Raw genomic sequence first — 113275 nt, forward strand, 5'->3', positions numbered from 1 at the left:
GCACGTCGTGCGCATCGAAGCCCGCGCGGTCGAACGCGTAGGCCGTTTCCAGATGCGAGTTCACGCCCTGCTCGCGCAGGATCGCGACGCGCGGCCGTGCGCCGGTCGCGATGAACGGCGCGGCGATGTCGTCGGCCGGATCGAAGCTCAGCACCGGCGAGAGGCCCGGATCGGCCACGTCAAGCAGCGCGTCGTATTCGGCATCCGCGCACGCGGGGTTGTCGCGCAGGCGCGCGATGCGCCAGCTCACTTCGCTCCAGGCGCGATGGAGTTCGCTGCGCGGTGCGTCGAAGACCTTCTTCGCGTCGCGGTACACCTCGATCACGTCGCGGTCGTTGACCGAGCCGATCACATGCGAGCACGCCGACAGGCCGAACTCGCGCAGCGCGCCGAGCACCGCATCACGGTCGGACGCACGCACCTGCACGACGGCGCCGAGTTCCTCGGAGAACAGCGCGCGCAGCGTGCGGTCTTCGCGACGGCCGCTCGTCTGCTTCGCCCAGTCCTTCGCGTCGCCGTAGTCGGATTCGTGATTCGGGTCGAGCGTCAGCATGTCGACGTTCAGCGACACGCCCGCGTGGCCCGCGAACGCCATTTCGCACACCGTCGCCCACAGGCCGCCGTCCGAGCGGTCGTGGTACGCGAGCAGCTTGTCCTGCGCATTGAGCGACTGGATCGCGTTGAAGAAACGCTTCAGGTCTTCCGCGTCGTCGACGTCCGGCGTCGTGTTGCCGACCTGCTGCGTGACCTGCGCGAAGATGCTGCCGCCCATCCGGTTCTTGCCGCGGCCGAGATCGATCGCGATCAGCACGCTGTCGCCCGCGTCGGCGATGCGGCGCAGCTGCGGCGTCAGGTGACGGCGCACGTCCTCGACCGGCGCGAACGCGGAGATGATCAGCGACACCGGCGACACCACTTCCTTCGCGACGCCCTGCTCGTCCCACTTCGTCTTCATCGACAGCGAATCCTTGCCGACCGGGATGCCGATCCCGAGTGCCGGGCACAGCTCCATGCCGATCGCCTTGACCGTGTCGAACAGCGCGGCGTCCTCGCCGGCCGTGCCGCACGCAGCCATCCAGTTCGCCGACAGCTTCAGCTTGTCGAGCGACGCGATCGGCGCGCTCGCGATGTTCGTGATCGCCTCGCCGACCGCCATGCGGCCCGAGGCCGGCGCGTTGATCACCGCGAGCGGCGTGCGCTCGGCCATCGTCATCGCCTCGCCCTTGAAGCCCGCGTAGTCGAGTGCCGTGACCGCGCAGTCGGCCACCGGCACCTGCCACGGGCCGACCATCTGGTCGCGCACCGACGTGCCGCCGACCGAACGGTCGCCGATCGTGATCAGGAACGACTTGCTGCCGACCGTCGGGTGCTTCAACACGTCGACCGCGACCTCCGACAGCGCGATGCCCGTCACGTCGACGGGGGCGCGCTCGGTTGCCACGCGCGTAACGTCGCGATGCATGCGCGGCGGCTTGCCGAGCAGCACTTCCATCGGCATGTCGACCGGGTATTCGTCGGCGCCCGTTGCTTCGTCGTCGACGAGCTTCAGCTGGCGTTCGTCGGTCGCGACACCGACCACCGCGAACGGGCAACGCTCACGTGCGCAGATCGCCTCGAAGCGCGGCAGGTCGGCCGGTGCAATCGCCAGCACGTAGCGCTCCTGCGCTTCGTTCGACCAGATTTCGCGCGGCGACAGGCCCGATTCCTCGAGCGCGACCTTGCGCAGCTCGAAGCGCGCGCCCTTGCCCGCACCGTCGACGATCTCGGGGAACGCGTTCGACAGGCCGCCCGCACCGACGTCGTGGATGCTCAGGATCGGGTTTTCCGCGCCGAGCTGCCAGCAGCCGTTGATCACTTCCTGTGCGCGACGTTCGATTTCGGGGTTGCCGCGCTGCACGGAGTCGAAGTCGAGTTCGGCCGTGTTCGCACCGGTCGCCATCGAGCTCGCAGCGCCGCCGCCCATCCCGATCCGCATGCCGGGGCCGCCGATCTGGATCAGCAGCGAGCCTGCCGGCACGTCGTGCTTGTGCGTATGTTGATCCGCGATGTTGCCGAGGCCGCCCGCGATCATGATCGGCTTGTGATAGCCATGTACCTTGCCGCCGACGTTCTGCTCGTACACGCGGAAGTAGCCGCCGAGGTTCGGGCGGCCGAATTCGTTGTTGAACGCGGCGCCGCCGAGCGGGCCGTCGATCATGATCTGCAGCGGCGACGCGATGCGGTCCGGACGGCCGTACGGGCCGTGCGCGTCGTTCGGGTTGCGCTCGCCGACCGGCTGCGCCGCGTCACGTGCGTTTTCCCACGACTGTCGGGCATCCGGCAGGTCGAGGTTCGACACGGTGAAGCCCGTGAGGCCGGCCTTCGGACGCGCACCGCGGCCCGTCGCGCCTTCGTCGCGGATCTCGCCGCCCGCGCCGGTCGCCGCACCCGGGAACGGCGAGATCGCCGTCGGGTGGTTGTGCGTCTCGACCTTCATCAGCGTGTGCGTGAGCTCGGTGTGGCGGCCGTAGCGCTCGCCCGGCTCGCCGGCCGCGCCTGCGTTGCGCGGGAACCAGCGTTCGGCTTCGGCACCGACCATGATCGACGAGTTGTCCGAATACGCGACGATCGTGCCCTGCGGGTTCAGCTTCTCGGTGTTGCGGATCATCGCGAACAGCGACATGTCCTGCGCTTCGCCGTCGATCGTCCACTGCGCGTTGAAGATCTTGTGGCGGCAGTGTTCGCTGTTCGCCTGCGCGAACATCATCAGTTCCACGTCGGTCGGATTGCGTTCCAGCTTGCGGAACGCGTCGACCAGGTAGTCGATCTCGTCATCGGCGAGCGCGAGGCCCAGCTCGGCGTTCGCGCGTTCGAGCGCGCCGCGGCCGACGCCCAGCACGTCGACGCTCGCGAGCGCCTTGGCCGGCAGTTCGTCGAACAGGTGCTTCGCGTCGTCGCGTGCCGCGACCACGCTTTCGGTCATCCGGTCATGCAGCGCGGCCGCGACGGCTGCGCGCGCGTCGTCCGACAGCGCCTTCTTGCCGCCGAGCAGGCCCGACTTCAGCGTGACCGTGAATTCGATGCCGCGCTCGATGCGGCGCACCTGCGTGAGGCCGCAGTGCTGCGCGATGTCGGTCGCCTTGCTCGCCCACGGCGAGACCGTGCCGAAGCGCGGCAGCACGACGAAGGTCTCGGCCGTACCCTTCTCGGCTGCCGGCTCGAACGGCGCGCCGTAGTGCATCAGCGCATCGATGCGCGCGCTGTCGTCGGCCGACAGCGGCTCGGCCGCATTGACGAAGTGCAGGAACTGCCCGCGCACCGCGACGATGTTGGCGTCGATTTGCTTGAGCGTGTCGAGCAGACGGGTTTGACGGAAATCGGAGAGGGCCGAAGCGCCGGGAAAACACGAGAAGTGAGCCATGGGCTGGACTGACGTCGATGAGTCGCGCAAGGTGGCGACGTGGGGCGAAAGGTAGGGTAGCCCCCCTTCCTTACGGAAGAAGGGCCCCCTAAGAACCGTACGTGCGAGTTTCCTCGCATACGGCTCAAGCCTACAAGAGCAAAATCTGGCCTACGGCCAGACCGGCTTAGTTACTGCAATTTTACCGGCGTGCACCTGCCGATGACAGTCCGGATGTAGCAAAACCCGGTTGGAGAGAGAGTCCGATCCGCCATGCATCCGATATTCCAGATGATGATCGTGCCAACCCGTCTCGTCCGTCAGGGCACTGCCGCAATGCGCACAACAGCCGCTTTGTGACATGTACAGCGAGGCCCATTGCTTCCGATAGCGCATCGAATTCCACATACGCTCCTGCCGCAACTCTTCGCCGTACTGCTCCATCGTGGGATCGAAGGGATTGAAGTCCCCTCTCACCTTCTTGTGCCTTCTGATTTCCGTACCGCTGAGTTGGTACATCTCCAGAAGGCCCTTACTGCCGTCTTCGCGCACCGTGGGCGCCGCGAACACCCAATTACGGTTTCCGACCGTGTGAAAGTACTTCCTCTTCACCCAGTCTTTACCCTTGTTTGGATGCCGCCGTTTCGACCACCGCCAGAGCCTCCTGACCACGAGATGCTCCATGCGGGTGTACGCCTGCTTGGCAACTACGGGGCTGTGATACTGCGCCCATCCCCGTAGCATCGGGTTCAGCAGAAGGATCAAGCTCTCCTGCTTCGCCGCCTTGTTACCGCTGATTGTTTCCTCGACCTTGCGATAGAACGTCTTTACGTTCTTCTTGCTCGGTTTGATGAGCAGCGTTCCCGAGTACTTCCGGAAATTCCACCCAAGGAAATCGAAACCGTCGTTGATGTGGACGATCCGCGTTTTTTCCTCGGAAAGTTGCAGTCCTCGTTGTGCGAGGAAGGCTTCCACCCAAGGTCTGACATCGTCTTCTAGCACCTCTTGCGAAGTGCCGGTGATCACGAAGTCGTCGGCGTACCGCACCACTCTCACCTTCAGCTTCTTGGCCCGAACAATCCCGAACGTGGCATTCAGATGCCCCGCAAGTTCTCGTTCAAGCCCATTCAGCGTCACATTGGCCAACGTCGGGGAAATGATGCCTCCCTGTGGCGTACCGGCCTCAGTCGCCTGTAGCTGCCCTTCGTAAATCAGGCCAGCCTTCAACCACTTCCGGAGAATCCCCTTGTCCATTGGGACGTGGTTCGCCAGCCAGTCATGGTTGATGTAGTCGAAGCAACCTTTGATGTCTGCCTCCAGAACCCATTGGGCCGAAGCTTTCTGAGCCAAAGAGACAAACAACTGCGACATGGCGTCGGCCGTTGAGCGGTTGATCCGAAACCCATATGAGTTCGGGTCGCTCGTCGATTCCGACACCGGCTCCAGGGCCAGCAAGTACAAGGCTTGCATCGCCCTGTCCCGCATGGTCGGTATGCCCAGAGGGCGTAACTTCCCATTGGCCTTGGGGATAAAGACCCTCCGTAATGGCAGAGGCCTGTATCCGCGCCGCTTCAACCTGCCGACAGCTTCCCATCGGCTCTCAGGCGTGTCCCACAGTTCGCGATCGACTCCAGCCGTTCGCGCACCTTGGTTTTGCGTAACACGTCGTACCGCGTACAACTTCGCGGACAACGTGCGGGTCAGCATCCGTTGCAGGGCTTTCACCCTGCGCCAGTCACCTTCCCGCGTCGCCTTCGCAATTCGAATCTGCATCCCTCTCACGTTCCGTTCCACGCGACGCCAATCGACGTCGTGCCAGTGGTTCGGCGCATGGGAAAGCGCAGACCCACCCTTACGGGTAGATACTTTCATGCTGCTCTCCTGCTCAAAGAAGTGAATCCCTTCGCGGAAAGCAACACGCCCCTTGCGGGAGCGTTTTGCTCCCACAAGGGAAAAGAACAACACTGATGGCTAAGAAACCACCAGCAATCACTATTTCAGCTTGAGGGTTAGTCAGCCGTCTTGCGACGGTAGACCAGACGGAAGTCTGCCCGCTTTCGCGTGGGGTGATGTCTCAACCCCTATCCGAGCCATTACAACCCGGCATTCGCTTTTTCCGTCCTCCCATACCCGCACGGCCAACAACATCCCTTGCGGTCTGCCTGCCGAGCCAATGGCCCGGCAGCCATACGGGCTTACCACGTTCCCGGCGTGTCACACGACTGGTTTAGGTCCTGCCTCTTCCCCGGCGGTCCGATGACGACGTAACCCGAACCTTCAGCGGGTTATCCGACCGCGCACCTTTTGGTCGATGCCTAACAGCAGCTTTGGCACCACAATTATTACGAGGTTTATCAGCAGTTCACTTACGTTGACCCTGCCAGTCAGCCTAGCTCCTCGATCCGATTGCTGCTCCGAATCTCCACGTGGAGATCTCACGATCTCCACGCGCCCGATACATCCGGGGGCTTCATTGTCGGGAGAGCTTCACACCCCACCGTTACCAGTGACGCATGTCTCCCTAGGCTACTGCTGGTCGTACAACAGGTTCACTATCTCCCGACCACTGAGAGATTGAACAATGACACACCGAGCTTTCGCTCGTCTCAAGCTTCGAAACCCCAAGCCACGCATGTCTTGAGGAATTGCATACAACACCCCACCGAGTCGGCGGAGGTGAAGCCGCTGACTGGGCGGGTCCTGACGGTAATCAGGCCAATGCAATGCGATGTCCAGTTGAATGCAGCACACCGAACATCGCCTATGGCGACACCCGGAGTACCCAACCGGGTTCGCTTCGTTACCAATAAAAAGTACAGCGCTTGTGGGCAGTTGCACTCGGAAGCTCGCGCTTCTTCGTGATGCACCGCGGTGTACTTCTCGCAGCCGGTCAAGGTTTCCCCTCCAGACACTGCTAGTCGATGTCCCTTACGTTGGGACTACCCGGACACGAGCGTGCGTGTCGCACGAAGGCCGTAATTATACCCGGAAGTCGGTCGCCCAAGACCGGCCGTTCGGCAGCCCGCATGCACCGCAACGGTGCCGCGGTGCGCGCCGTGCACGGATCGCTCACCGGATCGCCCGCCGGGCCGCCCTGCGCGGGCGCGGCAACCGGCGGCCGTGGCGCGGCTGCACGATCCCTGCTCGCCCGGCGCCGGTTCGCGCGATTTTGGCGCTATCATTCCGGGTTCACCGGGCCGGGGCCCTCAGCGAATTCTCACCGGACGGCGCCTGCGCGTCGCCCGTCATCGAAGCAATCCATGGATGTCATCGTCATCGGCGGCGGAATCAGCGGCGTCGCCACCGCCTACCAGTTGCGCGCGGCTGGCCACCGCGTGTGCGTGGTCGAACGCCACGCGACCGTCGCGCAGGGTGCGACCTACGGCGACGGCGGCGCGCTGCAGCCGAGCCCGCTCGACGTCTGGTTCGGCCCGACCTTCATGCGCCAGCGCCAGCCGCGCGACAGCGGCATCGTCTACAAGCCGGGCTTCAACGGCGGCGTGCGCCGCTTCGTCAAGCAGCTCGGCACGCTGCGCGAGCCCGACGCGTTCGCCGCCCAGTACGCGCGGCTGCGCCCGCTGATCGACGCGTCGCGCGACACGCTCGCCGACATCGAGACGCACCTCGAACTCGAATTCGACCAGAAGCCCGGCATCCTGCACGTCGTGCGCGATCCGCGCGACTGGGACGCGATGCAGCCCGCGCTCGACCTGCTGCGCACGCTCGACCAGCCGTACCGCCTGCTCTCCGCCGACGAATGCGCGGCCATCGAGCCGTCGGTGCCGGCCGAGCCCGGCTTCGCCGGCGGCGTGCTGCTCGAGACCGAACGCACCGGGAATTGCCCGCTGTTCACGAAGCTGGTCAAGCAGGCGCTCGACGAGCATGGCGTGCAGTTCCGCTTCGGCGCGGAAGTCGCCGCGATCCGCGTCGACACGGGCCGCGCCGCGGTCGAGCTCGTCCCGACCGGCGACCGGCGCGCGTCGAATGCGCGCGAGGTCGACGTGATTTCCGCCGACGCGATCGTGGTCGCCGCCGGCGCCGGCAGCCTGCCGCTGCTCGCCCGGCTCGGCTGGCGCCTGCCGCTGCATCCGGTGCGCGTCCATACGCTCACCGCGCCGATCGCCTACGAAGAACACGTGCCGCACCTGAACGTCATCGATTCGATCAAGCGGATCTCGATCACGCGCACTCACCAGCGGCTGCGCGTCGGCGGCGGCGCCGTGCTGCAGAGCGTGCCCGACACCGCGAAACCGCTCGCCGAGCCACTGTCCGAGGCGGCGCTCGCGCTGCTCGGCCAGGCCGTCCACGACTGGGTGCCTGGTGCCGCCAGGATCTCGGCCGCGTTGTCGTGGCAAGGCATGCAGCTGCTGTCGCCGGACGGCCTGCCGGTCGTCGGTCCGACCCCGCATCCGCGCGTATTCGTCAATTTCGGGCACGGCCCGGCCGGTTGGGGGCTCGCATGCGGGTCTGCTAAAGTGGTGACCGACTATCTGGGCGGCGACCTGCAACACTGGCCCGCCGACACGCTCGCCGCGCTGCGCGCCGGGCGCTTCACGACCTGACCGCCGCGGGCTCGTCCCCGGCGGCCGCCTTGCCAGCCGCCACGACCCCGCGATGACCGTTACCCGCCCGCTCCCCGATTCCGATCCCGTTGCGCTGCTGCGCGTCGCCGACCTGCGCACGGCCGAAGCCCGCGCCGCCGCGGCGCTGCCGCCGCATACGCTGATGGCGCGCGCCGGCGCCGCCGCCGCGCGCTGGCTGTCCGAGCGCGCGGCCGGCGACGACCGCCCCGTCTGGTTCGCGGTCGGCCCGGGCAACAACGGCGGCGACGCGCTGGTTGCCGCCGCGCACCTCCAGCAGCTTGGCGTCGCGACGCAGGCATGGATGCCGGTGCCGGTGAAGCCGGACGACGCGCAATGGGCGCTCGGCCTCGCGCGCGCAGCCGGCGTGCCGCTGGCGGCCACGCCACCGGCTTCGCTGGACGGCTATGCGTGGATCGTCGACGGGCTGTTCGGCATCGGTCTCGGCCGCGCGCTCGACGGTGCATTCGCCGAGCAGGCGGCGCGCATCGCCGCGCACGCGCGCAGCGGCGGCCACGTCCTCGCGCTCGATGTGCCGAGCGGGCTCGACAGCGATACGGGCCGGATCGTCGGCGCGGGCGTCGCCGTCGCCGCCACCCATACGCTCACCTTCATCGGCGCGAAGCCCGGCCTCTATACCGGCGAAGGCCGGGATCTCGCCGGCGAGATCGACGTCGCCTCGCTCGACGTCGCACCGCCCGCCGCGCCGGCCATCGTGCTGAACGCGCCCGCGCAGTTCGCCGCCGCCCTGCCCGCGCGCGCCTTCGCGTCCCACAAGGGCACGTTCGGCAGCCTCGCAGTGCTCGGCGGCGACACGGGCATGTGCGGCGCGCCGATCCTGGCCGCCCGCGCCGCGCTGTTCACGGGTGCCGGCAAGGTGCACGTCGGTTTCCTCGGCGCCGGCGCGCCGCCGTATGACCCGCCGTTCCCCGAACTGATGCTGCACCCGGCCGACGGCCTCGATCTCGACGCGATGACCGCGATCGCGGCCGGCTGCGGACTGGGCACGCGCGAAGCCGCGGCGACGCTCGTGCGCGACGTGCTCGCGCACGACGCCGCGACGCTGCTCGATGCCGACGCGCTGAACCTCGTCGCGACGCATGCGGATCTCGCGGCCGCGGTCGCCACGCGCGGTGCGCGCGGCAATCCGTGCGTGCTGACGCCTCACCCGCTCGAGGCCGCGCGACTGCTCGGCAGCGACACCGCAACGGTCCAGCGCGACCGCGTCGCGGCCGCGCAGGCGCTCGCCGCGCGCCATGCCGCCATCGTCGTGCTGAAAGGCTCGGGCACGGTGATTGCGGCGCCCGACGGCCGCGTGACGATCAATCCGACCGGCAACGCGGCGCTCGCCACCGGCGGCACCGGCGACGTGCTCGGCGGCCTGATCGGCGCGTTGCTCGCGCAGCGCGTCGCGCCATACGAAGCGGCGCTCGCAGGCGTCTACCTGCACGGCCTCGCGGCCGACACGCTGACCGCAAACTGCACGGGCCCGGCCGGACTCACGGCCGGCGAACTCGCGCCGATGGTGCGCACGCTGATCAATCGCCTTTTTTATGCGTCGCCGCGCGCCGACACATAACGCCGCTATACTGACTGCCCCGCCGCACGGCGGGCCCTCTCGTCCGCCGGCCTTCCGATCACGATGAGCCGGCGCGGCATTCCTCCCGATTCACGCTTCACTCGAACCGCCATGACGCTGAAATCGCTCCCCGCCTGGACTGCCCTTCAATCCCACTTCGAGCAGATCCGCCACGCCCGGCTGCGCGACTGGTTCGCACCGGAAAACGATCGCACGCCGACCCGTGCCGAACGCTTCACGCTCGCGGGCGGCGGCCTCGCAGCCGATTTCTCGAAGAACCGCATCAACGACGACACGCTGCGCCTGCTCGTGCAGCTCGCGCGCGACGCGGGCGTCGAAGCGCGACGCGATGCGATGTTCGCGGGCGACATCGTCAACCCGACCGAAGGCCGTGCCGCACTGCACACCGCGCTGCGCGCGACCGATCCGCAAGCGCCGTTCCATGCACAGATCAGCGCCGAGCGCGCAAAGATGGCGACCTTCGCGCGCGCCGTGCGCAGCGGCACGTGGACGGGCTACACCGGCAAGCGCATCCGCCACGTGATCAACATCGGCATCGGCGGCTCCGATCTCGGGCCGAAGATGGTCGTGCATGCGCTGCACCACGTCGCCACGCCTGACATCTCCACGCATTTCGTGTCGAACGTCGACGGCGCCGATCTCGCACGCGTGCTCGAACAGGTCGACCCCGAGGAAACGCTCGCGATCATCGTGTCGAAGACCTTCACGACGCTCGAGACGATGACGAACGCACGCTCGCTGCGCGACTGGTTCGTCGCGCGCGGCTGCCCCGAAGACGCGCTCGCGAAGCACTTCGTCGGCGTGTCGGCGAACCCGGCCGAAGTCGTGAAGTTCGGCATCGCCGCGGACAACGTGTTCGAAATGTGGGACTGGGTCGGCGGCCGCTATTCGCTGTGGTCGGCAGTCGGTCTGTCGATCATGATCGCGATCGGCCCCGAGCAGTTCGACGAGCTGCTGGCCGGCGCGAACGACATGGACCGCCATTTCCGCGAAGCGCCGCTCGAACGCAACCTGCCCGTGCTGCTCGGCCTGATCGGCATCTGGTACCGGAATTTCTTCGGGTCGCAGAGCTATCTCGTCGCGCCGTATTCGGAAGCGCTGCACTATCTGCCGTCGTACCTGCAGCAACTCGAAATGGAGAGCAACGGCAAATCCGCGCGCCTGGACGGCACCTTCGTCGATTACCCGACGTCGGCCGTCACGTGGGGCGAGCCGGGCACCAACGGCCAGCATGCGTTCTTCCAGATGCTGCACCAGGGGCCGACGATCGTGCCGATCGACTTCATCGCGGTGCTGACCCCCGAGCATCCGCTCGCGAGCCATCATCCGAAGCTGCTGGCGAACTGCTTTGCGCAGAGCGAGGCACTGATGCTCGGCCGCACGCTCGACGAAGCGCGCCAGGTCGCGGGGCCGGGCAAGGAAGCGCTCGCGCCGCACCTGACGTTCCCGGGCAACCGCCCGACGACGACGCTGCTCGTCGACGCGCTGACGCCGCGCACGCTCGGCGCGCTGATCGCATTGTACGAACACAAGGTGCTCGTGCAGGCAACGGTGTGGGACATCAATCCGTTCGACCAGTGGGGCGTCGAGCTCGGCAAGATTCTCGGCAAGGTGGTGGAAGCCGACCTGTCGGCCGAGTCGGTCGATCCGGCGAAGCACGACTCGTCGACCACGGCGCTGATCGAGCGCGCCCGCGCGGCGCTGAAACGCTGACGCACTGACGCAACGGCGTCATGCCGATGCCGGCCGCGCAGCCCTGCCTGCGCGGTCGGCCGAAAAATTCAGGCGCCGCGCGACGCGGCTTGCGGTGCGACGATGCGCCCGGCGTCGAGCGTCACCGTCGTCGCGCAGCGGCGCGCGAGTTCGGCATCGTGCGTGACGAGCACGAGCGTCGCACCGTGCGTGCGGTTGAGTTCGAACATCAGGTCGATGACCGCATGGCCGGTGGCCGCATCGAGGCTGCCGGTCGGCTCGTCGGCGAACAGGATCGCCGGGCGCGTGACGAATGCGCGCGCAAGCGCGACGCGCTGCTGCTCGCCCCCGGACAACAGCTTCGGATAATGCGCGGTGCGCTCGCCGAGACCGACCTGCACGAGCAGCGCCCGGGCACGATCGGCTGCGTCGCGCGCGCTGATGCCACCCTGCAGTTCGAGCGGCAGCATCACGTTCTCGAGCGCCGTCAGGTGCGGCATCAACTGGAACGACTGGAACACGAACCCGACTGAGCCATTGCGCAGCGCGGCGCGCGCATCCTCGTCGAGCTGGTCGAGCGCACGACCGAGCAGGCGAACCGTGCCGCTCGTCGCGCTGTCCAACCCCGCAAGCAGGCCGAGCAGCGTCGATTTGCCCGACCCCGACGCGCCGACGATCGCCAGGCTGCTGCCCGGCGTCACGGCGAGCGTGATGCCGTCGAGGATCGTCAACTCGCCCGTTGCATCGGCAACCCGCTTGCACACGTCATGGACTTCGATGATCGGATCGGTAATCTTGAACATGGACACGACATTTCGCTGGAAAAGACGCGCGGCGGTCGCCGCGCTGCTGGGCACCCTGCTCGCCGCCACCGTGCCGGCACGCGCCGCGACGACGCCCGCGACATCGGGCCCGCCCGTGATCGTCGTGCTCGGCGACAGCCTGTCGGCCGAATACGGGCTGCCGCGCGACACCGGCTGGGTGGCTTTGCTGCGGCAACGGCTCACGACCGAGCGAATCGATTATAGCGTCGCGAACGCCAGCGTCAGCGGCGACACCACGAGCGGCGGCCGTGCGCGCCTGCCCGCGGTGCTGCAGCGACTCAGGCCGTCGATCGTCGTCGTCGAGCTCGGTTCGAACGATGCGCTGCGCGGCGTGCCCCTTGCGACGACCGAGCAGAACCTGCGCGACATCATCGCCGGCGCGCGACAGGCGCGAGCGAAGGTCGTGCTGGTCGGCATGTACGTGCCGCCCAACTACGGCCCCGACTACACGCAGAAGTTCCACGCCGTCTATACGCGGCTGTCGAAGGATCTCGGCGTGCCGCTCGTGCCGTTCCTGCTGGCCGGCATCGAGAACAAGCCCGAGATGTTCCAGGCCGACCAGATGCACCCTGCACAGCAAGCGCAGGGCATTCTGCTCGACAACGTGTGGCCGGCCTTGAAACCACTGCTCGGCAAGCCGCGCGGCTGACGAGCAGCCGTCGCTGGAAAACAAAAAGCCCCGCATGAAGCGGGGCTTTTTGTTGCGTGCGAAACGACTATCAGTTGTCGCCGTTCTGCGACTGGCTGGCCGTCGAGCCGTACAGCTTCACCTTCGAGCGATCGCGCAGCGCGGTGAGATACGCTTCGCCTTCGCTCTGTGCGTCGACCTGCGCCATCTGCTGCTGCGCGGCCGCCAGTTGCTGCGGATCGACCGCCGAACCCGGGATCACCGCGTTCACGCGGTAGATCGCATAGCCGTCCGCGCCGAGATCGACACCGACGTAGGCCGGCAGCGTCTTCGCGTCGATCTTGTAGACGGCGCTCAGCGCAGCCGGCGTCAGGCCCTGCGACTGCGTGCGCGACACCTTCTGCGCGGCCGCGAACCCGTCGGTCGACTTCGACTTCTGCAGTTCGGCGAGCTTCGCCGCACCGTCCTTCTTCGCGAGTTCCGCGGCCTGCTCGGCGACGACCTTCTGACGCACGACGTCCTTGATCGCGTCGAGCGCGGGCACGGCAGCCGGCTTGTAGTCGGTCACGCGCGCCGAGATCAGCGTGTTGTTGCCGACGTCGATCGCCTGCGTGTTGTTCTGGCTCTTCACCGAGTCGGTGGCGAACACGGCGGCCAGGAACTTCGGATTGTTCAGCGGGCTCGTCGGCGGCAGTTGCGGATTCGGCGTCGGCGTGACGGTAGCCGTCTGGATCGTCAGCTTGTACTTGTCCGCTGCCGGCTGCAGCGTCTTCGCCTTTTCGTAGACGGTGGACGTGAACCCTTCCGCGTTGTCCGTGAACGCCTTCGATGCGTACTGCTGCTTCAGGTCGGCTGCGATCTGATCCTTCACGTCCGCGAACGGCTTGACGGCCGCCGGCTTCACTTCCGTGGCCTTCAGGATGTGAAAGCCCAGATCCGACTGCACGACACCGCTCACGTCGCCCTGCTTGAGCGCGAACGCGGCATCGTCGAACGCCTTGCCGCCCGCCGTGGAGCCGGGCGTGATGAAGCCGAGGTCGCCGCCCTTCGCGGCCGACGGTGCGTCCTGCGAGCTCTTCTGCGCGATCTGCGCGAACTGGTCCGGATGCGCCTTCACGTCGGCCAGCAGTTGCTCGGCCTTCGTCTTCGCTGCCGCCTTGTCGGCCGCGCTGGCGCTGCCCGCTGCGGCGATGAAGATGTGGCTCACGCGAACCTGCGCTTCGGTGCGGAAGTGCGTCGGGTTGTCGTCGTAGAACTTCTTGATGTCCGCGTCGGTCGGCTGCGCGCTCGCAGCCGCTGCGGCCGGCGAATAGACGAGGTACTGGATCGTCGCAGTCTCCGGCGTCGCGAAGCTCTGCTTGTGCGCGTCATAGTACGCGGTGAGCTGTGCATCGGTCGGCTGGACCTTCGCGGCGAAGTCGCTCGTCTTCAGCACGAGCGGCTGCACTTCGCGCTGCTGCGCGGCGAGTTCGGACAGGCGTTGCGCGAGGCTCTTCGGCGTGAACGCGCTCGATACGATGCTGGCCGGAATCTGCTGCAGCGAGAGGCTGTAGCGCACGCGCTCCTGATACTGCTCGGGCGTCATCCCCTGGAACGACAGCAGTTGCGCGTAGCGCTCGACGTCGATCGAACCGTCGGGCTTCTTCAGCGACGCGATCATCGGGTCGCTCATCAGCGCTTCGCGCACGGCGTTGTCGGATGCGGTCAGGTGCAGACGTTGGGTCTCGTCGGCCAGCACGCGCTGCTGGATCAGGCCGTCGAGCACCTGCTTGCGGTGCTCGGGCGTATCGAACATCTTGATGTCGAACTGCCCGCCGAGTGCCTGGCGCGCCTGGTCGATCTGCTGGCGGAACGCGCCGTCGAATTCGGCCCGCGTGATCTTGTGCCCGTTGACTGCCGCGACGTTCGCGCTATCGTCGAAGAAGCCGCGGAAGCCTTGGATCCCGACGAAACCCAGCCCCGGCAACACGATCAGGAGCAGGAGCGCCATCATCAGGCGCTGGTGATTACGGAAGAAATCGAGCATGCGTGACGGGAAAATTGGACAAAACGACCGATATTACAACATACGGGGTGGGACGGGAGAAAAGCAGACGTGCTGTGGGCGAGTACGACGCGACAACCAGGCGCACAAAACAAAAATGCCCGCGTAACGCGGGCATTTTCGCTTGAGCGGCGAAGCGGACCGAAGTCGCCCTCCTGCGGGGCACCTCTTCCACTCCGCAGCCACGCGCCCGACAACGGGCGCAACAACTGAACGCACAAACAAAAATGCCCGCACAAGGCGGGCACTTTCGTTTGTTTGGCGGAGCGGACGGGACTCGAACCCGCGACCCCCGGCGTGACAGGCCGGTATTCTAACCGACTGAACTACCGCTCCTTGGTCTGGCTGAATCAGGAAACTGGTGGGTGCTGAGGGGTTCGAACCCCCGACCTACGCCTTGTAAGGGCGCCGCTCTACCAGCTGAGCTAAGCACCCGTTTCCGATTCGTTCTGGCTGCGATCTGCGTTTCGGCATCAACAACCAGCGAGCCCGCAAGTTTAATTCATACCCGATCATTTTGCAAAGCCCTGACGTGAATTTTTTTAAACGCTCTCGCACACGATTCCGACACGCATAAAAAAACCCGCGGCCACGCCGCGGGTTTCGTGAACAACCGTCAGGAAGGACGGTGCCCCAATGCTTAGTGCTTGACGAATTCCGTCGAGCCGGCATCCTTCGCCGCATCGGCGACCGGTGCCGCCGCCTTCGCCTCTTCTTCCGGCGGCAGCGGGGTCGGCGAACGCTCGAGCGCGAGTTCCAGCACCTTGTCGATCCAGCGGACCGGCACGATCTCGATCGCGTTCTTCACGTTGTCCGGAATCTCGGCGAGATCCTTCACGTTCTCTTCCGGGATCAGCACGAGCTTGATGCCACCGCGATGCGCGGCGAGCAGCTTCTCCTTCAGGCCACCGATCGGCAGGACTTCTCCACGCAGCGTGATTTCGCCCGTCATCGCGACATCGGCACGCACGGGGATACCCGTCAGCACCGACACCAGCGCGGTCGTCATCGCACCGCCGGCGGACGGACCGTCCTTCGGCGTCGCGCCTTCCGGCACGTGGATGTGGATGTCCTGCTTCTCGAACGCTTCGTCCTTGATGCCGAGACGACGCGAACGCGAGCGCACGACCGAACGTGCCGCCTCGACCGACTCCTTCATCACGTCGCCGAGCGAACCGGTACGGATCACGTTGCCCTTGCCCGGCATCACCGCGGCTTCGATCGTCAGCAGATCGCCACCGACTTCCGTCCACGCGAGGCCCGTCACCTGACCGACCTGGTTTTCCTTCGCCGCGAGGCCGAAGTCGTACTTGCGCACGCCGAGGAACGTATCGAGGTTTTCGCCGTCGACCTTGATCGCGCCCGATGCCTTCTTCAGCAGCAGCATCTTCACGACCTTGCGGCAAATCTTCGACACTTCACGCTCGAGCGAACGCACACCGGCTTCGCGCGTGTAGTAGCGGATGATGTCGCGGATCGCCTGTTCGGTGACCTCGATCTCGCCTTCCTTCAGCCCGTTGTTCTTCTTCTGCTTCGGCAGCAGGTAACGCTGGGCGATGCTGACCTTCTCGTCTTCCGTGTAACCCGACAGACGGATCACTTCCATCCGGTCGAGCAGCGGCGGCGGGATGTTCAGCGAGTTCGACGTCGCGACGAACATCACGTCCGACAGGTCGAAGTCGACCTCGATGTAGTGGTCGGCGAACGTGTGGTTCTGTTCCGGATCGAGCACTTCGAGCAGCGCCGACGACGGATCGCCGCGGAAATCCATGCCCATCTTGTCGACTTCGTCGAGCAGGAAGAGCGGATTGCGCACGCCGACCTTCGTGAGGCTCTGCAGGATCTTGCCCGGCATCGAACCGATGTACGTACGACGGTGGCCACGGATCTCGGCTTCGTCACGCACGCCGCCGAGCGCCATCCGGACGAACTTGCGGTTCGTCGCACGGGCGATCGACTGGCCGAGCGAGGTCTTGCCGACGCCCGGGGGCCCGACGAGGCACAGGATCGGTGCCTTGACCTTGTCGACGCGCTGTTGCACCGCGAGATACTCGAGGATGCGTTCCTTGACCTTCTCGAGGCCGAAGTGATCCTCGTCGAGCACCTGCTCGGCGTTCGACAGGTCGTTGTTGACCTTGCTCTTCTTGCGCCACGGCAGGCCGATCAGCGTGTCGATGTAGTTGCGCACGACGGTCGCTTCCGCGGACATCGGCGACATCAGCTTCAGCTTCTTCAGCTCGGCGTCGGCCTTCTTCTTGGCTTCCTTCGGCATGCGCGCGGCGTTGATGCGCTTCTCGAGTTCCTCGAGATCGGCACCCTCTTCGCCTTCGCCCAGTTCCTTCTGGATCGCCTTGACCTGTTCGTTCAGGTAGTACTCGCGCTGGCTCTTTTCCATCTGGCGCTTCACGCGCCCGCGGATGCGCTTTTCGACCTGCAGGATGTCGATTTCGGCTTCGAGCTGCGCGAGCAGGTGCTCGAGGCGCTCGATGACCGGGAACATCTCGAGGATGTGCTGCTTCTGGTCGAGTTTCAGCGGCAGGCGCTCGGCGATCATGTCGGCGAGACGGCCTGCTTCGTCGATGCCCGACAGCGACGTGAGGATCTCCGGCGGGATCTTCTTGTTCAGCTTCACGTACTGGTCGAACTGCGACACGATCGCACGGCGCAGCGCTTCCGTTTCAGCGCTGTCGGCATGATCGGGCTCGAGCGGCATCACTTCGCAGGAGAATTGCGTTTCCTGCTCTTCGATCGACAACGCCTTCGCGCGCTGCAGGCCCTCGACGAGCACCTTCACGGTGCCGTCCGGCAGCTTCAGCATCTGCAGGATGTTGGCGATACAACCGACCTCGTACATGTCCTTTTCGGTCGGTTCGTCCTTGGCCGCGGTTTTCTGGGCGACGAGCATGATGTGCTTGCCGCCTTCCATCGCTGCTTCGAGGGCCTTGATCGATTTCGGCCGGCCCACGAAGAGCGGAATCACCATGTGCGGGAAAACGACGACATCCCGCAGCGGCAGCAGCGGGAGCGTGATGCGTTCCGGCGGGAGAAGTTGGGTGCCTGACATTTCATTTCCCCATGAGTGGAATCAATTGTTCGGTAATTGAGGCCGCCACAACGAATTGCAAGCCTTCAAGTGCGGGAAATATTCGGTAAGAAAGTAACCACCGCGTGTCGAGTCAGAGTTACCCACAAGATAAACGAAAAAAAGCCGCCCACGGTCTCATGAACGGCCTTTTTCGCAGAACATCGTCGGCAAGCCGGTCAGTTCGAACCCGCCACCTTCGGCGCGTCCTCGTAGATCAGCAAAGGCTTGCCGTCGCCTTCGATGACGTTCTCGTCGATGATGACTTTGCTGACCCCTTTCATCGTCGGCAGTTCGTACATCACGTCGAGCAACGCTTGTTCGATGATCGAACGCAAACCGCGCGCGCCGGTCTTGCGGCGGATCGCCTTGCGGGCGACTGCCTGCAGTGCGCCCGGCCGGATCTCCAGCTCGACGCGTTCCATCGCGAACAGCTTGTGATACTGCTTGACGAGCGCGTTCTTCGGCTCGACCAGGATCTTCATCAGCGCAGCTTCATCGAGCTTGCCGAGCGTCGCGACCACCGGCAGGCGGCCGATCAATTCGGGGATCAGACCGAATTTGATCAGGTCTTCCGGTTCCGTTTCGCGCAGCACTTCGCCCGCGTCGCGTTCCTGCTTGCTCTTGACCGTCGCGCCAAAGCCGATGCCGGTTTTCTCGGTACGATCGGTGATCACCTTTTCGAGACCGTCGAATGCACCGCCGCAGATGAACAGGATGTTGGTCGTATCGACCTGGATGAAATCCTGGTTCGGATGCTTGCGGCCACCCTGCGGCGGCACCGACGCCATCGTGCCCTCGACGAGCTTCAGCAGTGCCTGCTGGACGCCCTCGCCCGACACGTCGCGCGTGATCGACGGGTTGTCCGACTTGCGGCTGATCTTGTCGATTTCGTCGATGTAGACGATCCCGCGCTGAGCCTTGTCGACCTCGTAGTTGCAGTTCTGCAACAGCTTCTGGATGATGTTCTCGACGTCCTCGCCGACATAGCCGGCTTCGGTCAGCGTCGTCGCATCGGCGATCACGAACGGCACGTTCAGCAACCGCGCGAGCGTCTGCGCGAGCAGCGTCTTGCCGGAACCCGTCGGGCCGATCAGCAGGATGTTGCTCTTCGACAGCTCGACGTCGTCCTTCTTGTCGAGATGCTTCAGGCGCTTGTAGTGGTTGTACACAGCCACCGCGAGGATCTTCTTCGCGCGCTCCTGGCCGATCACGTACTGATCGAGGATGTCGCGAATTTCCTGCGGGCTCGGCAGATCCGACCGGGACAGGCTGGCCTCGACGCCGGCGGCAGCCGCCTCGTCGCGAATGATCTCGTTGCAAAGGTCGATACATTCATCGCAGATGAACACCGACGGGCCAGCGATGAGTTTTTTCACCTCATGCTGGCTCTTTCCGCAAAACGAGCAATACAACAGCTTCTCGCTGTTCGAACCTTTTTTGTCCGCCATGAATGTAGAGCCTCCGGACAGGTAGATGACATGATACGCCGAATGCTCCGAGCGCCGCGCCTAGGGCGCGACCGGAGCCGGCTGGATGCGCTTGCCGCAGATGCTCAGGGCGTTCGGGACGTCGCAGGGGCGCCGCACGAATCGGGGCGGCACCCCACTTAAGCTCACGGGCGCTTCAGCAGCACCTGATCGATCAGCCCGTACGCCTTCGCATCCTCGCTCGACATGAAGTTATCACGGTCGGTGTCGCGCGCGATGCGCTCGACGTCCTGGCCCGTGTGCTGCGCGAGCAACTGGTTCAGCCGCTCCTTCAGGTAGAGGATTTCGCGTGCCTGGATCTCGATGTCGGATGCCTGGCCGCGTGCGCCGCCGAGCGGCTGGTGAATCATCACGCGCGAGTTCGGCAGCGCGAAACGCTTGCCCTTCGCACCCGACGCGAGCAGGAACGCGCCCATGCTGGCCGCGAGGCCCATGCACAGCGTCGACACGTCCGGCTTGATGAACTGCATCGTGTCGTAGATCGCCATGCCGGCCGACACCGACCCGCCCGGGCTGTTGATGTACAGGCTGATGTCCTTGTCGGGATTCTCGCTCTCGAGGAACAACAGCTGCGCAACCACGAGGTTGGCGGTCTGGTCGTTCACTTCGCCGACCATGAACACCAGGCGCTCCTTCAGGAGACGCGAGTAGATATCGTACGAACGCTCGCCGCGGCCGCTCGTTTCGACGACGATCGGCACCAGCCCCAGCGCTTGCGCCTCGAAACCCTGCGGCGCGTTCGAAGCAAGCATGTCCAGCAATTCAGCGCGAGTGATCATTCAATGAACCTTGTTCGAATGGAAAATTGAACGGAAGGAAGCCGCCCGCTCAATCGCCATATTAATGGCAACCGTGCGCTTGACGTAAAAACGGCGTGCGGGCCGTCGCTCCGACAGCCGGCACGCCGCTAGAGCAACACTTACGCTTGCGCCGATGCGCTCGCGAGTGCTTCGAAGCTCACTTCCTTGTCCGTCACCTTCGCCTTGCCCAGCACGAAATCGACGACGTTGCTTTCAACGACGAACGCTTCCATCTCGGCGAGGCGCTGCTGGTTCGAATAATACCAGCGGACCACTTCCTTCGGGTCTTCGTAGCTCTTCGCGAACTCGTCGACTTCCGCGCGGATCTGCTCCGGCTTCGCTTCCAGGCTGTTCGACTTCACGAGTTCGGCCAGCACGAGGCCCAGCTTCACGCGGCGCTCTGCCTGCTCGGCGAACATCTCGGCCGGGATCGGTGCGTCCTTCGCGTTCGGCACGCCGCGCTGCGCCAGATCCTGGCGAGCCATTTCGACGAGGCGTTGCTGGTCCTGCTCGATCAGCGCCTTCGGCACGTCGAGTTCGGAAATCTTCAGCAGCGCGTCCATCACCTGGTTCTTGACGATCGACTGCGTGCGGCGCTTCGCTTCACGCTCGAGGTTTTCCTTGATCTCGCCGCGCATCTTCGTGAGATCGCCGTCTTCGATGCCGAGCGACTTCGCGAATTCACCGTCGATTTCCGGCAGGTGCGGCCACTCGATCTTCTTCATCGTGACCGTGAATTGCGCCGTCTTACCCGCGACGTCCTTGCCGTGGTAATCCTCCGGGAATGCCAGGTCGAACGTGCGCGATTCGCCGTCCTTCAGGCCCAGCGCTGCCTTTTCGAATTCCGGCAGCATGCGGCCTTCGCCGAGCACGAACGGGAAATCTTCGGCCGTGCCGCCCTGGAAGGCGACGTCGTCGATCTTGCCGACGAAGTCGACCGTCACGCGGTCGCCGTCCTTGGCTGCGGTGTCTGCGCCGCCGTCACCGTGCTCGCCGGCTTCGCCGCGTGCGTGGTAGTGCACGCGCTGCTTGCGCAGGATGTCCAGCGTGCGGTCGATTTCGGCGTCGCCGATCGACGTCGTCGAGCGCTCGACTTCAGCCGTCGCCAGATCGCCGATCTTCACTTCCGGGTAGACCTCGAACGTCGCGTCGAACGCGTATGCACCTTCAGCCTGCTCCTGCTTCGGCTCGAAGCTCGGCTGGCCAGCGACGCGCAGGTTTTCCGCGCGGCTGATCGTGAAGAATTCCTGGCCGATCTTGTCGCTCAGCACTTCTGCTTCGACCTGACCCGCGTACTGTTGCGCGACCATCTTCACCGGCACCTTGCCCGGGCGGAAACCCGGCATGCGCACGGTCTTCGCGAGTTTCTGGATACGGGCGTCGATTTCCTTCTGCACGGTGTCTTTCGGCAGGGAAATCGTCACGCGGCGTTCAAGCTTGCCGAGGTTCTCAACAACGTTAGCCATGGCTTCAATCGTCCTAAAATTATTCGAGCGAATCGGGTTTTCCTTGCCGTGCCTGCCTGCGGCGGGATGTGCGTCACATCCACTCGCCGCGCCGGAGCGCCACGCCATCCCTGCACGCGCCGGATGGCTAGCGCAAGCGGCTCGGAGCACGGCTTTGGCCGGAAGAATCGACTATTCTAGCAAACAATTTTCCTCACGCCGCCAGATCAGCGCGACGCACATGCGTCTGCCCCGCATCGGCAGCCCTTTGCACGGCAATGCGCGCGGATCGCCGCTATGCCGAACGCCGTATCCACCACGGGCCCGCCATCCTGTAAGCTCCGATTGAAGGTATGCCGCCGTCGCGGCCGCATTCATTCCTCACACCAATCACGCCTTCCGGAGACACCATGCCGCAACACCCGTCCGCGCCTGTCGTCGTCATCGCGCCCGATTCGTTCAAAGGCTCGCTTTCCGCCGAGCAGGTCGCGGAGGCGATCGCCACCGGCATCCGCCGCGCCCGCCCCGATGCGGTCGTGCGCTGCTGCCCGATGGCTGACGGCGGCGAAGGCACGCTCGACGCGATGCTGGCAGGCGGCGGTACGCGGCGCGCGCTGCGGGTGGCCGGCGCGTCGCTCGCGGCACACGACGCGGCGGTCGGCGTGATCGACGCGCGCACCGCGATCGTCGAGACGGCCGAGATCGTCGGCATCACGGATCCGGTCGGCATGAGCGTGCCGGTCGACGCGCGCAGCACGCGCGGGATGGGCGAGGCGATCCGCACGCTGCTCGACGAAGGCGTGCGCCGCTTCTTCGTCGCACTCGGCGGCAGCAGCACCAACGACGCGGGCGCCGGGCTGCTCGCCGGCCTCGGCCTGCAGTGCTTCGACGCGGGCGGCCAGCCGGTCGAGCCGGTGCCGTCGCGGCTCGCCGACATCACCCGCATCGACGCGTCGGGGCTCGACCCGCGCCTGAAGGAAACGGAATTCATCGGCATGTCCGACGTCGACAACCCGCTGACGGGCGCGCACGGCGCGACCGCCGTGTTCGGCCCGCAAAAGGGCGTGACGCCCGAGCAGGTTGCGACCCTCGACGCCGCCCTCGCCCGCTTCGCCGACCTGCTCGAAGCCGTGCTCGACCGCCGTGGCCGCGACCTGCCGGGCGCCGGTGCCGCGGGTGGCCTCGGTTTCGCGCTGCATATGCTCGGCGCGCAGTTCGAAGCGGGCGCCGAAGTGGTCGCGCGGCAGGTCGGCCTCGACGCGGCGCTCGCCGGCGCCGACTGGCTGATCACCGGCGAAGGCCGCTCCGACGTGCAGACGCTGCACGGCAAGGCGCCGTTCATCGCGTGCCGCCACGCGCAGGCCGCGGGCGTGCCCGCGTCGCTGCTGTCCGGCGCGGTCGACCCGGCCGCGCTGCCGCGCCTGTCCGAACATTTTTCCGGCTGCTTCTCGCCGGCTCCCGGGCCGATCACGCTCGACGTCGCGATCCGCGACGCGGCCAATCTGCTCGCGAACGAAGCGGAGCAATTGACGCGCCTGAAATACGGCGCACACTGACCGTTGACCCGAGCGCGCGATACAGGAACAATCGGGCCCGCCCTTTTTCTTCAGGATTCGACATGAAAGGCCGTCAAGCCGGGCTCGATCAGTTTCTGACCTATCGCCTCCACGCGCTCACGAAGCGCTCCGACCGCGGGATCGGCGAGGTGTACCGGCACAAGCTCGACATCTCGCTGCCCGAGGCGCGCGTGATCGCCGCCGTCGGCGCCTTCGGCCCGTTCTCGATCATGGATCTCGCGCGCCACACCAATCTCGACAAAAGCCAGGCGAGCCGGGCGGCCGAGGCGCTGCTGCGCCAGGGGTTGCTCGCGCGCAGTGCGAGCGAGGAGGACGGCCGGATCGTGCTGATCGCGCTGACCGCCGACGGCCGCGCGCTGCATCGCAAGATCATGCCGATCGTGCGCAAGTGGAACGACGGCTTGCTCGCGTGCCTGTCCGACAGCGAACGCCAGACGTTCGAGCGGCTGCTCGACAAGGTCGTCGCACACGCAACCGAGCGGGACGACTGAGCGACAACGCGGGCACGGCGCCCGCTGCATTGATCCGATGAATTCGACGGGCCGCCCCGGTCGCCTCACCCGCGACGCGGGCGGCCCGCTTTGCGTCACGCGTTGCGTACGGCTAGCGGCCCGCAGCGCCTCGCCTCACCAGCGTTGCGCATGCAGGCGCCCGGCACGCGTTACAGCCCGCTGTTCGTCGCGCGCTGCCGGAGCAGCCCGAGTACCGCGTCGCAATACGGCGTCGGCACGCCGAGCTTGCGCCCGAGCTCCGGAAACACGCCGAGGATCGGCCCGATCTCGAGCGCGCGCCCCGCTTCGAAATCCTGCAGCATCGACGTCTTGAACGCACCGAGCTTGCGCGTGACCGCGATCCGCTCGGGCCCGCTCATCCCGGTCGACAGGCCGAGCCTCGCGCCGATCGCGGCGGCCTCCTCCATCATCCGCAGCGCGAGATCCTGCGTGAACGGATCGTCGAGCAACTGCTCGGACGTCGACCCCGTCAGCGCGCTGAGCGGATTCATGTTCATGTTGCCCCACAGCTTCGTCCAGATCTCGGCCCGGATCGCGGGCGTCGACTCGACGTCGAAACCGCCCGCCGCGAGCGCTGCGGCGAAGCGCGCAGTAGCGACGTCGAGCCGCGCATCGGGCGCCCCGACGATCAGCCGGTTGCCGCGCCCGCGGCGCACGATGCCCGGCGCGTCGGTACTCGACGACAGGTGCACGACACACCCGATCGCCTGTGCAGGCGGCAACGCCGCCGATACCGCACCGGCCGGATCGACCGCATCGAGCGGCACGCCGTCCAGCGCGCCTTCGAGCCCGTGCGTGAACCACCACGGCAGCCCGTTCATCGCCGCGACGATCACCGTATCCGGCCCGACCAGCGGTGCAATGCGCGCGGCCAGCGCCGGCAGCGCATGCGCCTTCAACGCGATCACCACGTAGTCCTGCACGCCGAGCGCGGCCGCATCGTCGCTTGCTCGCACCGGAACCGACGACGTCGCGCCCGCCTCGTCGATCACGCGCACGCCGTGCGTGTTCAGCGCGTCGAGCGTCGCGCCGCGTGCGTACGCGCTCACGGTCATGCCGGCCCGCGACAACGCCGCCGCAAGCAACCCGCCGATCGCGCCGACCCCGACCACCGCCGCGCGCACCGACCCTGAATTCGTGTCGTTCATGATGGAATTCCGTCTCCTGGGAGCTGACGAGCATAACGCTCAATGGTTGCGGGCACAACCATTCGCGCGAGCGCGTGGAACACGCAGCATTCGAGCGATTCAGCGCGGCTCGCCGCCGGCTTCCACCGGCTCGTCGTCGGCCGCGCCGCCCGTCGCGCCGAGCACGCCGGCGATCTGGCTCTTGTCGTGCATGCCGAGCTTGCGATACGCGCAGCGCAAATAGTGGCGCACGGTCGTCGGCGAAATCGCCATCTGTTGCGCGACTTCCTTGTGCGAGCGCCCGGCGCCGTAGTAACGAATCGCCGCGAGCTCGCGCGGGCTCAGGCGGTCGAGCAGCGAGCGCGGCCGCGCCTCGATCTGGAACAGCCCCGCAACCGGCACGCACTGGATCCGCAACGCATCGCCGACGAACGGCTGGCCCGACTGGCGCCGCAGGTGCGCGACGAGCGGCTCCGGCACGCGCGCACCGGCCCATGCCGGCCATTCGGTACGCAACACGTCGTCGAACCCGTGATCGGCGTGGTGGAGCACGCCGAAGTTGTCGCACAGGGCGCGCGCCGCCGGCGCGACCGTATCGCCGCGCTCGCGCGTGAGCTGTGCGGCGCGATTGATCGTCAACGCGGCCGCGAGATGCGGAATCACTTCCTCGAACCGGCGTGCGTCGTCGTCGCTGAACGGCCGATTCAGGCCCTGGCGGTAGATCGACATGAACGTCGTCAGACCGAAACGGCGATCGAGCGTACACACGCACATCAGTTGCGCGAGCCCGTATTTCACGCACCAGTCGCGAAACCGGGCATCGAGCCCCGGTTCGACGACCGACAACCGGACCGCATGGCCGTGCGCGCCGCGCAGCGTGCGGTGTGCGAGCGGGTCGCAATCGCGCACGCGCTTCCAGTCGCGGAAGAACGCGTGCGGCAGACGGTACAGGAAGCTGTTGTGCATCACGGGGCCGGTCGGCACATGGGTCGCGACGCCCGTCCATGCGGCGTCGAACGGAATGAGCGCCTGCAGCAGCGAAAAGAACCGGTATTCGAATTCGCCGATGGCGGACCGGGCGGCAACTGCATACAGGTCCAGCAGCATCAGCCCGAGTTCACGCTGCGATGCGTCGCCGCGCGTGACGCCGTCGAAATCGGCGCGCCGGGACGGCAGCGGCGGCCAGGCGAAGTCGTCGAGCACGATGGCGGCCGGTACGTCGCGCAGCGCATCGAGATCCTGCCCGATATCCGTCGTGATCCTCACCTTCCGCTCCCCTGCCCGATCGGGCTGCTGATGTGCGCAACGACACCGGCCGATTATAGCGATCGGCTTTTTTGACGGGCCACGGTGCCGGAACGGGCGCCAGCCCCATCCATTTGAACGGTGCCCCGCACGTTGCTGCTCCGCAGCACACCGCGCCACACCAGCGCGCCGCGTGCATGCCGCGCACCGCGGGTTTTCCGCACCGTTCATCTGGACGACTGTTCGAAGGCTTTCCCGCTGCGGACACTGCGTCGCGACAACACCAACGACAAACCGATGCAGGACGGTATGGAGAACCCCACGTGACGAAACCCCGCTTCATCCGCACGGCCGCAGCCGTCGCGACGCTTGCCGCGTGCAGCGTCGCCGCGCACGCGCAGTCGTCCCTCACGCTGTACGGTGCGCTCGACGCCGGCGTGCAATACCTGACGCATGCCGACGGGCACCACTCGGCCGTGCAGTTGCAGAACTACGGCATCCTGCCTTCTCAGATCGGGCTGAAGGGCCACGAGGATCTCGGCGGCGGCTGGCGTGCGCTGTTCAAGCTCGAGCAGGGCCTCAACCTCAACGACGGCACCGCGACCGTGCCCGGCTATGCGTTCTTCCGCGGCGCGTACGTCGGCATCGCGGGGCCCATCGGCACCGTCACGCTCGGCCGGCAATTCAGCGTGCTGTTCGACAAGACGCTGTTCTACGACCCGCTCTGGTACGCGTCGTACAGCGGCCAGGGCGTCATCGTGCCGATGAACGCGAACTTCATCGACCACTCGGTCAAGTACCAGTCGCCGACGTTCGCCGGCTTCGATGTCGAGGCGCTCGCCGCGACGTCCGGCGTCGCCGGCAATACACGCGCCGGACGCGTGCTCGAACTCGGCGGCCAGTACACGAGCAACGGCCTGTCGGTCAGCGCGGTGCTGCATCAGGCGCACGGCGATGTATCAGCGGCCGACGACACGTCCGCACGACGCAGAGAACTCGGCACGCTCGCCGCGCGCTATGCGTTTGCAGCGCTGCCGCTCACCGTCTATGCAGGTGTCGAACGCCTGACCGGCGACCTCGACGCGGCGCGCACGATCGTCTGGGGCGGTGCGCGCTACCAGATGTCGAGCGAGATCGGCCTGAATGCAGGTGTCTATCACACCGACTCGCACACGCCTGCGATCGGCCACCCGACGCTGTTCATCGCGAGCAGCACGTACGCGCTGTCGAAACGCACCGTCGCGTACGTGAATCTCGGCTACGCGCGCAACAGCGGCCAGAGTTCGCAGACCGTCTACGAATACGACCCGACGCCGCTCGCTGGCGCATCGCAGTTCGGCGCGATGGTCGGCATGTACCACCTGTTCTGAATCCCCACACGAGAGCCCGCCATGAAAACCCTTTCTCCGGATGCCGCACTCCCGCCCGACGGCCGCGCCTCGACCTTCGCGCGCTCGACGCTCGTCGCGCTCGTCGTGTTCGCGGCCATCACGCCGCTGCTACTGCTCGTGGCGCCCGCCGTCGCCGGCCAGCTCGCGACGCAGCTCGGGCTATCCGCATCACAGATCGGCACCTACTTCTTCGTCGAGCTCGGCGCGTTCAGCCTCGCGACCGTGCCGTCATACCTGTGGCTCGGCCGGATCGACGCACGTCGCGTCGCCGCGTTCGCCATCGTGCTGTTCGGCGTGGGCAACCTGCTGACCGCGCTGTGGATGCCGGGCTTCGTCGCGCTGCTCGCGCTGCGCGCCGTCACCGCGCTCGGCGGCGGCTCGCTGATGGTGCTCTGCATGACGAGCGCCGCGACGAGCGAGAACAGCGATCGCGTGTACGGCCTGTGGGTCGTCGGCCAGTTGATCGCGGGCGCGATCGGCCTGTTCGTGCTGCCGCATGTGTTCGCGGCGTTCGGGCTGCGCGCGCTGTATGTCGCGCTCGCCGTGCTCGCGCTGCTCGCGGCGCCGCTGTCGCGCGGCTTTCCGTCATCGCTGGGCGCGCGCACCACGCCTGCGCAAAACGCGCGCGGTACTGCGGCGCAAACGCCGCAAAGCTTCGTCATGCTCGCGATCGGCGCGGTGCTGACGTTCTATCTCGCGATCGGCAGCGTGTGGACGTTCGCAAGCCGTGCCGCGAGCGATGCCGGACTCGATCCGCAGTCGACCGGCAACGTGCTCGCGATCGCGAGCGTGATGGGCATCGCCGGCGCGGCGCTCGCGTCGTGCGCGGGCGGCCGGCTTCCGCGGCGCGCGATGCTGGCGGCCGGTTACGCGCTGCTGGCGGCCTCGCTCGTCGCGCTCGCCGTGATGCGGCACGCCGGCGGCTACAGCGCGGCGATCTTCGCATTCAAGTTCGCGTGGACGTTCGTGCTGCCGTTCATCCTCGCGACCGTCGCGCAGATCGACACGTCGGGCCGCCTCGTCGCCACGCTCAATTTCGTGATCGGTGCCGGCCTCGCGGCCGGCCCGCTGCTCGCCGGACTGATGCTCGATGCCGGCGGCACGATGCACGCGCTGTTCGCGGCCGCGACGGCCGTCGCGGTCGTGTCTTTCGCCGCGCTGCGCCACATCGACCACCGCACGCGCCCTTCCATTTCCTCCCAACCGTGACAGGTCACGTACATCCATGAATCGCACTGCCTTCTTCACCGACGAACGCACCTTCTGGCATACGGGCGGCACGCACGCGCTGTTCTTCCCGGTCGGCGGCTGGGTCCAACCGCCGTCGAGCGCGGGCTACGCGGAATCGCCCGATTCGAAGCGCCGTTTCCTGTCGCTCGTGCAGGCGTCGGGTCTGGCCGCGCAGCTCGACCTGCGCGGCGCCGCGTCAGCATCGACCACCGATCTGCTGCGCATTCATCCCGCGCACTATCTCGACGCGTTCCGCGCACTCAGCGATGCGAATGGCGGCGACCTCGGCGATCTCGCGCCGTTCGGCAAAGGCAGCTACGAGATCGCCGCGCTGTCGGCCGGCCTCGCGATCGCGGCCGTCGATACGGTGCTCGGCGAGCGTGCGGCAAACGCGTTCTCGCTGTCGCGGCCGCCCGGCCACCACTGCCTGCGCGATCGCCCGATGGGCTTCTGCCTGCTGGCGAACATCCCGATCGCGATCGAGGCCGCCCGTGCGAAACACGGCATCGAGCGCGTCGCGGTGATCGACTGGGACGTGCATCACGGCAACGGCACGCAGTCGATCTACTACGACGATCCGGACACGCTGACGATCTCGTTACACCAGGACCGCTGCTTCCCGCCGGGCTACAGCGGCGCGGACGATCGTGGCGAAGGCGCTGGCGTGGGCGCGAACCTGAACGTGCCGCTGCTCGCGGGCAGCGGTGACGATGCGTATCGCTACGCGTTCGAACGGATCGTGCTGCCGGCGCTGGAGCGTTTCCGGCCCGAGCTGATCGTCGTCGCGAGCGGCCTCGACGCGAGCGCGGTCGATCCGCTCGCGCGCATGCAGCTGCATACCGACAGCTACCGGTTCATGACGCGCGCAGTGATGGAGGCCGCGCAGCGTCATTGCGGCGGGCGGCTCGTCGTCGTTCACGAAGGTGGGTATTCGGAAGCGTACGTGCCGTTTTGCGGGCTCGCGATCGTCGAGGAGCTGGCGGGCGTTCGCACCGAGGTCACCGATCCGATGCTCGACCTCGCGCTCGCGCAGCAGCCGGGCGAGCGGTTCGTCACATTCCAGCGCGAACTGCTCGACGAACTGGCGGTGTCGTTCGGGTTGTAGTGCGCGCGGGAAGACGCGACGGAGGGCCGGCCTGCGCCGGCCCTCTTGCGCGATCGGAGCGGATGGGGTTTCCTGTGCTTTTATCCCCGTTTCGGCGCGAAGCCGCACTCTTCCGATGAAATCGTCCCCGCACGATAACCATGACGATGCCAAGACGCGCCGCCAGCCTTCGAAGCTCGTCCTGAACATCGCCGCCGTGACGGTCGGCCTCATCACGTTCGCGATCGGCGCGGCGTGGGTGATCTATAGCTGGGTCGTCGATCGCGAAGCGCAGTATTTCGCGATTCCGCTGGTGTTCTCGGTGCCGGTGATCGTGGCAGTCGCGATCCGGAGTTTCTGGGAATAGGCGCGCCTGACATGACGAAGCGCGGCGGTCGGGTGACGTGCGGCGCTGGGTGTGGGGCTTGTTTCAGATGAGGCGGGAATCCCCGCGGTTAGCTCGCGGGCCGGGGCGCGTGCACGGATTGAGGACTGCGCCCCGATATCCAGGTGAACACGAAAGTGTACGCGGCACGAATTTTCGTTCAGCGTCGTACAGACCCGCGTGCCGTGAAAAGCACCGGCATCAGCAAAAAAGCGCTGCGGTCAATCGACCGACAGCGCTTTTTAGTGAACGGCCCCTGACGGGGGCGCATTCGACTTCTGGTGCGTGAGGCCGGACTCGAACCGGCACACCCTTGCGGGCGTCAGGACCTAAACCTGGTGCGTCTACCAATTTCGCCACTCACGCGCATTTCTGCCGCCTGATCGCACGGCACGCAAGATGCGTTTCCATGCGCCCGGGACATCGCGCCGGCCTGGAACCGGCACGCCCGATCAGGCGAGCGCGAGATTCTACCCGATCCGCGCGGCATTGTCTCGCCCCTGCCGGCACCCGTCGTGCAGCGGTGCTAGAATGCCGCGCTCGACGTTTCGGCACCGCGCCGCCGCGCGTCCCCCGAACCCGCCCCCACACGATTCCGCCCGTGAACTTCGACGACTACTGTCAGCAAAAGGCCGCCCCTGCGGGCTCCAGCGTCTATTACGCGCTGCGCCAGGCGCCGCTCGCCACGCAACCGCGCCTGACCGCCCTGTTCGCGCTGCGCCGCGAACTCGAGGAAACCGTCAAGGAAACCAGCGACCCGACCATCGGACACACGAAGCTCGCGTGGTGGCACAAGGAACTTGCGGCGCTGGCCGACGGGCAGCCGTCGCACCCGGTCACGAAAGCGCTCGCGCAGCATCATCCGGCGATCGCCGCCGAGGCCGACGCATTGCGCACGCTCGTCAACGGTTACGGGATGGATCTCGAACAGGCGCGCTACCTCGATTTCGCGAACCTGCAGCGCTATATCGCGCAGGTCGGCGGCGTCTTCGCGTCGCTGGTCGCGCGCGCCAGCGCCGCGAACCCGGCCGACCCGCAACCGTGGGCCGCGGACGCCGGCCGCGCGCTGATGCTCGCGCAATTCGTGCAGGAACTCGGCAACGACGCGCGCCACGGCCGCATCTACCTGCCGATCGACGAACTGCAGCGCTACAACGTGACCGCGGCCGATCTGCTGAACCGCCGCTACAGCCCGGCCTTCACCGAATTGCTGCAATTCCAGACGGCCCGCGCGCGCGAAGCGCTCGCGGCCGCCGAAGCGGCAATCCCCGCATCCGAACGCCGCGCGCAACGCACGCTGCGCGCGCAGATCGCACTGACCGGCTCGCTGCTCGACGAAATCGAGCGCGACGGCTACCAGGTACTGCACCAGCGCATCGCATTGACGCCGATCCGCAAGCTGTGGATCGCGTGGCGTGCCGCGCGCCGGCGCTGACTCCCTACGCCTTCAGCAACGGCAGCGTATTGAAGCGCTGCTGCAGCACGCGCGTCGCGTCGAGCCCCCACCACGGCCCGAGCACGGTCGCGTAGAGCTGGCGGAAATCGACCGCGACCGGCAGGTTGCCGTTGCCGTCGAGCCGCCCGAGCGCGGGTGCCGCACCGTATAGCCCGCCAGCCACGCGGCCGCCCATCACGAAATGCGGCGCGGCCGTGCCGTGATCGGTGCCGTTGCTCTGGTTCTCGCGCACGCGCCGTCCGAATTCCGCATACGTCATCACAAGCGTCTGGTTCCAGCGCCCGAGCTCGATCAACGCACCGCGCATCGCGCTCATCCCTTCCGCGAACTGCTTGAGCAGCGCAGCCTGCTGCCCCGGCTGGTTCTGGTGCGTATCGAAGCCGTTGAGCGTCAGGCGCAGCACCGCGACACCGTCCTGCGCGCCGGGCCCGGACGCTTCGCACGCCGCCAGCACCTGCATCGCGGTCTTGACCGACGTGCCGAACGCGCCTGCCGGAAAGGCCGTCCTGAACTCACGCATCCCGCCGCGCGGGCGCAGCCGGTCGGCCGCCTTCACGATGTCGTTCTCGACGTCGATGATGTGGGCGAGCGCGGGGTTCTGTTCGCGCAGCGACGACGGCTCGGCGAGCCGGGCCGCACGGATGAACTGCGCGGGATTGACGAGCGCGATCGCACGCGCGCCGTTCGAGAGCGGCCCCATCTCGGCGCTGCCGAGCACGACGCCGTCCGCCGCGAAACCGGGCGGCACGGGCGCCTGCGCGAACGTGCGCGTGAGCCAGCCTTCGTGCAGGTATTGATCCGAGCGCGACGCGGTATCCCAGATCTCGATCGAGCGGAAATGCGACAGGTTCGGCTGCGGATAGCCAACGCCTTGCACGACCGCGACCTGCCCGTCGCGCCACAGCGGCATCAGCGGCGCGAGTGACGGATGCAACCCCGTGTGCGCATCGAGTTGCAGCACCTGCTCACGCTTGATGCCGATGCTGCGCCGGAACTGGTAGTACAGCGGATCCGTGTACGGCACCACTGTGTTGAGGCCGTCGTTGCCGCCCTTCAGCTCGACGAGGATCAACACGTTCGCATACCCGGCCACTGGCGGCCGCCCGGTCGCGGCCATCGCGGGCGCCTGCCACAGCGACACGCCGGCCGCGGCCGCAGCGCCCGTCAGCGTCAGAAAATCACGTCGGTTCATCGCGCATCCTTTGGTTCGCCGCCCGGCACCTTTGCCGCACCGGCGCCCCGCTTCATCGTCGTTCGAATCATTTCAGTTGATAGGCCGGATCCATCAGCAGCGCCTCGAGATATGCGCTGCCGGTCGAATCCGTGTCGATCGCCGCGACCGGCGACAGTTGCAGCACCGCATGCTGCAACTGAAGCTCGGTCGACAAGCCCGTGATTGCCTGCGGCCGCGCGCGATATTGCGCCAGCCAGCGCTCGAGGTCGAAACGCAGGCCGGCGCGCGCGGGCTTGGCAGGCGCACCGCGCATACCGGCGGCGGACGCCGTATCGACCACCGGCATCGTGTGCGCGCGGGCATTCGTGGGCGGCGCCATCGCATGCGCCGGCGGGTGCATGCCGGCCGTTTCCGTCGCGCGAAACAGTTGCTCGACGAACTGCTTGCGTGCGAGCAGCGTGGTGCTGTTGATCCACAGCGCGCCGCCCGGCCAGCCCTTCACGTTCGGCGGGTAGAACAGGTTCTGCCCGAGCGTGCGCACGGTGTTCGCAAGCATCTGCGGATCGCCGTATGAAACGTCGAACAGCCGTACCGACCCGACGACGAATTCCGCCGGCGATTTGACGAGCACGCCGCGGTTGCGCGGATCCCAGAACGCGTCGGTCGACCACAGCGCGGCGAGCGCCGCGCGAATGTCGTAGCCGCTCGTGCGAAACCGCTCGGCCACCGCATCGAGCGCCGCCGGGTCGGGCGTATCGGACACGAACTCGCGCCACAGCTTGCCGGCGATGAAGCGCGCGGTGCCGGGCCGCTTCAGCAGGATGTCGAGAAAGCCGTCGCCGTCGAACGGCCCCGTTTCGCCGAGGATCGTCTTGTCGCCCGCATCGTGCAAATCCGGCCGCACCTCGAAGCGATAGGTATCGGGATCGACCGTCCAGCCCGTCATCGCGCGCGCGGCTTCGGTCACGTCGTACTGCGTGTAATGCCCTTCGCCGAGCGTGAACAGCTCCATCACCTCGCGCGCGAAGTTCTCGTTCGGGCGCCCCTTGCGATTGCTCGCGCCGTCGAGATACTGCAGCATCGCCGGATCCTTCGCGACCGCGTGCAGCAGCGTGCCGAAGTTGCCGAGCGCCTCGCGGCGAAACAGCGCGTTCTGCGCGGCCATCGTCTGCGGGTAAGGCACCTTGTCCTGCCCCGACGTGAAGTGTCCGTGCCAGAACAGCGTCATGCGCTCGGTCAATGGCGACGGCGTGACGATCATCTCGTTGACCCACGCCGCGCGCAGCGCATCGTACCGAACGTTGCGCTCGCGCTGCTCGTCGCGCCGCATGTCGGGGGTCAGTGCCTGGCGCTGCGCGCGCGTCGGCGGCAGCTCGGCGATCCAGTCGGGCCACGTCGTGACGGGGTCGCGGCGCACGTTGCCGAGCGTGTCGGCCACGACCTGCGCGCGCGTCATGCCGACGATGCGCGCGACATCGGCGGGTGCGGGAGAAAAGCCGGTACGGCTCAGGAAAAACAACGCATCGTCGGCGTCGAGCGGCGACTGCATAGCGGGCGACGGCGCCGGTGCGGCAGCGTTCGCTTTCATCGTCATGGACTCCCGGAACGCACCGGCGGTGCGGATGCCGGTACAACGGCATTCGGCAGGCGAAAGTTGACGGAAAAATTGCTACGAATCTTTTCCGCGCGAGGTATTTCGCGCAGCGCGAAAAACGGCGCGTCAGCGCTTGTACAGCTCGCGAACGGCGTCCTCGATGTGCTGGCGCAAAAGGTGGCGCTCCTCGGGCGTCATGTGCCCGTCGCGGCGGCGCTGTTCGAGATCGGGAGGCACGGCGGAACGGACCGTCATCTCGGCGGCACGATCGGACTGCGGCGCTTTGCCGCGCGGCAGCTTGCGCGACGATGCGCCCTGCTCAGGGCGCTGCGCATACGCGAAGTTCGACGCATACGGACCGGCAAGTGCGATCGTCAGCATCACTGCAATCCGGGCAGATCGCATGACCGTCCTCGCTTCTTTGGTCGATTTGTTCCCTTCGTCACGCGGCAACCGGCTACCTCTGGTACTTGAAAAACCCTGCGGAATTCGGGTGTGCAAAGATGAAAGATGGAGTGCAGGGGAGTATCTACCGAATTTCGGCTTCGAGTAAAGGAATCTCTATAGCCTGCCTTTACTCCGCGCGACACTACGGGTAAATTTTGTAACCGACTGTAACGCACGAAAATACGCGGCCGTGCGTCAATTCCCATTCGCGATAAGATGCCGATCATGGAAACGAAAAACCCCTCCAAGATTCTCGTCGTCGACGACGACCCGCGCCTGCGCGATCTGCTGCGCCGCTATCTCGGCGAGCAGGGTTTCAATGTCTACGTCGCGGAAAACGCGACCGCAATGAACAAGCTCTGGGTACGCGAGCGTTTCGACCTGCTCGTGCTCGACCTGATGCTCCCGGGCGAAGACGGCCTGTCGATCTGCCGCCGCCTGCGCGGCAGCAACGACCGCACGCCGATCATCATGCTCACCGCGAAGGGCGAGGATGTGGATCGCATCGTCGGCCTCGAGATGGGCGCCGACGATTACCTGCCGAAGCCGTTCAACCCGCGCGAGCTCGTTGCGCGCATTCATGCGGTGCTGCGCCGCCAGGCGCCGGCCGAACTGCCGGGCGCGCCGTCGGAAACCACCGAGGTGTTCGAGTTCGGCGAGTTCTCGCTGAACCTCGCGACGCGCACGCTGACGAAATCCGGCCAGGAAATTCCGCTCACCACCGGCGAATTCTCGGTGCTGAAGGTGTTCGCGCGCCATCCGCGCCAGCCGCTGTCGCGCGAGAAGCTGATGGAACTCGCACGCGGCCGTGAATACGAAGTGTTCGACCGCAGCCTCGACGTGCAGATCTCGCGCCTGCGCAAGCTGATCGAACCGGATCCGGGCAGCCCGCGTTTCATCCAGACCGTCTGGGGCCTCGGCTACGTGTTCATCCCGGACGGCGCGGCCTGATCTTTTTCCTTTCCGGTTTCGCCCGCCCACGGCCCGTCCCATGCGTATCGACCGGCGCCTCCTGCAGCTCGCGTTCGGCGGGCTGTTCTGGCGCACCTTCCTGCTGATCGCGCTGCTGATCTCGGTCAGTCTCGCCGCGTGGTTCCAGAGCTTTCGCGTCATCGAGCGCGAGCCGCGTGCGCAGCGCGTCGCGCTGCAGCTCGTCGCGATCGTGAAGCTCACGCGCACCGCCCTGCTCTATTCCGATCCCGATCTGCGGCGCGCGCTGCTGCAGGATCTCGAGAGCAACGAGGGCGTGCGCGTGTACCCGCGCGAAAAGACCGACAAGTTCAAGCTGCAGCCCGACGAATCGCTGAACCGCCTGATCGAACACGACATCCGCAGCCGTCTCGGCGACGATACCGTGATCGCGCAGTCGGTCAACGACATTCCCGGCGTGTGGATCAGCTTCAAGATCGACGACGACGATTACTGGGTCGCGCTCGATCGCGACCAGCTCGACAACGTCACCGGCCTGCAGTGGGCCGGCTGGGGGCTATTCGCGCTCGCGTTGTCGCTATTCGGCTCCGCGTTCATCACAAGCCTGGTGAACCGGCCGTTCTCGCGGCTCGCGCTCGCCGCGCGGCAGATCGGCTCGGGTCAGACACCCGAGCTGCTGCCCGAGCGCGGAATGGGCGTCGCGGCCGATACCAATCGCAGCTTCAACCAGATGGTGCGCGACCTCGAACAGCTCGAGGCCGACCGCGCGCTGATGCTCGCGGGCATCTCGCACGACCTGCGCACGCCGCTCGCGCGGCTGCGGCTCGAAACCGAGATGAGCCCGTCCGACCAGGCGACCAAGGACGCGATGGTCGACGACATCGAACAGATGGATCGCATCATCGCGGCCTTCATCGACTACGCGCGCCCGTCGCAACGCAAACCGGAGCCCGTCGACCTGTCGTCGATCGCGCAGGAAGTTGCCGCACGCGTGTCGGGCGAGGACGGCGTCGAGATCCGCACGCGGCTGGCGCCGAGTGCGGTGATCGAAGCCGACGAGACCGACATGCGCCGCGTGATCGGCAACCTCGTCGAGAACGCGCGCAAGTATGGCCAGAGCAAGCAGGACGGCGTGTCGCGCATCACGCTCGAGACGCGCGTGTCGCACGCGCGCGTCGAGCTGTCGGTGAGCGACGAAGGCCCCGGCATCCCCGAGGATCAACTGCCGCTCGTGATGCGGCCGTTCTACCGCGTCGACACCGCGCGCACCAAGGCGGACGGCACGGGCCTCGGGATGGCGATCGTGCTGCGTCTCGTGGGCCGCTATCGCGGCGCGCTGCGCCTGCGCAACCGCAACCCCGAAGCGGGCCTCGAAGTCACGCTCGAATTCCCCGGCGCCGGCAAGGCGCGTGCGACTGCGTGACGCGCTCGCGCACGCTTCTTGCACTGCACACTATCGATCCGGTTGAAAAAAGCTATGAGGGTCGTTAGTCAAAATCTATTGAAGTGACTAACTAATAGTGTTACAGTCTTACCCATGCTGTCACATCATCGTTGCAGCACCGAGGTAGCTTGACTCAGTCTTCTTCCCAACTCATACAGGAGTATCCGCATGAAAACCGTGGGCGATAAACTCGAAGCTTTCACCGTCGTAGCCGCGAAGCCGGGCTTCAACAATCACGAGGAAAACGGCCAGTCGGCATTCGAGACCGTCACCGAAGCGTCGTTCCCGGGCAAGTGGAAGATCATCTACTTCTATCCGAAGGATTTCACGTTCGTGTGCCCGACGGAAATCGTCGAGTTCGCGAAGCTCACGAAGCAGTTCGAAGAGCGCGATGCCATCCTGCTGGGCGGCAGCTCGGACAACGAATTCGTCAAGCTCGCATGGCGCCGTGAGCACAAGGACCTGAACAAGCTGAACCACTACTCGTTCGGCGACGTCAAGGGCGAGCTGATCGACCAGCTCGGCGTGCGCGACAAGGAAGCCGGCGTGGCCCTGCGTGCAACGTTCATCGTCGATCCGGACAACACGATCCAGCACGTTTCGGTGAACAACCTGAACGTCGGCCGCAGCCCGGAAGAAGTCCTGCGTATTCTGGACGGCCTGCAAACGGACGAACTGTGCCCGTGCAACCGTGCAGTCGGCGGCGCAACGCTGTAAGCGCATCGATGCACGAAGCCCGCGGCGCACGTCCTGCCTGCGGGCTTTTTTAACGGCCAACCCATAGGAGATGTCAATGGAATTCATCGACTCGATTAAGGCACGTATTCCCGACTACGCGAAGGACATTCGCCTGAACCTCGACGGCACGATCTCGCGCTCGTCGCTCGAAGGCACCGACGCGGTCGGCGTCGCGCTGGCGGCGGCGATCGCAGCGAAGAGCACGGTGCTCATCAAGACGATCCGCGAAGCCGGCGTGCTGTCGCCCGAAGAGACGAACGCCGTGCTGACGGCGGCCGCGCTGATGGGGATGAACAACACCTGGTATCCGTATGTCGAGATGGCCGACGACGCCGACCTGAAGACGCAGCGCGCCGAGCTGCGGATGGGCGCGTATGCGACCCACGGCGGCGTCGACAAGCGCAAGTTCGAGATGTACGCGCTCGCCGCGTCGATCGTCGGCAAGTGCCACTTCTGCGTGAAGTCGCACTATGCGCTGCTGAAGAACGAGCAAGGGATGACTGTCACGCAGCTGCGCGACGTCGGCCGTATCGCGTCGGTGATCAACGCCGCCGCGCAAGTCATCGCCGCTGAAGGCGAATAAGCGGTTGCACCACCCGGCCGGCAGCCACGCCGGCCCGGTCGCCGCACCAAACGAAAATGCCACGCATCCGCGTGGCATTTTTCATTTCCGCGACGCGGCGCGGCGCGGCGGTCGAACCGCACGCCGCGGCCGGGCGTCAGCCGCCCTGCTTCACCAGCAGCGCGGCGGCCTGCGCCTCGATCCCCTCGCCGCGGCCGAGATAGCCGAGCTTCTCGTTGGTCTTCGCCTTCACGTTCACGCGATCGAGCGGCAGCCCGAGATCGGCCGCGATGTTCGCGCGCATCCCGTCGATATGCGGTGCCAGCTTCGGCGCCTGGGCGATCACTGTGCTGTCGACGTTCTGGATCGTGAAGCCGGCCGCCTTGATCCGTGCCACGCACTCGCGCAGCAGCACGCGGCTGTCGGCGCCCTTGAAAGCCGCGTCCGTGTCGGAGAAATGGCGACCGATGTCGCCGAGCGCTGCCGCGCCGAACAGCGCGTCGGTGATCGCGTGCAGCAGCACGTCCGCGTCCGAGTGGCCGAGCAGGCCGCGTTCGTAAGGAATCGTCACGCCGCCGATGATGAGGGGGCGCCCCTCGACGAGCTGGTGCACGTCGTAGCCTTGTCCGATTCTGAAATCCATGCGTGTTCCGATTGAGAGGGGGTAAATGTCAGGAGGCGTTCGCAGGGCGCGCGGCGAGGATCGCCTCCGCGAGCGCGAAATCTTCCGGGTACGTGACCTTGAAATTGCGCAGGCTGCCCTGCACGACGCGCGGCGTATGGCCGGCCCATTCGATCGCGCTCGCCTCGTCGGTCAGGTCGTGCCCTTCCCGCTGCGCGCGCAGGATCGCCTCGCGCAGCATGCCGATGCGGAACATCTGCGGCGTCTGCGCCTGCCACAGCGCGTCGCGCGACTCGGTGCGCGCGATCGCGTCGCCGCCGGCCGGCACGCGCTTGAGCGTATCGGCCACCGGCAGCGCGACGATGCCGCCGACCGGATCGTCCTTGAGCGTCGCGACCAGCGTGCGGATCAGCTCCGGCGTGATGCCCGGGCGCGCGGCGTCGTGCACCAGCACCCAGTCGTGGTCGGTCGCGCCGAACTCGGCCAGCTCCAGCAGCCCGTTCAGCACCGACGCCTGGCGCGAGCCGCCGCCGCAGCGGCGCACCGCGAAGCGCAGCCCCGCGAAGCGGCGCGCGTCAAAATGGGAATCGTCGGGCGAGAGGACGACGAGCGTCTGCGCGAATTCGCTGCACGCGTCGAACGCGGCGAGCGTGTAGTGCAGCAGCGCGCGGCCGGCCAGCGTGCGGTATTGCTTCGGCACGGCCGAACCGGAGCGGCTGCCCGTGCCGGCACAGGGAATCAGGGCGAAAAGTCGGGGAGTCACGAAGGGAAACGCCGGAAAGATGAAATCGAGAAGCGGATTTTATAATAGGTCTTTCGTCTCGACCGGCGCACCGCGATGCGCCCGTGCACGCCACCCCTGTCGTCCCTATGCCAGATAACGCTTCCACCCCGTCCGCCTCGCCCATTGCCCGCGTCAAGTCCGGCCAGCGTTTCGCCTTCGACGGCGCGCATGGTTCCGCCGACGCGCTCGCCATCGCCCGTTATCTCGCCGACAGCCGCCAGGAGGTGCCGCTCCTCGCGGTGATCTGTGCGAACGCGGTCGACGCGCAACGGCTCTCGCAGGAAATCCGCTACTTCTCGCCCGACGCGCGCGTGCGCCTGCTGCCGGACTGGGAAACGCTGCCGTACGACACCTTCTCGCCGCACCAGGACCTGGTATCCGAGCGTCTCGCGACGCTGCACGATCTCGGCGAGGGCCGCTGCGACATCCTGCTCGTGCCCGCGACCACCGCGCTGTACCGGATGCCGCCCGCGTCGTTCATGGCCGCGTACACGTTTGCATTCGCACAGGGCGAGCGGCTCGACGAAGCGAAGCTGAAGGCGCAGCTCACGCTGGCCGGCTACGAGCACGTGAGCCAGGTCGTGCGGCCCGGCGAATACTGCGTGCGCGGCTCGCTGATCGACCTGTACCCGATGGGCTCGCCGCTGCCGTACCGGATCGACCTGTTCGACGACCAGGTCGACTCGATCCGCGCGTTCGACCCGGACACGCAGCGCAGCCTCTACCCGGTGCGCGACGTGCGGCTCCTGCCCGGCCGCGAGTTTCCGTTCGACGAAGCCGCGCGCACGGCCTTCCGCAGCCGCTGGCGCGAGACCTTCGAAGGCGACCCGAGCCGCGCGCCGATCTACAAGGACATCGGCAACGGCGTGCCGTCGGCCGGCATCGAGTATTACCTGCCGCTGTTCTTCGACGAAACCGCCACGCTGTTCCACTACCTGCCGCAGGATGCGCACCTGGTGTTCACCGGCGATCTCGAAGCGTCGATCCGCCGCTTCACGGCCGATACGAAGCAGCGCCATGCGTTCCTCGCGCACGATCGCGAGCGGCCGATCCTCGAACCGCAGCGGCTGTTCCTGTCCGACGAGGATTTCTTCGCATTCGCGAAGCCGTTCGCCCGCGTCGTGCTGCCCGCGCAGCCGGCCGGCGGCTGGGCGACGGCGCTACCCGAGCTCACCGTCGATCGCCATGCCGACGATCCGCTCGCGTCGCTGCGCACGTTCGTCGAATCGTCGGGCAAGCGCGTCCTGCTGACCGTCGAATCGGCCGGCCGCCGCGAGACGATCCTGCAGCTGCTCGCCGAACACCACCTGCGCCCCGCGTCGAACGACCACTTCGCGGGCTGGCTCGAAAGCGACGAACGCTTCGCGCTCGGCGTCGCGCCACTTGCGAACGGATTCGCGGTGCCGGGCGAAGGCTATGCGGTCGTCACCGAGACCGAACTGTACGGCGCGCTCGGCCGCCGCGCGGGCCGCCGCCGGCAGGAACAGGCCAGCAACGTCGACGCGATGGTGCGCGACCTGTCGGAGCTGAAGGTCGGCGACCCGGTCGTCCACGCGCAGCACGGCATCGGCCGCTACATGGGCCTCGTGTCGATGGATCTCGGCGAAGGCGAGACGGAATTCCTGCATCTCGAATACTCGGGCGACAGCAAGCTCTACGTGCCCGTCGCGCAACTGCACGTGATCTCGCGCTACAGCGGCGCCGATCCCGACAGCGCGCCGCTGCACGCGCTCGGTTCCGGCCAGTGGGAGCGCGCGAAGCGCAAGGCCGCGCAGCAGATCCGCGATACGGCCGCCGAGCTGCTGAACCTGTACGCGCGCCGCGCGGCCCGCGAAGGCCACGCGTTCTCGCTCGATCCGCGCGACTACGTGAAGTTCGCCGAAAGCTTCGGCTTCGAGGAAACACCCGACCAGGCAGCCGCCATCGCGGCCGTGATCGGCGACATGACGAGCGGCAAGCCGATGGACCGCCTCGTGTGCGGCGACGTCGGCTTCGGCAAGACCGAGGTCGCGCTGCGCGCCGCGTTCATCGCGGTGCTGGGCGGCAAGCAGGTCGCGCTGCTGTCGCCGACCACGCTGCTCGCCGAGCAGCACACGCAGACCTTCGCCGACCGCTTCGCGGACTGGCCGGTGCGGATCGTCGAGCTGTCGCGCTTCAAGACCGCGAAGGAAGTCAACGCGGCGATCGCGCAGATCAACGAAGGCAGCGTCGACATCGTGATCGGCACGCACAAACTGCTGTCGTCGGACGTGCAGTTCAAGCGCCTCGGCCTCGTGATCATCGACGAGGAACACCGCTTCGGCGTGCGCCAGAAGGAAGCGCTGAAGGCGCTGCGCGCGGAAGTCGACGTGCTGACGCTCACCGCGACGCCGATCCCGCGTACGCTCGGGATGGCGCTCGAAGGGCTGCGCGATTTCTCGGTCATTGCAACCGCGCCGCAGAAGCGCCTCGCGATCAAGACCTTCGTGCGCCGCGAGGAAGAAAGCGTGATCCGCGAGGCGATGCTGCGCGAGCTGAAGCGCGGCGGTCAGGTGTATTTCCTGCACAACGAGGTCGAGACGATCGAGAACCGCAAGACGATGCTCGAGGCGCTCGTGCCCGAAGCACGCATCGCGATCGCGCACGGCCAGATGCACGAACGCGAACTCGAACGCGTGATGCGCGATTTCGTCGCGCAGCGCGCGAACGTGCTGCTGTGCACGACCATCATCGAGACCGGCATCGACGTGCCGAGCGCGAACACGATCATCATGCACCGCTCGGACAAGTTCGGCCTCGCGCAGCTCCACCAGTTGCGCGGCCGCGTCGGCCGCTCGCATCACCAGGCCTATGCGTACCTGCTGGTCCACGATCCGCAGGCGCTGACCAAGCAGGCCCAGCGCCGGCTCGAAGCGATCCAGCAGATGGAGGAACTCGGTTCGGGCTTCTATCTCGCGATGCACGACCTCGAGATCCGCGGCACCGGCGAAGTGCTCGGCGACAAGCAGTCGGGCGAGATCCACGAGATCGGCTTCCAGCTCTATACGGACATGCTGAACGACGCGGTGAAGGCGCTGAAGAACGGCAAGGAGCCCGACCTCACCGCCCCGCTCGCCGCGACGACGGAAATCAACCTGCATGCCCCGGCGATCCTGCCGGCCGACTACTGCGCGGACGTGCAGGAGCGGCTGTCGCTGTACAAGCGGCTCGCGAACTGCGAGCACGGCGACGCGATCGACGGTATCCAGGAGGAGCTGATCGACCGCTTCGGCAAGCTGCCGCCGCAAGCGCACGCGCTCGTCGAGACGCACCGGTTGCGGATCGCCGCGAAGCCGCTCGGCATCGTGAAGATCGATGCGAGCGAGGTCGCGATCGGGCTGCAGTTCGAGCCGAATCCGCCGATCGATCCGATGCGGATCATCGAGATGGTGCAGAAGCACCGGCACATCAAGCTCGCGGGCCAGGACAAGCTGCGCATCGAGACGCGCTCGCCGGATCTCGCGATCCGCGTGTCGACGATCAAGGAAACGCTGCGCGCGCTCGGCCCCAAGCAAGGAGCGGCTACCGCGGTGCGCTGACGCGATACTGGCGGGTGCGGCGTTGCTGCACCGCATCGCGTCCGGCGAAGGCGGGCCGACGCGTTTTTGAGTATGATTTTCCCATTCATCAGACGGAGTCTTGCCATGTCCACTCTCGACGCGACGGTGTCGTCCGCCGCCGACCAAGGCGACGCGTCGCTCGTCAGCCTGCCCTGGATCAAGCAACTGGTGTCGATGGACACGACGAGCCGCGTGCCGAACCTCGGCCTGATCGAAACGGTACGCGACGCGCTCGCCGCAAAAGGCATCGCATCGACGATCACGCACGATCCGCGCGAAGGCTGGGCCAACCTGTTCGCGACCGTGCCCGCGCACGACGGCTCGACGAACGGCGGCATCGTGCTGTCGGGGCATACCGACGTCGTGCCGGTCGACGGCCAGCAATGGGACAGCAATCCGTTCGCGCCGGAAATCCGCGACGGCCGCCTGTACGGCCGCGGCACCTGCGACATGAAGGGCTTCATCGGCACCGCGCTCGCGTTGCTGCCCGAGATGCAGGCGACCAGGCTCGCGAAGCCGATCCATTTCGCGCTGTCCTACGACGAGGAAATCGGCTGCGCGGGCGCGCCGCTGATGATTGCGGATCTGGTCAAGCGCGGCGTGCAGCCGTCCGGCTGCATCGTCGGCGAGCCGACCAGCATGCGGCCGATCATCGCGCACAAGGGCATCAATGCGTACCGCTGCTGCGTGCGCGGCCACGCGGCGCATTCGTCGCTGACGCCGAAGGGGCTGAACGCGATCGAGTATGCGGCGCGCCTCATCTGCCACATCCGCGACATCGCCGACCGCTTCCGCGCCGAAGGCCCGTTCGACGCGCTGTACGACGTGCCGTTCACAACTGCGCAAACAAGCACGATCCAGGGCGGCAACGCGATCAACACCGTGCCGGCCGAATGCCGGTTCGACTTCGAGTTCCGCAACCTGCCGACGCTCGACCCCGAGCAGATCTTCACGCGCATTGAAGCCTATGCCCGGGAAACGCTGCTGCCGCAGATGCTTCGCGAGCATCCGAATGCCGCGATCGAATTCTCGAAGATCGCCGCGGCGCCCGGCCTCGACGCCACCGAACAGGCCGCGATCACGCAGCTCGTGCGCGCGCTGACGGCCGACCAGGACAAGCGCAAGGTCGCGTACGGCACCGAGGCCGGCCTGTTCGAACGCGCGGGCATCCCGAGCGTCGTATGCGGGCCCGGCAACATCGAGCAGGCGCACAAGCCGAACGAATATGTCGAGCTCGCGCAGCTCGCCGGCTGCGAACAGTTCCTGCGCAAGTTCATCCGCAGCATGTCGGTCGACGCGCACTGACTGCCTCCCGCCACGCCGGCCCGCGTGTGCGGGCCGGCCCACTCCGCCACCCGCCACGTCATGTCGACTGAACGCCAGGGCACCGCCCATACGACGATCGACGGCGAGCCGATCCCGACGCTCGACGAAATCGCCGCGCAGCATTTCGCACTGTCGCCCTGGGTCGCGCGCACGCCCGTGTTCGAACGCGCCGACCTGCCGTCCCTCGAGGGCACGCACGTCAACTTCAAGTTCGAGTTGCTGCAGGCCAGCGGCAGCTTCAAGGCGCGCGGCGCCTTCACGCACCTGCTCGCGCTCGACGAGGCGCGCAAGAACGCCGGCGTCACCTGCGTGTCGGCCGGCAATCACGCGGCGGCCGTCGCGTATGCGGCGATGCGGCTCGGCAGCAGCGCCAAGGTCGTGATGTTTCATACCGCGAGCCCGACGCGCATCGCGCAGTGCAAGCAGTACCGCGCGGAAGTCGTGCTGGCCGGCAGCGCATCGCAGGCGTTCGATCTCGTCCGGCGGATCGAGGCCGAGGAAGGCCGCTTCTTCATCCATCCGTTCAACGGCTATCACACGATCCTCGGTACCGCGACGCTCGGCTACGAATGGGCGACGCAGACGCCCGACCTCGACGCGGTGATCGTGCCGATCGGCGGCGGCGGGCTGGCAGCCGGCATGGCGACCGCGCTGCGGCTCGCGAATCCGCGCGTGCACGTGTACGGCGTCGAGCCGGAAGGCGCCGACGCGATGAGCCGCAGCTTCGCGGCAAATCACACGATCAAGATGAGCGCGATGCAGACGATCGCCGATTCGCTGATGGCGCCGCATACCGAGGAATACAGCTATCAGCTGTGCCGGCGTCACGTCGACCGCATCGTCACCGTGTCCGACGACGCGCTGCGTGCCGCAATGCTGTTCCTGTTCTCGCACCTGAAACTGTCGGTCGAACCGGCGTGCGCGGCCGCGCTGGCCGCACTGCTCGGGCCGCTGCGCGAAACGCTGCAGGGCAAGCGTGTCGGCGTGCTGCTATCCGGCACCAATACCGACCCCGGCACACTCGGCATGCATCTCGCGCACGCGAAATTGCAACACTGACCCCGCATCGGGCACTTGAGGGTAAACCCAGGGTTATCCCCAGATTATGTTGACAGCCCTGTTGATAACCCGCCGGACAAACACGCAAGTGGTTGAGCGCGCAGCGTTTTGCGCGCTCGGAGGTCGATCGTCACGAAATGGGCAGATGCGACCGTCGGCCGCATGCGCCGCGACCGGGTGGCGCCGCGCGGCGCCAATGGTCGGCAGTGTCGCGATCGCGCTGCTCGCCGGTTGCGCGGCACCGTCCTCGCCCGTCGACGGCGCGCCGCTGGCCTGCGCGCAGCCGGGCGAGCACCGCATGCTGCAGGCCGACCTGCTGTTCGGGCGCGACATCGCCGGGCGCGGCCCCGTCACCGATGCGGAACGGGCGACGTTCCTCGCCGACACGGTCACGCCGCGGTTCCCCGACGGCCTCACCTACTGGGACACGCACGGCCAGTGGCGCGACCACGCAAGCGGCGAAATCACCCGCGAAGACAGCTTCGTGATCCGTATCATCGCCGACGATACGCCCGACACGCGCGCGCGGCTCGCCGCGATCCGGCAGGCGTACGTGGTGCGCTTCCGGCAGCAATCGGTCGGCATCACGCTCGTGCCGGCCTGTGCGGCGTTCTGACGCCCCTTCTCCCTGCCGAAAATCCGCGCAAAAAAAACGGGCGCCCGAAGGCGCCCGTCGCATGCCGGAACCGCGGCGTGCCGCTTACTTGTTCTCGAACATGTCCATGATCTGCTGCTTCTCCTGCGGCGTGACGGGCGGCGGTGCAAGCCCTGCCGCACCGGCCGAGCCGAGTGCGTCGTTCGCGCTGATCGAATTCTCGGCCGGGTTGATGTCGACGTTCGCGACGAAGCCGTTGCCCGGCGTGCGATCGGCGTAGTACAGCTCGCCGTCGATCGAGGTCAGGCCGTCCGGGATCGGCATCTGCTGCTCGGGCACGCCGTTCAGCGCGGTGCGCATGTAGTTCACCCAGATCGGCAACGCGAGCTGCGCGCCGAATTCGCGGCTGCCGAGGCTCTTCGGCTGGTCGAAGCCCATCCACGCGACCGCGACGAGCGATTGCTGGTAGCCGGCGAACCAGCCGTCCTTCGCGTCGTTCGTCGTACCGGTCTTGCCCTGCAGGTCGCTGCGGCCCAGTGCGTTGGTGCCCGCGCCCGTGCCGGCCGTCGCGACCGAATGCAGCAGGCTGTTCATCATGTACGCGTTGCGGCCTTCGATCGTGCGCGGCGCCGTGCTGCCGGCGAGCACCGGCTGCGACTTCTGCAGCGGCTGGCCGCGTGCGTCGTCGACTTCGGCGATCAGGTACGGATCGACCTTGTAGCCGCCGTTCGCGAACACCGCATAGCCGGTTGCGAGCTGCAGCGGCGTCACGAGGCCCGCGCCGAGCGCCATCGGCAGGTACGGCGGCGTCTTCGCCGGATCGAAGCCGAAGCGCTGCGTCACGTACTGCTGCGCATACTGCGTGCCGATCGACGCGAGGATCCGGATCGACACGAGGTTCTTCGAGCGCTGCAGGCCGGTGCGCATCGTCATCGGGCCGTCCGGCTGGTCGTCGTCCTTCGGCTCCCATGCGGTGCCGCCCGGCACGCTCGGCGGGAAGTACAGCGGCGCGTCGTTGATCATCGTCGCCGGCCCCATGCCCTTGTCGAGTGACGCCGAGTAGATGAACGGCTTGAACGACGAGCCCGGCTGGCGCCACGCCTGCGTCACGTGGTTGAACTTGCTCTTGTTGAAGTCGAAGCCGCCGACGAGCGAGCGGATCGCGCCGTCCTGCGGCGCGATCGCGACGAGCGCGCCTTCGACCTGCGGCAGCTGCACCACCTGCCAGCCCGTCTTGCCGTCCTTCAGCACGCGCACGACCGAGCCCGGCTTGATGCGCAGCGTGTCGTTCGCGCGGGGCCCGAGCGCGGCCGCGACGAAGCGCAGCCCGGCCGGGCCGATCGTCGTGGTCGCACCGCCGACGAACTGCACCTCGACCGCGCCCGGCGACGCCGACAGCACGACCGCCGACTGCAGGTCGCCGTTGTCCGGGTGATCGGCGAGCGCGTCGTCGATCGCCTCGTCGCGGTCGTCGCCGGCCGCGGGCAGCTTGATCGTCGCTTCCGGCCCGCGATAGCCGTGGCGGCGCTCGTAGTCGAGAATGCCGCGACGCACGGCCTGGTACGCGGCTTCCTGGTCGGACGAGTTGATGGTCGTCGTGACGGTCAGCCCGCGCGTATAGGTTTCGTCCTTGTACTGCTGGTACATCATCTGCCGCACCATCTCGGCGACGTACTCGCCGTGCACCGCATACTGGTTGCCCGGCGTGCGCACGTGGATCTCTTCCTTCACGGCCTCGTCGTACTGCGGCTGCGTGATGTAGCCGACCTCGAGCATGCGCTTCAGGATGTATTCCTGGCGCACCTTCGCGCGCTTCGGGTTGACGACCGGGTTATACGCGGACGGCGCCTTCGGCAGCCCCGCGAGCATCGCCGCTTCCGCCAGCGTGATGTCCTTCAGGTCCTTGCCGAAGTACACGCGCGCGGCGGCCGCGAAGCCGTACGAGCGCTGGCCGAGATAGATCTGGTTCATGTACAGCTCGAGGATCTGGTCCTTCGTCAGGGCCTTCTCGATCTTGTACGCGAGCAGCATTTCGTAAATCTTGCGCGTGTAGGTCTTCTCGCTCGACAGGAAGAAGTTGCGCGCGACCTGCATCGTGATCGTGCTCGCGCCCTGGCGCGCGCCGCCGTGCATCAGGTCGGCCACGCCCGCGCGCAGGATGCCGACGAAGTCGACGCCGCCGTGTTCGTAGAAGCGGTAGTCCTCGATCGCGAGCACCGCCTTCTTCATCACGTCCGGAATCTCCTGGAAGCGCACGAGGCTGCGGCGCTCCTCGCCGAACTCGCCGATCAGCACGTGATCGGCCGTGAACACGCGCAGCGGCACCTTCGGCTGGTAGTTGGTCAGCGCATCGAGCGACGGCAGTTGCGGCGCCATCACGACCAGCGCGTAGCCGACGATCAGCGCGCCGACGATCGCGGCGATCGCGAACAGCCCGGCGAACCACAGCATGACGCGCGAGCCGAATCCGCGGCGGCGGCCCCCGCCGCCGCTGCGCTGGGTGCGGCGATCGTCGTCGCGGTCATCCTCATCGGGGTAATAGGCTCCGGACGGCGAACGGCGCAGCGTGTAGTGGGGTTCGTTCCTGTCGGAAGAAGAAGGCGGTCGTTTGATAATTGGCATGTCGGAATGGCGGGCGGTCGTGGCGCCCTCGGACGCATGCGGAAATGCAGGCGAATGAATCAGAGCAGAGACATCGTGATGCGGCTGTCACGTCGACAGACCCCGCCGCGCGGCGATCCGTTCCCGCGACGTGACAGCGCATTTTAATGAAATCGACCGGGTGGCTTCGCGATTTTTTGTAAAAATTCCCGCAATGCCGTGATTTAAGGAACGTATTGTCGGCATCCTCTGCCTATCATGGACACGCAATATGGCGCGCACAGTCGATTTTCTTTCAATCGCGAAAGGTTCGACATCCTGATGCGCAAGCCGCTTGAACTCGCGCGTTTAAGCCGTATTTAAGTGAACCGGTGGTGTAATATCCGCCGGCTCATGCGGGTCGGAACCGGCTCGCAACGGGCACTGCCGCGGTCACGCGGCGCCTTTCAACCACGGAGGATTTCATGTCGCTTTTCGACTCTGTTTCGCGCACGATCAAAGGCCTGCTGAACGATGCGGCCGATTCGGTACAGGATCCGTCGCGCGACGCACGGCAGATCGTGCGGGAGCTCGACGACAGCATCGGCCGTGCCGAGAATTCGCTGATCGAAATCGAAGCACAGGTCGCGACCCAGCGCAGCAAGCGCGATGCGGCCGACGACAAGGTGAAGAAGTACGAGGACGGCGCGAAGCGCGCGCTGCAGTCCGGCGATGAAGCACTCGCACGCGAGGCACTCGGCGCACAGTCGAACGCGGAAGCCGAGCGTGACGCGCTCGCGGCCGAACTGTCGACGCTCGAGCCGTCGGTCGACAAGCTGAAGGGGCAGATCGCCGACATGCGCCAGCGCCGCAACGACCTGAATGCGCGTTCGAACATCCTGCAGGCCAAGCAGGAAATCGCGCAGGCGAAGGACGTCGCGGCCAGTGCCCTGGGCGGCATCGGCGGCAAGAACCTGTCCGAGGACTTCCAGAAGCTCGAGGACAAGGTCGCGCTGCAGAACGCACGCTCGGACGCGCGCCTGAATTCGGCCGACACGTCGAGCGGCAAGGCGCTCGATGACAAGCTCGCCGCGCTGAACAAGGGCCCGTCGGTCGAGGATCGCCTCGCCGCGCTGAAGAAGCAGCTCGACACGCCCGCGCAGTAACGGCCACTGCGGGCAACCGCGCCGCCGCCCGCCCCGGGCGCGGCGCGAACCGATCGTCAGGAGACGGGCGCCTGCGCCCGGTTCGACCATGAAGAAATCTCTCGCCGCACTCGGCCTCTCGCTGATGTTGCTGTCGTCCGCCGCGTTTGCGGTCCCGTCGCTGCAGCAGGTCGAGCAATCGATCGCGCAACGCAACTGGCAGCAAGCCGACACGCAGCTGTCGCAAGTCATCGACGCCCATCCGAACAACGCGCACGCGCGCTACCTGTATGCGCAGGTGCTGGACCGCGAAGGCCGCGCGTCCGACGCACTCACGCAACTGCAACGCGCGAAGTCGCTCGATCCGCAGCTCAAGTTCACCGACGCGTCGCGCTTCGCGCAGACGGAGTCGCGCATCCGCGCCGACGCCGCGCGCGTGAGCGGCAACGTGCCGTCGGCCACGCAGGCCGGCACGCTGCAATCGTCGCTCGCGCCCGCCGTCGCGCCGGCCGAGAAACACGGCCCGTCGACCGGCATGTGGATCGGCCTCGGGCTGATCGTCGCGGTGATCGCGCTGGTACTGCGCTGGACGCTGCGGCGCGCACGCACGGCCGACGACAGCCGCGTCGACGACGAACGCCGCACGCAGCTCAAGCGTGCCACCGACGTGCTGAACGACATCCGCCCGCTGAAACTCGACGCGAAGCTGTCGACGGCGCCCGGCGCCGCGGCGCTCACCGGCGAACTCGAAGCGATCGAGACCGACGCGCGCACGCTCGTCGAAACGCTGTCGAACGGCAAGAATCCGGTGCCACCCTATCGCGTCGATGAACTCGAACAGCGCCATGCGAGCGTGAAGGCACGCGTCGAAGGTCGTCCCGATCCGGCCGCGCAACCCGCGGCACCGGTGAACGGCAGCGGCTCCGTGTATGCGCAGGAAGCCGATCGCATGACGGGCGCGCAAGGCCAGCCGTATCCGCAGCAGCCGTACCCGCAACAGCAACCGCCGGTGGTGATCCAGCAAGGCGGCGGCGGTTTCGGCGGCGGCATGGGCGGGCTGCTGACCGGCGTATTGCTCGGCGAGGCGATGTCGGGTGGCCGCGAGCGCGTGGTCGAACGCGACGTGATCGTCGACGGCGAGCGCCGCCGGCAGGAGAACGATCCGGGCTTCGACCTCGGCCGCGGCGACAGTTCGAACTGGAGCGACGGCAACGGCGGCGGCGGCATGGATCTCGGCAGCAACAACGACGGCTGGACCGACGACAACACCTGACGCTACGCAGCGCGTCGACGTACCCGCAACGCGCTGCCACGCACGCCACGCTCCCCTGCCTGCCGGCCGCGCCAACGCGCGGATTTGTCAATCATTTCAAGATGGACTACCGGCAATGGGGAGCGTTCGCTATCATGCGGCCATCGGCGTGCCACCGACCCTCATTCGACGCTCTGCATCCCTGCGCGTCGCGGCACGCCTCCCCTCGCCCCAACCAGGAGAAAGCCGCTCATGAGCATCATCAAGGAATTCAAGGAGTTCGCCGTCAAGGGCAACGTCATGGATCTCGCCGTCGGCGTGATCATCGGCGGCGCGTTCTCGAAGATCGTCGACTCGGTCGTGAAAGACCTCATCATGCCGGTCATCGGCGTGCTGACCGGTGGTCTGGATTTCTCGAACAAGTTCGTTCTGCTCGGCACCATCCCTCCGACGTTCAAGGGTAATCCCGATTCGTTCAAGGACCTGCAGGCCGCGGGTGTCGCCGCGTTCGGCTACGGCTCGTTCATCACCGTGGCGATCAATTTCGTCATCCTCGCGTTCATCATTTTCCTGATGGTGAAATTCATCAACAAGCTGCGCAAGCCGGACGAAGCCGCGCCGGCCGCGACGCCGGAAGACACCGTGCTGCTGCGCGAGATCCGCGATTCGCTGAAGCAGCGCTGATCGCCGAGCGCCCCGCCTGCCAGGCCCGCCCCGTGCGGGCCTTTTTGTTGCGCGCGCGATGCACCGCCGCATGCGGCCCATCTCACTTTTTTGTGACGGGCGAATGCACGCGCGGGGAAAGCAGGTCTATGATGGAGACTAAACGACAGTACGGGCGCCAAGACGCTGGCTGTGTCGATCATGGCGAGCAGGTCGACGGGAGACATTGATCGTCGTACTGCACGAAGGCAGCATTTTCGTGTGCTATAAAGGATCGACATGCGGCGTACATAGCCGGGAGTGGGTCGCATGAAAGTGCCGCATTTCTTGCAATTGTTTTTGAGGCGAGTGTTTATGTCCTTCCCGAAAAAACGTCGGCGTGCCCAGCAGGATGGCCAGGAGTCATTCCTCGCGGTATTGCGCCACTCGAAACCGTTTGCCCAGCTCGACACCAAGATTGCCCGCGCCCGTGCGCAGGACGAACCCGTCCTGTACGCGCATGTGCTGCCCGGTCTCGACGTGCTCCTGTGCAGCGTGCGCGGTGCCCAGCCGCCCTATCCCGCCATTGCCGAGCTGCGCAAGCGCTGCATCGAATCGATCGCCAACGCGCTCGAGCAGCCGCTGGACGGCCTCGAGAACGGTGGATATTGGTACGAAGCAAACGGCTTCGGCTTCCTCGTGTTTGCCAGCCGTGCGCGTGCGCGCATCCTGCCCGAGTTTGGTGCAGGCACGAAAGCGAGCCTGCGCGGCGGGCTCGGCCGCCAGAACGCCGGCGACACGACACCTCGCTCCCTCGGCTGATCCGCCTGCCATTCGATGGGCCGCCTCCGGGCGGCCCATCTGCCATTCACGCGCCCCGCTTGCCCGTCACGACGCCTGCTGACGCCCGTTGCCGGGCCGCACGATGTCGATGAACGCGGCGAAATCGGCGCCGGCGAGCCCTTGCGCGGCGCCGAGCCGCAACACCTGCTGCACAGTGGCCGACACGGGCATCACCGCGCCCGTGTCGCGCGCCGCGTCGGCAATTGCATCGACGTCCTTCTGGAACGTGCTGAGCGCGCCGATCGGCGCATGACCGCCCGAGGTCATGCGCGGCACGAACGTCTGCAGCAGCACCGAATCGGCCCAGCCACCCGCGAGCGCTTCGGCGAGCCGCGCGGCATCGATGCCGCTCGCCTGCGCGAGACCGACGGCCTCGGCGATCGCGGTCACCGTCGCGGTGACGATCGCCTGGTTGCACAGCTTCGCCGTCTGCCCCGCGCCCGCGTCGCCCATGTGCGTGATACGCGACGCATACGTGTCGATCAGCGGCCGCACCGCGTCGAGATCGGCCGCGCGACCGCCGGCCATCACCGCGAGCGTGCCGGCCTGCGCGCCGGGCACGCCGCCCGATACGGGCGCATCGACCCAGCCGACGCCGAGCGCGACCGCGCGCGCCGCGTAATCACGCGTGGCGGCGGGCGGAATGCTCGAATGATCGACGATGCGCTGCAGGCGACGCGTAGCGGCGTCACCGGAGAGCAGCCCGTGCTCGCCGAACACGACGTCGCCCACCGCGCGGCCGTCGAGCACGCACACGCATACCGTCTCGACGCGCTCCGCCAGTTCGCGCGGTGTGCCGACCACCTGCGCGCCGTCCTTCACGAGCGCCTCGGCCTTGTCGCGCGAGCGATTCCACACGCTGACCCGATGCCCGGCCGCCAGCAAATGCCGAATCATCGGCGCGCCCATCAATCCCGGTCCGCAAAATCCGACTTCCACGATGTTCCTCGTCTCCGATATGGGTTGAACTTGCCGCCCATCATACCTATCACTCAAGAAGCCGGGCACGCGCGGCGCCGCTTCGGGACCACGGCTTGCACCGGCCATCCATACCGATATCCCAGGGAGCGCATCATGAGCGACCACGTGTACAAGATGATCGAGCTGACCGGTTCGTCGAAGCAATCGAGCGACGACGCCATCCGCAACGCGATCTCGAAAGCCGGCAAGACGCTGCACAACCTGCACTGGTTCCAGGTGACCGAAACGCGTGGCCACATCGAAGGCGACCAGGTCGTTCACTGGCAGGTCACGCTGAAGGTCGGCATGCGCATCGACGACTGACGCGCACGCCGCATCACACGCCGCGCCGCGATCCGGATCCGCGCAACACGGGTCCGGGCGGCGCCGCGCGCTTCGCTTCGCACCCCGTTCGGGCCCCTCGTCGCGGCCCGGCCGGCGGACGTCTGCGGGTATCCATCCCTTGACGCTGGGCCAGCTTCATATTAAAAACGATATACCCCCCTGCCCCCTCGATCAGCCCAGACATATAAAACGGAGATATCATGAGTCAGCAACGCGAGGCGATCGACACGTACCTCTTGCGCGTCTTGCACACCTTGTTGATGGAGCGCAGCGTCACGCGCGCGGCCGTCAAACTGAACCAGTCGCAACCGGCGATCAGCGCCGCGCTGCGGCGCCTGCGCGACATCACCGGCGATCCGCTGCTGGTGCGCGGCAAATCCGGCATGGTGCCGACCGAATACGGGCTGCGTCTGCTCGAGCCCGTGCAGAACGCGCTGCGTGAAATCGAGCGCATCAAGTTCCAGCAGCACAACTTCGACCCGGCCACGTCGATCCGCTGCTACCGGATCGGCTGCCCCGATTACCTGAACGTGCTGTTCGTGCCGACCGTGGTCGAGCGCTTCCGGCAGGCCGCGCCGAACGCGACGCTCGAATTCCACTCGCTCGGCCCCGCGTTCGACTACGAGCTCGCGCTGGAAGACGGCAAGCTCGACATCGTCGTCGGCAACTGGCCCGAGCCGCCCGAGCAGCTGCACCTGTCGAACCTGTTCGTCGACGAAATCGTCTGCCTGATGAGCAACACGCACCCGTTCGCAAAGCGCGGCGGGCTCACGCTCGATCAGTACCTGAACGCACCGCATCTCGCGCCGACGCCGTACTCGGTCGGCCAGCGCGGCGCGATCGACGTGCATCTCGCGCGCGAACGGCTCAAGCGCCACGTGGTCGTCACGCTGCCGTACTTCAACCTTGCGCCTTACGTGCTCGTGAAGTCCGACCTGATCTTCACGACGACGCGCCTGTTCGCCGATCACTACGCGAAGTTCCTGCCGCTGTCGGTCGTGCCGGCACCGCTCGACTTCCCGCCGATGCAGTACTACCAGCTGTGGCACGAACGCTGCCACTACTCCGACGAAGTGCGCTGGCTGCGCAGCCTCGTCGCCGAAGCCACCCGCACGCTGATCGAGCCGTAACGGCACGCACCGCCCGCGCCGTCCCGGCGCGGCACGGCGAATGCTGGCGGCACGCCCGGCGGCAAGGCAGCCGCCGGACAACTTCACGCTTCCCTCAGCGCGATGCCTCGACCAGTGCCTGCGCGAGCGCGTTGTGACGCGCGATGACGGGCGGCAGGTCGAGCGTCGCCAGCCGTCCCTCCCGTACCACCACCTTCCCGTTCACCACCGTGTACGCCGTCTGCGACGGCGCGCAGAACACGAGCGCCGCGACCGGATCGTGCAGCGCGCCCGCGAACAGCGGCTGGCGCAGGTCGAACGCGGCGAAGTCGGCGGCCATGCCGGGCTTCAGTGCGCCGATATCGTCGCGGTTCAGCACCTTCGCGCCGCCGAGCGTCGCGATCTCGAGCGCTTCGCGCGCGGTCATCGCATCGGGTCCGAAACCGACCCGTTGCAGCAGCAGCGCCTGCCGCACTTCCGCGACCATCTGCGCGCCGTCGTTCGACGCGGAGCCGTCGACGCCGAGGCCGACCGGCACGCCCGCGAGACGCATCTTCTTCACCGGCGCGATACCCGACGCAAGCCGCATGTTCGAGCACGGACAGTGCGCGACACCCGTGCCGGTGCGCGCGAACAGGCTGATGCCCGCGTCATCGAGCTGCACGCAGTGCGCATGCCACACGTCGTGGCCGACCCAGCCGAGGTCTTCCGCATATTCGGCCGGCGTCATCCCGAACTTCTCGCGGCTGTACGCGATGTCGTTGACGTTCTCCGCGAGGTGCGTGTGCAGCGACACGCCGTATTCGCGCGCGAGCACGGCCGCGTCGCGCATCAGGTCGCGGCTCACCGAGAACGGCGAGCACGGCGCGACGACCACGCGCAGCATCGCGTACCGACCTTCGTCGTGATAGGTCTCGATCAGGCGCTGCGTGTCGCGCAGGATGTCGGGCTCGCGCTCGACGACCGAATCGGGCGGCAGCCCGCCGTCGCGCTGGCCGACGCTCATCGCGCCGCGGCTCGCGTGAAAACGCATGCCGATCCGCTGTGCGGCGCCGATGCTGTCGTCGAGGCGGCTGCCGTTCGGGTAGATGTACAGATGATCGCTCGACGTCGTGCAGCCCGACTGCAGCAGCTCGGCCATCGCGGTGAGCGTCGATACCTCGATCATCTCGGGTGTCAGGTGCGCCCAGATCTTGTACAGGTTCGTGAGCCAGCCGAACAGCTCGGCATTCTGCGCCGCGGGCACCGCGCGCGTGAGGCTCTGGTACATGTGGTGGTGCGTATTCACGAGCCCCGGGATCACGAGGTGGCCGCGCAGGTCGAGCACTTCATCGGCCGTGTCGGGCAGCTCGGCGGTCGGTCCGACCGCGACGATCCGGTTGTCTTCGATGTAGAGCCCCGCGTCGCGCAGTTCGCGGCGCGTGTCGTCCATGGTCACCAGCACGTCGGCGTGCTTGACCAGCAGGGTTTTCGGGCGGGATGAGGAAGTGTTCGGCGCGCGTGCGCCGGCGTGCTGCTCGAGGTTCATGCGTTCTCCGCGTCGGTCTGCTTCCAGGGGCTGATCCTGGAGGCGGTCACACAGCCGTTCGAACGCTGAACCGCGGCACGCTCCGGTGCCTGCGTCCGTTCGAACGCCCTGGCCCGGTTACCCGGCGTGCTCGCCGTCTTCGGGGTACGTGCCGGCCACGGGCCGACGCGCACGGCGGGAGGATCGCCCAAGCGCGCGCCGCACACAATGCGCGATCCGGAATACCGCGTTTCACGGTTTCGATATGGTACGCCGCGCAACGCCCCGCCGGAGGCCCGAAACGCCCGCCGGAAGCCCGATCCGGCGTGCCGTCGACAGCCGCTCATGCGCGGCGCATTATCTTTGATATCGCGCCCGTATTTGCGCGGGGAACCTTTTTACAATGCCTGCACGGCGCTCGCTTCAATCTCGCCGACGGGTATGTAGCCACGTGACGTGGAGCCTCGATCCGCCGCACAGTCAATGGATCGAGTCGCCGCCGAACCTCGCATTCACACAAGGACAATTGCGAATGGGAAAGCTCACTACCCACGTACTCGATACGGCGCACGGCCGTCCCGGCGCTGCAATCAAGGTGGACCTCTACGCGCTGGACGGCGAATCGCGCCGCGCGATCAAGACCGTGCTGACCAATAGCGACGGCCGCTGCGACGAACCCCTGCTCGAAGGCGCCGCGCTCGCCGCCGGCGAATACGAACTCGTGTTCCATGCCGGCGACTACTTCGCGTCGCTCGGCGTGAAGGTGCCCGAACCCCGTTTCGTCGATCGCGTCGTGCTCCGCTTCGGCATCGCCGACACCGGCTCGCACTACCACGTGCCGCTGCTCGTGTCGCCGTGGTCGTACAGCACCTATCGCGGCAGCTGACATCGCATCAGCGCCCACATCAAGACAAAATCTGAGTCTGGAGGAGTTTCATGGAAGGCTTCATCACCGACTGGCTGAACCTCGCGCTGCGATGGCTGCACGTCATCGTCGCCATCGCGTGGATCGGCGAGTCGTTCTATTTCGTCGCGCTCGACAACAGCCTGAAACCGCCAACCGACCCGAACCAGCGCAAGCGCGGTGTGTTCGGCGAACTGTGGCACGTCCACGGTGGCGGTTTCTACAACATGCAGAAGTACACGGTCGCTCCGCCGGAAATGCCGGATGACCTGCACTGGTCGAAGTGGCCGTCGTACACGACCTGGCTGTCGGGTTTCTCGCTGTTCTTCGTGCTGTACCTGCTCGCGCCGAACACGTACCTGATCGACAAGAGCGTGCTCGACATGGGCCCGGTGGTCGCCGTCGCCTCCGCACTCGGCTTCCTCGCGGCCGGCTGGATCGTCTACGACTCGCTGTGCCGCATCCTCGGCACCAACGACCGCGTGCTCGGCATCTGCGTCGGCATCTACGTGGTCGCCGCCGCCTACCTCGCGTGCCACATCTTCGCAGGCCGTGCCGCGTACCTGATCGTCGGTGCGATGCTCGCGACGATCATGTCGGCGAACGTGTTCTTCGTGATCATCCCCGGCCAGCGCAAGATGGTCGACAAGATGCTCAAGGGCGAAGAGCCGAACCCGATCTACGGCAAGCGCGGCAAGCAGCGCTCGGTGCACAACACGTACTTCACGCTGCCCGTGGTGTTCGCGATGCTGTCGAACCACTATGCAATGACCTACACGAACAAGTTCAACTGGGTCGTGCTCGTGATGATCATGCTGGCCGGCGCGCTGATCCGCCAGTTCTTCGTGATGCGTCACCGCGGCAAGCAGCTGTGGTACCTGCCGATCGGCGGCGTCGCACTGCTGTCGGCCGCGCTGGTCTGGACGATGCCGAAGCCGGTCGCGCCGGAAGCGCAAGCTGCCAACGCGCCGAAGATCGTGATCGCCGACATCATGCCGGTTCTGCAGCAACGCTGTATGGAATGCCACTCGGCAAAGCCGACGCTGATGGGCAGCGCCCCCGCGGGCGTGATGTTCGACACGCCGGACGAAGTGTCGAAGAACGCGCAGCGTATCTACGAACAGGCCGTGCGCCTGAAGGCGATGCCGATCGGCAACGTCACGCACATGACCGACGACGAGCGGACCAAGCTCGCCGCCTGGTTCGAGGGTGGCGCAAACAAGTAAGCCGCCGTGCGCCGGATGTTGGTTACGGCGCAATCCTCTCCGTTCGCGGGCCCGGTGACGGGCCCGTTTTTTTTGCGTGCGCCGGATGCCCTTCGCGCGTCAGCTGCGCATCGCGTCGCGCTGGAGCGCGACCAGCGCATCGAGCGCGCGCGGGCCGTCGTCGAACGGCACGAAGATGTGATCGTGGTAGGCGGCCGCCATCACGTTGCAGCTGATGCCGGCTGCGCCGAGTGCGCGGGCGAACGCCGCCGTGAGGCCGACGGCCGCGAGGTCGGAATGCACGGTCAGCGTGATCCAGGCCGCACGGAACAACACCGGCCAGCCGTGGCGCGCGGCCGCCTCCTCGTCGACGACGACCGTCAGCCCTTCCGCTTCGCGGAACGTTGCAATGACTTCGGATAACGATACGTCCGTATCAGGCGGCAGCGATGCGAACGCGAACGCGCCCGGATGCAGTTCGGGCTGCATCGTGCGCAGCAGGATCGCGAGGTCGTTTTCAGGCTGGCTCATCGGAGGAATAAGCCCGGAGTCGGGCATCGTGCGGTGGCGATGCGGGCACGATAGCACGTGCCACCACCACCATCGCTACGCGCGCATCGTCGCGACTTCTTCCGCGAGCCAGTCGCGCAACGCGACGATACGCGGATCGTCCTGCGTGCGCTCCGGATACACGACGTGATACGCAAGGCCGGGCGCCACCTCGACATTCACGTCGAACAACTGCACGACACGCCCTTCCGCGAGATCGCGCGCAATCATGTGCGGCTCTGCAAGACCGACCGCCGTGCCGTCCGTCACGGCCTGCACGACGTGGCTCGAATCCGGAAACGACATGCACCGGCTGTCGTCGCAACCGTCGACGCCCGCGGCAGCCATCCAGGCCGACCAACGCGGCCAGGTCACGCCGTCGACTTCGCAATCGACGTGGCAAAGCGTGTGACGCAGCAGATCGCGCGGCTTGCGCAACGGCGGCCCGGACGACAACAGCGCCGGGCTGCAGACCGCGACGACCGACGTATCGAACAGGCGCTGCGCGCACGCGTCGCGATAACGCCCGGTGCCGAAGCGGATCGCAACGTCGACGTCGTCGTCTTCGAAATCGCGCAACCGGTCGGTGATGTCGAACGACAGCTCGAACGCCGGATGCGCGGCCCTGAAACGCGGCAGGCGCGGCAGCAGCCAGTGCGTCGCGAAGCGCGCACCGACCGACACACGCAGCTCCGTCTGCTCCCGCGCGATGCGCCGCGCCCGCACGGTCGCACGCTGAAGCCCCGCCAGCGCATCGGCTGCCGCAGCCGCCAGCACGACACCGGCCGGTGTCAGCCGGATGCTGCGGCTCGTGCGGACGAACAGCTCCATCTCGAGCTGCGCCTCGATTTCCTTGATCTGGTGACTGACGGCCGCCGGCGTCAGCCCGACCTCGTCGGCCGCCCGCGAGAAATTCAGGTGCCGCGCCGCCGCATCGAACGTCCTCAGCGCGCGCGTACCGGGCCACATGCGTTCCATCGATCTTCAAACCGGATTTGATGACCGTTCCAAAACTACTCGTTTTTCAAGCGGCCATCAATCGGCAAACAATAGGCTTTCTTGAAGATGTGGCGAGCTGCCCCACCGCTCGCGACCGAACCCGGAGATCCATCGATGACCGTTGCCCCGCTCCCGTCCGTCGTCCAGCTCAACGGCGTTGCCGCCACCCCGGACGCGCTCGCCGCGCTCGCGTTCGCCGGCCATGCGCATTTCACCGCGATGCAGGTGCGCGACGGCCGCGTGCGCGGCCTCGACCTGCATCTCGCGCGGCTGCGCGATGCGTCGAACGCGCTGTTCGGCCAGGCGCTGCCCGACGACCGGATTCGCACGCTCCTGCGCGCTGCGCTCGATCGCGCACCGGCTGCGCTGTCGCTGACGGCAACCGTGCATGCGACGACGGGCGAATTCGTCGCGCCGCGCGACGACGAAGCGCTCGACGTGCTGGTCCGCACCGCCGCGCCGTCGTCGGGGCCGGCGGGCCCGCTCGATCTTGCGTCGTTCGAACACGAGCGCGTGCTGCCGGACATCAAGCACGTCGGCGAAGTCGCGAAAACACACTTCCTGCGCCGCGCGATCGCGCAGGGGTTCGACGATGCGGCCTTCGTCGATCGCCACGGGCGCATCAGCGAAGGTTCGATCTGGAATCTGGCGTTCTGGACCGGCGATGCGGTCGTGTGGCCGGTGGCCGGCATGCTCGGCGGCGTCACGATGGGGATCCTGCGCCGGCAACTGGCACGCCTGGGCGTCGCGCAGCACGATCGCGAACTGACGCCGGCCGACTTGTCGTCGCTGGCCGGCGCCGTCGTGATGAATTCGTGGACGCCCGGGATCGCCGTGCGCCGGTTCGGCACAGCGACGCTGCCCGACTCATCGTCGTTCGTCGCGCTGCTGCATCGCGCGTACGAACAGGAGCCGCCCGTCGCACCGTGACGCGCAGGCCCGGGGTTGGGCACGGCTCACCCGTCGACCGTCTCCGGCAGCCGCGCGATCGCCTTGATCTCGAACTGGAAGCCATACAGCCAGGTCACACCGACGGCGGTCAGCGTCGGATGCGGCGCGTCGCCCCAGTATTCGGGGACGATCGCCCAGATCCGTTCGAACGTCGCTTCGGGATCGACGAGGAACACCGTCACGTCGACGACGTCGTCGAACGTGCAGCCGGCCGCGCGCAGCACCGCATTCAGGTTGTCGAACGCGCGGCGGACCTGCGCGCCCAGTTCCGGCTCGGGCGAGCCGTCCTCGCGGCTGCCGACCTGCCCGGACACGAACAGGAAGCCGTTCGAGCGCAGCGCCGGCGAATAACGGTTGCGGTCGTACAGCGCCTGGCGACCGGGCGGGAAAACCACGCTACGCTTTACCATCCAACACCTCCTTCGGTTTGTGGGGCGCAACCGCCCCGGCATCAACGATGAAGGCACTTTAAGGATCGTTGCCCGGCGAATAAACCGGCAACCCTGTCCAACACTGTTTGCACGTCCCAAACAATTCCGACCGACGCGGAGCCGTAACCCGATGGATCGATTCGACGCAATGCAGGCGTTCGCCCGCGTGGTGGAAGCCGGCAGTTTCACGAAGGCGGCCGACACGCTGCACATGAGCCGCACCACCGTCACGCAACTCGTGCAACAGCTCGAAGCGCGGCTGCGCGTGAAGCTGTTCAACCGCACGACGCGCAAGGTCGTCGTCACCGCGGACGGCGCCGCGTACTACGACCGCGTCGTGCGGCTGCTGGCCGACATGGACGATGCCGAAACGAGCCTGTCCGCGGCCTCCGCGTCGCCCCGCGGGCGACTGCGCGTGGACGTGCCGAGCCCGTTCGCGCGCCTGATCCTGATCCCCGCGCTGCCCGCGTTCCATGCGCGTTATCCGGACCTCCAGCTCGACATGGGCGTGAGCGACCGCGTGGTGGACGTAATCGGCGAAAACGTCGACTGCGTCGTGCGCGGCGGCGAACCGACCGACCGCGCACTGGTCGCGCGCCGTGTCGGCGACCTGCGGCTCGGCGTGTACGCGTCGCCGGCCTATCTCGCCCGCGCCGGCACGCCGACGCATCCGGACGAGCTGGAGGACACGCATCATCGGATCATCGGTTTTCTGTGGGCACGCACCGGCAAGGCGTTGCCGTTCGAGATGGCATGCGACGGCGAGCAGGTCACGGTGCGCGGACGCTACGTGCTCGCGGTCGACGACGGCAACGCGTACCTCGAGGCCGGTCTCGCCGGGCTGGGCATTCTGTGGCTGCCCGACTACATGGCCGGCGCGCATCGCGCCCGCGGCGACCTGGTGCCGCTGTTCGAGCGATGGCAGCTCGAACCGATGCCGATGTACGTCGCGTTCCCGCCGAACCGGCACGTCAGCGCGAAGCTGCGTGTCTTCATCGACTGGGTCGCCGAGCTGATGGCGCAACATGCGCCGGTCGCGAACCGGCGCCGCGGCGTCGGTAGCTCGCGCGACACGCCCAAAACCGCGGCGACCTGAATCGCGAGAAAGCGACCGGGCATAAAAAAAACCCGCGCAAATTGCGCGGGTTTCGACAGGCAATCAGTCGCGAATACGTGAGCGACTCAGGCGGTCAGCGCGTGCAGCGCCTCGTCGGTGAGCCACAGCGATTCTTGCAGGTCCTGCTCGTTCAGGTTCAGGCCGTCGCCGCCGCGATCGACGACGATGAAGTCGCTGACGCCGCCAAGCGCGATCAGCGGGTGATGCCACACGCCCTTCGCATAGTTGACGCCCTGCCACCCGCTCGTCACGAACGCGCGGATCTTCGCCGGATCGAGATCGCCCGCGGGCGCCACGACGACGAGATACGGCTGGTCGTTCAGCGGCACGAACGCCTGGCTGCCGAGCGGGTGCCGCTCCAGCATCTTCACTTCGAACGGCAGCGTGCGCGGCTGGCCGCGGAACAGGTTGACGAGCGTGCGGCCGTCTTCATCGGTCACGTCGACTTTCGCGAGATCGTGAAAGCGGATCGTGGTGCCGAGGTTGATCGGGATCTGCTTCGCGCCTTCCGTTTCGATCACGTCGCCGAACGGCGCGAACGCTTCCTTGGTCAGCGGTTCGATGGCAAGCGTCTTCATTTGTCGAGCGTCCCCCACAGACGCAGGCGCGACACGCCGCCGTCCGGAATGATGTTGAGTCGCACGTGCGTGACGGGGCCGAGCGACGCGATATCGTGTTCGAAGTAATGCTGCTTGTCCATCTGCAGCTTCTGTTCGCCGAGCAGCACGGGCCAGAACATCGACTGCGTGATCAGCGAGCTGTCCGTGCCGCCCGACACGTACGCAGCCTGGATCGAGCAGCGGTCCGGATAGTTGCCCTTGAAGAACGCGGTATCGACTTCGATCTTGCGGATCACGCCCGGCTGCGCGAGCGCGATGATCGCCCAGTCATTGCCCGGTTCGCGACGGCGGCGGGTTTCCCAGCCGTCGCCCATGTTCACGCCGCGGCCCGGCAGCAGCAGGTTCGACGCGACGCCGAAGTGCTGGTTGTTCGCGGCCACCACGTAACCGCCGTTTTCCATTGCCGCGAGATCGAACTGCTCGGTCGCGCTCGCGCCGGCCCAGTCGAGTTGCGGCTGGCCGTACACGCGCAGGCGTGCAATGCCGCCATCCGGGTAGATGTTCACGCGGAGGTGCGTGAACGCACGCGCGTCGCTCGCTTCGACATAGTGATGGCTGTTGCCCTGCAGCGTCGTCGACGGCACGATCTCGACCCACTCGGTCGCATGCGTCGGCGCGCCGTCGGCCACGAACGCGGCCTCAATCAACGCGGCCGGCGGGAAGTTGCCGGTGAAGTGGCTCGTGTCGATGTCGAAGCCCTTGATCACGCCCGGGCGCGCGAGCTTGACGATGCACCAGTCGTAGCCCGTCGTGCGCTTGCGGCGCGTTTCCCAGCCGTCCATCCACTTGCCGTGGTCGTCGTACTTGCCGGGGATGAAGACGGCCGGCTCGGGGTTCAGCATCCGATCCTTCGGCGCGAAGAAATCGTCGCTGGCTTCGAGCGCCTGCGCACCGAGACGCGGGTCGGCAAGATTCACGTAGCGCCGCGTGAAGTCGGGGGCGTTGGGATCGAGAAGCGGAACAGCCATGATGTTTCCTTGTTTCAGTGATGCGATCAGGCCGCTGCGACGCAGCAGGCCGTATTGCGGTGTCAGGCGTCGATCAGGTCGTCGAGGCGGAAGCGCGCGATCCGGTAGATCTGGTCGAGGCTCGCACGCAGCTCCTCGGTGCGCGAATGATTCACGCGCGACTCGAAGTTCGCGATGATGCCGTGCCGGTCATAGCCGCGCACCGCGAGGATGAACGGGAAGCCGAACTTCTCGCGATACGTGCGGTTCAGCGTCAGCAGCTTGTCGAACTCTTCCTGCGTGCACTGGTCGAGGCCCGCGCCGCTCTGCTCGCGCGTCGACTCGGCCGTCAGCTCGCCACGCACGGCGGCCTTGCCGGCCAGTTCCGGGTGAGCGTTGATCAGCGCGAGCTGGCGCACTTCGCCGCCCGTTTCCACCGCGCCCGACATCGTCTTGTGCAGTGCGTCGATGCTCGCGAACGGACGCTCGCCCGCAGCGACTTCGGCCACCCACGGCGAATGTTCGAAAATCCCCGACAGTGCCGCGACAAATGCGCTCGGCGCCATCGTGTTCAGTTGATCCAACGTGTAGCGCATCGCCTTCATGCTTTCCCTTCGTTTCGATGATTGGGCTGATACGGATGATGTTCACGCCAGTGACGCGCGATATCGACACGGCGCGTCACCCATACGCGATCGTGCTTCTCGATGTGATCGAGGAAACGCTGCAGCCCGCGGAACCGGCCCGGCCGGCCGAGCAACCGGCAGTGCATGCCGATCGACAGCATCTTCGGCGCTTCGTCACCCTCCGCGTACAGCACGTCGAACGCGTCGCGCAGGTAGTCGAAGAAGTGATCGCCGGTGTTGAAGCCCTGCGGCGTCGCGAAGCGCATGTCGTTCGTGTCCAGCGTGTACGGCACGATCAGCTGCGGCGACTTCTTGCCGCCCGACACGTCGACGTCCATCCAGAACGGCAGGTCGTCGCCGTAGTTGTCGGAGTCGTACAGGAAGCCGCCGTATTCGGCGACGAGGCGGTGCGTGTTGGGGCTGTCGCGGCCGGTGTACCAGCCGAGCGGGCGCTCGCCCGTCACGCGCTCGATCGCTTCCATCCCGAGGCGCATATGCTCGGCCTCGAGTTCCGGCGTCATGCTCTGGTAGTGGATCCAGCGCCAGCCGTGGCACGCGATTTCATGGCCCAGCTCGACGAACGCGCGCGCGAGCTCCGGATGGCGTTCGATCGCCATGCCGACGCCGAATACCGTCAGCGGCATCCCGCGCTTCTCGAATTCGCGCAGGATGCGCCATACGCCGGCCCGCGAACCGTATTCGTAGATCGACTCCATGCTCATGTGGCGGTCGGGATACGCGGCCGCGCCGACGATTTCGGACAGGAATTGCTCGGAGCCCGGATCGCCGTGCAGCACGCAGTTCTCGCCGCCCTCCTCGTAGTTCAGCACGAATTGCACGGCGACGCGGGCACGCCCCGGCCAGTTCGCCTGAACGGGATGGCGGCCGTAGCCGATCAGGTCGCGAGGATAGTTGGGATCGAGTGACATGGTTCGAAGTGCGGCGAAAGCTCGCTGAAATAATGGGTTCGCATCGACTGCGCGGGGGCCGGAGCCCGGCTGCGCAAGCCGATGCGATGACGGCCCAGTGTAGCGAAAACGCCCATACGCGCCCATACAGCGGCGCAGATAGTGCGTGTCAGACGGTGTGTATGTGCGGTTGCGGCAAATTCGGGACCGGTTCCGCCTCATCCCCGTCCGGCGGGCTGAAGCGGGCGAATGCGCCGTCATAGCGCTTCGGCAGCGGCCGCGCGTAGTCGCCGCGCTTCGCGGTCGCGAGGCGCAGCGCGACGAGCGCCTCGGCCCACTTGACGGCCGCCGTGACACCCTCGACCACCGGGGCGCCGATCTGCTGCTCGATCTCGTGCGCGAACTCGGCCATCCCCGCGCAACCGAGCACGATCGCGTCGGCGCCGTCCTCGTCGAGCGCGCGCCGGCATTCGTCGACGATGATCCGGCGCGCGGCCGAGCCCGGCCGGTCGAGTTCGAGCACGGCGACGTCGGTCGCGCGCACGTTGCGGCAGAAGCGCTTCATCCCGTAGCGCTCCGCGAGGTGCCACGCCATCCCGCAGGTGCGCGCGAGCGTCGTGACGACCGAGAAGCCCGGCGCGAGCACGCTCGCCGCATGCATCGCGGCCTCGGCGATGCCGATCACCGGCCCGCGCGCGAGCTCGCGCGCCGCGTAGAGGCCCGGATCGCCGAAGCATGCGATCACGTACGCATCGCAGCCGTCGCGCTCGCCCTGCGCGATCTCGGCGAGGAGCCCCGGCGTCGCGAGCGCCTCGTCGTAATAGCCTTCGATCGACGGCGGGCCCATCGGCGGGCTCACCGCCACGATCTCCGTGCCGGCGGCCGCGACCTCGCGCGCGCAGCGGCCCATCGCGTCGGTCATCCGCTGCGTCGTATTCGGATTGATCAGTCGGATCTTCATCGCACGCTCCTCAGGCCTTCGCGCTCACGAGCAGCCGGTAGAACACGAAGCCGAGCCCCGCGCCGATGAACCACGAGAAGTTCGCGACGCCTTGCCAGCCCGGCACCATCACGCAGACGATCGCGATCACCGCGGCCGGCAGCAGCGCGGCGAGCGCGCGGCGGTTCACGCCGCCCGTGTACCAGTACGTGCCGCTTTCCGACATCGTGTACAGGTCGTCGCGCACGAGCCGGCCGCGCTTGACGAGGTAGAAGTCGGCGATCAGCACGCCGTACAGCGGGCCGATGAACGCACCGAGCACGTCGAGCGTGTAGTGGATCACGGCCGGGTTGTTGAACAGGTTCCACGGCGTGATGAAGATCGACGCAACGGCCGCGAGCATCCCGCCCGCGCGCCAGCTGATCAGGCGCGGCGCGACGTTCGAGAAGTCGAACGCGGGCGACACGAAGTTCGCGACGATGTTGATGCCGATCGTCGCGATCGTGAACGTCAGCGCACCGAGGATCACCGCGGTCGGATGGTCGATGCGGCCGACCGTCTCGACGGGATCGGTGATGAGTTCGCCGAACACCGGCAGCGTCGCGGCCGTCGTGATCACCGTGACGAGCGAGAACGCGAGGAAGTTGACGGGCAGCCCCCAGAAATTGCCGCGCTTCACTTCGCCGAACGAGCGGCAGTAGCGCGAGAAGTCGCCGAAGTTCAGCATCGGCCCGGAGAAGTACGACACGACCAGCGACACGGCCGTGATCATCACCGGAATCACTTCCGCGCCGTGGTACTTCACGCCGCCGAGATTGATGCCGATGTTGCGCCAGCCCGCGCGCCACACCATGTAGCCGGCGAGGATGAACATCACGACGTAGACGGCCGGCCCCGCGAAGTCGATGAACTTCTTGATCGTCTCCATCCCGTTCCAGAACACGAACGCCTGGAGCACCCACAGCAGCATGAAGCCGGCCCAGCCGACCGCCGACAGCCCGAGGAAGCCGTAGTGGTGGACATCCGCATAAGGCAGCCATTGCGGGAAGAATTTCAGCACGACGATCACGAGCGCGCTCGATGCGAGATAGGTCTGGATGCCGTACCACGCGATCGCGATCAGCCCGCGGATCACGGCCGGCACGTTCGCGCCGAGCACGCCGAACGTCGCGCGGCACGCGACCGGATACGGCACGCCGACCTGCTGGCTCGGCCGCGCGATCAGGTTGCACAGCTGGTTCACGATGCCGATCCCGACGATCAGCGCGATCAGCACCTGCCAGCTCGTCAGCCCGAGCGCGAACAGGCTGCCCGCGAACACGTAGCCGCCGACGCTGTGCACGTCCGACATCCAGAACGCGAAGATGTTGTACGAACCCCATGTCTGATTTTTCAGGGGTGCCAAATCTTCGTTGTACAGACGTTCGCTGTAACCGTTCGGCAGTGCCGGATCGTCGCCCTCGCCGCCTTCTTCCGCCGGATAGGCGCTGTCGTGCGCCACACTGAACTGAGCCATGACTTCTCCTTGACGCGGCCGCGCGGCCGCTCCACCGTCATCGATATCGCTCCGGATCGACGCCCGGAGTCGGACCAGCGGCCCTCGGCATACACCGCGGGCCTGCATTTCGCTCGTTCTTGTGGCGCGCGGCCGGGTTCGCGTCGCCGCTCAGGCGCCGCCGAACACTTCGCGCAAATCGACCTGCCCTTGCGCGGGCCGGTCCAGCATCTTCAGTTCGACATGCTGCAGGTGGTGCGCCATCAGCGTCACCGCCCGCTTCGGATCCCCCGCCTCCAGCGCGCCGAGGATCTCGTCGTGGTCGTCGCACGAGCACGGGCTGCGCCCGTGCGATTCGTACAGCGCCGACATCAGCGTCGAGCGTGCGACGAGCCCTTCGAGGCACTCGCTGAGCGTCGCATTGCCCATCAGCGTGGCAAGCGTCGTATGGAATTCGCCCGACAGGCGGATCCAGGCGGCGAAGTCGTGCCGCTCGAACGCCTTGCGTTCCTTCTCGATCAGCGCGGCAACCCCTTTCAGCCGCTTCGCGCCGGGCCCGGTCGCGAGCCGCTCGACCACGGCGAGCTCGATGATCCGGCGCATCTCGAACACCTCGTGCACGTCCTGCAGCGTCGGGCTCGCGACGAACGCACCGCGGTTCGGCTCGAGATCGACCAGCTTGTCGGTTGCGAGCTGCGCGAGCGCCTGGCGGATCGCCCCGCGCTTCACGTTGAACACATCGCAGAGCTGCGCCTCCGTCAGCTTCGCGCCGGGCGCGAGCCGATGCTCGAGGATCGCCGTGCGGATCCGCTCGGCGATCGCTTCGGGACTGGCTGCACCGGACGGGTGGGATTCGGGCTCGTTCATGATCGGCATCGTGTGATGATCCTCATCCTAGGGCGGACATAAAGATTGTCAACAATTCTTTTCCGGCATTGCGCACAATCGGCGTGCATCGATGCGACCCCGTTCGGTGCACGATGCGCCGAATCCAGGCACGACAAGGCCAAGACGCACGACAGAGGCCCTTCTCGTCGTATACCCTTCCGGCTATTTTGTTGACAAAACTGGTGCAATATCCGGTGCGGGCCCTGTTGGTGTCGACGAAAAATATAGACCGTTAGTTGCGCGCTTACATAAAGAAAAAGGCGGGAAACCCGCCTTTCGCTCGATCGCGCCTGCCTCAGCCGAGATGCGGATAGTCCGACAGCGTGAGCCGGAAACCGTGCGCATTCGCGACCAGTTGCGCCTGCGCGCCGAACGGCAGCGTCAACAGGTCGGGCACATGGCCGAACTGGAGCCCCGTGACGACCGGAATCCCCACCACCGCGCGCACCTGCTCGATCATCGCCTGCATGTCATAGCCGTTGTCGTACTCGAACGGCCGTGCGCCGGTGAACTGGCCGAGCACGAGCGCCTGCTGCCGCGCGAGCAGCCCCGACAGGTGCAGCTGATAGATCATCCGTTCGATCCGGAACGGCTGCTCGTTGACGTCCTCGATGAACAGGATGCCGCCTTCGATGTCGGGCATGTACGGCGTGCCGACGAGCGACGTGAGGATCGCGAGGTTGCCGCCCCACAGCGTGCCCGTCACGTTGACGGTCTGCACCTGCGGCGCTTCGGCGATGATCGTCGTGCTCGGCTGCGTCAGCGTCTGCCAGAAGTGCTGCATCGTGAAATCGCTCGGCGTTTCCGCGCCGAAGTCGGCCGACAGCATCGGGCCGCCGAACGTCTTGATGCGCGCCTTCGCGTACAGCGCGAGCTGGAGTGCCGTGAAGTCGCTGTGACCGACGAGCGCGACCGGCTGGTCGCGCAGCCTGCGTTCGAGCCCGCGATAGTCGAGCCCGTGCAGGATGCGCGCGGCGCCGTAACCGCCGCGCACCGCGAGCGCGATGTCCGGCAGCGGCCGTTCGGGATCGGCAAGGCGGTTCAGGTCGCCCGCCCGCTCGCCGTCGGTGCCGCCGAACCGCTGGAAGCGCCGCTGTGTCGCCTCGATGTTCTCGATGCGGTGCTGCGCGGTGCTGAGGCGCTCGAGCGCGCGATTGATCGCGTCGGGGTCGTGCGGATAGCCGGACGGCGCAAGCAGGCGGATGGTGTAGGACGCGGCGGGCTGGAAGGACATGGCGAAGGGTGTCGGGTCGTCAAACCTGCTTAGAGGGCCTGAACCGTCTCCGGTTCACGGAACCGTGGACGCCCGGCTCGCGCCGGGCGACGCGCGCGGCGGGCGCGCCTATGACGTGCCGGATTCGGCGTCGCGGGCCAGCCGTGCTTCGCGCAACGCACGACGGCGCTCGGCGAAGAACGACTTCAACGCGGCACCGCACTCGTCGGCGAGCACGCCACCGGTCACTTCGGTATGGTGATTCAACTGCGGATTCGCGAACGCGTCGATCACGCTGCCGCAGGCGCCCGTCTTCGGGTCGGCGGCGCCGTAGACGACCCGCGCGATGCGCGCATGCATGATCGCGCCCGCGCACATCAGGCACGGCTCGAGCGTCACGTACAGCTCGCAGCCGGGCATCCGGTAATTCTGCAGATGCTGCGCGGCCATGCGCAGCGCGGCCATTTCCGCATGGGCCGACGGGTCGTGCCCGCCGATCGGATGGTTGAAGCCGCGTGCGATCACTTCGTCGCCGCGCACGAGCACCGCACCGACCGGCACTTCGCCGGCCGCGCGCGCCTCTTCGGCGGCGGCCTGCGCAAGACGCATGAAATGCAGATCGCGCGCCGATACGGGCGCGGCTTCGGGAACGGGAACGGGAGAATCGGCGGTAGATTCGGCCGCCGGAGCGGCCGCCGACCCGGCTGCGTCGTGCAGCGCGTCGGACGTCACATCGGCCCCGCTTCGGCGGACGCTTCGTCGAGCCCGCGCTCGCACAGGCGTTCCGCGATGCGCCGGCAGTAGTCGCGCGGCATCACCATCGGGCCACCGCGCAGCGATTCGAGCGCCATGTCGAGCGCGAGGATCTTCGCCTGCAGCCGGCACCGCGCGGCACGGTCGCTGACCGCCTGCACTTCGTCGTGCAGGTTGCGCAGCGCGCGCAATTGCTCGACAGCCGGCGGCACGAAGCCCGCATTCTTCAGGATACGGTTGGCCACCCGCACCTCCTCGGGTACGAGCAGGTCGTCATCCAGCGCCTGTGGCGCGCCGGTACCCGGCAAATCGTCGAACTCGCGCCGCGCGGCAGCAGCGGCAATACGTTGTTCGACCAGGGCGTCAAGCAATCTCATCGGTCAATCGAAACAATGCGGCAGCCGAATTCTAGCAGGGTGACGCACGTGTGACAGGCACTTCGAACGAATGCTCGATATGCCATTGACGACACGCTCGCGCCGTGCTTGCGCGAGCGTTGTTCCAACCCCGTTTAAGACCATGCCGGCTCGTGGCCACGCATGGTCGCACCCCATTTCCGCACGCCGCCGATACCCGGCGCCGCCGTCGACGCAGCCGTTTCGCGACGGCCGCGTCGTCACGTCCGCCGCTACTGTCCGTTGTACAACTGATTGTTGAGCCGATCGAGTTCGCCTGACTTCTGCGCGCGCAGCAGTTCGTTCCGGACCTGCGCTCGCGTGAGCGCGGTCGGACTCCCCGCCTGCGACCCTGCGCCGGGCATGCTGCCCATCGACGTCGCGCTGATCGCGGCATCGGACGGCGGCGTCGACGTCGGCGCGCTCTCTTCCTGCGCCTGCGCGAGCCCCACCGCGCCCAGCACGCAGATTGCGGCCAGCGCCGCCTTGTACATGGTCTTCATCGTGGCACCTCACATGAAGCTGCAATACCCCCCAACGACGCGGGCGGCGCCGGCTTCCCGCCGTCCGCGCACTTCGACGTCCTGCTCGCGTGCCGTCGTATCCGGCGTGCACGCAACGTCGATCCTTGCTGGCAATCCCTCTGTTTCCCCCCGGGGCTGGCGCATAGACATGCGCGATTTCGTGTTGCGGCCACATTGCGCGTTTCGAGTTGTGTGGCTCGTGCGTCCCGCCGCATCGCGAATCGGATATTCCGGTTGCATTCACGTTGAATCGGACGAATGCCGCACGCCGAATGCAACGGCATGTTCGTCACGTGAATACAACCGGAATGGAGCAATGATAGAAACCACGTGCCGCTTTGACGCCCCCTTGAAAGGGGGTAATTTCGGTCGTTGTCATGTTGGGCGTCTAAGCTGGACAGACAGGACGGCGCATGCGCAATCGGCCACGTCACTACGACGCGGCGCGCGAGTCCGATGCACGCTCGAGGAGCGTCTTCATGTCCGACAAGCACGTCGCGCTGGCGAGTCACATTCGACGACTCTGTTCGCTCGGCGTCGAGCCGCGTCTCGTCATTCCTCATGTGATTGAAGCCGCACGGCACATCGTCGGTGCCGACTGGGGCATGTTCTTCTACGCCGACGAGCACTACGCGTTGTCGGACGTCTACAGCGAGAACGACACGGTCTACACGGTATTGCCGTCGTACTTCATGAACGTGCACAACACCGCCCGGCAGGAGGTGCTCGGCGTCACGTTCTCCGACGCGATGCGCCGCGGCCGCGGCTTCGTCAACAGCGCGCACTACGACGACGAGCTGCTGTCGAGCGAGATGTATGCGGACCTGTGGCAGCCGACCTCGATGCGTCATTGTCTCGAACTGACCGCGACGGACGGCACGCGCGGCTGGGGCAGCCTGCAGCTGTCACGCGCGCCGGGCAGTCGTCCATTCTCGGAAAAGAATCATCGCGACATCGAACCCGTCGCCAGACATCTCGCGCACGCGCTGTCGCGGCCCGCGCAACTGCCGCTGCACGAGGCGGAAGGCAGCCTGTCCGCGATCGTCGTCGTCGATGGCGCCGGCCGGCTCCTGCTGCACAACACGGAGAGCATCCGGATGCTGTCGCTCGCGACCGGCGAACCGCTCGCGTTCTATCGTCACGACCACTTGCCGGACTGGCTCGCCCCGCTGCTGTCGAGCGTCAACCGGATCTGGCGCGGACACCCTGCGCCACCGGCGACGCTCGAGCGCCGCAATACCGCCGGCCGCTTTCGCTTCAAGGCCTATCGCCTCGCCGACGCACGCCCCGTGCAGCGCGATTTCTCGATCGTGATCTACATCGAACATTTTCCGCCGCTCGAACTGGAGATCGAACGGCTCGGCTTCGAATTCGGGTTGACCGAACGCCAGCGCGAACTCTGCACGCAGCTCGTGCTCGGCCGCTCTCACAGCGAGATCGCGAGCGGCTTCGCGCTGCGCAACAGCACGGTCATCGATCACGTGCGCAAGATCTATCGCAAGCTCAACGTGCACAACCACGACGAATTGCGCAGCGTGTTCCGGGCGGGCTCGCACGACTAGCGCGGCATATCGTTCGCTTTCCTGATCAGTTGCCGTGCCCCGCACGATACTCGACGCATGGTCGAACCACGGTCATGCGGCTGCCCGCATTGGCCGCGCTTGCGGAAACGGACGAAACATCCATGCGATCAGGCATGCGCCGATGCCGATCGCGCACGAACCGATGTAGAGCCAGCGGTAGCTGCCGGACGCATCGACGATCAGGCCGCCCGCGACGGGCCCCGCGGCCATGCCGAGGCCGCCGGCCATCGCGCAGCCACCGATCACCGTGCCCATCATCCGCTGCGGAAAATTCTCGCGCGCGAGCACCGAATACAACGGCATCACGCCCGCATAGACGAAGCCGAACAGCGTCGCGATCACGTAGAACCCGTCGAGCGTGCGCACGAAGTCATAGCCGAGCGCACCGAGCGCCTGCGCGAGCAGCCCGGCCACCAGCATGCGCTTCGCGCCGATGCGATCGCCCAGGATCCCGAACACGATCCGGCCGCCCATGCCGGCGAGCCCTTCGACGCTGTAGATCGATACCGCGACGATCAGCGGGATCCCGCATGTCACCGCATAGCTGACCGTGTGGAAGATCGGGCCCGAATGCGTCGCGCAACAGAAGAAGTTGGTCAGCAGCAGCACGATGAACTGCGGCGAACGCAACGCATCCACGACCGACATCGCCGCAGGTTCGTCCGCCGGTGCAGGGGCAACCGGGGCCGCAGGCGCACCGTCGAGCGCGGGCGCCCGGCGCACCAGCAGCGACACCGGAATCATCACGACGGCCGCCAGCACCGCAATCAGCAGCATCGACGTGCGCCAGTCGCGCACCGACACGAGCCACGCGGCCAGCGGGGCCATCGTCATCGGCGCCATCCCCATCCCGGCCGACACGAGCGACACCGCCAGGCTGCGGTGCGTGTCGAACCAGCCGGTCACGCACGCCATCATCGGCGCGAATATCGCGGCCGTCGCGCCGCCGACGGCGAGGCCGAAAGTCAGCTGGAACGCGAGCAGCGACGGCGCGCGGCTCGCCAGCGCCAGGCTCGCCGACAGCAGGACGGCGCCCGTCATGACGACCGGGCGCGTGCCGATGCGATCCGACAGGCTGCCCCACCCCATACTCGCGAAGGCCATTGCGATGAAGCCGAGCGTCATCGCGCCGGAAATGCCGGTCATCGACCAGCCGGTGTCGCGTGCGATCGCACGCAGGAACACCGGCAGCGAAAACATCGCGCCGACCGCGATGCAGCCCATCAGGCCGCCTGCGGCGACGATCACCCAGCGGTATCGGGAATCCGGCATGGCGTGCCTCCTTTTCGTTACGACAATGCCCGGGACCGGGTGCCACCCGCATGGCGCCATGTCCGGTCGACATGGATACGACGGGCGACGCATCGGGAAATCGACATGCGGGGAACACGCGCCGGCGAATTATTTATGGTCCGCCGATCCGCCCTGCCCGCACCGGCGGATCGTCCGGTCGGTCTGTCCCCTGCCAGCGTGCTTTTCCGGAATCGGAAAGTTCAAATCAGAAATCGTTGGTTGGGACCCGCGATCACGCTGACTACACTCGAGCGATCTTGTCATAACAAGTTGACCGATGACTTCACCCAACGTCGTGCCACTGTCGGCGGCCCCGCTCTACGTGCAGATCAAGGACACCCTGCGCGCGCGGATTCTCGACGGCACCTATGCGCCGCACAGCCGGATGCCTTCCGAGCACGAACTCTGCGCCACGTTCGACGTCAGCCGTATCACGGTGCGTCAGGCGCTCGGCGATCTGCAGAAGGAAGGACTGCTGTTCAAGCTGCACGGCAAGGGCACCTTCGTGTCGAAGCCGAAGGCGTTCCAGAACGTGACGTCGCTGCAGGGCTTCGCCGAGGCGATGTCGTCGATGGGCTACGAGATCGTCAACCAGGTGCGCAGTTTCCGCACCGTCAAGGCCGACCACCATCTCGCGACCAAGCTGAACGTGCCCGAAGGTGCGCCGCTCGTCGAGATTCATCGCGTGCGGCTGCTGAATCGCGAGCCGGTGTCGCTCGAACAGACCTGGGTGCCCGAAGCCCTCGGCAAGCGCCTCGCGGCCGCCGATCTCGCGACCCGCGACATCTTCCTGGTCCTGGAAAACGACTGCGGCATCCCGCTCGGCCATGCGGACGTGTCGATCGACGCGATCCTCGCCGACGACGAGATCGTCGATGCACTGCATGTCGAGGAAAGCAGCCCCGTGCTGCGCATCGAGCGCCTCACGCACGACGCATCGGGCGCACCGATCGACTTCGAATATCTGTATTTCCGCGGCGACGCCTTCCAGTACCGGCTGCGCATCGACCGCCAGAAACCGCGCAAACCTGCAAGGACACAACGATGATTACTCATGTGCTCGAATACGACATCGTCGTGGTCGGCGGCGGCACGGCCGGCCCGATGGCGGCAATCAAGGCGAAGGAACGCGACCCGTCGCTGCGCGTGCTGCTGCTCGACAAGGCGCACGTGAAGCGCAGCGGCGCGATCTCGATGGGGATGGACGGCCTGAACAATGCGGTGATCCCGGGGCACGCGACACCCGAGCAGTACACGCGCGAGATCACGATCGCCAACGACGGGATCGTCGACCAGGAAGCCGTGCATGCGTATGCGCGGCACAGCTTCGCGACGATCGAGCAGCTCGACCGCTGGGGCGTGAAGTTCGAGAAGGACGGCACCGGCGACTACGCGGTGAAGAAGGTCCATCACATGGGCGCGTACGTGCTGCCGATGCCCGAAGGCCACGACATCAAGAAGGTGCTTTACCGGCAGTTGAAGCGCGCACGCATCGCGATCACGAACCGGATCGTCGCAACGCGCGTGCTGACCGATGCGCAGGGCCGCGCGAGCGGCGTGCTCGGTTTCGACTGCCGCACGGCCGAGTTCCACGTGATCCGCGCGAAGGCCGTGATCCTCTGCTGCGGCGCGGCCGGCCGGCTCGGCCTGCCGGCGTCCGGCTACCTGATGGGCACCTACGAGAACCCGACCAACGCAGGCGACGGCTACGCGATGGCCTATCACGCGGGCGCCGCGCTCGCGAACCTCGAATGCTTCCAGATCAATCCGCTGATCAAGGACTACAACGGTCCCGCGTGCGCATACGTGACGGGCCCGCTCGGCGGCTTCACCGCGAACGGCAAGGGCGAACGCTTCATCGAATGCGATTACTGGAGCGGCCAGATGATGTGGGAGTTCTACCAGGAACTGCAAAGCGGCAACGGCCCGGTGTTCCTGAAGCTCGACCATCTCGCGGAAGAAACGATCCAGACCATCGAGCAGATCCTGCATACGAACGAACGGCCGAGCCGCGGCCGTTTCCACGCGGGGCGCGGCACCGACTACCGGCAGCAGATGGTCGAGATGCACATCTCCGAGATCGGCTTCTGCAGCGGCCACAGCGCATCCGGCGTGTACGTGAACGCTCGCGCGGAGACGACCGTGCCGGGGCTCTACGCGGCCGGTGACATGGCGGCCATCCCGCACAACTACATGCTCGGTGCATTTACGTACGGCTGGTTTGCCGGGCAGAATGCGGCCGACTACGTGGCCGGCCGCGCGCATGCGCCGGTGGATGACGAACAGGTCACCACCGAGCGCACCCGCGTGCTTGCCCCGCTGCTGCGCGAGCGCGGCCTGGCGCCGGCGCAGGTCGAATACAAGCTGCGTCGCATGGTGAACGACTATCTGCAGCCGCCGAAGGTGACGCGCAAGATGGAAATCGGGTTGCAACGTTTCGACGCCATTACTGAGGATATCGAATCGATCAAAGCCGATCATCCGCATGAACTAATGCGCGCCGCCGAGGTGCGCGCGATCCGCGACTGTGCGGAAATGGCCGCGCGCGCGTCGCTGTTCCGCACCGAGAGCCGCTGGGGGCTGTACCACCATCGCGTCGACTTTCCGCAGCGCAACGACGCCGAGTGGTTCTGCCACACGTGGCTGCGCAAGGGCGCCGACGGCGCGATGCGCAGCGAGAAGCGAGCGGTCGAACCCTACGTCGTGCCGCTCGCCGACGACGAGCGCAGCGCCTACGCGCATCTGCGCATCCGCGAACCGGCCGCGCCCGCGGCCGTCCTCTGAGGAGCCCAACCGTGCCCCATACGCCGCACGACATCTTCCTGCGCAGCAGCGCGCCCGTCACGATCGACGAGGATCTGTGCATCGCCGACAAGGGCTGCACCGTCTGCGTCGACGTGTGCCCGCTCGACCTGCTCGCGATCGACGTAGCGAAAGGCAAGGCCTACATGCAGTTCGACGAGTGCTGGTACTGCATGCCGTGCGAGCGCGACTGCCCGACCGGCGCGGTCAAGGTCGACATCCCGTACCTGCTGCGCTGATCGTGCGCGCGGCAGGCTCTCACCCTCCCCCGACCGTTTACCCATGACCGCCTCTGCCTTCGCTTCCCCGCTGCCCGGCGCGCACGATCCCGACCTGGCCGCACTCGTCGCCCGCCTCGCCGCGCCCGACGCGTCCGTGCGCCGCATCGCACTGCTCGAACTCGCCGATCTCGAGGATCCCGACTGCGTACCCGCGTTCGTCGCGTCACTGCGCGACGATGCGTCGGCCGACGTACGCGGCGAAGCCGCCCGCGTGCTCGGCGCGTGGGAGCAGCCCGATGTCGTCGACGCACTGTGCGGCGCGCTGCTCGACCCGGACGACGGTGTACGCGCCACCGCCGCGCAAAGCCTGTCCGAACTGAAGGACGCCGCATCGGGCGCGGTGCTGCGTCGCTGGGCCGACCGGCCGGAACCGTTCGTGCGCGGCGCCGTACTGCGCGGCCTGCGCGAACTGCGCGACCCCGATGCGTTTTCGCCCGCGCTGCACGCGCTCGATGCCGACGCGGCCGCCGTGCGCGCCGAGGCCGTCGCGGTGCTCGGCTGGCTCAAGGATGTGCATGCGTTGCCGCCGCTCGCGCGCGTCGCGACGGCCGACACCGATGCGGACGTACGACGTGCGGCGGTCGGCGCGCTCGGCTTCGCCGCGCCCGGCGACGCGCCCGTCGCGACGGCGCTGCTCGCCGCACTGCGCGACCCCGCGTGGCAAGTGCGCGAGGAAGCGGCCGCGACACTCGGCAAGCTGCGGATCTCCGCTGCGAGCGCACCGCTCGTCGCCGCGGTCGACGACGACTACTGGCAGGTACGCCTGCGCGCCGTCCGCGCGCTCGGCCAATTACGCGACAGCACCGCCGCCCCGGCGATCGCCGCCTTGCTCACGCATGCGATCGGCAACCTGCGCAAGGAGGCCGCGCTCGCGCTCGGCGAACTGCGCGAGCGCGCAACCCTGCCCGCGCTGCACACCGCACTGGAGGATCGCGACCCCGAGGTTCGCAAGGCCGTGCGGATCGCGATCCGGCAGATCGACGAGGCTTCGCGATGATCGTGCCGACCGAAATCGTGCTCGATCATCCGGCACGCGCGCTGACGCTGCGCTGGCCGGACGGCGACACGCAGCGCATCGGCTATGCGCAGTTGCGCAGCGGCTGCCCGTGCGCGGAATGCCGTCGGATCCGGTACGACGGTGGCCGGGTCGACGTGCGGCCCGACCTCACGCTGGACGATGTGGAACCGGCCGGCTACGGTATCCGTCTCGCGTTTGGCGACGGCCATGCACGCGGCATCTATCCGTGGCCGTATCTGGCCGGCATGAACGCAGCGCCGTCGCCTCGCTAGAACCGCTTCCTGCGCGACACGCGCGGCATCGCCGACACGCGAGCGAAAACGCTGCGATACTGACGGCCACGATCGTCTCCACTCACAGCGGGAGTCAGGACATGCAAACGGCAGTCGGATTCATCGGCCTCGGCGTGATGGGCACGCCGATGGCGCTCAATCTCGCGCGGGCCGGCACGCCGCTCGTCGCATGGAGCCGCTCCCACGGCAGCGACGACGCGCTGCGCGACGCCGGCGCACGCATCGCCGAGCATGCCGACGACGTGTTCGCAGCCTGCCGCACCGTGATCCTGATGCTCGCGAACGACACCGCGATCGACACCGTCCTCGGGCGCGGCACGCCCGACTTCAGTCGTCGCGTCGGCGACCACGTGATCGTGAACATGGGCACCACGTCGCCGGAATACTCGCGCGCGCTGGCCGACGAGATCGCGGCCGCGTCGGGCCGCTACGTCGAGGCACCCGTGTCGGGGTCGCGCAAGCCGGCCGAAGCGGGCCAGCTCGTCGTGATGCTGGCCGGTGCGCCGGACGACGTCGACGCGGTCCGCCCGCTCGTGAAGCCGCTATGCCGCGACAGCTTCATCTGCGGCGAGGTGCCGTCGGCGCTGACCATGAAGCTCGCCGTCAACCTGTTCCTGATCACGATGGTCACCGGCCTGACCGAAGCCACGCATTTCGCGCAGCGCCACGGCATCGATCTCGCCCGCTTCGCCGACGTGCTGAATGCCGGCCCGATGGCGAGCGACGTGTCGCGCGTGAAGATCGGCAAGCTCGTCGCGGCGGATTTCTCCGTGCAGGCCGCGATCACCGACGTGCTGAAGAATGCGCGCCTCGTCGCCGAATCGGCGCGCAGCATCGGCATCGCGTCGCCGCTGCTCGATATCTGCCACGCGCTTTACGGCGAGACCGAACAGGCCGGGCATGGGTCCGCCGACATGGTCGCCGTGATCCGCGCGATCGAGCAGCGTACCGAGGACGGGCGATGAATCGTCGCCTGACGTCGCTCACCTGCCCACGCTTCGACGCATAGAACCATCATGTCCGATTCGTCGCCCGCGCCGATCGTGCGCCCCGTTCCCGCCGTGATCGGCGTCGTCCTCCGCGAGCGCGACGTGCTGATGGTTCGCCGCGCCAATCCACCCGATGCCGGCTGCTGGGGGTTTCCCGGCGGCAAGATCGAAGCGGGCGAAACCGTCACGCGCGCCACCGTGCGCGAGATCGCCGAAGAAACCGCGATCGACGTCGAAGCGCTGGACGTGTTCACCGCACTGGATGCGTTCGATCACGATGCCAATGGCGGCCTGCGCCAGCATTACGTGTTGGTCGCCGTGTTGTGCAAGTGGCTGCGCGGCATGCCCGTTGCGGGTGACGATGCACTCGAAGCGCGCTGGTTCGATCTCGCCGAACTCGATCGTGACGATCTGCCGATGAGTGCGGGCGTGCGGGACGTGGCGCGGCGGGCGGTGGAACGGGCGGCAGCCCTGGCCGAAACGCGTCGCGCCCCAACCTGACATAATGCTTACTTTTCGCGTCGCCCTGCAGTCAGCCCGATCGGGACCCTGACGGCGCCGGCCACCTGCCTGCATCGCGACCAAAACAACAAATCAAATCATGATCAGAATCCGCCACTCCACCCCGGCCGATGGCCCACGCGTGCTCGATATCTGGCGCAGCGCGGTCGATGCCACGCATCACTTCCTGAGCGACGACGACCGTCGCGCGATCGAATCCGAAGTCGTCGCGTTCCTGCCCGGTGCACCGCTCGATCTCGCCGTCGACGATACCGACCGTGCGATCGGCTTCATGCTGCTCGACGGCAGTCACATGGAAGCGCTGTTCATCGATCCTGCTCATCATGGCGCGGGGATCGGACGCCTGCTCGTGGAGGCTGCACTCAAGTGTCATCCCGACTTGTCGACTGACGTCAACGAACAGAACGAATCGGCAGCGGGATTCTATGAACGGCTCGGTTTCGAGCGCACCGGGCGATCGGCGCTCGATGGACAAGGTCGCGCTTATCCGTTGATTCACCTGCGTTATCGCGGGGGCGATCAAGCCTGAGCGGTATCACGCAAGCGCATGGCATCTGCTTGCGGCTTCGCGTCGTGCGCTTTCGTCGACGACCCACCCGCGCATCCGAGCGCGTTCGATGCCGCGATACCCGTGACATCCCTGCCTCACCGGTATCGCGCGCATCGCACCGTTACGCGCGTCCTCGCGCAAGCCTGCTCCCCACGGCCGCGAACGCGCGCTGCATGAAGCCGTTGAACCGCTCGGCATCGCGCCGCAGCCCGGCCTGCTGGCCGCCGATCAGACAGAGATGTGCGAGCTGTCCCACGATCTCGGCTTCACCCGGCATGCGGGCCCAGCGGCGGGACGTCTCGACCGCGAATGCCAGGCGCGTCGCATCGACGCGCTGCTGGAATTCCGCCACCAGCGGATCGTGCAGCGCCCACGCGCGAATCGCGATTTCACGGCCGGGCCGCTTCTCCGCGGCGATGTGCAGGTAGCGCGTCAGCGTGTCGCCCGCGCTGCGGCCGTCTGCCGCGTACGCGAGCATGCGTGCGGTGTAGTCGCTCTCCCACGCGGTCAGCAAGGTCCTGACGAAATCCTCGCGATTGCGGAAGTGGTGATAGAACGATCCGCGGGTCACGTTCAGCCGTCGCGCGAGGCTTTCGGCCGAAATGCCCGCATACCCTTCCCCGTCGAGGGCGTCGAAGCCCGCTGCAATCCAGTCGTTTCGCGTCAGTGTGCTCATCGTCATCGCCATACAGGCTGTGTATGGTGCGGCATGGACAGATAGGCTGCGAACTCTATCACGGCCGCCGCCGCTTCCGGCAGCCCGCCACTACGCATGGAGTCCACCTTGAAAGACATCGCTCTCGTCGCATTCGACCGGTTTACCGACGTCGACCTGTTCCTGATGTGGGACATTCTCGGCCGCAACAACCGCGACTGGCGCGTCCGGATCCTGGGAGCGCAGCCGGTGCTGCATTCCGCACATGGTCTGGCCATCCCGACGCACGGCCCGCTTGCCGATGCCAATCACGCCGACGCGGTGCTCTTTTCGAGCGGCAAGGAAGGCGTACCGGCCGCACTGGCCCATCCCGACTTCCTGCCGTCGTTCGATCTCGATCCCGAGCGCCAGCTGGTCGGATCGATCTGCGGCGGCGCCTTCATTCTCGAGCGGCTCGGGCTGCTGCCGGAGCGTCGCGCCACGACGCATCCAGACGCGCGCAAGGGTTTGCAGGCACTCGGGCTGGACGTGCTGGACCAGCCGCTGGTATGCCACGGCAACATCGCGACCGCGGGCGGATGCCTGGCGTCGGTCTATCTGACGGGATGGCTGGTGGAATCGATGTGCGATGCGGACAAGCGCCGCGAGACGCTGCAGCCTGTGCTGCCTGCCGGGCAACGGGAGATTTTCGAAGATCTGATCGAGTTCAGCATCAGGCAGGGTGCGGGACAAACCACGGGCCCGATCCGGATGGTTGAAGGCGAAAACGGTCTGGCGGCATGACGCGCGGGCCAATGGGCTGCCGATAGTCGGCGGCCGGCACCCTGTTGCATCGTCGTGCGTCCCGCAGCGCCAATGGCGGATCGGGTCGGCGCTCGCCGCAAGGATGGTCGTTTCCCGCGCTGAACGAACCTGTCGCGGGTCTGGAGATGCTAACCTCTCGGCCACTCTAACGACACCGCGTGAAGCAACAGGATTCGACCATGCAAACCGTCGCAGTACTGGACTTCGAAACAACCGGACTTTCGCCGAATATGGGCGACCGTGCGACCGAAATCGCCGTCATCCTGCTCCGGGACGGACAGGTCGTCGACCGTTTTCAGAGCCTGATGAATGCAGGCAGGCGCATACCGTCCGATGTCGTCGCGCTGACCGGCATCACGAACGAGATGATTGCATCGGCGCCCCCGGCATCGAAAGTCATGAAGGAAGCCGCAGCGTTCGTCGGCCAGCATGCGGTCGTCGCGCACAATGCCGGCTTCGACAAACGGTTCTGGCAGGCGGAACTCGGGCTGCTCGGCATGTCGGCCGAGCATGCCTTTGCGTGCACGATGCTCGTGGCGAGACGTATCTACCCGGATGCACAGAGTCACCGCCTGTCGAGCCTGGTGGATATGCTGCGGTTGCCCAAATCGGGCCGCGCGCACCGGGCGATGGTCGATGCCGAGATGGCCGGTCACCTGTGGTGCCGATTGCAGCACGATATTGCGCGGACTTACGGGCTGAATCGCATCGATCACGCGCTCATGGCGCGTGTCCAGGCAACGGCCAAGGCGAAAGTGCCGACGTACCTGCGTTCGCTCGTGGACTCGCATGCGTGAGATTCGATCGGCGGACGCGAGCGATCGCCATCGGGCGCACAACGGATTGCCGCGTCACGAATGACGCACGCCGTTTCGTGACTCAGGCGACGCGTTAACGAAAAACGGCTTGGCAATCGCCAAGCCGTTTCTTGTCCCGGTCCGTGCCGGGACAGCGAACACGCTGAACCCGCCATCCGCTCACGCCCTATCGCGCTATCAACCGATGCGCAACGACGAGGGCAGAATCGAACGCCGATTCAGCACGAACGCTTATTCCCACTCGATCGTCGCCGGCGGCTTGCCCGAGATGTCGTACACGACACGGTTGATCCCGCGCACTTCGTTGATGATCCGGTTCGACGCGCGGCCGAGCAGCGCGTACGGCAGATGCGCCCAGTGTGCGGTCATGAAGTCGGTCGTCTGCACCGCGCGCAGCGACGTCACGTAGTCGTACGTGCGGCCATCGCCCATCACGCCCACCGACTTGACCGGCAGGAACACCGCGAACGCCTGGCTGGTCAAGTCGTACCAGCTCTTGCCGACATCGGCTTCGCCGCACAGGCCGGCAGCCGCATCGTGCGCGGTCGCGGTCGTGTTGCGCAGTTCCTCGATGAAGATCGCGTCCGCGCGGCGCAGCAGGTCTGCAAACTCGCGCTTCACTTCGCCGAGGATCCGCACGCCGAGGCCCGGGCCCGGGAACGGATGGCGGTACACCATCTCCGGCGGCAGGCCGAGCGCGACGCCCAGCTCGCGCACTTCGTCCTTGAACAGGTCGCGCAGCGGCTCGAGCAGCTTCAGGCCGAGCGTTTCCGGCAGGCCGCCGACGTTGTGGTGGCTCTTGATCGTCGTCGCCTTCTTGGTCTTCGTACCGCCCGATTCGACCACGTCCGGATAGATCGTGCCCTGCGCAAGCCACTTCGCCTTCGACAGCTTCTTCGCCTCGGCCTGGAACACCTCGACGAACTCGCGGCCGATGATCTTGCGCTTCGCTTCCGGATCGGTCACGCCGGCCAGGTGGCCGAGGAACTGATCGGCCGCGTCGACGTGCACGACCTTCGCGTGCAGGCGGCCCTCGAACATGTCGAGCACCATCTTGCCTTCGTTCAGGCGCAGCAGGCCGTGGTCGACGAACACGCAGGTGAGCTGGTCGCCGATCGCGCGATGGATCAGCGCGGCCGCGACGCTCGAATCGACACCACCCGACAGGCCGAGAATCACTTCCTCGTCACCGACCTGCTCGCGGATCTTCGCGACGGCTTCCTCGATGTGGTTTTTCATGATCCAGTCGGGCTTCGCGCCGGCGATCTGCAGCACGAAGCGTTCGATGATCTGGCGGCCCTTCAGCGTGTGCGTGACTTCCGGGTGGAACTGCACCGCGTAGTAGCCGCGTGCCTCGTCGGCCATGCCGGCGATCGGGCAGCTCGGCGTCGACGCCATCAGCGCGAAGCCCGGCGGCAGCTCGGCGACCTTGTCGCCGTGGCTCATCCAGACCTTCAGCATGCCGTGGCCTTCGTCGGTCTTGAAATCCTCGATGCCGTCGAGCAGGCGCGTATGGCCATGCGCGCGCATTTCCGCGTAACCGAATTCGCGGTGGTCGCTCCACTCGACCTTGCCGCCGAGCTGCACGGCCATCGTCTGCATGCCGTAGCAAATGCCGAGCACCGGCACGCCGAGATCCCATACGGCCTGCGGCGCGCGCAGCTGATGGTCTTCGTACGTGCTCGCGTGGCTGCCCGACAGGATCACCGCCTTCGGCGCGAACTCGCGGACGAAGTCGTCGGACACATCGTTCGGATGGATTTCGCAGTAGACGTGCGCTTCGCGCACGCGTCGCGCAATCAGTTGGGTGACTTGCGAACCGAAGTCGAGAATCAGGATTTTGTCGTGCATGGCTGCGGACGGGATGAAGAGAATAAGAAAAGCAGCGCATCATTTACATCATGCGCTGCGTCAATAGCATGGACAGCGGCGTCGGGCGGAAGGCAGCACGCGCGACGCATGGCCGGTCAATCCTGCATCGGCGGGCGTTCGTCGAGTGCGACGCCGCCTGACGATTGACTGGAGCCGGATGAAGCCGGCGACGATGCAGCGGATGCCGCAGGACGGCTGACGACGGGTTCGACACGCTGTGGCGCGGACGACGACGCGGGCGCCATCGCCGGCTCGGCCGGACGCTGCGCCGGCGCGCGCGCGTCGAGCGCCTGCGCTTTCTCGCGCCGGCGCACGGCCGATGCGAGCCGCACGCCGCCGAGGCCGAGCACGATCAGCACGACACCGGCCACGGCCGACAGCACCCGGCCGGCGGCAGCCAGCGCGGGACCGCTGCCGGTGCCGATCGACCAGACGATCGTCAGCACGCCGGTCAGCCAGTACACGTGGCCGACCGACCGCGCGACGGGCGCGGTGAGATCCCCGTTGAACGCTGCATGAAACGCGAGCCACGCGAGCCCGAGCAACGCGATGCCGAACGCCTGGCCGAGCATCGCCGGCTGGACGCTCGCCAGCTGCAGCGCGTTGAACAGCGACTGCCAGGGCGTCAGCACGAACAGCACGCCGAACGCCAGCAGCAACACGGCATCGACGATCAACACGGCTCGCAGCAGCGGTTTCATCGGCGATCAGTCCACGTGGTAGTTCGGCGCTTCCTTCGTGATCTGCACGTCGTGCACGTGCGACTCGCGCATGCCCGCCGCGGTGATCTGGACGAATTCAGCCTTGTCGTGCAGCTCGTCGATCGTCTTGCAGCCGCAGTAGCCCATGCTCGCGCGCACGCCGCCGACCAGCTGGAACAGGATCGCGTTGACCGAACCCTTGTACGCGACACGGCCTTCGATGCCTTCCGGCACGAGCTTGTCGATGTTCGCCGAGTTGTCCTGGAAGTAGCGGTCTGCCGCGCCGTCCTTCATCGCGCCGACGGAACCCATGCCGCGGTACGACTTGTACTGGCGGCCCTGGTACAGGAACACGTCGCCCGGCGCCTCTTCGGTACCCGCGAACATGCTGCCCATCATCACCGCGTTCGCGCCGGCCGCGAGGGCCTTCGACACGTCGCCCGAGAAGCGCACGCCGCCGTCGGCGATGCACGGTACGCCCGTGCCCTTCAGCGCTTCCGCGACATTCGCGATCGCGCTGATCTGCGGCACGCCGACACCGGCGACGATCCGCGTCGTGCAGATCGAGCCCGGGCCGATACCGACCTTGACTGCATCCGCGCCGTATTCGACGAGCGCCTTCGCGGCGGCGGCCGTTGCGATGTTGCCGCCGATCACTTCGACGTGCGGGAAATTCTGCTTGACCCAGCGCACGCGCTCGAGCACGCCCTTGCTGTGGCCGTGTGCGGTATCGACGACGATCACGTCGACGCCGGCCTGCACCAGCAGCTCGACGCGCTCTTCGTTGTCGGGACCGACGCCGACCGCCGCGCCTGCGCGCAGCTTGCCGTGTTCGTCCTTGCACGCATCCGGGTGCTCGGTCTGCTTCGTGATGTCCTTGACGGTCATCAGGCCGCGCAGTTCGAACGCGTCGTTGACGACCAGCACGCGCTCGAGGCGGTGGCTGTGCATCAGCGCCTTCGCTTCGGCGAGCGGCGTGCCTTCCTTGACCGTGACGAGGCGCTCGCGCGGCGTCATGATCGACTTGACCGGCTCATCGAGGCGGGTTTCGAAACGCAGGTCGCGGTTCGTGACGATGCCGACGAGCAGCGGGCCTTCGACGACCGGGAAGCCCGAGATGCCATGCTGGCGCGACAGCGCGATCACGTCGCGCACCTTCATTTGCGGCGGCACCGTGATCGGATCGCGGACGACGCCCGATTCGAAACGCTTGACCTTCGCGACCTCGCGAGCCTGTTCGGCCGGCGTCAGGTTCTTGTGGACGATACCGACGCCACCCTGCTGTGCCATCGCGATCGCGAGGCGACCTTCGGTGACCGTGTCCATGGCGGCGGACACGAGCGGCATGTTCAGGGAGATGTTGCGGGTCAGCTTGGTCTTGAGGCTGGTGTCGCGCGGGAGAACGTCGGAGAAGGCGGGAACGAGGAGCACGTCATCGAAAGTGAGTGCTTTTTGGATCAGACGCATGGCAAATCCTATGGGCGCAAAAGCGAATTATACGCGAAGCGCTGCGAATTTTCACAACACGAACAACGGCTTAGCCGCTTTCCTCCGTTCGGGGGCCGAATCGTTCGGTTCGCCGTTCGGTTCGTTTTCGATCGCCTTTCGTTTCACCGCCACATCGCGCCATTCGCGCAACGGGCCGCGACACCGCATGTGCGCCCGTCGCGACCGCGCTGCACGGCGGTAGCGGCCGCGGTCGAGCGCCGCGCGGCGACGGCCAAAGTGGCTCGCGCCGCGGCCTCACAGGAGCCCGGCCGCGCGCACGATCATCGCGCTGCCTGCCCCGATCGCGCCCCAGCCGACGATCTGCGCGACGCGCCCGCCAGCCAGCACCAGGCGCTCGGCGGCCATCGCGACCGTCACGACGGCCATTACGCGCAGATCCATCGCGCCGGCTGCCAGCGCGACCGCCATCAGGTTCCCGCAACAGGCGCCGCAACGCATCGCGGCTCGCACGCCGTGCCGCCAGGCGGCGCCCGTGCCCGCCCGCGACAGGCCTGCGTGCGCCGCCGCGTGACGGCAGCAGGCCAACCGGTGCGCCTTCCACGCCGAAAGCTGCCACACCCCCGCACCGGACACGATCGCACCGGCCGCGAACGGCATCGCACGGGCGAGCGCCGGCAGTCGGACAGCGGCGGCGGTCAGCGCGGCGCCAGCAGGAAACACAAGCGCCCCAAGCGCCATCCATACCGCGAAATATCCCGCGCCGGCTACAACGACCAGCCAGGTCGAACGCGCCGCGGCCAACGAACCCACGCTCTGCCGGTATCGCCAGAGCACCGGCGCCAGCACGGGCAGCATCATCGCCACCGTCATCGTGCCCCACATGCCGGCGAACGCCGCGAACGTGCGGCCGGCGCCCCATCCGCACGGCCGCTGCCATGCCGCCGAGGACATCCAGCCGCCGGACACCGGTGCGCCCCCCATCGCGGCCATCGACGCGTGCTGCGCGACGGTCGCGATCGCGGCGACGGCGAACACGGCCACCAACACCGCCCCGAAGGCCCGCGAATCGGGGCCCGCATCGCCGGCCGCCCGCCGTGTCATCGCCCGCCTCCACTCGTCGCCGGCGCGCTCAGCCGCGTGCATACTCGTCATGACGGCGCCACCACGGGCCGGTCTCGTTGCGCCCGCGCGGCGCGCGATCGAGCCACTGGTACATCCCCCACAGCCCGTCGAGCCCGCGCGCGTAGGTCGAATACGTGTGATAAACCGCGCCGTCCTCGCGCACGAACGCGCTCATCCCCGGCCGGTCGAGCGAATACGTGACCGCATCGGTGCCGCAGGTCGCCGCGAACTCCACGACAGGGGCCGGCGGCGGATCCATGTCCATTGCGTGGCCGGCCCGCGCGTAGTTGTACTCGACGTCGCCCGCGCGCTGCTGCGTTTCGGTGAACGACACATTGAAGTCGAAGTTGAAATCGCTGCCGACCGACGACGCCCACGGGAAGCTCCACCCCATCCGCTGCCGGTAAGCGAGCAGCTTCGCGAGCGGCGCGCGCGACACGGCCGCGAGCGTCACGTCGTGGTTCGCCAGGTGCACGGCAAAGCCGTCGAAACCGTCGGCAATCGACGAACACGACGGGCAACCAGCCTTGTAGTCGGGGCCGAACATGAAGTGATAGACGAGCAGTTGCGACCGGCCGCGAAACAGGTCGTCGAGCGTTGCCTGCCCGTCTTCGGTGTCGAACCGGTAGGTCTTGTCGACGCGCACCCACGGCAGTGCCTGGCGCCGCCGTGCGAGTTCGTCGCTTTGCCGGGTCAGCGCCTTTTCCGCGTCGAGCAGCGCGCGGCGCTCGGCCAGCCATTCGTCGCGCGTTCCGGTGAGATGGGTCGTCATTGCGGGTGCCTCCTTCCGATGGGTTTCCGGGCACGGCGTCCGGCGCCGTGTGCATGGTGCTAGATTAGTGGCGGGCATCGGGCCGGAGGGAGTGACAAGTGTGTCGGGATTCGGATGGATTCGCTGATCACGGCGGCTGCGCGCGCGCTCGCGGCCGGTGACGCGTTCGGCGCGCTGAACCGCGTCGCGCTGCGCGACGATGCACCGGCGCTCGCGCTGCGCGGGATCGCGATGGCGCAGCTCGGCGATTTCGAACGCGCACGTGCACTCGTGCGCAGCGCCGCACGCGCGTTCGGCGCCAGGGAGGCCGTGGCGCGTGCGCGCTGCGTCGTCGCGGAAGCGGAGATCGCGCTCGCGTCGCGCGACCTGCGCTGGCCGACGCGCGCGCTCGATGCCGCCTGCGCGACGCTCGACTCGCACGGCGACCGCGCGAACGCCGCGCATGCGCGCTATCTCGGCGTGCGCCGGCTGCTGTTGATCGGTCAGCTCGACGATGCCGAACGGATGCTCGCGAATCTCGATCCCGCGCCGCTCCCGGCCGCATCGCGCGCCGCCCATGAGCTGATCGCGGCCGGCATCGCGATGCGCCGCATCCGCACGCACACGGCCCGCGCGGCGCTCGCCCGAGCACGCGCCGCGGCCGGCGACGCCGGCATCGCCGCGCTCACGGCCGAGGTCGACACCGCGGCACGCGTGCTCGACGCGCCGGCCGCGCGCCTCATCGCGCGCGGCACGTCGCGGCTCGTGCAACTCGACGAAGTCGAGACGCTGTTCGCATCGAACGCGCTCGTCGTCGATGCGTGCCGCCACACGGTGCGCGACGCGCGCACGACCGTGTCGCTCGCGCGGCGGCCCGTGCTGTTCGTGCTCGCCCGCGCGCTCGGCGAGGCATGGCCGGCCGATGTGTCGCGCAACGCGCTCGTCGCGGCCGCGTTCCGCGCGAAACACGCGGACGAATCGCATCGCGCGCGCCTGCGCGTCGAGATGGGCCGGCTGCGCGCGATGCTCAGGCCGCTCGCAAACGTCATCGCGACGCCGCGCGGCTTTGCGCTCGAACCGCTCGGCGTACGCGAGACCGTCGTCCTGGCGCGCCCGGTCGACGATCGCCACGCAGCCGTGCTCGCGCTCCTCGCCGATGGCGAAGCGTGGTCGAGCTCCGCGCTCGCGCTGGCCCTCGGCGCAAGCCAGCGCACCGTGCAGCGCGCGCTCGACGCGCTCGCCGAAGCGGACAAGGTCCAGGCGCTCGGCCGCGGCCGCGCGCGCCGCTGGATGACACCGCCGCTGCCCGGTTTCGCGACGACCTTGTTACTCCCTGCCCCGCTGCCGGGCGATTAGGATGACCTCACCGAACGACGAGGTGACGAACATGAAACGCTCCAGTGCAGAGATCCTTCGCGAATACGGCCCGTTTCCGGGCGTCGACGGCGTACATGGCGTCACGTTCGACGGGCAGTACGTGTGGTACGCGTCCGGCGACAAGCTCAATGCGCTCGACCCGGAACGCGGCACGACGGTCCGCTCGCTCGACGTCGCCGCGCATGCGGGCTCGGCGTTCGACGGCCGCCACCTGTACCAGATCGTCGAGGACCGCATCGAGAAGATCGACCCCGAATCGGGCCGCGTGCTCGCGACGATTCCCGCCCCCGGCGGCGGCGGCGATTCGGGACTGGCATGGGCGGAAGGCACGCTGTGGGTCGGCCAGTACCGCGAACGCAAGATTCATCAGGTGGATCCGCAATCGGGCACCGTGCTGCGCACGATCGAATCGAACCGCTTCGTCACCGGCGTGACGTGGGTCGACGGCGAGCTGTGGCACGGCACCTGGGAAGCCGACCAGGCCGACCTGCGGCACATCGATCCGCGCACGGGCCGCGTGCTCGAGCAGGTCGACATGCCGGCCGGGGTCGGCGTATCGGGGCTCGAATCGGACGGCCACGACCGCTTCTACTGCGGCGGCGGCAACAGCGGCACGTTGCGCACCGTGCGCCGGCCCGCGCGGGCGCGGACGTCGGGCAACAACGCGGGAGCCGCGCCCGATTCTGCCGACGAATGATCCGCCGCCTGCCGCGATCGCTCCCGGGCGCAGCACGCCTGCGCCCCGCCCGGCACCGAGTGCAGGAATGAACAAGACGACGACGCAACGGCGTCGCTAAGATGCGCGCTCGTCAGTCATGTGTTCGGAGCGGTCGATGCAGCGCGGTGTGGTCTATGGTGTCCTGGCAGGTGCCCTGTGGGGCATGGTGTTTCTCGTTCCGCGGCTGCTGACCGACTTCTCGCCGCTGCTGCTGAGCGCCGGCCGCTACGCGATGTACGGCCTCGTCTCGTTGGCAGCCGCGCTGCCGGCCGCCCGCTCTCTGCTCGCGCGGCTGACCCGCGAGGATCTCGTCGCGCTGGTCAGGCTCGCCGTCGTCGGCAATGTCGCGTACTACATGCTGCTGTCCGGCGCCGTGCACCTGATCGGCATCGCACCCAGCTCCCTGATCGTCGGCGTGCTGCCCGTCACGGTCACGCTCGCGGGCCTCGGCGACCACGGCGCCGTGCCGCTGCGGCGGCTCGCGGCCCCGCTCGCGCTGGTGATCGCGGGCATCGTCTGCATCAACGTCGACCTGTTCACGTCCGAGGCCGCGCATGCGACGACGCTCGGCCAGAAGCTCGCCGGGATTGCCTGCGCAGCCGGCGCGCTCGCGAGCTGGACCTGGTATGCGGTCGCGAACGCCCGCTATCTTCAGCGCCATCATCATTTCGGCGGCAACGAGTGGTCGGTGCTGTGGGGTGTCGTGACGGGCCTGATCGGCGGACTCGTCTGGATCGCGATCCTCGCGCTGCCGGTCGGCACGGTGCAGGCAGCCGTCCCGGCGTCGCGCTGGCAGCTGTTCTGGCTGCTGAACCTCGTGCTCGCGATCGGCGCGTCGTGGCTCGGCAACGGGCTGTGGAATGCCGCGTCGAAGCGGCTGCCGCTCACGCTGTCGGGCCAACTGATCGTGTTCGAAACCGTGTTCGCGATGCTTTACGCGTTCGTGTATGACCAACGGATGCCGCATGCGCTCGAAATCGCCGCGCTGGTGCTGCTGCTCGCGGGCGTCTACGGATCGGTGCGGCAACATGGCAACACGCCAGCCGGCGGCGATACGTCGGGAAGCGCGCCGGCAAATGCAAACGCCGCGGCCCACTGAGCGCCGCGGCGTTTGATCAGACGAAACTGCGTGTAAGCCGCGAACCGGCCCGCGTCAGCGCGCGTCCTTGTGCATCCACTTGCGGCCCTCGATGGAGCCGGCGCGGCGCGACTTGTCGACGCGCCGCTGGCGCGCGAGCTTCGGATCGACGATCAACGGGCGGTAGATTTCGACACGGTCGTGGTCGGCGAGCGGCGCGTGGAGCGGCGCAAGCTTGCCGTACACGCCCGTCTTCGCGTTCGCGAGATCGATTTCCGGGTGCAGCGCGAGCACGCCGCTCGCGTCGATCGCCGAACGAACGGTCGCCCCTTCGGGCAGCGACAGCGGAATCAGCGTCTGGCGATCCGGCAGCGCGTAGCAGACTTCGATCGACAGCATCGCGTCACCCCTTCCCGTAGCGCTGGTCGGCGCGCTTCACGAACGAATCGACGAACGTGTTCGCGATGTGGCTGAACACGGGCCCGATGATCTTCTCGAGCAGGATGCTCGAGAATTCGTAGTGCAGCGCGAATTCGATCTTGCACGCATCGGCACGCAGCGCCGTGAAGCGCCACGCGCCCGTGAACTTCTTGAACGGGCCGTCCGTGAACTCCATGTCGATCCGCGACGGGCGCTGCTGCGTGTTGCGCGTCGCGAAATGCTGCTTGATGCCCTTGAAGTTGATGTCGATGCGCGCTTCCATCCCGCTCTCGTCCTGACGGCGAATCTCGACGCCGCCGCACCAGGGCAGGAAATTGGGGTAGTCGGCCACGTCGGTGACGAGGTCGAACATCTGTTCCGCCGAATGACGGATCAATACGGTTTTCTGGACATCTGCCATAAATCGCGCGGCATCGCTTAAGGTGAGAACGCAAGCCGGGCGATTCCCGCCCCGCTTTGCTAAAATCGTGATTTTAAACGAGTTGGCCCGATCCTTTCATGAGCATCATCGACAACAGGAAAGCGCACTTCGATTATCACATCGAGGAACGCTACGAGGCGGGGCTCGTGCTCGAGGGCTGGGAAGTCAAGGCGCTGCGCGCCGGGCGCGGCCAGATCAGGGAAGGTTACGTCGTGATCAAGCACGCCGAGATCTTCCTGATCGGCACCCATATCAGCCCGCTGCCCGAGGCTTCGACCCACATCACGCCCGACCCGGTTCGCACGCGCAAGCTGCTGCTGCACCGCGAGGAAATCAAGAAACTGATCGGCAAGGTCGAGCAGCGCGGCTACACGCTCGTGCCGCTGAACTTCCACTACAAGGGCGGTCGCGTGAAGTGCGACATCGCGCTCGCGAAGGGCAAGAAGCTGCACGACAAGCGCGAAACCGAGAAGAAGCGCGACTGGGAACGCGAAAAGGCCCGCATCATGCGCGCCGGCACCTGACGCGCGCGACGCGCTTCGCAAAGCAACACGGCCCGCTCGAAGCGGGCCGTGTTGCTTTGGGCCAGGTGAATCGGGCGCGCCGGCTACAAGGGCGACACTCGGCACGCCATACCGCCCGTATCGACTGAAGAAAGGCGCCGTCGACGGTGCCGCACGGGCATCATCCGCGCCCGGCTCCGCGACGATTCGCCGCACGCCGATCGCACGCGGCGGCCACCAGCGCGCCGCGTAAATCCGGACTCAGGCCTTCCCGCCCGAAGCCGCCCCCGCGCTCTTGACGATCGTCAGCGCCGACGAGATCGCGGTGCCGAGATCCGACAGGTTCGCCGGCACGATCAGCGTGTTGCCCTGCTTCGCGAGATTCGAGAATGCGCTGACATACTGCTCGGCCACCTTCAGGTTCACCGCGTCCATCCCGCCCTGCGATTGCATCGCGTTCGCGATCTTCTGGATCGCCTGCGCGTTCGCTTCGGCCACCGCCAGAATCGCGGCCGCTTCGCCCTGCGCCTGGTTGATCGCGGCCTGTCGCTCGCCTTCCGACTTCTGGATCGCCGCTTCGCGCGCGCCCGACGCGAGGTTGATCTGCTCCTGCTTGCGGCCTTCGGATGCGGCGATCAGCGCGCGCTTTTCACGCTCCGCGGTGATCTGCGCCTGCATCGCGTGCAGGATTTCCTTCGGCGGCGTCAGGTCCTTGATCTCGTAGCGCAGGACCTTCACCCCCCAGTTCGCCGCGGCCTGATCGAGCGCCGACACGATGTTGTGGTTGATGAAGTCGCGCTCCTCGAACGTCTTGTCGAGTTCGAGCTTGCCGACCACCGAACGCAACGTGGTTTGCGCGAGCTGCGTGATCGCGAGCACGAAGTTGCTCGATCCGTACGACGCCTTCATCGGATCGGTCACCTGGAAGTACAGCACGCCGTCGACCTGCAACTGCGTGTTGTCGCGCGTGATACAGACCTGGCTCGGCACGTCGAGCGGAATTTCCTTCAGCACGTGCCGGTACGCGATGCGATCGACGAACGGCAGCACGATATTGAGACCCGGCGACAGCGTCGCGTGATAGCGCCCGAAGCGCTCGAGCACCCATGCATGCTGCTGCGGCACGATCTTCACCGTCTTCGACACGATCACGATCGCGATGACGAGCAGAACCACCCAGATGATCAGCGAATCCATGAAGTATTCCCTCCTTGTTGTATCGGCGGACGATCAGCCCGCGGGTTTCGCTACGACCACGAGACAATTGCCGCGCACGGCACTCACCTGATACACGTGCGCATCGTCGCGCTCGCCGTTCTCGAGCTCGACGTCCCAGTCGGCACCGCGATACTGCACGCGCGCGCGGCCGTCACGCCACGCGTCGACCGTGACGGTCGCGCCGATATCGAGATTGACGTCGGGATTGGTCGACGTGTCGCGCTTCTGCTTGCGGCCGAGCCCCGAACGCCGCAACACGATCATCGCGACGATCGCGACCACGGCCGCCGCGCCGAACTGCACGTGCGGCGCGAAACCGGCCAGCTGCAGCAGCCCGCCCGCGAGAAAGCCGAGCGCGATCATCAGCAGATAGAACGTGCCCGTCAGCAACTCGGCCACGACCAGCACGCCCACCGCGACCCACCAGAACAGATGCCCCGACATCATTGTGGTCTCCAGAAAAACATCCGCCGCGTTCACTTGCGTGGCATAGAACCAGAATACGCGCTGAAGCGCTGTTCCGGATCGATTTGTTCGCGGCTCCCGAAAGAGCGGTCGGCACGCTTGGGGCGGCCCGGTTCGTACCGACAAACAAAAACACCCCGGTGTCTACCGGGGTGTTTATAGCATGAACCTTGCAATTTGCCTTCATTGAAAGAGCAGCAGCGCCGCTCCTTCGTTGGTGGCAAGTTACCGACCGTTACTTCCGGTTGGCGAGCGCCTGCCACGTATCGATGATCGTGTCGGGGTTCAGCGAGATCGACACGATGCCTTCGTCCGTCAGCCATTGAGCGAAGTCCGGGTGATCGGACGGGCCCTGGCCGCAGATGCCGACGTACTTGCCCATCTTGCGGCAGGTGTCGATCGCGCGCTTCAGCAGGAACTTGACGGCCGGGTCGCGTTCGTCGAAGTCGACAGCCAGCAGTTCCATGCCCGAGTCGCGGTCGAGGCCGAGCGTGAGCTGCGTGAGGTCGTTCGAACCGATCGAGAAACCGTCGAAGTGCTCCAGGAACTCTTCGGCGAGGATCGCGTTGGTCGGGACTTCGCACATCATCACGAGGCGCAGGCCGTTTTCGCCGCGCTTCAGGCCGAACTTCTCGAGCAGGCCGACGACGCGCTCCGCCTGCTTCACGGTACGCACGAACGGCACCATGATCTCGACGTTGGTCAGGCCCATCTCGTCGCGCACGCGCTTCAGTGCACGGCACTCCATCTCGAACGCCTGCGCGAAGTCTTCAGCGATGTAACGCGACGCGCCGCGGAAACCCAGCATCGGGTTTTCCTCGTCCGGCTCGTAACGCGAACCGCCGATCAGCTTCTTGTACTCGTTCGACTTGAAGTCGGACAGACGCACGATCACGGGCTTCGGATAGAACGCCGCCGCGATCGTCGCGACACCTTCCGTCAGCTTGTCGACGTAGAACTGACGCGGCGATGCGTGACCGCGCGCGACGCTCTCGACCGCCTTCTTCAGGTCCTGGTCGATGTTCGGGTACTCGAGGATCGCCTTCGGGTGAACGCCGATGTTGTTGTTGATGATGAACTCGAGACGCGCGAGACCCACACCGCCGTTCGGCAGTTGCGAGAAGTCGAACGCGAGCTGCGGGTTGCCGACGTTCATCATGATCTTGACCGGGATTTCCGGCAGTTCGCCGCGCTGCACTTCCGTGACTTCCGTCTCGAGCAGGCCGTCGTAGATCTTGCCTTCGTCGCCTTCCGCGCACGACACGGTGACGAGCGCGCCGTCCTTCAGGATGTCGGTCGCATCGCCGCAGCCGACGACTGCCGGCACGCCGAGCTCACGCGCGATGATCGCCGCGTGGCAGGTCCGGCCGCCGCGGTTCGTGACGATCGCGGCTGCACGCTTCATCACCGGCTCCCAGTTCGGGTCGGTCATGTCGGCCACCAGCACGTCGCCCGGTTGCACGCGTTCCATTTCCGACGGATCCTGGATCACGCGCACGGGGCCCGCACCGATCTTCTGGCCGATCGCACGGCCCGTCGCCAGCACCTGCGACTGGCCCTTCAGCTTGAAGCGCTGCTCGGCCTTGCCGGTTGCCTGGCTCTTCACCGTTTCCGGGCGTGCCTGCAGGATGAAGATCTTGCCGTCGCGGCCGTCCTTGCCCCACTCGATGTCCATCGGACGCTGGTAGTGCTTCTCGATGATGACCGCGTACTTCGCCAGCTCGATCACGTCTTCGTCGGTGATCGAGTAGCGGTTGCGCTGTTCGTGCGGCACGTCGACCGTCTTCACGCGGCCCGGCTCGCCCGGCTGCGTGAATTCCATCTTGATCAGCTTCGAGCCGATCGAGCGGCGGATGATCGGGTACTTGTCCTGTGCGAGCGTCGTCTTGAACACGTAGAACTCGTCCGGGTTCACGGCGCCCTGCACGACGGTTTCGCCCAGGCCGTAGCTCGACGTGATGAACACGGCGTCCTTGAAGCCCGATTCGGTGTCGATCGTGAACATCACGCCGGCGGCGCCGACGTCCGAGCGGACCATGCGCTGCACACCGGCCGACAGCGCGACTTCCGCGTGCGTGAAGCCCTTGTGCACGCGGTACGAGATCGCGCGGTCGTTATACAGCGACGCGAACACGTGCTTCATGCGATCGAGCACGTCTTCGATGCCGACGACGTTCAGGTACGACTCCTGCTGGCCGGCGAACGATGCGTCGGGCAGGTCTTCCGCGGTAGCGGACGAACGCACGGCGAACGACAGCTCGCCCGGCGAGCTGTTCTTCAGGACTTCGAACTGCTCGCGGATTTCCTGCTCGAGACGTGCCTGCATCGGCGCATCGACGATCCACTTGCGGATTTCGGCACCGGCTTCGGCGAGCGCCTTCACGTCGTCGATGTCGAGCGACTCGAGACGCTTGGCGATGCGATCGGTAAGGTCGTTGTGCTTGAGGAAATCACGGAACGCGAGCGCGGTCGTGGCGAAACCGGTGGGTACACGAACGCCTGCTTCGGAAAGCTGGCTGATCATTTCGCCAAGCGACGCATTCTTGCCGCCGACGATCTCCACATCGGTCATCCGCAACTGCTCGAACGGAATTACATACGCCTGGTCCTTTGCGACGTTTGCTGCGTTAGTCATACAAGCCCCTAAGTGTGAAAAAAATGCTCGATTGCGCAAGTGGGCTCGGACGCGGGCGCTTGCAAAAAGGCGCGGCGCGTCTTGCGCAACCTGTTAGATAAACAATCGCAACGGCGGAAAATCTTCCGACCCGATTTGCAAAAATCCCGGCAGAAGGGCGATATTTGCAGACGAATCGCCAAACTTGCCGGGAATTTTGGAATCGCGCGGCGTAGCGTGGGGCGCCGTTCGCGCCCTGCCCCCGCAATTGCTTATCCAACAGGTTGCCGCTATTCTACCGTGCCGGCTGCCGGATGTGGCGCGACCTTGTCACTGCGTCTGGAGGCGAACCTCCAGCCGCCCGCGCAACCGCCCTTCACGTTCGACGCCCAGATTCATGCTGCCTACCGTATTCATCGTCTCCGACGGCACCGGGATCACTGCCGAAACCTTCGCGCATTCGATCCTCTCCCAGTTCGACCAGAAATTCCGCCTCGTGCGCGTGCCGTTCGTCGATTCGCTCGACAAGGCCTACGCGACCCTCGAGAAGATCAACGAGGCCGCCGTGCACGACGGCCGCCGCGCGATCGTGTTCACGACGCTCGTCGACAGCGAGTCGAACGACATCGTCAAGCGCTCGAACGCGCTCGTGCTCGACATGTTCCAGCGCTTCGTCGAACCGCTCGAGCAGGAGCTGGAGCTCAAGTCGAGCCACGCGATGGGCCGCGGCCACCAGAACGCGGACACCGAGGAATACAAGACGCGGATCGAGGCGATCAACTTCTCGCTCGCGCACGACGACGGCCAGTCGAATCGCAACCTGTCGGAGGCCGACGTGATCCTCGTCGGCGTGTCGCGCAGCGGCAAGACGCCGACGAGCCTGTATCTCGCGATGCAGTACGGCGTGAAGGCAGCCAACTACCCGCTGATTCCGGAGGATTTCGAGCGCGGCAAGCTGCCGTCGGCGCTGGCCGCGTACAGCGAGAAGCTGTTCGGGCTGTCGATCGACCCGCAGCGCCTGTCGGAGATCCGCAACGAACGCCGGCCGGGCAGCAAGTACGCGGCGCCCGAGAACTGCCGCTACGAGATCAACGAGGCCGAAGCGATGATGCGCCGCGAGGGGATCAAGTGGCTGTCGTCGACGCACAAGTCGATCGAGGAAATCGCGACGACGATCCTCCAGGAAATCCGTCTCGACCGGCAGTCGTACTGAGATTGAGCGCTCGCGGCGGCCTGGCCGCCGCCGGAAACAAAAAGGCCGCGTCGAACGCGGCCTTTTTTAATGGGGCGGCAAAAGCACGCGCGTGGCGTCACGCACGCCGCTGCTGACGCACCTGCTCGAACAGGCAGACCGCTGCCGCGGCCGCCACGTTCAGCGATTCCATCCCGCCCGGCTGCGGGATCGTCACGCGATGCGTGGCCGCATCGCGCCAGAACGCCGACACCCCCGCCCCCTCGTTGCCGAACACCCACGCCACGGGGCCCGACAGGTCGCAGTCATAGACCGCCTGCGCGCCGTGCGAATCGGTCAGCGCAACCGGGACATCGAGGCGTTCTGCGAGCACATCGGCTTCGACGTCCTCGTGGATCGACAGCAGGAAATGCGCACCCATGCCCGAGCGCAGCACCTTCGACGACCATGCGTACGCGGTACCCGGCGCACAGAACACGTGGCGCACACCGGCGGCCGCCGCGCTGCGCAGGATCGAGCCGACGTTGCCGGCGTCCTGCACGCCGTCGAGCACGACCGACGACTGCGTCACGCGCTCGGGCAGCGGCTGCGCCGGCCGGTCGACGAGCAGCAGGAAGCCGACGCCGTTGACGACGTTCGACAACTGCCCGAACAGCGCGTCGGGCAGCGTGACGATCCGTTGCGCATCGATGCGCGCGACGATCGCCTGCGCCTCGGCGTGGCCGAGTGCGCCTTCGGTCGCCACGCACAGCTCGGGCGTCGCGCCCGTATCGAGGTACGCGCTCGCGAGATGGAATCCTTCGAGCAGCGCCTGGCCGCCACGGCGTTGATGGGACGTCGAGCCCGCGAGCGCCTTCAGGCGCTTGTACAGCGGGTTGTCGCGGGAAGTAATGCTTTTCATCGAATCAGTTCGAGTGCCGCGCGCACGGGAGCGAACGAGCGCCGATGCACTTCGCACGGGCCGTGCTCGCGCAGCGCGGCGAGGTGTTTCGCGGTGCCGTAGCCCGCATGCACGTTGAAGCCGTACACGGGGAAGCGTTCGTGCAGATCGACGAGCATGCGATCGCGCGTGACCTTCGCGAGGATCGACGCGGCCGAGATGCTCGGCACGAGCGCGTCGCCGCTGACGATCGCCTCGGCGCGCACCGTCAGCGTCGGACAGCGGTTGCCGTCGATCTGTGCCAGCGTCGGCAGGACCGACAGGCCCTCGACGGCCCGCTTCATCGCGAGCATCGTCGCGTGCAGGATGTTCAGCGTATCGATCTCGTCAACGCTCGCCGATGCGACGCAATACGACAGCGAGCGCGCGACGATCAGCTCGTACAGCGCGTCGCGCTTCTTCGCGGACAGCGCCTTCGAATCGTCGAGCCCGTCGATCGGCTGCGCCGGATCGAGGATCACCGCGGCGGCCACCACCGGCCCCGCGAGCGGGCCGCGGCCCGCTTCATCGACGCCGCAGACGATCTCGTCGGGACGGCTGAAATCGAAGCCGCCCTGCACGTCGCTCGACGCGCGGCGGCGTGGTGCACGTACTGCGGTCATGCGCGCCCCTTGCGTTGTTCGAGCACGCGCACGACCGCTTCGGCCGCCTTCGCGGCCGTGTTCTGCCGCAGCGAAAGATGCATTTCGGTAAATACTTCGGTCAGTGTGCGGCGGTTCGCGTCATCGCGCAGCTGCGTGAGCGTCGCATCGGCGAGCGCCTCGGGCGTCGCGAAATGCTGCAGCAGCTCAGGCACGACAAAGCGCCCCGCCAGGATGTTCGGCAAGCCGACGTACGGCAGGTAACCCTGCCGGCGCATGATCTGCCCGGTCAGCCAGGGCACCTTGTACGAGATCACCATCGGCTTCTTCAGCAACGCGGCTTCCAGCGTGACCGTGCCGCTCTTCACGAGGATCGCGTCGGCGGCCGTCATCGCGACCTGCGCACTGCCATCGGTAATCGTCAGCGCGAGTTGCGGATGCGCGTCGACGAGCGGCTGCAGCAGCGCGCGCAGCGCCGGCGTCGCCGCCGGCATCACGAAGCGCACGCCCGGCTCGCGCTGCTGCATCAGCGCCATCGCCGCGAAAAACGTCGGGCCGATCAGCGCGATTTCCGAGCGCCGGCTACCGGGCAGCACGGCGATCACCGGGCCGTCCGCCGGCAGGCCGAGCGCGATCCGCGCGCCATGCATGTCGGGCTCGAGCGGGATTTCGTCGGCGAGCGGATGGCCGACGTAGGTCGACGCGACGCCTGCCTTGTCCAGAATCGCCGGCTCGAACGGGAACAGGCACAGCATGTGGTCGACCGACTTGGCGATCTTCTTGATCCGGCCGCCACGCCATATCCAGATCGACGGGCATACGAAGTGGACCACCGGAATGCCCGCGTCCCGCACCGTCTGCTCGACGTTGAAGTTGAAATCAGGTGCGTCGATGCCGATGAACGCGTCCGGCCGCTCGGCCAGCAACTGGCGCTTCAGCTCGCCGCGAATCCGCAGGATCTCGGGAATCTGACCCAGCGCCTCGACATAGCCGCGCACGGTCAGCTTGTCCATCTGCCAGTGCGAGTCGAAGCCGTGCGCAATCATCCGCTGCCCGCCGATCCCGTAGTACTGGGCCGAGTCGGGCAGCCGCTCGCGCAGCCCGCCGAGCAGCGACGCGCCGAGCAGGTCGCCCGACGGTTCGCCGGCCGCCATCGCGAGCCGGAGCTGAGTGGTCGGAAGCGGCATCGCTTAGCGGATGATGCCGCGTTGCGACGCGTCGATGAAATCGACGAGCGCCTTCACCGGCACATCGCCGTCGCCGCCCGCCTCTGCCAGCTCGCGCAATTGCACCTTCGCTTCCTCGAACGACAGGCCGTTCTTGTACAGCACGCGGTACGCGCTGCGCAGCGCCGAGATCGCATCGGCCGAGAAGCCGCGCCGGCGCAGCCCTTCGACGTTGATCCCGTGCGGCTCGGCCTTGTTGCCTGCCGCGATCACGAACGGCGGGATGTCCTGTACGAGCGCCGACGCGCCGCCCAGCATCGAGTGCGCGCCGATGCGCACGAACTGGTGCACGCCCGACATACCGCCGACGATCGCCCAGTCGCCGATCTCGACGTGGCCGGCCATCTGCGCGTTGCTCGACAGGATCACGTGATTGCCGACCCGGCAGTCATGGCCGATGTGCACGTAGGCCATGATCCAGTTGTCGTCGCCGAGCGTCGTCACGCCGCCGTCCTGCACGGTGCCCGTGTGGATCGTCGTGAATTCGCGGATCGTGTTGCGATTGCCGATCACGAGCTTCGTCGGCTCGTCCTTGTACTTCATGTCCTGCGGACGACCACCGACCGACGCGTAATGGCCGATGCGGTTGTCCTCGCCGAGCGTCGTATGGCCTTCGATCACGCTGTGCGAGCCGATCGTCGTGCGCGCGCCGATCGTGACGTGCGGACCGACGATCGCGTACGGGCCGATCTCGACCGATTCGTCGATCTGCGCGCCCGGTTCGACAATCGCGGTGGGATGAATCCTGGTCATGCGCCGTTGCCTCTCGATGTGATGTGTCGCGTTGCGTTGCCTATGCGTGACGCGTCGCTCAGGGCGCCACGTCGGTCGTCTTGACCGTGCACATCAGTTCGGCTTCCGCGGCCACCTTGCCGTCCACCTCCGCCACCGCCTTGAACTTCCAGATGCCGCGGATGTAGCGTTCGAACGTCACGTTCAGAATCAGTTGGTCGCCCGGCTCGACCGGACGCTTGAAGCGCGCACCATCGATCCCGACGAAGTAGTACAGCGTGTTCTCCGGATCCTTCGGCTGCTCTTCCGAGAAGGTCAGCAGCGCCGCGGCCTGCGCGAGCGCCTCGAGGATCAGCACGCCCGGCATCACCGGCCGCTTCGGGAAATGCCCCTGGAAGAACGGCTCGTTGATCGACACGTTCTTCAGCGCTTTGATTCCCTTGTGCGGCTCGAGTTCGAGCACGCGATCGACGAGCAGAATCGGGTAGCGATGCGGCAGCAGCGTGAGGATCTTGTGGATGTCGAGATTGATTTTTTCAGTGCTCATGATGGTTCGTCTCACGCAGAGGCTGCGCGGTGGTGATGCAAAGGCTGAAGCGGGCCGCCGTGCGGCCCAGTCTGGCAAACCGGGCCGGTTGCGCTGGCCGTACCCGGTTCGAGGTCTCGCATGATGCGCTCAGGCGTCCGTGCCGCCCTGGGCGGCGAGCGTGGCTTCGAGCGCCTTGATGCGCTCGCGCAGCTTGTCGAGGTTGCGCACGAGCGCGGCGCTCTTGTTCCATTCGCCGTGGTCGACGGCCGGGAACGCGCTGGTATAGATGCCGGCCTTCGGCAGCGACTTCGATACACCCGACTTCGCGGTGATGATGACATAGTCGCCGAGCGTCACGTGGCCGGCGATGCCGGCCGCGCCGCCGATCATGCAGTGGCGGCCGATCGTCGTGCTGCCCGCGATGCCCGCGCTGCCGGCGATCACCGTATAGGCGCCGATCCGGCAGTTGTGGCCGATCTGGACCTGGTTGTCGATCTTCACGCACTCCTCGATGACGGTATCCGCCATCGCGCCGCGATCGATCGTCGTGTTCGCGCCGATCTCGACGTCCGGGCCGATCGACACGCCGCCGACCTGCGGGATCTTGACCCAGCTGCCGGTGCGCGCGTCGCCGTCGCCGACGAAATCCGGCGCGAAGCCGAAACCGTCGGAGCCGATCACGGCGCCCGCATGGATGATCGCGCGCGGACCGATCTTGCAGTCGTGGTACACCGAGGCGTTCGGATACAGGTGCGAACCCGCGCCGATCGTCGTGCCGCGGCCGACGAATACGTTCGCGTCGAGCTGCACGCCGTCTTCGATCACCGCACCGGCCTCGACCGTCACGTGCGGGCCGATCACCGCGCTCGCGGCGACCTGCGCGGCCGGATCGATCGTCGCGCTCGGATGCACGCCGGCGGCACGCGGCGGCGTCGCCAGATCGATGAACATCTGCGCGACGCGCGCAAAGTACGCGTACGGGTTCGGCGTGACAATGAAATTGCGACCACTAGCGGCCGCGCCCAGCTTTTCCAGATCCTTCGGCGCGATCAGCACCGCGCCGGCGCGGGTCGACTCGACCTGCGACAGATACTTCGGATTCGCGAGGAACGCGAGTTGCTGCGGGCCTGCCTGGTCGAGCGGGGCGAGCCCGCTCACCTTGCACTGTGCGTCGCCGGCGATCTCGCCGCCGAATCGCTTTACGAGATCCTCAAGCGTCAATGCCATTCGTCGTCTGCTCCGTTCAGTTCGTCGAGCCGGACGCGAGCGCCTTGAGCACCTTGTCGGTGATGTCGATGCGCGGGCTGACGTACACGGCTTCCTGCACGATCAGGTCGTAATTCTGCTGCTCGGCGATCTGCTTGATGACCTTGTTCGCCCTCTCGAGCACGGCCGCCAGCTCCTCGTTGCGGCGCTGGTTCAGGTCTTCGCGGAATTCGCGCTGCTTGCGCTGGAAGTCGGTATCGAGCTGCGCGAGATCGCGCTGCTTCTGCGCGCGGTCGGCCGCCGACAGCGACGCACCGTTCTTGTCCAGCGAATCGGACATCGACTTCAGACGCGCCGCCAGATCCTGCAGATCCTTGTCGCGCTTCGCGAACTCGGCTTCGAGCTTCGTCTGCGCCGCCTTCGCGGGCGCCGACTCGCGCAGGATCCGATCCGAATTGACCGCCGCGATGCGGGCGACGTCCTGTGCGTGCACCGTCGCCGCGCCCAAGGCCAGCGCAACGGTCAGCGCGCACATCACTCGTTTCGAAAACTTACCGGTTAGCAAAATTACCCTCTCGTTGCTGTTGTCATGCGTTCGATCAGAACGCCGTCCCGATCTGGAACTGGAATTTCTGGTACTTGTCGCCTTCGTTCTTCTGAATCGGGAAGCCAAGGCTCAGCTTGAGCGGCCCGATCGGCGAGATCCACGCGAGGCCGACGCCGTACGCGTAACGCAGGCCGTTCGCGCCCGTGGCGGTGCCGCCCGGCGCGTTGCCCCAGACGTTGCCGCCGTCGACGAACGTGAACACGCGCAGCGTGCGGTCGTAGCCGGTGCCCGGCAACGGGAACGTCAGCTCGATGTTGCCCACGAGCATCTTCGAGCCGCCGATCGGGTCGCCCGTCTTCGAGTCGCGCGGTCCCAGCGAGCTCGGCTCATAGCCACGCACGGAGCCGATACCGCCAGCGTAGTAGTTCTTGAAGATCGGGTACGGATTGCCGATGCCGTTGCCGTAGCCGCCCTGGATGTTCATGCCCAGGATGAAGCCGCGCGAGAACGAATAGTAGTACTGCGCCTGCAGGTCTGCCTTGTAGTACTGGATCTTGCCGACCGGCACGCCGTACTCCATGTTCGCCTGCGTGAAGTAGCCGCGGCTCGGAATCAGCGCGCTGTCACGCGCATCGCGCGACCACGCGACCGTCAGCGGCACCGTGTTCGACACGCGGCCGAACTGCTGCACGTAGTCCTGGTAGCTCTGCGGCGTGTTCGAATCGACGTCGAGACGGTTCTGCTCGAAGCCGGCGCCGAAGTAGACGGTATCGACTTCCGAGAACGGAATGCCGAACTTCAGGTTGCCGCCCGCGCTGATGATCCGGAAGCTCGAGCTCGTCGAATAGTAGAGCGGCTGGTACGTACGGTAGAAGACGTCGGTGATCCGCTTGATGCCGTCGACCGTGAAGTACGGGTCGACCTGCGTGACGGTCAGCGTGCGGTAGCTCTTCGCGGTGTTGACGTTCACCGACAGGCTGGTACCCGAACCGAACACGTTGTCCTGCGACACGCCGGCCGACAGCACGACCTTGTCCGTCGACGAGAAGCCGGCGCCCAGCGTGATCGCGCCGGTCGGCTTTTCATCGACCTTCACATTCACGTCGACCTGGTCGTTCGTGCCTTCGACCGGCACGGTCGTCACGTCGACGTTGGTGAAGTAGCCGAGACGGTTCACGCGATCCTTCGACAGCGCGAGGCGGTTCGAATCGAACCACGAGCTTTCGAGCTGGCGCATTTCGCGGCGCACCACTTCGTCGCGCGTGCGCGTGTTGCCGACGACGTTGATGCGGCGCACGTACACGCGGCGGCTCGGATCGACGACGAGGTTCAGGTTCACCTTGTGGTTTGCCTGGTCGATCTCCGGCTGCGCGTTGACGGTCGCGAATGCGTAGCCGTATTCACCGAGCTTGTCGACGATCGACTTGGTGGTCTGCTGCAGCTTCTCGGCCGAGAAACGATCGCCCGGCTTGATCTTGATCAGCTTGTTGAGTTCGGCCTCGCGATCGAGCAGGTTGCCCGACAGCTTGATGCCCGACACCGTGTACGGCTCGCCTTCGTGCAGCGTGACCGTCAGGTACATGTCCTTCTTGTCGGGCGAGATCGACACCTGGGTCGACTCGATGTTGAACTCGAGATAGCCGCGGTTCAGGTAGTACGAGCGCACTGCTTCGAGGTCGCCCGTGAGCTTTTCCTTCGAGTACAGGTCGTTCTTCGTGTACCAGGAGAACCAGTTCGGCGTCGACAGCTGCATCTCGTCGCGCAGCGTGCTCGTGCTGTACGCCTTGTTGCCGATGAAGTTGATCTGGCGGATCTTCGCGCTCGGGCCTTCGGCCACCGCGAACAGGATCGACACGCGGTTCGCGTCGACCGGCGTGACCGTCGTCTTCACCTCGGCCGCGTAGAAGCCGCGCGTGAGGTACTGGCGCTTGAGCTCCTGCTCCGCCTTGTCGACGAGCGCCTTGTCGTAATAGCGGCCGTCGGCGAGACCGACTGCGCGCAGTGCCTTCGTCAGGTTGTCCTTGTCGAATTCCTTCGTGCCGGTGAAGTCGATCGACGCGATGGCCGGACGCTCCTGCACCTGCACGATCACGACATTGCCCTGCGTGGCGATGCGTACGTCGTTGAAAAAGCCCGTCGCGTACAGCGCGCGGATTGCTTCGGATGCCTTGTCGTCCGTGAAGGTATCGCCCTGCTTGATCGGCAGGTAGGCGAACACCGAACCCGCTTCGACGCGCTGCAGCCCCTCGATCTTGATGTCTTGCACCACGAACGGTGCCGCTGCATGGGCCGCGAGGCCGTGCGCGGCGAGCGCGGCCGCTGCAACTGTCTTAGGTACAAAGCGATGAGGTTTGAACAACATGCATCCCCAATATTTAGCTGCATCAAATCAGGCGGCTGCCTAGCGGCCGCCGCCTGACGCTTCAGAAATGGATTAACCGAGCCAGATCGTTGAACAGCGCGATCGCCGACAATGCGACGATGCAGATCAACCCGGCTCTTTGCAGAATCAGTTGCCAGCGCTCCGAGACGGCTTTCCCGGTCGCAGCTTCAACCGCATAATATAACAGATGCCCCCCGTCCAAAACGGGAATCGGCAACAAGTTCAGGACGCCAAGGCTAATGCTGACAAGGGCGAGGAACGACAGGAACGCTGATGGACCGAGCCGCGCACTCTTGCCCGCGTAGTCGGCAATCGTCACCGGGCCGGACAGGTTCTTCAGCGACGCATTGCCCGTAATCATGCGCCCGAACATCCGCAGCGAATACACGGAGATGTCCCACGTACGGTGCGCGCCGAGCTGCAGGCTCTCGATCGGCCCGTAGCGGACGTCGACGGACGGCGTATGCATCGACAGCGCCGCGCCGATACGGCCGACCTGCTGCCCCGACTCGTCGTCGCGCTGCGTCTGCGGCACGATCGACACCGTCTGCGCGGCGCCGTCGCGCTCGATCTGCAGGTCGAGCGGCTTGCCCGCATGGTGTTTCACGAAATCGATGAAGCGCGACGCGCCGCCGATCGGCTTGCCGTCGAGCGCGACCAGTTTGTCGCCGGACTTCAGGCCCGCCTGCTCCGCCGCGCTGCCGGGCTGCACCGACGCGACCGACAGCGTGCCGCCGCCGGTCTCGAAGCCCAGATGGGCCATGAAATCGTCGTCGAGCTGACTTTCGGGAACATGGCGGAGGTCGACGCGGAAATCGAACGTCGTGTTGCCGTCGCGTGCGCCGAGCACGATCTCGCGGTGGTCGAACGCGGCCGCCAGCAGCTTCCAGCGCAGGTCCGACCACGACCGCACCGGCTCGGACTCGCCGCCCTGCGCGTTGCGGATCGACACGATCGTCTCGCTGCCGTCGAAGCCCGCGCGCGCCGCCAGCGTGCCGGCGGCCGGCGGTGCGACGATCGCAGCCGGCTCGGTCACGCCACTCGCAAATACGACGGAAAACAGCACGATTGCCAACAGGAAGTTGGCAATCGGCCCGGCCGCGACGATCGCGATGCGCTTGTAGACGGATTGCCGGTTGAACGCCTGCCCGAGTTCTTCGGGCGGGATGCCGGCGCCGGGATCGCGCTCGTCGAGCATCTTCACGTAGCCGCCGAGCGGCAGCGCGGACAGCGTCCACTCGGTGCCCGTCCGGCGGCTGACCCAGCGCGCGACGGGCTGGCCGAAGCCGATCGAGAAACGCAGCACCTTCACGCCGCACCAGCGCGCGACGCGATAATGTCCGTACTCATGCACGACGACCAGCACCCCGATCGCCACCGCAAACGCGATCAGTTCGACCAGCACGTTCATGAGCACCCCATTCAGACAGTGCGCTCCACGCGTGGCGCAGGCGCTTTCGCAATGATTTCGGCGGCGAGGCGGCGCGCCTCGGCATCCGCCGCCAGGACATCGTCGAGCCCGTCGGGCGTGCGGTTCGGCAGCGTGCCGAGCACGGCGTCGACCGTCGCCGCAATCGCCATGAAGCCGATGCGGCGCTCGAGAAACGCTTCGACCGCCACTTCGTTCGCTGCGTTCAATGCAGCGCTCGCGATACCGCCTTCCTCAAGCGCCTTCAAGGCGAGCGCGAGGCACGGGAAGCGCGCGTAATCGGGCTTCTCGAACGACAGCTGGGCGATCTGCGCGAGGTCGAGCTGATCGACGCCCGCATCGACACGCTCGGGGAACGCGAGCGCGTGCGCGATCGGCGTGCGCATGTCGGGGTTGCCGAGCTGCGCGAGCACCGAGCCGTCGCGGTACGACACGAGCGAATGGATCACGCTCTGCGGATGGATCAGCACGTCGATCCGGTCGCCCGGCAGCCCGAAGATCCAGTGCGCCTCGATCACCTCGAGGCCCTTGTTCATCATCGTCGCGGAATCGACCGAGATCTTGCGGCCCATCACCCAGTTCGGGTGCTTGCACGCTTCGTCCGGCGTCACGTCGACGAGCGTGGCCGGCTCGCGCGTGCGGAACGGGCCGCCCGACGCGGTGAGGATGATCTTCGAGATGCCGCCGTGCTCGGCCGCGTCGCGCGGCATGCACTGGAAGATCGCGTTGTGTTCGCTGTCGACCGGCAGCAGGATCGCGCCATGGTCGCGCACCGCGTCCATGAAGATCGCGCCCGACATCACCAGGGCTTCCTTGTTCGCGAGCAGGATGCGCTTGCCGGCGCGCGCGGCCGCGAGGCTCGGCGCCATGCCGGCCGCGCCGACGATCGCCGCGACGACCGTATCGCAGCCGTCGCTCTTCGAGACATCGACGAGCGCCTGCGGGCCGTACAGCACCGTGGTCTTGCTGCCCGCCGCGCGCAGCTTCGCTTCGACGTGCGCGGCCGTCTGCGCATCGCCGACCACCGCGACTTCAGGCGCGAAGCGCAGGCACTGCTCGACCAGCTTGTCGCCGTTGCGGTGTGCGGTCAGCGCATAGACCGAGAAGCGCTCGGGATGGCGCGCGACCACGTCGAGCGTGCTGTCTCCGATCGAGCCCGTGGAACCGAGCAATGTCAGACGTTTTTGCATAACAGAAATAATGGTTTAACCAAGCAGCAGCATCGCGAGCGGCAGCACCGGCAGCAGCGCGTCGACACGGTCGAGCACGCCGCCATGACCCGGCAGCAGTCCGCTCGAATCCTTCACGCCCGCCTGCCGCTTCAGCAGCGACTCGAACAGGTCACCGATCACGCTATACGCGACCAGCAACGTCAGTGCGGCCCACGCGCCGGGCATCCCGTAGCGCGCGGCGAACGCAGAAAACAGGGTCGGCTCGAACGCATGCGCGGCCATCGCGACGCCGGCGACGACCATCACGGCGAGCCAGCCACCGATCGCGCCTTCCCAGCTCTTGCCGGGACTGATCGTGATGGCCAGTTTACGCTTTCCGAAGGCCTTGCCCGCGAAGTATGCGCCGATATCGGCGAGCCAGACGACCAGAAGCAGCGACAGCACGAACGGCACGCCCTGCGCGCGCGCCGCGACGAGCGCATGCCAGCAGGCCGCGAAGACCACGAGGCCGGCCGCCAGCAGGAACGGCCGCCATACGCCGCCCGCGAGTTCAGGCTTGCGCCGCAACGTGAACGGGCCGACCAGCAGCCAGAACACGCCGGCTGCCATGAAAAGGGGACGGGACGAAGCCGCGTCGACGCCGAGCGGCGCCGTGGCCGCGAGCGCCAGCGCCGCGACGACCGCATAGACGACCGGGCCGGCACCGCCGAGCTTGAGCAGGCGCGCCCACTCCCACGCGGCAAACACGAGCACGACGCCGATCAGCGCGCCGAACGCGGTGAGCGGCGCGAACAGCGTCACCGGCAGCAGCACCGCCAGCATCACGATCGCCGTGATCACACGGGTTTTCAGCATGAAAGGGAGTCGGCGTTCTGCGATTGCGGTTCGAGCTGTGCGCTCGTGCGGCCAAAACGGCGCTCGCGCTCCGTATACGACGCCATGGCGTCGGCCAGTGCCGCGCCGTCGAAATCCGGCCAGTATTTGTCGGTGAAATAGAATTCGGCGTACGCGAGTTGCCACAGCAGGAAGTTGCTGACGCGCTGCTCGCCGCCGGTACGGATGAAGAGATCGGGCTCCGGCGCATAGGCCATCGCCAGGTGCGGCGCGAATGCGTCCTCGGTCACTTCGACCTCGCGACCTTCGCGCACGGCCTGCTCGACGAGTTTCTTCGTCGCCTGCAGGATGTCCCACCGGCCGCCGTAGTTGGCCGCGATGGTGAGCGTCAGACGGGTATTGCGCGCCGTCTTGGTTTCGGCGCGGCGAATCAGTTCGCGGATGCGCGGCTCGAAGCGGTCGAGATCGCCGATGACACGCAGGCGGATCCCGTTCGCATGGAGCTTGCCGATCTCGCGCTCGAGCGCGGTGATGAAGAGTCGCATCAGGAACGACACTTCGTCGTTCGGCCGGCGCCAGTTCTCCGAACTGAACGCGAACAGCGTCAGGTATTCGACGCCGGCGCGCGCGCAACCTTCGACCACCGACCGCACGGCATCGACGCCACGGGTGTGCCCCGCGACGCGCGGCAAGCGGCGTTCGGTCGCCCAACGGCCGTTGCCGTCCATGATGATCGCGATGTGACGCGGCACGACGCCGACGTCAGGCACGCGAACGGTAGAGCTGGTATAGGTCATGGCCGTTGAGACAGTAATGCGGGAAGAAGGCGGCGCGCGAGGACGGTCGTCAGACCGTCATGATCTCGGCTTCCTTGGTCTGCACGAGCTTGTCGATTTCGGCGACGTGCTTGTCCGTCAGCTTCTGCACGTCGTCGCTCGCACGGCGCTCGTCGTCTTCCGAGATTTCCTTGTCCTTCACGAGCTTCTTGAGCGCTTCGTTCGCGTCGCGGCGCAGGTTGCGGATCGCGACCTTGGCCGTTTCGCCTTCGCCCTTCACGACCTTGGTCAGTTCGCGGCGGCGCTCTTCCGTCAGCGCGGGCATCGGCACGCGGATCAGGTCGCCGGACGTGGCCGGGTTCAAGCCCAGGTCGGCTTCGCGGATGGCCTTCTCGACCTTCTGCACCATGTTCTTTTCCCACGGCTGCACGCCGATCGTGCGCGCGTCGACGAGCGTCAGGTTCGCGACCTGCGAGATCGGCACCATCGAGCCGTAGTAGTCGACCTGAACGTGATCGAGCAGACCGGTGTGTGCACGGCCCGTACGGATCTTTGCCAGATCGTTCTTGAACGCTTCGATCGAGCGCTGCATCTTTTGCTCGACGCCCTTCTTGGTATCAGCGACACTCATTTCAACCTCCGAACCTTCAAACCTTCAAAGAACGCGGGCCCCGCCCGGCGCATCTGGCGCGCCGCGGCCGATGACCCGCATCCGCGGGAGTTTACACGTGGACGAGCGTACCTTCGTCCTCGCCCAGCACGATGCGCTTGAGCGCGCCCGGCTTGTTGATCGAAAACACGCGAATCGGCAGCTTCTGGTCGCGGCACAGCGCAAAGGCCGTCGCGTCCATCACCTGCAGGTTGCGGCTGATCGCCTCGTCGAAAGTGATCGTCGTGTAGCGCGTGGCCGACGGATCCTTCTTCGGATCGGCAGAATATACGCCATCGACCTTGGTCGCCTTCAGCACGACCTCGGCGCCCACTTCCGAACCGCGCAGCGCGGCGGCCGTGTCCGTCGTGAAGAACGGGTTGCCGGTACCGGCCGCGAAGATCACGACGCGGCCTTCCTCGAGCTGACGAATCGCGCGGGGCCGGATGTACGGCTCGACGACCTGGTC

The 113275-nt window shown here is 66.6% G+C and carries 103 protein-coding genes and 3 tRNA genes (2 of these 106 cut by a window edge); 45 read left to right on the forward strand and 61 right to left on the reverse strand.

All coding sequences use genetic code 11. From position 1 onward, the window contains the following. Together purL and ltrA are read right to left on the reverse strand one after the other, a co-directional pair. Positions 1–3400, reverse strand: the 5' portion of a protein-coding gene (gene purL / locus ACN8ZM_RS10300) for a phosphoribosylformylglycinamidine synthase (protein ID WP_420209921.1). The gene continues 665 nt to the left of window position 1, outside the view; only the first 3400 of its 4065 coding nucleotides appear in the window; its start codon is at positions 3398–3400; its stop codon lies off the left edge, out of view. Positions 3401–3550: 150 nt separating this feature from the next. Next, on the reverse strand, positions 3551–5251 hold the full coding sequence (ltrA, locus tag ACN8ZM_RS10305; protein WP_420209922.1) for a group II intron reverse transcriptase/maturase: 1701 nt from the start codon (positions 5249–5251) through the stop codon (positions 3551–3553). Positions 5252–6639: 1388 nt separating this feature from the next. Here ltrA and ACN8ZM_RS10310 point away from each other — a divergent pair. From ACN8ZM_RS10310 to pgi, 3 genes are all read left to right on the forward strand, one after another. Then, a complete protein-coding gene (locus ACN8ZM_RS10310; protein WP_043188080.1) occupies positions 6640–7941 on the forward strand; it encodes an FAD-dependent oxidoreductase in 1302 nt (433 codons plus the stop codon). 52 nt (positions 7942–7993) lie between these two features. Then, on the forward strand, positions 7994–9538 hold the full coding sequence (locus ACN8ZM_RS10315) for an NAD(P)H-hydrate dehydratase (protein ID WP_420209923.1): 1545 nt from the start codon (positions 7994–7996) through the stop codon (positions 9536–9538). 111 nt (positions 9539–9649) lie between these two features. Continuing rightward, positions 9650–11272: a glucose-6-phosphate isomerase gene (gene pgi, locus ACN8ZM_RS10320; RefSeq protein WP_420209924.1), complete on the forward strand. Its 1623-nt coding sequence runs from the start codon at positions 9650–9652 to the stop codon at positions 11270–11272. 68 nt (positions 11273–11340) lie between these two features. Here pgi and ACN8ZM_RS10325 read toward each other — a convergent pair whose 3' ends face one another. Then, positions 11341–12054, reverse strand: coding sequence for an ABC transporter ATP-binding protein (locus ACN8ZM_RS10325; RefSeq protein ID WP_043188076.1), 714 nt, complete (start codon positions 12052–12054; stop codon positions 11341–11343). Here ACN8ZM_RS10325 and ACN8ZM_RS10330 point away from each other — a divergent pair. After that, entirely contained in the window at positions 12053–12724 is a 672-nt protein-coding gene (locus ACN8ZM_RS10330; RefSeq protein ID WP_420209925.1) for an arylesterase, read from the forward strand. The genes ACN8ZM_RS10325 and ACN8ZM_RS10330 overlap by 2 nt on opposite strands. Positions 12725–12794: 70 nt before the next feature. On the opposite strand, the gene ACN8ZM_RS10335 is transcribed toward ACN8ZM_RS10330, so the two are convergent. The 7 genes from ACN8ZM_RS10335 to tig all read right to left on the reverse strand — a co-directional run bounded on the left by ACN8ZM_RS10335 (position 12795) and on the right by tig (position 21585). Then, positions 12795–14729, reverse strand: a complete 1935-nt coding sequence (locus tag ACN8ZM_RS10335; protein WP_420209926.1) for a SurA N-terminal domain-containing protein — start codon at positions 14727–14729, stop codon at positions 12795–12797. Positions 14730–15006: 277 nt separating this feature from the next. Then, positions 15007–15083 (reverse strand) — tRNA-Asp (locus ACN8ZM_RS10340). A gap of 23 nt (positions 15084–15106) precedes the next feature. After that, positions 15107–15182, reverse strand: a tRNA-Val gene (locus ACN8ZM_RS10345). Between the two features lie 205 nt (positions 15183–15387). After that, positions 15388–17811, reverse strand: coding sequence for an endopeptidase La (gene lon, locus ACN8ZM_RS10350; protein WP_011352361.1), 2424 nt, complete (start codon positions 17809–17811; stop codon positions 15388–15390). A gap of 197 nt (positions 17812–18008) precedes the next feature. Further along, on the reverse strand, positions 18009–19280 hold the full coding sequence (gene clpX / locus ACN8ZM_RS10355; protein WP_043188067.1) for an ATP-dependent Clp protease ATP-binding subunit ClpX: 1272 nt from the start codon (positions 19278–19280) through the stop codon (positions 18009–18011). A gap of 164 nt (positions 19281–19444) precedes the next feature. Next, a complete protein-coding gene (gene clpP / locus ACN8ZM_RS10360; protein WP_010092137.1) occupies positions 19445–20098 on the reverse strand; it encodes an ATP-dependent Clp endopeptidase proteolytic subunit ClpP in 654 nt (217 codons plus the stop codon). 140 nt (positions 20099–20238) lie between these two features. Further along, positions 20239–21585 carry a trigger factor gene (gene tig, locus ACN8ZM_RS10365; RefSeq protein WP_043188061.1) on the reverse strand — a complete coding sequence of 449 codons (1347 nt, stop codon included), beginning with the start codon at positions 21583–21585 and terminating at the stop codon, positions 20239–20241. Between the two features lie 389 nt (positions 21586–21974). Between tig and ACN8ZM_RS10370 the strand changes: the two genes are divergently transcribed. Further along, positions 21975–23120: a glycerate kinase gene (locus ACN8ZM_RS10370; protein WP_420209927.1), complete on the forward strand. Its 1146-nt coding sequence runs from the start codon at positions 21975–21977 to the stop codon at positions 23118–23120. 62 nt (positions 23121–23182) lie between these two features. Beyond that, positions 23183–23632 (forward strand): MarR family winged helix-turn-helix transcriptional regulator, encoded by a 450-nt coding sequence (locus ACN8ZM_RS10375; RefSeq protein ID WP_043188058.1) that lies wholly within the window; start codon positions 23183–23185, stop codon positions 23630–23632. Between the two features lie 170 nt (positions 23633–23802). Here ACN8ZM_RS10375 and ACN8ZM_RS10380 read toward each other — a convergent pair whose 3' ends face one another. After that, on the reverse strand, positions 23803–24801 hold the full coding sequence (locus ACN8ZM_RS10380; protein WP_043188055.1) for a 2-dehydropantoate 2-reductase: 999 nt from the start codon (positions 24799–24801) through the stop codon (positions 23803–23805). A gap of 99 nt (positions 24802–24900) precedes the next feature. Then, positions 24901–26046 (reverse strand): LuxR C-terminal-related transcriptional regulator, encoded by a 1146-nt coding sequence (locus tag ACN8ZM_RS10385; protein WP_205822474.1) that lies wholly within the window; start codon positions 26044–26046, stop codon positions 24901–24903. Positions 26047–26348: 302 nt separating this feature from the next. On the opposite strand from ACN8ZM_RS10385, the gene ACN8ZM_RS10390 reads away from it, so the two are divergent. From ACN8ZM_RS10390 to ACN8ZM_RS10405, 4 genes are all read left to right on the forward strand, one after another. Then, positions 26349–27395 (forward strand): porin, encoded by a 1047-nt coding sequence (locus ACN8ZM_RS10390; RefSeq protein ID WP_420209928.1) that lies wholly within the window; start codon positions 26349–26351, stop codon positions 27393–27395. Between the two features lie 21 nt (positions 27396–27416). Beyond that, a complete protein-coding gene (locus tag ACN8ZM_RS10395; protein WP_420209929.1) occupies positions 27417–28625 on the forward strand; it encodes an MFS transporter in 1209 nt (402 codons plus the stop codon). Between the two features lie 16 nt (positions 28626–28641). Next, entirely contained in the window at positions 28642–29751 is a 1110-nt protein-coding gene (locus ACN8ZM_RS10400; RefSeq protein WP_420209930.1) for a class II histone deacetylase, read from the forward strand. A gap of 115 nt (positions 29752–29866) precedes the next feature. Beyond that, positions 29867–30097, forward strand: coding sequence for a hypothetical protein (locus ACN8ZM_RS10405; RefSeq protein WP_043188046.1), 231 nt, complete (start codon positions 29867–29869; stop codon positions 30095–30097). A gap of 297 nt (positions 30098–30394) precedes the next feature. Here ACN8ZM_RS10405 and ACN8ZM_RS10410 read toward each other — a convergent pair. Next, positions 30395–30481, reverse strand: a tRNA-Leu gene (locus ACN8ZM_RS10410). A 235-nt stretch (positions 30482–30716) separates the two neighbouring features. Between ACN8ZM_RS10410 and hpnD the strand changes: the two genes are divergently transcribed. Next, positions 30717–31550 (forward strand): presqualene diphosphate synthase HpnD, encoded by an 834-nt coding sequence (gene hpnD, locus ACN8ZM_RS10415; protein WP_043188045.1) that lies wholly within the window; start codon positions 30717–30719, stop codon positions 31548–31550. 4 nt (positions 31551–31554) lie between these two features. Here hpnD and ACN8ZM_RS10420 read toward each other — a convergent pair whose 3' ends face one another. The 3 genes from ACN8ZM_RS10420 to ACN8ZM_RS10430 form a co-directional block, all read right to left on the reverse strand. Beyond that, on the reverse strand, positions 31555–32763 hold the full coding sequence (locus tag ACN8ZM_RS10420) for a DUF1501 domain-containing protein (RefSeq protein ID WP_420209931.1): 1209 nt from the start codon (positions 32761–32763) through the stop codon (positions 31555–31557). A 67-nt stretch (positions 32764–32830) separates the two neighbouring features. Beyond that, positions 32831–34333, reverse strand: coding sequence for a DUF1800 domain-containing protein (locus ACN8ZM_RS10425; protein WP_420209932.1), 1503 nt, complete (start codon positions 34331–34333; stop codon positions 32831–32833). 132 nt (positions 34334–34465) lie between these two features. After that, positions 34466–34744, reverse strand: a complete 279-nt coding sequence (locus ACN8ZM_RS10430) for a hypothetical protein (RefSeq protein WP_089450797.1) — start codon at positions 34742–34744, stop codon at positions 34466–34468. Positions 34745–35002: 258 nt separating this feature from the next. On the opposite strand from ACN8ZM_RS10430, the gene ompR reads away from it, so the two are divergent. From ompR to ACN8ZM_RS10450, 4 genes are all read left to right on the forward strand, one after another. Continuing rightward, entirely contained in the window at positions 35003–35737 is a 735-nt protein-coding gene (gene ompR / locus ACN8ZM_RS10435) for a two-component system response regulator OmpR (RefSeq protein WP_006478565.1), read from the forward strand. A gap of 40 nt (positions 35738–35777) precedes the next feature. Further along, positions 35778–37139, forward strand: coding sequence for an ATP-binding protein (locus tag ACN8ZM_RS10440; protein WP_043188038.1), 1362 nt, complete (start codon positions 35778–35780; stop codon positions 37137–37139). 189 nt (positions 37140–37328) lie between these two features. After that, positions 37329–37877, forward strand: a complete 549-nt coding sequence (locus ACN8ZM_RS10445; RefSeq protein WP_043188036.1) for a peroxiredoxin — start codon at positions 37329–37331, stop codon at positions 37875–37877. Positions 37878–37953: 76 nt separating this feature from the next. Continuing rightward, positions 37954–38481: a carboxymuconolactone decarboxylase family protein gene (locus tag ACN8ZM_RS10450; protein WP_011352388.1), complete on the forward strand. Its 528-nt coding sequence runs from the start codon at positions 37954–37956 to the stop codon at positions 38479–38481. Between the two features lie 136 nt (positions 38482–38617). Here ACN8ZM_RS10450 and ispF read toward each other — a convergent pair whose 3' ends face one another. Both ispF and ispD read right to left on the reverse strand, forming a co-directional pair. Beyond that, positions 38618–39103: a 2-C-methyl-D-erythritol 2,4-cyclodiphosphate synthase gene (gene ispF / locus ACN8ZM_RS10455; RefSeq protein WP_043188034.1), complete on the reverse strand. Its 486-nt coding sequence runs from the start codon at positions 39101–39103 to the stop codon at positions 38618–38620. Positions 39104–39131: 28 nt separating this feature from the next. Continuing rightward, a complete protein-coding gene (gene ispD, locus ACN8ZM_RS10460) occupies positions 39132–39845 on the reverse strand; it encodes a 2-C-methyl-D-erythritol 4-phosphate cytidylyltransferase (RefSeq protein WP_043188032.1) in 714 nt (237 codons plus the stop codon). Positions 39846–39952: 107 nt separating this feature from the next. Here ispD and mfd point away from each other — a divergent pair, with 107 nt between their 5' ends. From mfd to ACN8ZM_RS10480, 4 genes are all read left to right on the forward strand, one after another. After that, positions 39953–43423: a transcription-repair coupling factor gene (gene mfd, locus ACN8ZM_RS10465; protein ID WP_043188031.1), complete on the forward strand. Its 3471-nt coding sequence runs from the start codon at positions 39953–39955 to the stop codon at positions 43421–43423. Positions 43424–43528: 105 nt separating this feature from the next. After that, positions 43529–44749 (forward strand): acetylornithine deacetylase, encoded by a 1221-nt coding sequence (gene argE, locus ACN8ZM_RS10470; RefSeq protein WP_205822479.1) that lies wholly within the window; start codon positions 43529–43531, stop codon positions 44747–44749. 60 nt (positions 44750–44809) lie between these two features. After that, positions 44810–45829: a threonine/serine dehydratase gene (locus tag ACN8ZM_RS10475; protein WP_043188027.1), complete on the forward strand. Its 1020-nt coding sequence runs from the start codon at positions 44810–44812 to the stop codon at positions 45827–45829. Between the two features lie 145 nt (positions 45830–45974). Next, positions 45975–46445, forward strand: a complete 471-nt coding sequence (locus ACN8ZM_RS10480; protein ID WP_420209933.1) for a DUF3574 domain-containing protein — start codon at positions 45975–45977, stop codon at positions 46443–46445. Between the two features lie 84 nt (positions 46446–46529). On the opposite strand, the gene ACN8ZM_RS10485 is transcribed toward ACN8ZM_RS10480, so the two are convergent. Then, positions 46530–49046, reverse strand: coding sequence for a penicillin-binding protein 1A (locus ACN8ZM_RS10485; RefSeq protein WP_420209934.1), 2517 nt, complete (start codon positions 49044–49046; stop codon positions 46530–46532). 443 nt (positions 49047–49489) lie between these two features. Here ACN8ZM_RS10485 and ACN8ZM_RS10490 point away from each other — a divergent pair, with 443 nt between their 5' ends. From ACN8ZM_RS10490 to ACN8ZM_RS10505, 4 genes are all read left to right on the forward strand, one after another. Then, complete coding sequence (locus ACN8ZM_RS10490) at positions 49490–50170, forward strand: PspA/IM30 family protein (RefSeq protein WP_011352396.1); 681 nt, start codon at positions 49490–49492, stop codon at positions 50168–50170. Positions 50171–50258: 88 nt separating this feature from the next. Next, positions 50259–51422: a tetratricopeptide repeat protein gene (locus ACN8ZM_RS10495; RefSeq protein ID WP_420209935.1), complete on the forward strand. Its 1164-nt coding sequence runs from the start codon at positions 50259–50261 to the stop codon at positions 51420–51422. A 231-nt stretch (positions 51423–51653) separates the two neighbouring features. Next, positions 51654–52085, forward strand: a complete 432-nt coding sequence (mscL, locus tag ACN8ZM_RS10500) for a large conductance mechanosensitive channel protein MscL (protein ID WP_059233903.1) — start codon at positions 51654–51656, stop codon at positions 52083–52085. 333 nt (positions 52086–52418) lie between these two features. Next, positions 52419–52865, forward strand: a complete 447-nt coding sequence (locus tag ACN8ZM_RS10505; RefSeq protein WP_027784713.1) for a hypothetical protein — start codon at positions 52419–52421, stop codon at positions 52863–52865. A gap of 66 nt (positions 52866–52931) precedes the next feature. Here the strand turns inward: ACN8ZM_RS10505 and ACN8ZM_RS10510 are convergent, their stop codons facing one another. After that, positions 52932–53825 carry an NAD(P)-dependent oxidoreductase gene (locus tag ACN8ZM_RS10510; RefSeq protein WP_420209936.1) on the reverse strand — a complete coding sequence of 298 codons (894 nt, stop codon included), beginning with the start codon at positions 53823–53825 and terminating at the stop codon, positions 52932–52934. A 135-nt stretch (positions 53826–53960) separates the two neighbouring features. On the opposite strand from ACN8ZM_RS10510, the gene ACN8ZM_RS10515 reads away from it, so the two are divergent. Then, positions 53961–54170, forward strand: a complete 210-nt coding sequence (locus ACN8ZM_RS10515) for a dodecin (protein ID WP_011352399.1) — start codon at positions 53961–53963, stop codon at positions 54168–54170. Between the two features lie 221 nt (positions 54171–54391). Next, positions 54392–55321 carry a LysR substrate-binding domain-containing protein gene (locus ACN8ZM_RS10520; protein ID WP_006490213.1) on the forward strand — a complete coding sequence of 310 codons (930 nt, stop codon included), beginning with the start codon at positions 54392–54394 and terminating at the stop codon, positions 55319–55321. A 94-nt stretch (positions 55322–55415) separates the two neighbouring features. On the opposite strand, the gene ACN8ZM_RS10525 is transcribed toward ACN8ZM_RS10520, so the two are convergent. Then, entirely contained in the window at positions 55416–56828 is a 1413-nt protein-coding gene (locus ACN8ZM_RS10525) for an 8-oxoguanine deaminase (RefSeq protein ID WP_011352400.1), read from the reverse strand. A gap of 511 nt (positions 56829–57339) precedes the next feature. Here ACN8ZM_RS10525 and uraH point away from each other — a divergent pair. Both uraH and ACN8ZM_RS10535 read left to right on the forward strand, forming a co-directional pair. Further along, entirely contained in the window at positions 57340–57693 is a 354-nt protein-coding gene (uraH, locus tag ACN8ZM_RS10530; RefSeq protein ID WP_011352401.1) for a hydroxyisourate hydrolase, read from the forward strand. Positions 57694–57743: 50 nt separating this feature from the next. Next, a complete protein-coding gene (locus ACN8ZM_RS10535; RefSeq protein ID WP_420209937.1) occupies positions 57744–58937 on the forward strand; it encodes a urate hydroxylase PuuD in 1194 nt (397 codons plus the stop codon). 99 nt (positions 58938–59036) lie between these two features. Here ACN8ZM_RS10535 and ACN8ZM_RS10540 read toward each other — a convergent pair whose 3' ends face one another. Next, positions 59037–59447: an ACT domain-containing protein gene (locus tag ACN8ZM_RS10540; RefSeq protein WP_301768726.1), complete on the reverse strand. Its 411-nt coding sequence runs from the start codon at positions 59445–59447 to the stop codon at positions 59037–59039. A gap of 75 nt (positions 59448–59522) precedes the next feature. After that, complete coding sequence (locus tag ACN8ZM_RS10545; RefSeq protein ID WP_420209938.1) at positions 59523–60443, reverse strand: LysR substrate-binding domain-containing protein; 921 nt, start codon at positions 60441–60443, stop codon at positions 59523–59525. Between the two features lie 135 nt (positions 60444–60578). Here ACN8ZM_RS10545 and ACN8ZM_RS10550 point away from each other — a divergent pair, with 135 nt between their 5' ends. After that, positions 60579–61394, forward strand: a complete 816-nt coding sequence (locus ACN8ZM_RS10550) for an aminotransferase class IV family protein (RefSeq protein WP_420209939.1) — start codon at positions 60579–60581, stop codon at positions 61392–61394. A gap of 26 nt (positions 61395–61420) precedes the next feature. On the opposite strand, the gene ACN8ZM_RS10555 is transcribed toward ACN8ZM_RS10550, so the two are convergent. Next, the gene (locus ACN8ZM_RS10555; protein ID WP_301768723.1) at positions 61421–61825 is read right to left on the reverse strand and encodes a RidA family protein; all 405 of its coding nucleotides are present in this window, start codon (positions 61823–61825) and stop codon (positions 61421–61423) included. Positions 61826–61976: 151 nt separating this feature from the next. Here ACN8ZM_RS10555 and ACN8ZM_RS10560 point away from each other — a divergent pair, with 151 nt between their 5' ends. After that, positions 61977–62942, forward strand: a complete 966-nt coding sequence (locus tag ACN8ZM_RS10560) for a LysR substrate-binding domain-containing protein (RefSeq protein WP_420209940.1) — start codon at positions 61977–61979, stop codon at positions 62940–62942. Positions 62943–63028: 86 nt separating this feature from the next. Here ACN8ZM_RS10560 and ACN8ZM_RS10565 read toward each other — a convergent pair whose 3' ends face one another. From ACN8ZM_RS10565 to ACN8ZM_RS10615, 11 genes are all read right to left on the reverse strand, one after another. Beyond that, positions 63029–63541 (reverse strand): ureidoglycolate lyase, encoded by a 513-nt coding sequence (locus tag ACN8ZM_RS10565; protein ID WP_043187989.1) that lies wholly within the window; start codon positions 63539–63541, stop codon positions 63029–63031. Then, a complete protein-coding gene (alc, locus tag ACN8ZM_RS10570; RefSeq protein ID WP_420209941.1) occupies positions 63538–64551 on the reverse strand; it encodes an allantoicase in 1014 nt (337 codons plus the stop codon). The genes ACN8ZM_RS10565 and alc overlap by 4 nt, the downstream gene beginning before the upstream one ends. A 62-nt stretch (positions 64552–64613) precedes the next feature. Continuing rightward, positions 64614–65135 (reverse strand): 2-oxo-4-hydroxy-4-carboxy-5-ureidoimidazoline decarboxylase, encoded by a 522-nt coding sequence (gene uraD, locus ACN8ZM_RS10575; RefSeq protein ID WP_043187984.1) that lies wholly within the window; start codon positions 65133–65135, stop codon positions 64614–64616. Further along, positions 65132–66085: an allantoinase PuuE gene (gene puuE / locus ACN8ZM_RS10580; protein WP_043187981.1), complete on the reverse strand. Its 954-nt coding sequence runs from the start codon at positions 66083–66085 to the stop codon at positions 65132–65134. The genes uraD and puuE overlap by 4 nt, the downstream gene beginning before the upstream one ends. A 148-nt stretch (positions 66086–66233) precedes the next feature. After that, complete coding sequence (locus ACN8ZM_RS10585; protein WP_085039392.1) at positions 66234–67025, reverse strand: aspartate/glutamate racemase family protein; 792 nt, start codon at positions 67023–67025, stop codon at positions 66234–66236. Between the two features lie 10 nt (positions 67026–67035). Then, positions 67036–68520 carry an NCS1 family nucleobase:cation symporter-1 gene (locus tag ACN8ZM_RS10590; protein ID WP_043187976.1) on the reverse strand — a complete coding sequence of 495 codons (1485 nt, stop codon included), beginning with the start codon at positions 68518–68520 and terminating at the stop codon, positions 67036–67038. A gap of 150 nt (positions 68521–68670) precedes the next feature. Beyond that, positions 68671–69375 carry a GntR family transcriptional regulator gene (locus tag ACN8ZM_RS10595; protein ID WP_174967387.1) on the reverse strand — a complete coding sequence of 235 codons (705 nt, stop codon included), beginning with the start codon at positions 69373–69375 and terminating at the stop codon, positions 68671–68673. 307 nt (positions 69376–69682) lie between these two features. Further along, entirely contained in the window at positions 69683–70621 is a 939-nt protein-coding gene (gene ldcA / locus ACN8ZM_RS10600; RefSeq protein WP_043187971.1) for a muramoyltetrapeptide carboxypeptidase, read from the reverse strand. Between the two features lie 108 nt (positions 70622–70729). Then, on the reverse strand, positions 70730–71332 hold the full coding sequence (tadA, locus tag ACN8ZM_RS10605; protein WP_301806603.1) for a tRNA adenosine(34) deaminase TadA: 603 nt from the start codon (positions 71330–71332) through the stop codon (positions 70730–70732). Beyond that, a complete protein-coding gene (locus tag ACN8ZM_RS10610; protein ID WP_043187968.1) occupies positions 71329–71730 on the reverse strand; it encodes a DnaJ family domain-containing protein in 402 nt (133 codons plus the stop codon). Before ACN8ZM_RS10610 ends, tadA begins: the two co-directional genes overlap by 4 nt. A 251-nt stretch (positions 71731–71981) precedes the next feature. Next, positions 71982–72251, reverse strand: coding sequence for a DUF4148 domain-containing protein (locus tag ACN8ZM_RS10615; RefSeq protein WP_043187966.1), 270 nt, complete (start codon positions 72249–72251; stop codon positions 71982–71984). A 500-nt stretch (positions 72252–72751) separates the two neighbouring features. On the opposite strand from ACN8ZM_RS10615, the gene ACN8ZM_RS10620 reads away from it, so the two are divergent. Next, a complete protein-coding gene (locus tag ACN8ZM_RS10620) occupies positions 72752–73834 on the forward strand; it encodes a helix-turn-helix transcriptional regulator (protein ID WP_420209942.1) in 1083 nt (360 codons plus the stop codon). A 72-nt stretch (positions 73835–73906) separates the two neighbouring features. Here ACN8ZM_RS10620 and ACN8ZM_RS10625 read toward each other — a convergent pair whose 3' ends face one another. Then, positions 73907–75127 (reverse strand): MFS transporter, encoded by a 1221-nt coding sequence (locus tag ACN8ZM_RS10625; RefSeq protein WP_089450817.1) that lies wholly within the window; start codon positions 75125–75127, stop codon positions 73907–73909. A 298-nt stretch (positions 75128–75425) separates the two neighbouring features. Here ACN8ZM_RS10625 and ACN8ZM_RS10630 point away from each other — a divergent pair, with 298 nt between their 5' ends. From ACN8ZM_RS10630 to ACN8ZM_RS10665, 8 genes are all read left to right on the forward strand, one after another. Continuing rightward, positions 75426–76196 carry a GntR family transcriptional regulator gene (locus tag ACN8ZM_RS10630; protein ID WP_420209943.1) on the forward strand — a complete coding sequence of 257 codons (771 nt, stop codon included), beginning with the start codon at positions 75426–75428 and terminating at the stop codon, positions 76194–76196. Beyond that, on the forward strand, positions 76193–77932 hold the full coding sequence (locus ACN8ZM_RS10635) for a fumarate reductase/succinate dehydrogenase flavoprotein subunit (protein ID WP_420209944.1): 1740 nt from the start codon (positions 76193–76195) through the stop codon (positions 77930–77932). The genes ACN8ZM_RS10630 and ACN8ZM_RS10635 overlap by 4 nt, the downstream gene beginning before the upstream one ends. An 11-nt stretch (positions 77933–77943) precedes the next feature. After that, positions 77944–78189 (forward strand): 4Fe-4S dicluster domain-containing protein, encoded by a 246-nt coding sequence (locus tag ACN8ZM_RS10640; protein ID WP_420209945.1) that lies wholly within the window; start codon positions 77944–77946, stop codon positions 78187–78189. 43 nt (positions 78190–78232) lie between these two features. Further along, positions 78233–79228 carry a HEAT repeat domain-containing protein gene (locus ACN8ZM_RS10645; RefSeq protein ID WP_420209946.1) on the forward strand — a complete coding sequence of 332 codons (996 nt, stop codon included), beginning with the start codon at positions 78233–78235 and terminating at the stop codon, positions 79226–79228. Further along, a complete protein-coding gene (locus ACN8ZM_RS10650; RefSeq protein WP_043190909.1) occupies positions 79225–79521 on the forward strand; it encodes a gamma-butyrobetaine hydroxylase-like domain-containing protein in 297 nt (98 codons plus the stop codon). Before ACN8ZM_RS10645 ends, ACN8ZM_RS10650 begins: the two co-directional genes overlap by 4 nt. Before the next feature lie 101 nt (positions 79522–79622). Next, positions 79623–80507: an NAD(P)-dependent oxidoreductase gene (locus tag ACN8ZM_RS10655; RefSeq protein WP_122945679.1), complete on the forward strand. Its 885-nt coding sequence runs from the start codon at positions 79623–79625 to the stop codon at positions 80505–80507. A 51-nt stretch (positions 80508–80558) separates the two neighbouring features. After that, the gene (locus ACN8ZM_RS10660; protein ID WP_301768713.1) at positions 80559–81032 is read left to right on the forward strand and encodes an NUDIX hydrolase; all 474 of its coding nucleotides are present in this window, start codon (positions 80559–80561) and stop codon (positions 81030–81032) included. A gap of 100 nt (positions 81033–81132) precedes the next feature. Further along, on the forward strand, positions 81133–81582 hold the full coding sequence (locus ACN8ZM_RS10665) for an acetyltransferase (RefSeq protein ID WP_420209947.1): 450 nt from the start codon (positions 81133–81135) through the stop codon (positions 81580–81582). A gap of 142 nt (positions 81583–81724) precedes the next feature. Here the strand turns inward: ACN8ZM_RS10665 and ACN8ZM_RS10670 are convergent, their stop codons facing one another. After that, entirely contained in the window at positions 81725–82279 is a 555-nt protein-coding gene (locus ACN8ZM_RS10670; RefSeq protein WP_420209948.1) for a TetR/AcrR family transcriptional regulator, read from the reverse strand. A gap of 96 nt (positions 82280–82375) precedes the next feature. Here ACN8ZM_RS10670 and ACN8ZM_RS10675 point away from each other — a divergent pair, with 96 nt between their 5' ends. Then, entirely contained in the window at positions 82376–83041 is a 666-nt protein-coding gene (locus ACN8ZM_RS10675) for a DJ-1/PfpI family protein (RefSeq protein WP_420209949.1), read from the forward strand. A gap of 200 nt (positions 83042–83241) precedes the next feature. Next, positions 83242–83859, forward strand: a complete 618-nt coding sequence (locus ACN8ZM_RS10680) for a PolC-type DNA polymerase III (RefSeq protein WP_420209950.1) — start codon at positions 83242–83244, stop codon at positions 83857–83859. 252 nt (positions 83860–84111) lie between these two features. On the opposite strand, the gene guaA is transcribed toward ACN8ZM_RS10680, so the two are convergent. From guaA to ACN8ZM_RS10705, 5 genes are all read right to left on the reverse strand, one after another. Beyond that, positions 84112–85731: a glutamine-hydrolyzing GMP synthase gene (gene guaA, locus ACN8ZM_RS10685; RefSeq protein ID WP_043190896.1), complete on the reverse strand. Its 1620-nt coding sequence runs from the start codon at positions 85729–85731 to the stop codon at positions 84112–84114. 116 nt (positions 85732–85847) lie between these two features. Continuing rightward, a complete protein-coding gene (locus ACN8ZM_RS10690; RefSeq protein WP_205822499.1) occupies positions 85848–86453 on the reverse strand; it encodes a hypothetical protein in 606 nt (201 codons plus the stop codon). Positions 86454–86459: 6 nt separating this feature from the next. Next, a complete protein-coding gene (gene guaB / locus ACN8ZM_RS10695; protein WP_043190890.1) occupies positions 86460–87920 on the reverse strand; it encodes an IMP dehydrogenase in 1461 nt (486 codons plus the stop codon). Positions 87921–88196: 276 nt separating this feature from the next. After that, positions 88197–89003, reverse strand: a complete 807-nt coding sequence (locus ACN8ZM_RS10700) for a DUF2182 domain-containing protein (RefSeq protein WP_420209951.1) — start codon at positions 89001–89003, stop codon at positions 88197–88199. A gap of 28 nt (positions 89004–89031) precedes the next feature. Then, entirely contained in the window at positions 89032–89796 is a 765-nt protein-coding gene (locus ACN8ZM_RS10705) for a DUF899 domain-containing protein (protein WP_043190883.1), read from the reverse strand. Positions 89797–89910: 114 nt separating this feature from the next. Between ACN8ZM_RS10705 and ACN8ZM_RS10710 the strand changes: the two genes are divergently transcribed. The 3 genes from ACN8ZM_RS10710 to ACN8ZM_RS10720 all read left to right on the forward strand — a co-directional run bounded on the left by ACN8ZM_RS10710 (position 89911) and on the right by ACN8ZM_RS10720 (position 92969). Further along, positions 89911–91131, forward strand: coding sequence for a helix-turn-helix domain-containing protein (locus tag ACN8ZM_RS10710; protein WP_420209952.1), 1221 nt, complete (start codon positions 89911–89913; stop codon positions 91129–91131). 31 nt (positions 91132–91162) lie between these two features. Then, entirely contained in the window at positions 91163–91849 is a 687-nt protein-coding gene (locus ACN8ZM_RS10715) for a DUF5074 domain-containing protein (protein WP_420209953.1), read from the forward strand. Positions 91850–91985: 136 nt separating this feature from the next. Beyond that, the gene (locus ACN8ZM_RS10720) at positions 91986–92969 is read left to right on the forward strand and encodes a DMT family transporter (RefSeq protein ID WP_420209954.1); all 984 of its coding nucleotides are present in this window, start codon (positions 91986–91988) and stop codon (positions 92967–92969) included. Positions 92970–93023: 54 nt separating this feature from the next. On the opposite strand, the gene ACN8ZM_RS10725 is transcribed toward ACN8ZM_RS10720, so the two are convergent. Beyond that, on the reverse strand, positions 93024–93347 hold the full coding sequence (locus ACN8ZM_RS10725; protein WP_420209955.1) for an RnfH family protein: 324 nt from the start codon (positions 93345–93347) through the stop codon (positions 93024–93026). A gap of 4 nt (positions 93348–93351) precedes the next feature. Continuing rightward, positions 93352–93789: a type II toxin-antitoxin system RatA family toxin gene (locus tag ACN8ZM_RS10730; RefSeq protein WP_089450832.1), complete on the reverse strand. Its 438-nt coding sequence runs from the start codon at positions 93787–93789 to the stop codon at positions 93352–93354. A gap of 98 nt (positions 93790–93887) precedes the next feature. On the opposite strand from ACN8ZM_RS10730, the gene smpB reads away from it, so the two are divergent. Next, positions 93888–94334 (forward strand): SsrA-binding protein SmpB, encoded by a 447-nt coding sequence (gene smpB / locus ACN8ZM_RS10735; RefSeq protein WP_039342760.1) that lies wholly within the window; start codon positions 93888–93890, stop codon positions 94332–94334. Positions 94335–94574: 240 nt separating this feature from the next. Here smpB and ACN8ZM_RS10740 read toward each other — a convergent pair whose 3' ends face one another. From ACN8ZM_RS10740 to ppsA, 3 genes are all read right to left on the reverse strand, one after another. Beyond that, positions 94575–95510, reverse strand: a complete 936-nt coding sequence (locus tag ACN8ZM_RS10740) for an SPFH domain-containing protein (RefSeq protein ID WP_039342757.1) — start codon at positions 95508–95510, stop codon at positions 94575–94577. A gap of 33 nt (positions 95511–95543) precedes the next feature. After that, complete coding sequence (locus ACN8ZM_RS10745) at positions 95544–95978, reverse strand: NfeD family protein (protein WP_043190859.1); 435 nt, start codon at positions 95976–95978, stop codon at positions 95544–95546. A gap of 253 nt (positions 95979–96231) precedes the next feature. After that, complete coding sequence (gene ppsA, locus ACN8ZM_RS10750) at positions 96232–98631, reverse strand: phosphoenolpyruvate synthase (RefSeq protein WP_043190857.1); 2400 nt, start codon at positions 98629–98631, stop codon at positions 96232–96234. A 376-nt stretch (positions 98632–99007) separates the two neighbouring features. On the opposite strand from ppsA, the gene ppsR reads away from it, so the two are divergent. Further along, positions 99008–99823 carry a posphoenolpyruvate synthetase regulatory kinase/phosphorylase PpsR gene (gene ppsR / locus ACN8ZM_RS10755; protein WP_043190854.1) on the forward strand — a complete coding sequence of 272 codons (816 nt, stop codon included), beginning with the start codon at positions 99008–99010 and terminating at the stop codon, positions 99821–99823. 97 nt (positions 99824–99920) lie between these two features. Here the strand turns inward: ppsR and ACN8ZM_RS10760 are convergent, their stop codons facing one another. From ACN8ZM_RS10760 to pyrH, 14 genes are all read right to left on the reverse strand, one after another. Continuing rightward, a complete protein-coding gene (locus ACN8ZM_RS10760; RefSeq protein WP_420209956.1) occupies positions 99921–100703 on the reverse strand; it encodes a TrmH family RNA methyltransferase in 783 nt (260 codons plus the stop codon). Then, positions 100700–101344 (reverse strand): ribonuclease HII, encoded by a 645-nt coding sequence (gene rnhB / locus ACN8ZM_RS10765; RefSeq protein WP_420209957.1) that lies wholly within the window; start codon positions 101342–101344, stop codon positions 100700–100702. Before rnhB ends, ACN8ZM_RS10760 begins: the two co-directional genes overlap by 4 nt. Continuing rightward, on the reverse strand, positions 101341–102510 hold the full coding sequence (gene lpxB, locus ACN8ZM_RS10770; RefSeq protein ID WP_043190845.1) for a lipid-A-disaccharide synthase: 1170 nt from the start codon (positions 102508–102510) through the stop codon (positions 101341–101343). The genes rnhB and lpxB overlap by 4 nt, the downstream gene beginning before the upstream one ends. A gap of 3 nt (positions 102511–102513) precedes the next feature. Continuing rightward, positions 102514–103302, reverse strand: a complete 789-nt coding sequence (lpxA, locus tag ACN8ZM_RS10775; RefSeq protein WP_043190842.1) for an acyl-ACP--UDP-N-acetylglucosamine O-acyltransferase — start codon at positions 103300–103302, stop codon at positions 102514–102516. A 58-nt stretch (positions 103303–103360) separates the two neighbouring features. After that, positions 103361–103828 (reverse strand): 3-hydroxyacyl-ACP dehydratase FabZ, encoded by a 468-nt coding sequence (gene fabZ, locus ACN8ZM_RS10780; RefSeq protein WP_021159112.1) that lies wholly within the window; start codon positions 103826–103828, stop codon positions 103361–103363. 129 nt (positions 103829–103957) lie between these two features. Further along, on the reverse strand, positions 103958–105037 hold the full coding sequence (lpxD, locus tag ACN8ZM_RS10785; protein ID WP_420209958.1) for a UDP-3-O-(3-hydroxymyristoyl)glucosamine N-acyltransferase: 1080 nt from the start codon (positions 105035–105037) through the stop codon (positions 103958–103960). A gap of 16 nt (positions 105038–105053) precedes the next feature. Next, positions 105054–105551 carry an OmpH family outer membrane protein gene (locus ACN8ZM_RS10790; protein ID WP_043190836.1) on the reverse strand — a complete coding sequence of 166 codons (498 nt, stop codon included), beginning with the start codon at positions 105549–105551 and terminating at the stop codon, positions 105054–105056. A gap of 64 nt (positions 105552–105615) precedes the next feature. Further along, positions 105616–107925, reverse strand: coding sequence for an outer membrane protein assembly factor BamA (gene bamA, locus ACN8ZM_RS10795; protein WP_043190834.1), 2310 nt, complete (start codon positions 107923–107925; stop codon positions 105616–105618). Positions 107926–107986: 61 nt separating this feature from the next. Next, complete coding sequence (gene rseP / locus ACN8ZM_RS10800) at positions 107987–109357, reverse strand: RIP metalloprotease RseP (protein WP_420209959.1); 1371 nt, start codon at positions 109355–109357, stop codon at positions 107987–107989. An 11-nt stretch (positions 109358–109368) separates the two neighbouring features. After that, positions 109369–110565, reverse strand: coding sequence for a 1-deoxy-D-xylulose-5-phosphate reductoisomerase (locus ACN8ZM_RS10805; RefSeq protein ID WP_043190827.1), 1197 nt, complete (start codon positions 110563–110565; stop codon positions 109369–109371). Positions 110566–110580: 15 nt separating this feature from the next. After that, positions 110581–111402, reverse strand: coding sequence for a phosphatidate cytidylyltransferase (locus ACN8ZM_RS10810; RefSeq protein WP_420209960.1), 822 nt, complete (start codon positions 111400–111402; stop codon positions 110581–110583). Further along, positions 111396–112178 (reverse strand): polyprenyl diphosphate synthase, encoded by a 783-nt coding sequence (gene uppS, locus ACN8ZM_RS10815; RefSeq protein ID WP_043190821.1) that lies wholly within the window; start codon positions 112176–112178, stop codon positions 111396–111398. The genes ACN8ZM_RS10810 and uppS overlap by 7 nt, the downstream gene beginning before the upstream one ends. 49 nt (positions 112179–112227) lie before the next feature. Next, complete coding sequence (gene frr, locus ACN8ZM_RS10820; RefSeq protein ID WP_043190817.1) at positions 112228–112788, reverse strand: ribosome recycling factor; 561 nt, start codon at positions 112786–112788, stop codon at positions 112228–112230. Positions 112789–112879: 91 nt separating this feature from the next. Further along, positions 112880–113275 carry the 3' portion of a UMP kinase gene (gene pyrH, locus ACN8ZM_RS10825; protein WP_011352459.1) on the reverse strand. 318 nt of this gene lie beyond the right edge of the window, so the window shows 396 of its 714 coding nt (coding positions 319–714); the start codon falls outside the window, past its right edge — the gene reads right to left on this strand; its stop codon occupies positions 112880–112882.

It is taken from the genome of Burkholderia aenigmatica (assembly GCF_048627025.1).
GTDB lineage: Bacteria > Pseudomonadota > Gammaproteobacteria > Burkholderiales > Burkholderiaceae > Burkholderia > Burkholderia aenigmatica.

Coding starts and splice junctions, on each gene's coding strand:
- ltrA (WP_420209922.1), bottom strand. CDS start 5,251: ATGAAAGTATCTACCCGTAAGGGTGGGTCTGCGCTTTCCCATGCGCCG.
- ACN8ZM_RS10310 (WP_043188080.1), top strand. CDS start 6,640: ATGGATGTCATCGTCATCGGCGGCGGAATCAGCGGCGTCGCCACCGCC.
- ACN8ZM_RS10315 (WP_420209923.1), top strand. CDS start 7,994: ATGACCGTTACCCGCCCGCTCCCCGATTCCGATCCCGTTGCGCTGCTG.
- pgi (WP_420209924.1), top strand. CDS start 9,650: ATGACGCTGAAATCGCTCCCCGCCTGGACTGCCCTTCAATCCCACTTC.
- ACN8ZM_RS10330 (WP_420209925.1), top strand. CDS start 12,053: ATGGACACGACATTTCGCTGGAAAAGACGCGCGGCGGTCGCCGCGCTG.
- ACN8ZM_RS10325 (WP_043188076.1), bottom strand. CDS start 12,054: ATGTTCAAGATTACCGATCCGATCATCGAAGTCCATGACGTGTGCAAG.
- ACN8ZM_RS10335 (WP_420209926.1), bottom strand. CDS start 14,729: ATGCTCGATTTCTTCCGTAATCACCAGCGCCTGATGATGGCGCTCCTG.
- lon (WP_011352361.1), bottom strand. CDS start 17,811: ATGTCAGGCACCCAACTTCTCCCGCCGGAACGCATCACGCTCCCGCTG.
- clpX (WP_043188067.1), bottom strand. CDS start 19,280: ATGGCGGACAAAAAAGGTTCGAACAGCGAGAAGCTGTTGTATTGCTCG.
- clpP (WP_010092137.1), bottom strand. CDS start 20,098: ATGATCACTCGCGCTGAATTGCTGGACATGCTTGCTTCGAACGCGCCG.
- tig (WP_043188061.1), bottom strand. CDS start 21,585: ATGGCTAACGTTGTTGAGAACCTCGGCAAGCTTGAACGCCGCGTGACG.
- ACN8ZM_RS10370 (WP_420209927.1), top strand. CDS start 21,975: ATGCCGCAACACCCGTCCGCGCCTGTCGTCGTCATCGCGCCCGATTCG.
- ACN8ZM_RS10375 (WP_043188058.1), top strand. CDS start 23,183: ATGAAAGGCCGTCAAGCCGGGCTCGATCAGTTTCTGACCTATCGCCTC.
- ACN8ZM_RS10380 (WP_043188055.1), bottom strand. CDS start 24,801: ATGAACGACACGAATTCAGGGTCGGTGCGCGCGGCGGTGGTCGGGGTC.
- ACN8ZM_RS10395 (WP_420209929.1), top strand. CDS start 27,417: ATGAAAACCCTTTCTCCGGATGCCGCACTCCCGCCCGACGGCCGCGCC.
- ACN8ZM_RS10400 (WP_420209930.1), top strand. CDS start 28,642: ATGAATCGCACTGCCTTCTTCACCGACGAACGCACCTTCTGGCATACG.
- ACN8ZM_RS10405 (WP_043188046.1), top strand. CDS start 29,867: ATGAAATCGTCCCCGCACGATAACCATGACGATGCCAAGACGCGCCGC.
- ACN8ZM_RS10420 (WP_420209931.1), bottom strand. CDS start 32,763: ATGAACCGACGTGATTTTCTGACGCTGACGGGCGCTGCGGCCGCGGCC.
- ACN8ZM_RS10425 (WP_420209932.1), bottom strand. CDS start 34,333: ATGAAAGCGAACGCTGCCGCACCGGCGCCGTCGCCCGCTATGCAGTCG.
- ACN8ZM_RS10430 (WP_089450797.1), bottom strand. CDS start 34,744: ATGCGATCTGCCCGGATTGCAGTGATGCTGACGATCGCACTTGCCGGT.
- ompR (WP_006478565.1), top strand. CDS start 35,003: ATGCCGATCATGGAAACGAAAAACCCCTCCAAGATTCTCGTCGTCGAC.
- ACN8ZM_RS10440 (WP_043188038.1), top strand. CDS start 35,778: ATGCGTATCGACCGGCGCCTCCTGCAGCTCGCGTTCGGCGGGCTGTTC.
- ACN8ZM_RS10445 (WP_043188036.1), top strand. CDS start 37,329: ATGAAAACCGTGGGCGATAAACTCGAAGCTTTCACCGTCGTAGCCGCG.
- ACN8ZM_RS10450 (WP_011352388.1), top strand. CDS start 37,954: ATGGAATTCATCGACTCGATTAAGGCACGTATTCCCGACTACGCGAAG.
- ispF (WP_043188034.1), bottom strand. CDS start 39,103: ATGGATTTCAGAATCGGACAAGGCTACGACGTGCACCAGCTCGTCGAG.
- mfd (WP_043188031.1), top strand. CDS start 39,953: ATGCCAGATAACGCTTCCACCCCGTCCGCCTCGCCCATTGCCCGCGTC.
- argE (WP_205822479.1), top strand. CDS start 43,529: ATGTCCACTCTCGACGCGACGGTGTCGTCCGCCGCCGACCAAGGCGAC.
- ACN8ZM_RS10475 (WP_043188027.1), top strand. CDS start 44,810: ATGTCGACTGAACGCCAGGGCACCGCCCATACGACGATCGACGGCGAG.
- ACN8ZM_RS10480 (WP_420209933.1), top strand. CDS start 45,975: ATGCGACCGTCGGCCGCATGCGCCGCGACCGGGTGGCGCCGCGCGGCG.
- ACN8ZM_RS10485 (WP_420209934.1), bottom strand. CDS start 49,046: ATGCCAATTATCAAACGACCGCCTTCTTCTTCCGACAGGAACGAACCC.
- ACN8ZM_RS10490 (WP_011352396.1), top strand. CDS start 49,490: ATGTCGCTTTTCGACTCTGTTTCGCGCACGATCAAAGGCCTGCTGAAC.
- ACN8ZM_RS10495 (WP_420209935.1), top strand. CDS start 50,259: ATGAAGAAATCTCTCGCCGCACTCGGCCTCTCGCTGATGTTGCTGTCG.
- mscL (WP_059233903.1), top strand. CDS start 51,654: ATGAGCATCATCAAGGAATTCAAGGAGTTCGCCGTCAAGGGCAACGTC.
- ACN8ZM_RS10505 (WP_027784713.1), top strand. CDS start 52,419: ATGTCCTTCCCGAAAAAACGTCGGCGTGCCCAGCAGGATGGCCAGGAG.
- ACN8ZM_RS10515 (WP_011352399.1), top strand. CDS start 53,961: ATGAGCGACCACGTGTACAAGATGATCGAGCTGACCGGTTCGTCGAAG.
- ACN8ZM_RS10520 (WP_006490213.1), top strand. CDS start 54,392: ATGAGTCAGCAACGCGAGGCGATCGACACGTACCTCTTGCGCGTCTTG.
- ACN8ZM_RS10525 (WP_011352400.1), bottom strand. CDS start 56,828: ATGAACCTCGAGCAGCACGCCGGCGCACGCGCGCCGAACACTTCCTCA.
- uraH (WP_011352401.1), top strand. CDS start 57,340: ATGGGAAAGCTCACTACCCACGTACTCGATACGGCGCACGGCCGTCCC.
- ACN8ZM_RS10535 (WP_420209937.1), top strand. CDS start 57,744: ATGGAAGGCTTCATCACCGACTGGCTGAACCTCGCGCTGCGATGGCTG.
- ACN8ZM_RS10540 (WP_301768726.1), bottom strand. CDS start 59,447: ATGAGCCAGCCTGAAAACGACCTCGCGATCCTGCTGCGCACGATGCAG.
- ACN8ZM_RS10545 (WP_420209938.1), bottom strand. CDS start 60,443: ATGGAACGCATGTGGCCCGGTACGCGCGCGCTGAGGACGTTCGATGCG.
- ACN8ZM_RS10550 (WP_420209939.1), top strand. CDS start 60,579: ATGACCGTTGCCCCGCTCCCGTCCGTCGTCCAGCTCAACGGCGTTGCC.
- ACN8ZM_RS10555 (WP_301768723.1), bottom strand. CDS start 61,825: ATGGTAAAGCGTAGCGTGGTTTTCCCGCCCGGTCGCCAGGCGCTGTAC.
- ACN8ZM_RS10560 (WP_420209940.1), top strand. CDS start 61,977: ATGGATCGATTCGACGCAATGCAGGCGTTCGCCCGCGTGGTGGAAGCC.
- ACN8ZM_RS10565 (WP_043187989.1), bottom strand. CDS start 63,541: ATGAAGACGCTTGCCATCGAACCGCTGACCAAGGAAGCGTTCGCGCCG.
- alc (WP_420209941.1), bottom strand. CDS start 64,551: ATGGCTGTTCCGCTTCTCGATCCCAACGCCCCCGACTTCACGCGGCGC.
- uraD (WP_043187984.1), bottom strand. CDS start 65,135: ATGAAGGCGATGCGCTACACGTTGGATCAACTGAACACGATGGCGCCG.
- puuE (WP_043187981.1), bottom strand. CDS start 66,085: ATGTCACTCGATCCCAACTATCCTCGCGACCTGATCGGCTACGGCCGC.
- ACN8ZM_RS10585 (WP_085039392.1), bottom strand. CDS start 67,025: ATGAAGATCCGACTGATCAATCCGAATACGACGCAGCGGATGACCGAC.
- ACN8ZM_RS10590 (WP_043187976.1), bottom strand. CDS start 68,520: ATGGCTCAGTTCAGTGTGGCGCACGACAGCGCCTATCCGGCGGAAGAA.
- ACN8ZM_RS10595 (WP_174967387.1), bottom strand. CDS start 69,375: ATGCCGATCATGAACGAGCCCGAATCCCACCCGTCCGGTGCAGCCAGT.
- ldcA (WP_043187971.1), bottom strand. CDS start 70,621: ATGTCCTTCCAGCCCGCCGCGTCCTACACCATCCGCCTGCTTGCGCCG.
- ACN8ZM_RS10610 (WP_043187968.1), bottom strand. CDS start 71,730: ATGAGATTGCTTGACGCCCTGGTCGAACAACGTATTGCCGCTGCTGCC.
- ACN8ZM_RS10615 (WP_043187966.1), bottom strand. CDS start 72,251: ATGAAGACCATGTACAAGGCGGCGCTGGCCGCAATCTGCGTGCTGGGC.
- ACN8ZM_RS10620 (WP_420209942.1), top strand. CDS start 72,752: ATGTCCGACAAGCACGTCGCGCTGGCGAGTCACATTCGACGACTCTGT.
- ACN8ZM_RS10625 (WP_089450817.1), bottom strand. CDS start 75,127: ATGCCGGATTCCCGATACCGCTGGGTGATCGTCGCCGCAGGCGGCCTG.
- ACN8ZM_RS10630 (WP_420209943.1), top strand. CDS start 75,426: ATGACTTCACCCAACGTCGTGCCACTGTCGGCGGCCCCGCTCTACGTG.
- ACN8ZM_RS10635 (WP_420209944.1), top strand. CDS start 76,193: ATGATTACTCATGTGCTCGAATACGACATCGTCGTGGTCGGCGGCGGC.
- ACN8ZM_RS10645 (WP_420209946.1), top strand. CDS start 78,233: ATGACCGCCTCTGCCTTCGCTTCCCCGCTGCCCGGCGCGCACGATCCC.
- ACN8ZM_RS10650 (WP_043190909.1), top strand. CDS start 79,225: ATGATCGTGCCGACCGAAATCGTGCTCGATCATCCGGCACGCGCGCTG.
- ACN8ZM_RS10655 (WP_122945679.1), top strand. CDS start 79,623: ATGCAAACGGCAGTCGGATTCATCGGCCTCGGCGTGATGGGCACGCCG.
- ACN8ZM_RS10660 (WP_301768713.1), top strand. CDS start 80,559: ATGTCCGATTCGTCGCCCGCGCCGATCGTGCGCCCCGTTCCCGCCGTG.
- ACN8ZM_RS10665 (WP_420209947.1), top strand. CDS start 81,133: ATGATCAGAATCCGCCACTCCACCCCGGCCGATGGCCCACGCGTGCTC.
- ACN8ZM_RS10670 (WP_420209948.1), bottom strand. CDS start 82,279: ATGAGCACACTGACGCGAAACGACTGGATTGCAGCGGGCTTCGACGCC.
- ACN8ZM_RS10675 (WP_420209949.1), top strand. CDS start 82,376: ATGGAGTCCACCTTGAAAGACATCGCTCTCGTCGCATTCGACCGGTTT.
- ACN8ZM_RS10680 (WP_420209950.1), top strand. CDS start 83,242: ATGCAAACCGTCGCAGTACTGGACTTCGAAACAACCGGACTTTCGCCG.
- guaA (WP_043190896.1), bottom strand. CDS start 85,731: ATGCACGACAAAATCCTGATTCTCGACTTCGGTTCGCAAGTCACCCAA.
- ACN8ZM_RS10690 (WP_205822499.1), bottom strand. CDS start 86,453: ATGAAACCGCTGCTGCGAGCCGTGTTGATCGTCGATGCCGTGTTGCTG.
- guaB (WP_043190890.1), bottom strand. CDS start 87,920: ATGCGTCTGATCCAAAAAGCACTCACTTTCGATGACGTGCTCCTCGTT.
- ACN8ZM_RS10700 (WP_420209951.1), bottom strand. CDS start 89,003: ATGACACGGCGGGCGGCCGGCGATGCGGGCCCCGATTCGCGGGCCTTC.
- ACN8ZM_RS10705 (WP_043190883.1), bottom strand. CDS start 89,796: ATGACGACCCATCTCACCGGAACGCGCGACGAATGGCTGGCCGAGCGC.
- ACN8ZM_RS10710 (WP_420209952.1), top strand. CDS start 89,911: ATGGATTCGCTGATCACGGCGGCTGCGCGCGCGCTCGCGGCCGGTGAC.
- ACN8ZM_RS10715 (WP_420209953.1), top strand. CDS start 91,163: ATGAAACGCTCCAGTGCAGAGATCCTTCGCGAATACGGCCCGTTTCCG.
- ACN8ZM_RS10720 (WP_420209954.1), top strand. CDS start 91,986: ATGCAGCGCGGTGTGGTCTATGGTGTCCTGGCAGGTGCCCTGTGGGGC.
- ACN8ZM_RS10725 (WP_420209955.1), bottom strand. CDS start 93,347: ATGCTGTCGATCGAAGTCTGCTACGCGCTGCCGGATCGCCAGACGCTG.
- ACN8ZM_RS10730 (WP_089450832.1), bottom strand. CDS start 93,789: ATGGCAGATGTCCAGAAAACCGTATTGATCCGTCATTCGGCGGAACAG.
- smpB (WP_039342760.1), top strand. CDS start 93,888: ATGAGCATCATCGACAACAGGAAAGCGCACTTCGATTATCACATCGAG.
- ACN8ZM_RS10740 (WP_039342757.1), bottom strand. CDS start 95,510: ATGGATTCGCTGATCATCTGGGTGGTTCTGCTCGTCATCGCGATCGTG.
- ACN8ZM_RS10745 (WP_043190859.1), bottom strand. CDS start 95,978: ATGATGTCGGGGCATCTGTTCTGGTGGGTCGCGGTGGGCGTGCTGGTC.
- ppsA (WP_043190857.1), bottom strand. CDS start 98,631: ATGACTAACGCAGCAAACGTCGCAAAGGACCAGGCGTATGTAATTCCG.
- ppsR (WP_043190854.1), top strand. CDS start 99,008: ATGCTGCCTACCGTATTCATCGTCTCCGACGGCACCGGGATCACTGCC.
- ACN8ZM_RS10760 (WP_420209956.1), bottom strand. CDS start 100,703: ATGAAAAGCATTACTTCCCGCGACAACCCGCTGTACAAGCGCCTGAAG.
- rnhB (WP_420209957.1), bottom strand. CDS start 101,344: ATGACCGCAGTACGTGCACCACGCCGCCGCGCGTCGAGCGACGTGCAG.
- lpxB (WP_043190845.1), bottom strand. CDS start 102,510: ATGCCGCTTCCGACCACTCAGCTCCGGCTCGCGATGGCGGCCGGCGAA.
- lpxA (WP_043190842.1), bottom strand. CDS start 103,302: ATGACCAGGATTCATCCCACCGCGATTGTCGAACCGGGCGCGCAGATC.
- fabZ (WP_021159112.1), bottom strand. CDS start 103,828: ATGAGCACTGAAAAAATCAATCTCGACATCCACAAGATCCTCACGCTG.
- lpxD (WP_420209958.1), bottom strand. CDS start 105,037: ATGGCATTGACGCTTGAGGATCTCGTAAAGCGATTCGGCGGCGAGATC.
- ACN8ZM_RS10790 (WP_043190836.1), bottom strand. CDS start 105,551: ATGTGCGCGCTGACCGTTGCGCTGGCCTTGGGCGCGGCGACGGTGCAC.
- bamA (WP_043190834.1), bottom strand. CDS start 107,925: ATGTTGTTCAAACCTCATCGCTTTGTACCTAAGACAGTTGCAGCGGCC.
- rseP (WP_420209959.1), bottom strand. CDS start 109,357: ATGAACGTGCTGGTCGAACTGATCGCGTTTGCGGTGGCGATCGGGGTG.
- ACN8ZM_RS10805 (WP_043190827.1), bottom strand. CDS start 110,565: ATGCAAAAACGTCTGACATTGCTCGGTTCCACGGGCTCGATCGGAGAC.
- ACN8ZM_RS10810 (WP_420209960.1), bottom strand. CDS start 111,402: ATGCTGAAAACCCGTGTGATCACGGCGATCGTGATGCTGGCGGTGCTG.
- uppS (WP_043190821.1), bottom strand. CDS start 112,178: ATGACCTATACCAGCTCTACCGTTCGCGTGCCTGACGTCGGCGTCGTG.
- frr (WP_043190817.1), bottom strand. CDS start 112,788: ATGAGTGTCGCTGATACCAAGAAGGGCGTCGAGCAAAAGATGCAGCGC.